The 115,343-nt window shown below is 68.2% G+C and carries 91 protein-coding genes and 5 pseudogenes; 41 read left to right on the forward strand and 55 right to left on the reverse strand.

Annotated features, from left to right (window positions below; genetic code table 11):
• Positions 1-409 precede the first annotated feature (409 nt).
• Positions 410-679: a hypothetical protein gene (locus ACTWNK_RS00680; protein ID WP_474301508.1), complete on the forward strand. Its 270-nt coding sequence runs from the start codon at positions 410-412 to the stop codon at positions 677-679.
• Entirely contained in the window at positions 672-1,100 is a 429-nt protein-coding gene (locus tag ACTWNK_RS00685; RefSeq protein ID WP_474301509.1) for a hypothetical protein, read from the forward strand. Before ACTWNK_RS00680 ends, ACTWNK_RS00685 begins: the two co-directional genes overlap by 8 nt.
• Before the next feature lie 421 nt (positions 1,101-1,521).
• Here ACTWNK_RS00685 and ACTWNK_RS00690 read toward each other — a convergent pair whose 3' ends face one another.
• Together ACTWNK_RS00690 and ACTWNK_RS00695 are read right to left on the reverse strand one after the other, a co-directional pair.
• Positions 1,522-1,860 carry a VOC family protein gene (locus ACTWNK_RS00690; protein ID WP_474301510.1) on the reverse strand — a complete coding sequence of 113 codons (339 nt, stop codon included), beginning with the start codon at positions 1,858-1,860 and terminating at the stop codon, positions 1,522-1,524.
• A gap of 346 nt (positions 1,861-2,206) precedes the next feature.
• The gene (locus ACTWNK_RS00695; RefSeq protein WP_474301511.1) at positions 2,207-2,653 is read right to left on the reverse strand and encodes a hypothetical protein; all 447 of its coding nucleotides are present in this window, start codon (positions 2,651-2,653) and stop codon (positions 2,207-2,209) included.
• A gap of 233 nt (positions 2,654-2,886) precedes the next feature.
• Between ACTWNK_RS00695 and ACTWNK_RS00700 the strand changes: the two genes are divergently transcribed.
• Positions 2,887-3,351 carry a hypothetical protein gene (locus tag ACTWNK_RS00700; protein ID WP_474301512.1) on the forward strand — a complete coding sequence of 155 codons (465 nt, stop codon included), beginning with the start codon at positions 2,887-2,889 and terminating at the stop codon, positions 3,349-3,351.
• Between the two features lie 149 nt (positions 3,352-3,500).
• On the opposite strand, the gene ACTWNK_RS00705 is transcribed toward ACTWNK_RS00700, so the two are convergent.
• The 9 genes from ACTWNK_RS00705 to ACTWNK_RS00745 form a co-directional block, all read right to left on the reverse strand.
• On the reverse strand, positions 3,501-4,007 hold the full coding sequence (locus ACTWNK_RS00705) for a hypothetical protein (RefSeq protein ID WP_474301513.1): 507 nt from the start codon (positions 4,005-4,007) through the stop codon (positions 3,501-3,503).
• A 163-nt stretch (positions 4,008-4,170) separates the two neighbouring features.
• On the reverse strand, positions 4,171-4,776 hold the full coding sequence (locus tag ACTWNK_RS00710; RefSeq protein WP_474301514.1) for a hypothetical protein: 606 nt from the start codon (positions 4,774-4,776) through the stop codon (positions 4,171-4,173).
• Positions 4,777-5,299: 523 nt separating this feature from the next.
• A complete protein-coding gene (locus ACTWNK_RS00715) occupies positions 5,300-5,764 on the reverse strand; it encodes a hypothetical protein (RefSeq protein ID WP_474301515.1) in 465 nt (154 codons plus the stop codon).
• A 537-nt stretch (positions 5,765-6,301) separates the two neighbouring features.
• On the reverse strand, positions 6,302-7,852 hold the full coding sequence (locus tag ACTWNK_RS00720; protein WP_474301516.1) for an SIR2 family protein: 1,551 nt from the start codon (positions 7,850-7,852) through the stop codon (positions 6,302-6,304).
• A gap of 235 nt (positions 7,853-8,087) precedes the next feature.
• On the reverse strand, positions 8,088-9,125 hold the full coding sequence (locus ACTWNK_RS00725; protein ID WP_474301517.1) for a DUF6042 family protein: 1,038 nt from the start codon (positions 9,123-9,125) through the stop codon (positions 8,088-8,090).
• Between the two features lie 186 nt (positions 9,126-9,311).
• Complete coding sequence (locus tag ACTWNK_RS00730; protein ID WP_474301518.1) at positions 9,312-13,379, reverse strand: nSTAND1 domain-containing NTPase; 4,068 nt, start codon at positions 13,377-13,379, stop codon at positions 9,312-9,314.
• Between the two features lie 402 nt (positions 13,380-13,781).
• A complete protein-coding gene (locus tag ACTWNK_RS00735) occupies positions 13,782-16,121 on the reverse strand; it encodes an ATP-binding protein (protein ID WP_474301519.1) in 2,340 nt (779 codons plus the stop codon).
• 354 nt (positions 16,122-16,475) lie between these two features.
• Positions 16,476-19,127 (reverse strand): ATP-binding protein, encoded by a 2,652-nt coding sequence (locus tag ACTWNK_RS00740; protein ID WP_474301520.1) that lies wholly within the window; start codon positions 19,125-19,127, stop codon positions 16,476-16,478.
• A gap of 465 nt (positions 19,128-19,592) precedes the next feature.
• Positions 19,593-20,126 carry a hypothetical protein gene (locus tag ACTWNK_RS00745; protein WP_474301521.1) on the reverse strand — a complete coding sequence of 178 codons (534 nt, stop codon included), beginning with the start codon at positions 20,124-20,126 and terminating at the stop codon, positions 19,593-19,595.
• 205 nt (positions 20,127-20,331) lie between these two features.
• Here ACTWNK_RS00745 and ACTWNK_RS00750 point away from each other — a divergent pair, with 205 nt between their 5' ends.
• Positions 20,332-21,201, forward strand: coding sequence for a helix-turn-helix domain-containing protein (locus ACTWNK_RS00750; RefSeq protein WP_474301522.1), 870 nt, complete (start codon positions 20,332-20,334; stop codon positions 21,199-21,201).
• A 95-nt stretch (positions 21,202-21,296) separates the two neighbouring features.
• Here ACTWNK_RS00750 and ACTWNK_RS00755 read toward each other — a convergent pair whose 3' ends face one another.
• Positions 21,297-21,533 carry a DUF397 domain-containing protein gene (locus ACTWNK_RS00755; RefSeq protein WP_474301523.1) on the reverse strand — a complete coding sequence of 79 codons (237 nt, stop codon included), beginning with the start codon at positions 21,531-21,533 and terminating at the stop codon, positions 21,297-21,299.
• A 311-nt stretch (positions 21,534-21,844) separates the two neighbouring features.
• On the opposite strand from ACTWNK_RS00755, the gene ACTWNK_RS00760 reads away from it, so the two are divergent.
• Both ACTWNK_RS00760 and ACTWNK_RS00765 read left to right on the forward strand, forming a co-directional pair.
• Positions 21,845-23,044 (forward strand): AfsR/SARP family transcriptional regulator, encoded by a 1,200-nt coding sequence (locus ACTWNK_RS00760; RefSeq protein ID WP_474301524.1) that lies wholly within the window; start codon positions 21,845-21,847, stop codon positions 23,042-23,044.
• Positions 23,045-23,505: 461 nt separating this feature from the next.
• The gene (locus ACTWNK_RS00765) at positions 23,506-26,361 is read left to right on the forward strand and encodes a tetratricopeptide repeat protein (RefSeq protein WP_474301525.1); all 2,856 of its coding nucleotides are present in this window, start codon (positions 23,506-23,508) and stop codon (positions 26,359-26,361) included.
• A gap of 199 nt (positions 26,362-26,560) precedes the next feature.
• On the opposite strand, the gene ACTWNK_RS00770 is transcribed toward ACTWNK_RS00765, so the two are convergent.
• The gene (locus ACTWNK_RS00770) at positions 26,561-27,277 is read right to left on the reverse strand and encodes a recombinase family protein (RefSeq protein WP_474301526.1); all 717 of its coding nucleotides are present in this window, start codon (positions 27,275-27,277) and stop codon (positions 26,561-26,563) included.
• Positions 27,278-27,618: 341 nt separating this feature from the next.
• Between ACTWNK_RS00770 and ACTWNK_RS00775 the strand changes: the two are divergent.
• Positions 27,619-28,053, forward strand: a pseudogene (locus tag ACTWNK_RS00775) (ATP-binding protein); the annotation flags it as partial.
• Here ACTWNK_RS00775 and ACTWNK_RS00780 read toward each other — a convergent pair.
• The 7 genes and pseudogenes from ACTWNK_RS00780 to ACTWNK_RS00810 all read right to left on the reverse strand — a co-directional run.
• Positions 28,050-28,979, reverse strand: coding sequence for a hypothetical protein (locus ACTWNK_RS00780; protein WP_474301527.1), 930 nt, complete (start codon positions 28,977-28,979; stop codon positions 28,050-28,052). The pseudogene ACTWNK_RS00775 and the gene ACTWNK_RS00780 sit on opposite strands and share 4 nt — an antisense overlap.
• 126 nt (positions 28,980-29,105) lie before the next feature.
• On the reverse strand, positions 29,106-30,398 hold the full coding sequence (locus tag ACTWNK_RS00785; protein ID WP_474301528.1) for a hypothetical protein: 1,293 nt from the start codon (positions 30,396-30,398) through the stop codon (positions 29,106-29,108).
• A gap of 55 nt (positions 30,399-30,453) precedes the next feature.
• Positions 30,454-30,666: pseudogene (locus ACTWNK_RS00790) on the reverse strand (ATP-binding protein); the annotation flags it as partial.
• A 124-nt stretch (positions 30,667-30,790) separates the two neighbouring features.
• Entirely contained in the window at positions 30,791-31,150 is a 360-nt protein-coding gene (locus ACTWNK_RS00795; protein WP_474301529.1) for a group II intron maturase-specific domain-containing protein, read from the reverse strand.
• A 134-nt stretch (positions 31,151-31,284) separates the two neighbouring features.
• On the reverse strand, positions 31,285-32,460 hold the full coding sequence (locus ACTWNK_RS00800) for an integrase core domain-containing protein (RefSeq protein WP_474301530.1): 1,176 nt from the start codon (positions 32,458-32,460) through the stop codon (positions 31,285-31,287).
• Positions 32,417-34,216 (reverse strand): reverse transcriptase/maturase family protein, encoded by a 1,800-nt coding sequence (locus tag ACTWNK_RS00805; RefSeq protein ID WP_474301531.1) that lies wholly within the window; start codon positions 34,214-34,216, stop codon positions 32,417-32,419. Before ACTWNK_RS00805 ends, ACTWNK_RS00800 begins: the two co-directional genes overlap by 44 nt.
• 531 nt (positions 34,217-34,747) lie before the next feature.
• Positions 34,748-35,572: pseudogene (locus ACTWNK_RS00810) on the reverse strand (IS481 family transposase); the annotation flags it as partial.
• A gap of 127 nt (positions 35,573-35,699) precedes the next feature.
• Here ACTWNK_RS00810 and ACTWNK_RS00815 point away from each other — a divergent pair.
• The 6 genes from ACTWNK_RS00815 (at position 35,700) to ACTWNK_RS00840 (ending at position 43,714) form a co-directional block, all read left to right on the forward strand.
• On the forward strand, positions 35,700-35,843 hold the full coding sequence (locus ACTWNK_RS00815; protein ID WP_474301532.1) for a hypothetical protein: 144 nt from the start codon (positions 35,700-35,702) through the stop codon (positions 35,841-35,843).
• A gap of 448 nt (positions 35,844-36,291) precedes the next feature.
• A complete protein-coding gene (locus tag ACTWNK_RS00820) occupies positions 36,292-37,041 on the forward strand; it encodes an effector-associated constant component EACC1 (protein WP_474301533.1) in 750 nt (249 codons plus the stop codon).
• 5 nt (positions 37,042-37,046) lie between these two features.
• Complete coding sequence (locus ACTWNK_RS00825) at positions 37,047-39,755, forward strand: caspase, EACC1-associated type (protein ID WP_474301534.1); 2,709 nt, start codon at positions 37,047-37,049, stop codon at positions 39,753-39,755.
• Positions 39,756-41,060: 1,305 nt separating this feature from the next.
• Positions 41,061-41,234, forward strand: a complete 174-nt coding sequence (locus ACTWNK_RS00830) for a hypothetical protein (RefSeq protein WP_474301535.1) — start codon at positions 41,061-41,063, stop codon at positions 41,232-41,234.
• Between the two features lie 90 nt (positions 41,235-41,324).
• Positions 41,325-41,720 (forward strand): hypothetical protein, encoded by a 396-nt coding sequence (locus tag ACTWNK_RS00835; RefSeq protein ID WP_474301536.1) that lies wholly within the window; start codon positions 41,325-41,327, stop codon positions 41,718-41,720.
• Positions 41,721-41,878: 158 nt separating this feature from the next.
• Entirely contained in the window at positions 41,879-43,714 is a 1,836-nt protein-coding gene (locus tag ACTWNK_RS00840; RefSeq protein ID WP_474301537.1) for an ATP-dependent nuclease, read from the forward strand.
• Positions 43,715-44,013: 299 nt separating this feature from the next.
• On the opposite strand, the gene ACTWNK_RS00845 is transcribed toward ACTWNK_RS00840, so the two are convergent.
• Entirely contained in the window at positions 44,014-45,060 is a 1,047-nt protein-coding gene (locus ACTWNK_RS00845; RefSeq protein ID WP_474301538.1) for a tyrosine-type recombinase/integrase, read from the reverse strand.
• A 326-nt stretch (positions 45,061-45,386) separates the two neighbouring features.
• Between ACTWNK_RS00845 and ACTWNK_RS00850 the strand changes: the two genes are divergently transcribed.
• Both ACTWNK_RS00850 and ACTWNK_RS00855 read left to right on the forward strand, forming a co-directional pair.
• Entirely contained in the window at positions 45,387-46,592 is a 1,206-nt protein-coding gene (locus ACTWNK_RS00850) for a hypothetical protein (protein WP_474301539.1), read from the forward strand.
• 215 nt (positions 46,593-46,807) lie between these two features.
• Positions 46,808-47,152: a hypothetical protein gene (locus ACTWNK_RS00855; RefSeq protein ID WP_474301540.1), complete on the forward strand. Its 345-nt coding sequence runs from the start codon at positions 46,808-46,810 to the stop codon at positions 47,150-47,152.
• A 289-nt stretch (positions 47,153-47,441) separates the two neighbouring features.
• Here the strand turns inward: ACTWNK_RS00855 and ACTWNK_RS00860 are convergent, their stop codons facing one another.
• The 3 genes from ACTWNK_RS00860 to ACTWNK_RS00870 form a co-directional block, all read right to left on the reverse strand.
• A complete protein-coding gene (locus tag ACTWNK_RS00860) occupies positions 47,442-47,663 on the reverse strand; it encodes a hypothetical protein (protein WP_474301541.1) in 222 nt (73 codons plus the stop codon).
• Between the two features lie 204 nt (positions 47,664-47,867).
• On the reverse strand, positions 47,868-48,209 hold the full coding sequence (locus tag ACTWNK_RS00865; protein WP_474301542.1) for a cyclic-phosphate processing receiver domain-containing protein: 342 nt from the start codon (positions 48,207-48,209) through the stop codon (positions 47,868-47,870).
• 528 nt (positions 48,210-48,737) lie between these two features.
• The gene (locus ACTWNK_RS00870; RefSeq protein ID WP_474301543.1) at positions 48,738-49,100 is read right to left on the reverse strand and encodes a hypothetical protein; all 363 of its coding nucleotides are present in this window, start codon (positions 49,098-49,100) and stop codon (positions 48,738-48,740) included.
• A 114-nt stretch (positions 49,101-49,214) separates the two neighbouring features.
• Between ACTWNK_RS00870 and mihF the strand changes: the two genes are divergently transcribed.
• Positions 49,215-49,574, forward strand: a complete 360-nt coding sequence (mihF, locus tag ACTWNK_RS00875) for an integration host factor, actinobacterial type (RefSeq protein WP_474301544.1) — start codon at positions 49,215-49,217, stop codon at positions 49,572-49,574.
• Between the two features lie 106 nt (positions 49,575-49,680).
• Here mihF and ACTWNK_RS00880 read toward each other — a convergent pair whose 3' ends face one another.
• The 9 genes from ACTWNK_RS00880 to ACTWNK_RS00920 all read right to left on the reverse strand — a co-directional run bounded on the left by ACTWNK_RS00880 (position 49,681) and on the right by ACTWNK_RS00920 (position 57,689).
• Positions 49,681-50,724: a serine hydrolase domain-containing protein gene (locus tag ACTWNK_RS00880; protein WP_474301545.1), complete on the reverse strand. Its 1,044-nt coding sequence runs from the start codon at positions 50,722-50,724 to the stop codon at positions 49,681-49,683.
• A 102-nt stretch (positions 50,725-50,826) separates the two neighbouring features.
• Positions 50,827-51,936 carry a glycosyltransferase family 4 protein gene (locus ACTWNK_RS00885; protein ID WP_474301546.1) on the reverse strand — a complete coding sequence of 370 codons (1,110 nt, stop codon included), beginning with the start codon at positions 51,934-51,936 and terminating at the stop codon, positions 50,827-50,829.
• Positions 51,933-52,505: a dCTP deaminase gene (locus ACTWNK_RS00890; protein ID WP_474301547.1), complete on the reverse strand. Its 573-nt coding sequence runs from the start codon at positions 52,503-52,505 to the stop codon at positions 51,933-51,935. Before ACTWNK_RS00890 ends, ACTWNK_RS00885 begins: the two co-directional genes overlap by 4 nt.
• Positions 52,463-53,005 carry a dCTP deaminase gene (gene dcd, locus ACTWNK_RS00895; protein WP_474301548.1) on the reverse strand — a complete coding sequence of 181 codons (543 nt, stop codon included), beginning with the start codon at positions 53,003-53,005 and terminating at the stop codon, positions 52,463-52,465. The genes ACTWNK_RS00890 and dcd overlap by 43 nt, the downstream gene beginning before the upstream one ends.
• Positions 53,005-54,255 (reverse strand): metallophosphoesterase, encoded by a 1,251-nt coding sequence (locus ACTWNK_RS00900; RefSeq protein WP_474301549.1) that lies wholly within the window; start codon positions 54,253-54,255, stop codon positions 53,005-53,007. The genes dcd and ACTWNK_RS00900 overlap by 1 nt, the downstream gene beginning before the upstream one ends.
• Complete coding sequence (locus ACTWNK_RS00905) at positions 54,252-55,619, reverse strand: hypothetical protein (protein ID WP_474301550.1); 1,368 nt, start codon at positions 55,617-55,619, stop codon at positions 54,252-54,254. Before ACTWNK_RS00905 ends, ACTWNK_RS00900 begins: the two co-directional genes overlap by 4 nt.
• A 76-nt stretch (positions 55,620-55,695) precedes the next feature.
• Positions 55,696-56,361, reverse strand: a complete 666-nt coding sequence (locus ACTWNK_RS00910) for an ATP-binding protein (RefSeq protein ID WP_474301551.1) — start codon at positions 56,359-56,361, stop codon at positions 55,696-55,698.
• 230 nt (positions 56,362-56,591) lie between these two features.
• On the reverse strand, positions 56,592-56,810 hold the full coding sequence (locus ACTWNK_RS00915) for a DUF397 domain-containing protein (protein ID WP_474301552.1): 219 nt from the start codon (positions 56,808-56,810) through the stop codon (positions 56,592-56,594).
• Between the two features lie 12 nt (positions 56,811-56,822).
• Positions 56,823-57,689 carry a helix-turn-helix domain-containing protein gene (locus ACTWNK_RS00920; protein WP_474301553.1) on the reverse strand — a complete coding sequence of 289 codons (867 nt, stop codon included), beginning with the start codon at positions 57,687-57,689 and terminating at the stop codon, positions 56,823-56,825.
• 269 nt (positions 57,690-57,958) lie between these two features.
• Between ACTWNK_RS00920 and ACTWNK_RS00925 the strand changes: the two genes are divergently transcribed.
• Positions 57,959-59,008, forward strand: a complete 1,050-nt coding sequence (locus ACTWNK_RS00925) for a tyrosine-type recombinase/integrase (RefSeq protein WP_474301554.1) — start codon at positions 57,959-57,961, stop codon at positions 59,006-59,008.
• A 38-nt stretch (positions 59,009-59,046) separates the two neighbouring features.
• Here ACTWNK_RS00925 and ACTWNK_RS00930 read toward each other — a convergent pair whose 3' ends face one another.
• The gene (locus ACTWNK_RS00930; protein WP_474301555.1) at positions 59,047-59,865 is read right to left on the reverse strand and encodes a hypothetical protein; all 819 of its coding nucleotides are present in this window, start codon (positions 59,863-59,865) and stop codon (positions 59,047-59,049) included.
• Positions 59,866-60,114: 249 nt separating this feature from the next.
• On the opposite strand from ACTWNK_RS00930, the pseudogene ACTWNK_RS00935 reads away from it, so the two are divergent.
• Positions 60,115-62,736, forward strand: a pseudogene (locus ACTWNK_RS00935) (Tn3 family transposase); the annotation flags it as partial.
• Between the two features lie 25 nt (positions 62,737-62,761).
• Entirely contained in the window at positions 62,762-63,181 is a 420-nt protein-coding gene (locus ACTWNK_RS00940; protein WP_474301556.1) for a Tn3 family transposase, read from the forward strand.
• 24 nt (positions 63,182-63,205) lie between these two features.
• On the opposite strand, the gene ACTWNK_RS00945 is transcribed toward ACTWNK_RS00940, so the two are convergent.
• Positions 63,206-63,481, reverse strand: a complete 276-nt coding sequence (locus tag ACTWNK_RS00945; RefSeq protein ID WP_474301557.1) for a hypothetical protein — start codon at positions 63,479-63,481, stop codon at positions 63,206-63,208.
• 517 nt (positions 63,482-63,998) lie between these two features.
• Here ACTWNK_RS00945 and ACTWNK_RS00950 point away from each other — a divergent pair.
• Positions 63,999-64,214, forward strand: coding sequence for a hypothetical protein (locus ACTWNK_RS00950; protein ID WP_474301558.1), 216 nt, complete (start codon positions 63,999-64,001; stop codon positions 64,212-64,214).
• Positions 64,215-64,414: 200 nt separating this feature from the next.
• Here the strand turns inward: ACTWNK_RS00950 and ACTWNK_RS00955 are convergent, their stop codons facing one another.
• A complete protein-coding gene (locus ACTWNK_RS00955) occupies positions 64,415-65,374 on the reverse strand; it encodes a tyrosine-type recombinase/integrase (protein ID WP_474301559.1) in 960 nt (319 codons plus the stop codon).
• 153 nt (positions 65,375-65,527) lie between these two features.
• Positions 65,528-66,112, reverse strand: coding sequence for a helix-turn-helix domain-containing protein (locus ACTWNK_RS00960; protein WP_474301560.1), 585 nt, complete (start codon positions 66,110-66,112; stop codon positions 65,528-65,530).
• A 117-nt stretch (positions 66,113-66,229) separates the two neighbouring features.
• Between ACTWNK_RS00960 and ACTWNK_RS00965 the strand changes: the two genes are divergently transcribed.
• The 4 genes from ACTWNK_RS00965 (at position 66,230) to ACTWNK_RS00980 (ending at position 70,368) form a co-directional block, all read left to right on the forward strand.
• Positions 66,230-67,066, forward strand: a complete 837-nt coding sequence (locus tag ACTWNK_RS00965) for an EamA family transporter (RefSeq protein WP_474301561.1) — start codon at positions 66,230-66,232, stop codon at positions 67,064-67,066.
• A 58-nt stretch (positions 67,067-67,124) separates the two neighbouring features.
• Positions 67,125-67,772 carry an FMN-binding negative transcriptional regulator gene (locus tag ACTWNK_RS00970; protein ID WP_474301562.1) on the forward strand — a complete coding sequence of 216 codons (648 nt, stop codon included), beginning with the start codon at positions 67,125-67,127 and terminating at the stop codon, positions 67,770-67,772.
• A 50-nt stretch (positions 67,773-67,822) separates the two neighbouring features.
• Positions 67,823-68,536, forward strand: coding sequence for a B3/B4 domain-containing protein (locus ACTWNK_RS00975; protein ID WP_474301563.1), 714 nt, complete (start codon positions 67,823-67,825; stop codon positions 68,534-68,536).
• Between the two features lie 167 nt (positions 68,537-68,703).
• A complete protein-coding gene (locus ACTWNK_RS00980) occupies positions 68,704-70,368 on the forward strand; it encodes an aminotransferase class V-fold PLP-dependent enzyme (protein ID WP_474301754.1) in 1,665 nt (554 codons plus the stop codon).
• A 56-nt stretch (positions 70,369-70,424) separates the two neighbouring features.
• On the opposite strand, the pseudogene ACTWNK_RS00985 reads toward ACTWNK_RS00980, so the two are convergent.
• Positions 70,425-70,946: pseudogene (locus ACTWNK_RS00985) on the reverse strand (DUF4158 domain-containing protein); the annotation flags it as partial.
• 235 nt (positions 70,947-71,181) lie between these two features.
• Between ACTWNK_RS00985 and ACTWNK_RS00990 the strand changes: the two are divergent.
• Together ACTWNK_RS00990 and ACTWNK_RS00995 are read left to right on the forward strand one after the other, a co-directional pair.
• On the forward strand, positions 71,182-72,717 hold the full coding sequence (locus ACTWNK_RS00990) for a sensor histidine kinase (protein ID WP_474301564.1): 1,536 nt from the start codon (positions 71,182-71,184) through the stop codon (positions 72,715-72,717).
• On the forward strand, positions 72,714-73,157 hold the full coding sequence (locus ACTWNK_RS00995; protein ID WP_474301565.1) for a response regulator: 444 nt from the start codon (positions 72,714-72,716) through the stop codon (positions 73,155-73,157). The genes ACTWNK_RS00990 and ACTWNK_RS00995 overlap by 4 nt, the downstream gene beginning before the upstream one ends.
• A gap of 549 nt (positions 73,158-73,706) precedes the next feature.
• Here the strand turns inward: ACTWNK_RS00995 and ACTWNK_RS01000 are convergent.
• Positions 73,707-74,618, reverse strand: coding sequence for a helix-turn-helix domain-containing protein (locus tag ACTWNK_RS01000; protein ID WP_474301566.1), 912 nt, complete (start codon positions 74,616-74,618; stop codon positions 73,707-73,709).
• 264 nt (positions 74,619-74,882) lie between these two features.
• Here ACTWNK_RS01000 and ACTWNK_RS01005 point away from each other — a divergent pair, with 264 nt between their 5' ends.
• Complete coding sequence (locus tag ACTWNK_RS01005; protein WP_474301567.1) at positions 74,883-75,374, forward strand: hypothetical protein; 492 nt, start codon at positions 74,883-74,885, stop codon at positions 75,372-75,374.
• A 754-nt stretch (positions 75,375-76,128) separates the two neighbouring features.
• Here the strand turns inward: ACTWNK_RS01005 and ACTWNK_RS01010 are convergent.
• Positions 76,129-77,118: a CU044_5270 family protein gene (locus ACTWNK_RS01010; RefSeq protein ID WP_474301568.1), complete on the reverse strand. Its 990-nt coding sequence runs from the start codon at positions 77,116-77,118 to the stop codon at positions 76,129-76,131.
• Complete coding sequence (locus tag ACTWNK_RS01015) at positions 77,115-77,681, reverse strand: RNA polymerase sigma factor (protein WP_474301569.1); 567 nt, start codon at positions 77,679-77,681, stop codon at positions 77,115-77,117. Before ACTWNK_RS01015 ends, ACTWNK_RS01010 begins: the two co-directional genes overlap by 4 nt.
• A gap of 785 nt (positions 77,682-78,466) precedes the next feature.
• Between ACTWNK_RS01015 and ACTWNK_RS01020 the strand changes: the two genes are divergently transcribed.
• Positions 78,467-78,799, forward strand: a complete 333-nt coding sequence (locus ACTWNK_RS01020; protein WP_474301570.1) for a hypothetical protein — start codon at positions 78,467-78,469, stop codon at positions 78,797-78,799.
• Positions 78,800-78,943: 144 nt separating this feature from the next.
• On the opposite strand, the gene ACTWNK_RS01025 is transcribed toward ACTWNK_RS01020, so the two are convergent.
• Positions 78,944-79,141 (reverse strand): hypothetical protein, encoded by a 198-nt coding sequence (locus ACTWNK_RS01025; RefSeq protein WP_474301571.1) that lies wholly within the window; start codon positions 79,139-79,141, stop codon positions 78,944-78,946.
• 41 nt (positions 79,142-79,182) lie between these two features.
• On the reverse strand, positions 79,183-79,521 hold the full coding sequence (locus ACTWNK_RS01030) for a VOC family protein (RefSeq protein WP_474301572.1): 339 nt from the start codon (positions 79,519-79,521) through the stop codon (positions 79,183-79,185).
• Between the two features lie 309 nt (positions 79,522-79,830).
• On the opposite strand from ACTWNK_RS01030, the gene ACTWNK_RS01035 reads away from it, so the two are divergent.
• Entirely contained in the window at positions 79,831-80,550 is a 720-nt protein-coding gene (locus ACTWNK_RS01035; protein ID WP_474301573.1) for a SpoIIE family protein phosphatase, read from the forward strand.
• 295 nt (positions 80,551-80,845) lie between these two features.
• Entirely contained in the window at positions 80,846-81,727 is an 882-nt protein-coding gene (locus ACTWNK_RS01040) for an HNH endonuclease signature motif containing protein (protein WP_474301574.1), read from the forward strand.
• A gap of 125 nt (positions 81,728-81,852) precedes the next feature.
• Here the strand turns inward: ACTWNK_RS01040 and ACTWNK_RS01045 are convergent, their stop codons facing one another.
• Entirely contained in the window at positions 81,853-82,302 is a 450-nt protein-coding gene (locus ACTWNK_RS01045) for an STAS domain-containing protein (RefSeq protein ID WP_474301575.1), read from the reverse strand.
• A gap of 802 nt (positions 82,303-83,104) precedes the next feature.
• On the opposite strand from ACTWNK_RS01045, the gene ACTWNK_RS01050 reads away from it, so the two are divergent.
• The gene (locus ACTWNK_RS01050; protein WP_474301576.1) at positions 83,105-83,833 is read left to right on the forward strand and encodes a hypothetical protein; all 729 of its coding nucleotides are present in this window, start codon (positions 83,105-83,107) and stop codon (positions 83,831-83,833) included.
• A 359-nt stretch (positions 83,834-84,192) separates the two neighbouring features.
• Here ACTWNK_RS01050 and ACTWNK_RS01055 read toward each other — a convergent pair whose 3' ends face one another.
• The gene (locus ACTWNK_RS01055; protein WP_474301577.1) at positions 84,193-84,729 is read right to left on the reverse strand and encodes a hypothetical protein; all 537 of its coding nucleotides are present in this window, start codon (positions 84,727-84,729) and stop codon (positions 84,193-84,195) included.
• Positions 84,730-85,696: 967 nt separating this feature from the next.
• On the opposite strand from ACTWNK_RS01055, the gene ACTWNK_RS01060 reads away from it, so the two are divergent.
• Positions 85,697-88,204 carry a GDSL-type esterase/lipase family protein gene (locus ACTWNK_RS01060; RefSeq protein ID WP_474301578.1) on the forward strand — a complete coding sequence of 836 codons (2,508 nt, stop codon included), beginning with the start codon at positions 85,697-85,699 and terminating at the stop codon, positions 88,202-88,204.
• 152 nt (positions 88,205-88,356) lie between these two features.
• Here ACTWNK_RS01060 and ACTWNK_RS01065 read toward each other — a convergent pair whose 3' ends face one another.
• Positions 88,357-88,566, reverse strand: a complete 210-nt coding sequence (locus tag ACTWNK_RS01065) for a recombinase family protein (protein WP_474301579.1) — start codon at positions 88,564-88,566, stop codon at positions 88,357-88,359.
• Between the two features lie 35 nt (positions 88,567-88,601).
• Here ACTWNK_RS01065 and ACTWNK_RS01070 point away from each other — a divergent pair, with 35 nt between their 5' ends.
• Together ACTWNK_RS01070 and ACTWNK_RS01075 are read left to right on the forward strand one after the other, a co-directional pair.
• Positions 88,602-89,150, forward strand: coding sequence for a Tn3 family transposase (locus ACTWNK_RS01070; protein ID WP_474301580.1), 549 nt, complete (start codon positions 88,602-88,604; stop codon positions 89,148-89,150).
• Positions 89,151-89,288: 138 nt separating this feature from the next.
• Positions 89,289-89,942: a recombinase family protein gene (locus ACTWNK_RS01075; RefSeq protein WP_474301581.1), complete on the forward strand. Its 654-nt coding sequence runs from the start codon at positions 89,289-89,291 to the stop codon at positions 89,940-89,942.
• A 177-nt stretch (positions 89,943-90,119) separates the two neighbouring features.
• Here ACTWNK_RS01075 and ACTWNK_RS01080 read toward each other — a convergent pair whose 3' ends face one another.
• A complete protein-coding gene (locus ACTWNK_RS01080; protein ID WP_474301582.1) occupies positions 90,120-90,725 on the reverse strand; it encodes a Rossmann-fold NAD(P)-binding domain-containing protein in 606 nt (201 codons plus the stop codon).
• A 124-nt stretch (positions 90,726-90,849) separates the two neighbouring features.
• Here ACTWNK_RS01080 and ACTWNK_RS01085 point away from each other — a divergent pair, with 124 nt between their 5' ends.
• Positions 90,850-94,242 carry a protein kinase domain-containing protein gene (locus tag ACTWNK_RS01085; protein ID WP_474301583.1) on the forward strand — a complete coding sequence of 1,131 codons (3,393 nt, stop codon included), beginning with the start codon at positions 90,850-90,852 and terminating at the stop codon, positions 94,240-94,242.
• A gap of 72 nt (positions 94,243-94,314) precedes the next feature.
• Here ACTWNK_RS01085 and ACTWNK_RS01090 read toward each other — a convergent pair whose 3' ends face one another.
• Together ACTWNK_RS01090 and ACTWNK_RS01095 are read right to left on the reverse strand one after the other, a co-directional pair.
• Positions 94,315-95,382 (reverse strand): hypothetical protein, encoded by a 1,068-nt coding sequence (locus ACTWNK_RS01090; RefSeq protein WP_474301584.1) that lies wholly within the window; start codon positions 95,380-95,382, stop codon positions 94,315-94,317.
• Between the two features lie 194 nt (positions 95,383-95,576).
• Complete coding sequence (locus tag ACTWNK_RS01095; RefSeq protein ID WP_474301585.1) at positions 95,577-96,605, reverse strand: recombinase family protein; 1,029 nt, start codon at positions 96,603-96,605, stop codon at positions 95,577-95,579.
• Between the two features lie 137 nt (positions 96,606-96,742).
• On the opposite strand from ACTWNK_RS01095, the gene ACTWNK_RS01100 reads away from it, so the two are divergent.
• The 3 genes from ACTWNK_RS01100 to ACTWNK_RS01110 all read left to right on the forward strand — a co-directional run bounded on the left by ACTWNK_RS01100 (position 96,743) and on the right by ACTWNK_RS01110 (position 99,579).
• Positions 96,743-97,345 (forward strand): recombinase family protein, encoded by a 603-nt coding sequence (locus ACTWNK_RS01100; RefSeq protein ID WP_474301586.1) that lies wholly within the window; start codon positions 96,743-96,745, stop codon positions 97,343-97,345.
• Between the two features lie 144 nt (positions 97,346-97,489).
• Positions 97,490-98,164 carry a plasmid pRiA4b ORF-3 family protein gene (locus ACTWNK_RS01105; protein WP_474301587.1) on the forward strand — a complete coding sequence of 225 codons (675 nt, stop codon included), beginning with the start codon at positions 97,490-97,492 and terminating at the stop codon, positions 98,162-98,164.
• The gene (locus ACTWNK_RS01110) at positions 98,161-99,579 is read left to right on the forward strand and encodes an ISKra4 family transposase (RefSeq protein ID WP_474301588.1); all 1,419 of its coding nucleotides are present in this window, start codon (positions 98,161-98,163) and stop codon (positions 99,577-99,579) included. The genes ACTWNK_RS01105 and ACTWNK_RS01110 overlap by 4 nt, the downstream gene beginning before the upstream one ends.
• 668 nt (positions 99,580-100,247) lie before the next feature.
• Here ACTWNK_RS01110 and ACTWNK_RS01115 read toward each other — a convergent pair.
• Positions 100,248-108,488 (reverse strand): LamG-like jellyroll fold domain-containing protein, encoded by an 8,241-nt coding sequence (locus tag ACTWNK_RS01115; RefSeq protein WP_474301589.1) that lies wholly within the window; start codon positions 108,486-108,488, stop codon positions 100,248-100,250.
• Positions 108,489-110,209: 1,721 nt separating this feature from the next.
• On the opposite strand from ACTWNK_RS01115, the gene ACTWNK_RS01120 reads away from it, so the two are divergent.
• Together ACTWNK_RS01120 and ACTWNK_RS01125 are read left to right on the forward strand one after the other, a co-directional pair.
• Positions 110,210-110,464 carry a hypothetical protein gene (locus tag ACTWNK_RS01120; RefSeq protein WP_474301590.1) on the forward strand — a complete coding sequence of 85 codons (255 nt, stop codon included), beginning with the start codon at positions 110,210-110,212 and terminating at the stop codon, positions 110,462-110,464.
• Entirely contained in the window at positions 110,461-110,892 is a 432-nt protein-coding gene (locus tag ACTWNK_RS01125) for a hypothetical protein (protein ID WP_474301591.1), read from the forward strand. The genes ACTWNK_RS01120 and ACTWNK_RS01125 overlap by 4 nt, the downstream gene beginning before the upstream one ends.
• 454 nt (positions 110,893-111,346) lie before the next feature.
• Here ACTWNK_RS01125 and ACTWNK_RS01130 read toward each other — a convergent pair whose 3' ends face one another.
• The 3 genes from ACTWNK_RS01130 to ACTWNK_RS01140 all read right to left on the reverse strand — a co-directional run bounded on the left by ACTWNK_RS01130 (position 111,347) and on the right by ACTWNK_RS01140 (position 112,987).
• Entirely contained in the window at positions 111,347-112,207 is an 861-nt protein-coding gene (locus ACTWNK_RS01130) for a hypothetical protein (RefSeq protein WP_474301592.1), read from the reverse strand.
• Between the two features lie 261 nt (positions 112,208-112,468).
• Positions 112,469-112,627: a hypothetical protein gene (locus ACTWNK_RS01135; protein ID WP_474301593.1), complete on the reverse strand. Its 159-nt coding sequence runs from the start codon at positions 112,625-112,627 to the stop codon at positions 112,469-112,471.
• Between the two features lie 6 nt (positions 112,628-112,633).
• The gene (locus ACTWNK_RS01140) at positions 112,634-112,987 is read right to left on the reverse strand and encodes a trypco2 family protein (protein WP_474301755.1); all 354 of its coding nucleotides are present in this window, start codon (positions 112,985-112,987) and stop codon (positions 112,634-112,636) included.
• Between the two features lie 30 nt (positions 112,988-113,017).
• On the opposite strand from ACTWNK_RS01140, the gene ACTWNK_RS01145 reads away from it, so the two are divergent.
• On the forward strand, positions 113,018-113,479 hold the full coding sequence (locus ACTWNK_RS01145) for an RICIN domain-containing protein (protein ID WP_474301756.1): 462 nt from the start codon (positions 113,018-113,020) through the stop codon (positions 113,477-113,479).
• A 467-nt stretch (positions 113,480-113,946) separates the two neighbouring features.
• Here the strand turns inward: ACTWNK_RS01145 and ACTWNK_RS01150 are convergent, their stop codons facing one another.
• Positions 113,947-114,402, reverse strand: coding sequence for a hypothetical protein (locus tag ACTWNK_RS01150; RefSeq protein ID WP_474301594.1), 456 nt, complete (start codon positions 114,400-114,402; stop codon positions 113,947-113,949).
• Between the two features lie 179 nt (positions 114,403-114,581).
• On the reverse strand, positions 114,582-114,947 hold the full coding sequence (locus tag ACTWNK_RS01155) for a hypothetical protein (protein WP_474301595.1): 366 nt from the start codon (positions 114,945-114,947) through the stop codon (positions 114,582-114,584).
• Positions 114,948-115,343: the final 396 nt, after the last annotated feature.

A 115,343-nucleotide genomic window follows, 5' to 3' on the forward strand; every position in this document is an offset into this window, starting at 1 on the left:
CGCCCAGGTCCAAGCCCGCCTCGGGCACGCCTCCCTCGGCACCTCGGTCCGGTACTTCCGAGCGGGGTACCGCCAAGCAAGCCGTCGTCGTCGTCGACCGCATCTTCGGCTAGCCCAGCCACCCGCATCGGGCCACTGGATGGCGGCAGGTCCGCCGACATCAGCTCGCTACGCCACTGACCGATTGGTTGCTGCTCAGGGGCCGGCTCGCGGACTCAGCGAAGAGAGCCCCGTGAACCGGGTTGGTGGCTGCGTGACATCCAACCTCCCCTGCCGCACCTTTCAGCCAAGGATCATCAGGAGAACCCGCCCGGGGCACAGAAGACATCTCGCACCCGCGTCCGGGCCGGGTGAATGATCCCCGCCAGACAGTGGGGCGGCGGCCAGCTTGGTGGGTATGATCCCGGGTATGAGCGGAGATCGTAAGGCCAGAATCACCATCACGGTTGACCCTGACGTCGTCGAGTACGCCGAGCACCTGGTCGAAACGGGCAAGGCGTCGAGCGTCGCCGCGGTCTTCAACGACGCCATCGCGGCCAAGCGCATCGCCGACCAGCGAGCTTTGGCCCTGCTGCGTGCGCGGGCCGCCGAGGCCAACCCCAGCCGGGTCGCCCGCATGATGGCGCACGTCCAGCAGCAGCTCACCGACAAGGGCTTTCCGGCAGCCTCCGGTGAGTGATTTCTCCCCCACCCCCCACATCCTCGACGCCACGATCCTGGCCGACGTCGCCCGAGGAGACGCCGACCTGATCGGCTTCCTGCAGGATTTCGACCGGGCGGGACAAGCACTCGTCATTCCCTGCCTGGCCGCAGCCGGAGCACTCCTGGACAGCCGCGGCCTCCCCGACGCTCAGGCACTCCTGACCGGCCTGGCGGCGTTCGAGCGAACCACGGTCGCCCCCCTGGACGGCGTCCACCAGGCAGCCAGACTCGCAGACATGATCGCCATCGGGCTCAGCCCGTACGACGCTCACGTCGCGGCCATCGCCGACGTGGCGATCTGCCCGATCCTCACCCTGAACGCGGCTGTGTGGGAGGTGCCCTCTCGGGCGCTTGCCCAGCCTCTCACTATCATCGAGATCGCCGAACCACCCCGCTAGAGTGCCTCCGGCCCCCGTAGCAACCGAGCCGTGGGGACCTGCCCTGCAGGTGCCACGGCTGTCGGCCGCACCGATCCAGGCGTAACCGCCGAGAACGTGGTCATGGCGGCATTGTCGTCCTGCCTCCCGGCGCAGCGTAGGCCACCGGCGCGGGCCAACAGCGCCTGCGGCCCTTGAGCAGTCGACGGCACCCGGGCGGCCATGTGGCCGCGAACCTCCGCGTCGGCCAGGCAACCAGGCAACAGCGTCGTCGTGTGCCGTGGCTGCGGCGCGAGCATCCTTGGCTGCGGCCGCCTGCCAGCGCGCGTGGCGTTCTCGGCGGCCAGGGCGATGATGACTTCTCCGGCGAGGTCATCGGCATGTTGCTCGATGGCCTGAGCACTACGGCGTCCGAGGGGCACACCTGTCAACGCCGGTGACGTCAGGAAGAGGTCAGGCAGAAGGGGTGGCCGGCCGGATCCAGGAGTACCCGCCAGCGTCCGTCGCCGGGCTGGTGATCCGGTTTGGCCGCGCCGAGTTTCAGGGCCAGCTCTTCCATCGCATCGAGGTCGTCAGCGCGGAAATCCAGGTGGAACTGTTGTGGCATGTCCTGGCCCGGCCATTGCGGAGCCCGGTATCCCTCAACCCTCTGAAATCCCAGGTCACAGCCGGAGCCGTCCGTCAGAGAGACGAACTCATCCGTACTGAAGAGTTCGCGCATCCCGGTCAGCGCACCGTAGAAGCCCGCCAGCGTCTGCGGGTCGGCACAGTCCAGAGTCACCCCTCGCAGTACAGCGCCTGGCATCATCCGCTCCTTCGCGTCCGCGCGTCTGTCTCCGTGAGCCGCCGCTGCACGCGATCGCCGACCACAGCCACACCATACGTGCCACATCCACCGCTGAAGTAGCCGTTTACCCCTGCCTCAGAGCAACGGGTGGCTGTGACCGGCGCTTTCGCCCCATCCCGCCCCCGGCTGTCTGCGGGCCAGCATGATCCGCCTGTTCAGCGTTCCAAGGCGGCGGCCCGGTTGAGGCTCAGGCCATCGCGGCGAGCTCGGCCGCCATCCGCTGGGCCAGCCGCTCCTGTTCCGCTTCAGCGAGTTCGCCGCCCCGGACGCGGCGGCGGCTCTACTGGCCCCACCGGTGGCGCACCTTAGCCGGGGGCATGTCGGCCGCCTCGGCGAATTCGGCCAGAGTGCTGCAGGTGAGGGCGGCGGCGTGCAGGCGGGCGCCGAGCTCACGCCCACCGGTACGGATCAGCGCCGCCAGCAGCACCACGTCCGCGAGCGGGTCCTCGCCCATGCGGGCGACGGCCAAGCGGATGAGGTCGGCGGCGCTCAGGTGCTCGACCTGGTCGGCGGAGGTCAGCTCCGCCTCATCGGCGTCGGCGACAGCACCGATGCCGGCGGGTGTGGCAGGGGTGAGGGTGGGTGTCACGTTCGTGCACGCCACGCCGCGCGGCGGGCAGAGGGCACGCGCCCGCGCCGAACGGCGTGCCGCCGACGCGGTGAGGTGCTGCCGGTTTCGGCCGTAGTCGTCGTTGTCGACCATGGGTTCGGGCGGCGCGCATTCCACGCCGGCACATCCACCAGGTGGCGCAACCTGAAGACCGGACTCCCGCCAGGCGTGGCAGGCGCTACGGCCGGACGTGCTCACCGCGCCGGGCCCGCTGGAGAACCCAGCTCTCCCTCCTGCCCGCACTCGGCGGAAGGGGAGAATCATGCCCTGAGAATGGCTAGGGTCTCAGCGGGTGACGGCGCCGCCGCAGGAGCAGACGCCGGGGCGCAACCCAGCCGACGGCAAGGACGGTGACGAGCGTGGAAATCCCGCAGGGCCGGACCGGGCGAGCGGAGATCGATCAGTGGCTTGAGCGAGCCGACACCGAGCATCGCGTGGTGGCCGAACTCGTGACGATCAACCGCGCCGAGGGGCTCCTGGGCCGCGCCCGGCAAGCCCACCTCGCCGCCGAGCACCAGGCGCTGTACGTGCACTGCGAGCAGGCCGAGACCGAACTGGCCGCCGCGACGGCCGGCGGCGATCCGGCCCGGATCGCCGAAGCGCGCCGCGCCCGCGACGAGGCGGGCGCCGCCTGCAACCGTGTCGGCCGCATGCTGCGCGAGGAGCTGGCGGGGCTGGCGGAGGCGGGCTTGGCGCGCACCGGCGAGCTGCTGGCGCGGATACGCACCGCCTGGCAGGCCGAGGACACCGCACGCGAGGCGCTGCGGCGCAGCACCCGCGAAACCGGCCCGCTCGGCGGCGGCGCCCGGGGGTGAGGGTGACCTCGTCCTGCCCGGGAAGGAGCCGGGGTCACGCGAGACGAGATAGGCCTATGGGAGCCCCGGGAGCGGTCGCCCTGCAGGCCCGCGATCGGAAGGCGAGTTTCCTCGTGTTTCTCGTGCCGGGTTCGCGGTGGGCTCCGGCGTCAGCGTTTCCTGGGGGCGGGCTGGGTCTTGATCGGCTGCTGGGCGGCGACGGTGCACAGCGCCAGGTAGTCGGTGTCGTCGTCGTACCCGGACGGCTCCTCGCGCTTGAGCAGCACCGTGTACACGCGCGCGCACGGCGCGCAGACGACCAGCTGGTCCTCCTGCACCGGGTCGTCGTGGTCGTCGAGGTGGAGAGTGAGGCGGGCTCTGCGCTCGCAGCACGGCATCTCGGCCCACAGCCCGCCGCCGCGGGCCGCGGCGGTGAAGCGTTCGACGATCACGCCCGGTTGCAGCCGCTGCCCGAGGTAGTACTCCATCGCGCTGATCACGACCGGTCGCGGCTCGGGCGCCCGCAGGGGGCGGATCGGCTTGGGGGTGATGGTGTAGCCCGCGCCGTCGACGACGTCCTCGATCTGGCCGAGCAACTGCTCGGCGTGTGTCACGCCGAGGCCGGGCAGCCCGCTCCCGGTCAGCAGGTCGACGACCGCGGGCCGGTAGCCGGTCACCGCTGCCGCCGCGCGTCGGGCAGCGGGCGCCGGGAAAGGCGCCGCCGGGTGGGAGGGGTGGCCGGGCGGGGGCGGGTGTGGTGGAGGCAAGTCATGGCGTCCCCTTTTTTCCTGGCGGGCGGGCGGCCGCACGGTGGGTGCGGCCGCCCGGGGTGAGTGGGGGTTAGTGGTGGGTGGCGTCGCGATCGTCGTCGCTGAAGACGGCGCCGGTGGAGGTGGCCCGCCCGGCGCGGGTGAGGGTCTCCTGGGTGCGGGCGGCGCCGTAGTGCAGGGTGCTGCCACGGTCGAAGCCGAGCCGGTTCGCGGTGGTGAAGGTGTCCAGATCGGCGCCGAGGAAGACGAAGCGCCAGCCGAGCAGGCTCCGCTGCTCGACAAGCGCGCGAACGGCGTCGACGGCGGGCAGTTCGCGGGAGCGGTTTTCCCGCCCGTCGGTGAGGACGACGATCACCACCTCGCCGGGCTGCTCGTCGCCGGGCAGGCTCTCGATGTGCTCGGCGGTGCGGCCGATACCGAACCCGATCGCGTCGTGCAGCGCCGTCATGCCGTGCGGCCGCAGCGTGTAGGCGGGGACGTCGGCGAGCGGCAGGGCCTCGTACACCGTTTCCGGGGTGTCGCTGAAGTGGTAGAGCGACACCAGCGTCTGGGCGGGGCTGGTGTGCTGTTCGGCGAGGAAGGCGGCCAGCCCGCCCTCGGTGTCGTCCTTGACGGCCAGCATGCTGCCGGAGCGGTCGAGGATGATCGCGATCAGGCGGAGGTTGGTGTCAGGCATGCTCTGCTCCTGGTGGGTGTGTGCGGGGATGACGGGCGGGTTGGCAAGACGCCCGGGGCCGGGCGGCTGGGCAGCCTGGCGCCGGCCGGCTGGCGGGGGAAGGGTGCCTGCCGGGTGGCGGCTGCTGCCCGCGATGGGTCAGGGGAGCGCAGGAGCGGGCAAGGCTCGCCCCGCAGGGGCGACCGCGCGCCAGCGCGGCATGGCCTTGCCCGCGAGCGCGACCATGACATGCTCATCGGGCAGCCGCCGCCCGGCAGGAAGACGAAGAAGGCCGGCAGGCGCGGAGCAGGGGAGAACGGTCCTCGCCGGAGAGCGCCTGCTGTTGCCTTGCCCGGAGGCGCAGGTGGTTCACACCACAGCCGCTGCTCCCTGGCCGGACACCGGCCGCTTCATCCAGGACGTTTCCCTCACGCCCCGGCGCACCGAGCACAAGCCCCCGGACCGGGGCCACCTCCGACGGCCGGGCCTCAACGGTGCCCGGGGCAGGCCCGGCCTCGCCGGGCGAGCCCCCCGCCCAAGGTTGTCAGATGGCGAAGTGGTGATCCTCGGCCAGCATGGCGGCCATCTCAGGACGGGGCGAGACAGCCAGCACGCACAGGCCCTGCGCACCGGACACAGCAGCCATCGCGTTGCGGGCCCGTACGAGCGCGCGGTCGGTGGTCAGCGCCGCAGGGCGTCCGGCTCGCATCAGCAGCCCCATGTAGAAGGCCAGCAGGCGAGGCGGCAGCTCCTGGCCCATGCGCGCGCTCCGCACGACGACCTCGGCCTCGATGCCGGGCTGCATCGGCTGACGCAGCAGCGCCGCGCGCATGGGCCACGGCGGGCAAGGGCCGTCTTTGGTCAGCAGGCCATCGTCAGGGGCGACGGAGGCGATGTCGCGGACGGCGGCCGAAAGCGCTTCGCCGAGCTGGACCACGTCCTGACCGGCCGCGGTGCCCAAAGACACCATCGCGTCGACGCGTTCCCACTCGGCCGGGATGAACTCCATGACAGCAAAGACTAGAGCCGCGCCCGGCTGGCGGGCGCGGAAACCTCGCCGCAGCCTGCCTCACCTGCATCGTAGATGCGTGGCCCGGACCGGGGGCGGGCTACGCCCTGCAGGGCAGCCAGAACGAAAGAGGGAACCTCATACTTCGTGCACGGCTCTGTGGCCTGTCGTGTCCCGGTAACCTGGGCATTCTGTGTGGAGATCGTGCCAGCCCCGTGGCTGAGAAGACTTCGGGATTGGCGGAGCCCTCTTCGTTTGCCGAGGGTGCGCAGCAACCCGGAAGCCGCAGAGACGCGCGGCCGTGGTTGAGGCAGCTCGCTCCGGCGTCGGTACACCTTGAAGGAAACGCCTATTCGCACGGAATCGGCCCCTGCGTCCGGCTCATGCACCCCATTGCTCACCGGGCCCGCGCTCATCTGCCGCCATGGAGAGAAAACCGCGCACGGCCCTCACGGAAAGACGTGTCGTCACAGTCCTGCATGGTGATCGTTTCATGGTGCATGTCGTTGCCGCAGCTGGCCGACGTGTTCGCCTGGGCTAGAGCTGAAGGCCGTACTTGAGCCAGTCATACAGGCATACCATCTTGATCCATTGCGACGGATTCGGGGTGCCCTCATACTGGACAAGGAAATCCTTGAGCTCTTGCGGGTCAATTTCCGCCTCGACCAGCGCCGGGATGTACTCGATTACCCTTTCGGCCTTTTGGTTGGCGATCAATTCCGCGAGTGTAGGCGCCTGCCTCACTGCAGTCTTGGCGCTATCCTCCTGGCTCGGGATCGGACCAAGGCGCTTTGCGCGAGAGTTAACATGGGCAGCTATCTTAGCGTGTACAGATCCAGGATCGATGAGCTCGCCTTCGTCACTGAGAAACCTGGCCTTGCGCAAATATTTGTAGATCGGCACGTTGGCCCGCCCGGATATTATCGAGGGCAATACTTTTTCGACCACGCTATCGGCATCGTAATCTGCGTCAATCTTGATGACATCTTGGACAAGATGGTTGCGGTTCAGTCCAGTGTAGCTATGAGGCTGCACAAATCCTCCCACCCCGAGGACGGCGTCGATCGTGGATGAATCGGCGCTCTCAACCATCGACAGGACCTGCATCCGCTCCTTCGAACTATCGGCGAGAATCAGCTCATAGACACACTCCTTGAGCTGACGGAGCTTTTTCGCCGAAAAAGTGCGCTTCCTGCTCCCCAGAACCTCGAAAACGACCAAGAAGTCGGGGACCGTAACCATCAGCACGGGAATCGGCCTGGCGCCGACGGAGATGACCTGCTTCGTCATTACGGCCTCGCCGGCGTCCTTGTCCCAGTGAATGAAGACGAGCCGGTCGGCAAGCATGCCGATATGCTTACGGGAGTCCAGGCAGTCAAAAATCGAGTGCAGGATATCCGCGACATTTGGGTCCGAAATTGAGTATCCGATGAATATGATGGGATGCTCGACGAAGATCGTCATGAGTTTTGCGGCCAAGTAGGCCTTGTGTTCGCGGAATCGCTTGTAGTCATCCGTTGTCAGTACGAGCGAGTCCGGCTCTTCGCAGCTTCCGTGGATCTTGTAGATCTCGGCGACGCCGAAGAAGTTGCCGTGCAGTAGCTGGTCCTGGCCGACGAAGACGTGGTAGTCGGGGAACAGGTGCTCGAGCAGGGTGTCGAAGTTCGTGGTGATGATGCCGTCGACGACGACGTCCTTCATCGCTGCGACCTCTTCGGCGAGTGCCCCCGTGGTGGGAAGCGCCTGCCCTGAGTCGGCGAAGTAGCAGCTCGTTTCCGCCTTCAACGCCGAGTCGCGGTGCATCAACTTGTCTACGAAGCGCTGGCGATTGACGGCAAACCGGGACTCCATCCACCACGGTTCGTGGAGTTTCTCCCCGATCAGGCTGGCCACGGTGGGGAGGTCGCCGTTGGCGGATGCGCGGAAATACTCGTAAGGATAGCCGGTCAGCCCGGCCATACGGCGAAGCAGTCCTTCCCAGCCGTCGAGTTGGAGATAGCGTCGCGAGAGCCCCGCGCCGACGAATAGAAAAGGGGCAGCTTGAATGGCACTTAGGTGTTGTTGCAGTCGTTCGCGGAAGTCGGCCACCGCCGGATCGTATGACGATTCCACCCCAGGTCCGCGGTAGGCATGCCGAGCCGCGTGCCCCTCTTTTCGAGCCTGCGCGGCCCATCACAGCTGAAAGGACGTTGCGCCAGCGAGGCGAGCGCCGACCATATGCGCCTGGGCGAGGCGGGCACAAGGCCTGGGCGCGTGCTGCTGGTGTTCTCCTGCCGGCGGCGATCGCTCTCGGATATCCGGCGAGCTGGGCTGACCACAGAGGTTAGGTACGCGGGTGCTTGCAAAGGACACCGCGAGGCGGCCGGCACCGTCTCAGCGCAGAGTGAAACGGGTCTTGGCGAACATCTCCCAGTCGACGCGAAGCTGAAACACCTTGTAGGGGCCGATGTGCGACAGGTCGGCACCGGTTGCTGAACTCGCCCTGGGCGATGAGCCACAACACCGCCTGACGCACCGTCTCAGGATCCAGGCCGGTCTTCTTGGACAGCTTCTCCAGGCTGCTCGTCAGCACCTCGTGCTGGGCGCCCTGCGGGTCGAACAGGGCGATGATCTTGTAGGACGGCTGCTCGTAGAGAGCGGCCCAGCGGATCTCGTCCTCCTTGGCCTTCTCCTCGGCCGTGAGCTCGAGCACCTCCTCAGGCAGGGGCGGGGCGGGGTTGAGGCTGTAGCGGATCTGCGGGGGATCGTCGTGGCACACGATCACCTGGCACCCGACGAGGTAGTCGAAGACGTCCTCGACCGTGGACAGGGCGCTGAGACCCAGGCGTGCGGCGAGCTCGTCGAGACGAGCCCGGAAGCGTTCCTGGTGCGCGGCCTCCTCGGCGTTGACCGTGGCGGCGTCCTTGCCCTCGTCCTCGAACAGGTAGTACTCCTGCCCCAGCTCGGCGAGGCTTTCGTCGGTGTAGCGCAGCGGAGGATCCCACGCGAGGGTATCCCAGCCGAGATCTTCGACATCCGCGTCGCCGAAGACCAGATGCTCGCTCAGCTCGTCGAAGGTGAAACCGGAACCGATGCCGGCGATGTCGATCTGCTCGAGCAGCACGATCCCGCTCGGGGGCATCCACCGGATCCATCCCTGCCCGAGCAGGGAACTATCAAGATCGAAAGGGGCTCGCACAGGCCGTTGCTCGCTTCCTGAAGGCGTAGGCGACCGGTTGACGTCGCCCAAGACCCAGTGTTCTCCCTTTCCGCCCCGCCACGCACCGCAAACAAGACAGGAAGGGGTCCTGCACCGCATTCTGGTCGTGCTCACCTGCGGGACTGCCAGCGGGCGGCAGGCCGGTGGTCGTGACGGGTGCATCAGCGGACGCTCCAGAAGGCAGCACACCGCCCGCGGGCGGCGGTGATGGGCTGGGCGGCGGTGACGAAGAGGTGCCCGGCCGCGTCAGGCGGGCCGGACGAGGTATCGGCTGCGTTCGACGCAAAAGCGGGGGAGCCGTCTGCGCCAGAGGGGGCGGGGGCTGCTGGTGGTCACCCCGAGGTGCCGTCAGCGGCACACTGTCTGAAACTTCAACTGTGGTACGTGCTGTGCCCACTCGGCCGGGGTGAGCGACCGGCCTGCGATCGCGCAAACGGCTTGGAAGAGGTCATCAGGTACGCTAACGTCCCACAATCGCGCCGTCCTGTCCTCACTGCCGGTAGCCAGAACACGACCATCTGGGCTGAACGCCACCGTAACCACTCGGCCTTGGTGTCCGGTGAGGGGTGCGCCGATGGGGCGGCGGGTAGCCACATCCCACAACCGCACTGCCATGTCGCTGCTAGTAGCCAGGGTGCGACCGTCCGGGCTGAACACTACTGATGTCACGGGGCCCTGGTGTCCGGTGAGGGGTGTTCCGATGGGGCGGCGGGTAGCCACGTCCCACAACCGCACCGTCGTGTCGCTGCTGCTGGTGGCCAGAATACGACCATCCGGGCTGAACACCACCGAGAGCCCAAAGGGATCATGTCCAGTGAGGGGTGTCCCGACGAGGCGGCGGGTAGCCACGTCCCACAACCGCACCGACTCGTCCTCGTCATCAGCAGTGGCCAGAGTGCGACCATCCGGACTGAACACCACCAAATCTACAGAGGACTGGTGTCCGGTGAGGGGTGTTCCGATGGGACGGCGGGTAGCCACGTCCCACAACCGCACCGTCGTGTCGCTGCTGCCGGTGGCCAGGGTGCGACCGTCCGGGCTGAACACCACCGAAGACACTCGGCCTTGGTGTCCGGTGAGGGGTGTTCCGATGGGGCGGCGGGTAGCCACGTCCCACAACCGCACCGTCAGATCGAAGCTGCTGGTGGCCAGGGTGCGACCGTCCGGGCTGAACACCACCGAAGACACCAGGTCCTGGTGTCCGGTGAGGGCTGTGCCGATGGGACGGCGGGTAGCCACGTCCCACAACCGCACCGTCGTGTCGCTGCTGCCGGTGGCCAGAATACGACCATCCGGACTGAACACCACCGAAAACACTCCGCCCTGGTGTCCGGTGAGGGCTGTGCCGATGGGACGGCGGGTAGCCACATCCCACAACCGCACCGACTCGCCTTCGTCATACGCAGTAGTGGTGGCCAGAGTGCGACTGTCCGGGCTGAACACCACCGAATACACTCCGTCCTGGTGTCCGGTGAGGGGTGTTCCGATGGGACGGCGGGTAGCCACGTCCCACAACCGCACCGTCAGATCGAAGCTGCCGCTGGCCAAGGTGCGGCCGTCTGGGCTGAACACCACAGAAGACACCAAGCCCTGATGCCCGGCCAGAGGAGTTCCGATGAGGCGGCGGGTAGCCACGTCCCACAACCGCACCGTCATGTCGTCGCTGCCGCTGGCCAGAGTGCGGCCGTCTGGGCTGAACACCACAGAAGACACGGGGCCCTGGTGTCCGGCCAGAGGAGTTCCGATGAGGCGGCGGGTAGCCACGTCCCACAACCGCACCGTCATGTCGTCGCTGCCGCTGGCCAGAGTGCGGCCGTCTGGGCTGAACACCACAGAAGACACGCGGGCCTGGTGTCCCGTGAGGGGTGTTCCGATGGGACGGCGGGTAGCCACATCCCACAACCGCACCGTCATGTCCTCACTGCCACTCGTGGCCAGGATACGGCCGTCCGGACTGAACACCACAGAAGACACCAAGCCCTGATGCCCGGCCAGAGGAGTTCCGATGAGGCGGCGGGTAGCCACGTCCCACAACCGCACCGGCTCGTCCTCATTGTGAGTGTTGGCAGCCACGATGCGACCGTCTGGGCTGAACACCACTGATGTCACGGGGCCCTGGTGTCCGGTGAGGGGTGTTCCGATGGGACGGCGGGTAGCCACGTCCCACAACCGCACTGTTTTGTCGTGGCTGCCGCTGGCCAAGGTGCGGCCGTCTGGGCTGAACACCACTGAAGACACCAGGTCCTGGTGTCCGGTGAGGGGTGTTCCGATGGGACGGCGGGTAGCCACATCCCACAACCGCACCGTCATGTCCTCACTGCCACTCGTGGCCAGGATACGGCCGTCTGGGCTGAACACCACTGAAGACACGCGGGCCTGGTGTCCGGTGAGGGGCGTGCCGATGGGACGGCGGGTAGCCACATCCCACAACCGCACCGTCCTGTCGTCGCTACCGCTGGCCAGAGTGCGGCCGTCCGGACTAAACACCACCGAAAACACGAAACTCTGGTGCCCGGTGAGAAGCCCGCGGCTGGGGGTGCTAAGGAGGGTCAGCATTCGAGCTCGGGCTTCGGCGGTAGGGCTGATCTGCCAGGCCACTGCGGCCAGAAGCGCAGACAGGGCGGGATCGTTTTGGGAGAGTTCGCTCTGAGTTGCCAGGGAACGGGACGTGGCTGCGGTGTGTTGGTTGATGGATTCCTGCTGGGCTTGGAGGGTATCTTGCTGGGCGCGGATGGTGGTGGAAGCTAGTATCGCGGCCGTGATTAGCAGCATAGTTAGCACTATGCCTACCCCACGGCGCAGGCGGCTGGTTCGGGTTTCTGCTCTGGCGGAGGTATGCAGGAAGGCTTGCGCAAGGTGGGGCAGAGCTGAATAGCGATCTGGGTCGCTATTCCAGCGGGGTAGCGCTTCGTGCAGGATGGCCAGTCTGTCTCCGCGGTAGAGATCGGATGGTTTGCGGCCGTTGTGTGCCCAGGCGGCGGCATCGTCGATGAGGCGGGAGCGGCGGGCGTGTTCGGTCAGGTCGGTCTCCAACCAGCTGTGTAGCCGGGGCCAGGCTCTCAGCAGTACCTCGTGGGCGATCTGTACCCGGTGTTCGTCGACCACGATCAGCCGACGGCTCGCGAACGCCTCCAGTACCCGCCTGACCGCTGGTTCCCGCTGGGACGGCGGGAGGTGTGCGCCGGTGGTGGCGGTCAGGGTGGTGCGGTCGGCCGGACGGCGGGCGGACTGTCCTTCGGAGGTGACGGTGGTCAGCTGGTGCATGAGGTGGCGGGCGATGCGCCGGCCGGTCTCGTCCAGGCTGGTGTAGGCGTCCTCGGCGGTGGTGGCGACGGCGTGGGTGACGCCGCCGGTGTGGTCGTAGCCGCGGAAGGTGAGCAGGTCGTTCTCGCGGTGTTGCCAGATGGTGAGCATGGCCTGTGACAGCAGGGGCAGTGCTCCGGCTTCGTAGCCGCCGCCGGTGGTGCGCAGCTGGGCGAGGATGGTGTCGGCCAGGCCTTCCTGCAGGCGCAGTCCGGCGGCGGCGGCAGGGCCGGTGATCGCCAGTCGCAGTTCCTGCTCGTGCATGGGGCCGACGATGAACAGGCGTTCCTCCAGTTCGTGGCCGAGCTGGGGGAGTGCGGCGCATTGGTCGATGTGGTCGCCGCGCACGGCGGCGATCACGAGGGCTGCCGGTGTCTGCTGGGGGCCGCATCCGGCGGTGGCGGCCACGTGCAGCACGGTGAGGAACGCGTCGCGCTCCCGCTGTTCCCGTTCGTGCTCGTCTGCCTGTCCGGCGTCAAGGGGGGTGAGGGGCGCCGCGGTGGGCCCGCCGGGCAGGGTGAAGATCTCTTCCAGCTGGTCGACCACCAGCACCAGGCGGCAGCGTGCGGCTTGCTCGGCGTCGACGCCGCGGCGGAGCGCGTCGGCGCGTGCGGCCTGACGCATCAGCAGGTGCGCCTGGTGCGGGGCGCGGGTCAGGCTGTCCAGGACGGAGACGGCTTCCAGACCGGCGAGGGTGGCCAGCAGGTGCGCCAGCTCGGCCAGCGGGGAGCGCGTCGGCCGCTCCAGTACCGCGCACGCCCATTGTCGGGCCTCCTGCCCGAGGCCGCCGTCGGCGATCGCCGGGACCAGCCCGGCCCGCAGCAGCGAGGACTTGCCCGCGCCGGAGGCGCCGCTCACCACCAGCACACCGGGGTGGTCCAGGCGGGCGGTCAGGGCGTGCATGAGGCGGGTGGTGAGGGTGGTGCGGCCGTAGAAGACCTGGCTGTCACCGACGCCGAACGCCATCAACCCCCGGTATGGGCTGTCGTCTCGCGCCCACGCGGCAACGGTCGTGCCCGCCGCTGCGCCGGGAGCGGTGGCGTGGGTGATGTACAGGTCGCGGCCTGCGGCGTAGACGCGGGCGTGGTCGCTGAGGTTGTACTGGGTGTCCACTTGTAAGGGGGCGGAAACGGCTGCCTGCGCGACAGGGGCCTCGGGTAGGTCGGGCGAGGTAGGTGTGCGGGGAGGGACGGGGGCAGCGGACGAGGAGGTGCCTGCGGGCGTCGGCAGCGCCGGTGGACGGTGCGGTTCGGCCATCACACCCTCACTTTCCGGGAATGGATCCAATCACTGCGTCGAGACAGACAACGGGTCCAGCTGAACCGTGCCAGCGAACGGCTTGCCGACCGGCGGGGGTGAGAGTGCATGCCGGACCAGACAGCAATAACGCACGGCTGGTTCATGGTCACGGTAGGGCGCGATATCAGGCGTGTCAGCCTCGAATCCGCGCGTCGGAAGATGTGAGCGGCGTGGTGGTGCCGGGTTCGGCCCTGGAGGGCGGACTGGGGCACGATCTCACCTTCCTGGCGGTGTGTGGCGGCGGAGAGCTCCTTCGACTCGCTGAACATCAGCCGAGCCCAGACTCCTGTACAGGGCCAGCGCCTGTCGTAGAGCGGTCAGAGCATCGCCGGAAGGTTGCTCGCGCAGGTGGCAGTGGGCGATGCCTTCCAGCGCCCGCGCCTGCTCCAGCGGAGCGTCGGCGTCACGGGCGGCGGTCAAAGCCTGCTGGAAACCGGTGTGCGCCTGGTCGCCGGTCGAGGAAACAACCAGCAACTCGGCGAGCTCAAGGAGCGCCTCAGCCTGACCATGCCGGTCACCTATCAGAGTGAACAGGTCCAGGGCCTGGGTGAGGTGTTCGACCGCCCGCTCGTACTCACCCCGGAGGCGGTGCACGAGGCCGAGGTTGTTGAGGGCGTTGGCCTGGCCGAGCCGGTTGCCGAGGTCGGTGTACAGGTCCAGGGCCTGGGTGAGGTGTTCGACCGCCCGCTCGTACTCACCCCGGAGGCGGTGCACGAGGCCGAGGTTGTTGAGGGCGTTGGCCCGGCCATGCCGGTTGCCGAGGTCGGTGTACAGGTCCAGGGCCTGGGTGAGGTGTTCGGTCGCCCGCTCGTACTCACCCCGGAGGCGGTGCACGAGGCCGAGGTTGTTGAGGGCGTTGGCCCGGCCATGCCGGTTGCCGAGGTCGGTGTACAGGTCCAGGGCCTGGGTGAGGTGTTCGACCGCCCGCTCGTACTCACCCCGGAGGTAGTGCACACGGCCGAGGCCGTAGAGGGCGCTCGCCTGGCCAGGCTGGTCACCCAGACCGGTGAACAGGTCCACGGCGTGGGTGAGGTGTTCGGCCGCCCGCTCATACTCGCCTAGATACCGATGCGCACGGCCAAGGTTGTGGACACTCCGGGTCAGAGCCAGTTGGTCGCGAGTACTTTGCGCGGCGGTCATGGCGAGTTGGTTCAAGGTGAGGCACTGTTGCCAGTGGCCGGCGGTTTCGAGGTAGTCAGTGATGGCGGCGGTCAGCACGACGGCTTGGGCAGGGTAGGTGGAAGCTGTGTCCTGTATGAAGGCTTGCAGGTTGTCGCGTTCAGCCTCCAGCCACCCAGTGGCCTGTTCGCGGGTGTCGACCTGCGGTATTTGCGGAGGCGGGGAAACGGGTGAAGGCAGCATGCCGTGGCGGAAGTGGCGGCCTGCGGTGTGTGCGGTGTGCAGGTAGTGATTCAGCAGGCGTTCGACTGCCGCTTGAGCGGCCGGGCCGCTGCTGTCAGCGGCGTTTCGGGCGACAGTTCGCGTGTAGTGGGCGAGGAGATCGTGCAGGCGGTAGCGGCCCCGGCTGGTCTCCTGAAGGAGTGATGCCGTATACAGGGCGTCCAGGTGCCGTCGCGCGCGCCCAAGCGGGATGCCGGCGAGGGCGGCGGCGGTGTAGGCATCCAGGTCTGTGCCCGGATACAAGCCGAGCAGGCGCATGAGGTGTTGTTGTTCGGGAGGCAGGTCGCGGTAGGACAGGTCGAAGGCGACGGCGACGCTGTGGTCGCCTTCGGCCAGCTCATCCAGCAGGTCGTGTCCGCGCATCTGCTGGACGAGGTCGGTGACGGTCCAGGCGGGGCGATTGGCATGCCGAGCGGCCATGATCGTGATCGCCAAGGGTAATCCCCCGCACAGGTGGACAAGTTCGTCCACCGCCGCCATGTCGTCGCCGGTGAGGGGGCGGTGGGTCCGGCGCTCGAACAGATTGGTGCCTTCGTCGGGGGGCATGCTGTCCAGGGTGAGCGGTATACCCCCGGTGATCGCGAGCCGGACCCGGCTGGTGATGAGCACCAGACACCCGGGGGTGCCCGGCAGCAGCGGCTCTACCTGCTGCTCACCGGTGGCGTTGTCGAGGACGAGGAGCACTTTCTTTCCGGCCAGCCGGTCACGCCATAGTGCCGCCCGCTGCGTCGCCTCCTGGGGTATGGCGGACGGGTCGACGCCGTCGGCGCGTAGCAGCGCCTCCAAGGTGTCGGCGGCGGTGGCAGGTGTGCCGTCGAAGCTGTGGGCGTGCAGGTCGACGAACAACTGCCCGTCGGGGAAGCGTTCGGCCAGCAGATGCGCAGCATGCACAGCCAGGGTGCTCTTGCCGACCCCGGGCAGCCCGTTGATGGTGTGGATCACCACCACCCGCCCAGCAGGGTGCTGGCCATCGTGGCATGCCAGCGACTGGGTCAAGAGCAGGAGTTCGGGGCGGCGTCCGGTGAAGGCGGGCATATCACGAGGCAGGGTGCGGGTGGCTCGCCCTACCACCGCAGCGACAGCTTGAGTCACATGCACGTCACGGCCGGCGACATACGCCTCACCGTGGTCGTTGACCTTGTACCGGGCGCTCACGTACGCCAGGTCGGTCAGGGCCGGAGCGCCCTGCGGGGAGGGAGCGGGGGTTGTCGGTAGAGCTGGTCGGGGGTGTGGTTCGGCCATCACGCCCTCACCTCTCCGGGAAGGGATCCCAGCATGACATCGAGACGAACGGCCAGGTCCGGCTGCGCCCCGGCCCCGGGGTGGCGTGCGGCCGGTGGGGGTGAGGGTATGTGCCGGGTCCGGTGGTGGCGACGCGCTGTTGGTTCATGGTCACCATAGGGCGCGGCATCGGGGTTGTCAGCCCCGTATCGGCGTCTGCGGGCGGAGGTCTGAGTTCCGGCACAGCGGTGAGGGGTTGGCGCCGGGGCTGCGGGCGGGGGCACGCTCTCACCCTCCCGGCGGTGGTTCGTGGTGGCGGAGGGCGTCTTCGACCCGATGGGCGTCGGCTGAGCCGAGGCGCCGGTAGATGGTCAGCGCTTGCTGTAGTGCGGTGATGGCGTCGCCGGGGGGTTGGTGGCGCAGGTGGCAGTGGGCGATGCCTTCCAGTGCCCGCGCCTGTTCCAGGGGGGTGCGGATGTCGCGGGCGAGGAGCAAGGCCCGCCGGAAGCAACCGCAGGCCTGTTCCCTGTTCGCAGATGAGGAACGGGCCAGTAGTTCGCCGAGGTCGTTGAGCACCTCGGCCTGGCCGTAGCGGTCGCCGATCTCGGTGAACAGGCCCAGCGCCTGGGTGTGCCGGTCGATCGCCTGTTTGGGCTCTTGGCGCAGGTTGTGCACGCGGCCGAGGCCGTGCAGGGCGTGTGCCATGCCGTGTCGGCTGCCCAGGCCGGTGAACAGCTCCAGTGCCTGGGCGTGCTGGCCGGCCGCCTGCTCGTACTCGTTCAGGACCTGATACAGCAGGCCGAGGCCGTGGAAGGCGGCCGCCTGGCCGTGGCGATTGCCGACCTCGGTGAACAGGCTCAGGGCTTGGACGTGCTGGATGACGGCCCGCTCGTACGCGCCCAGGACGTGGCGCACCAGGCCGAGGCCGTAAAGGGTGCCTGCGTGGTTGTGCCGGTTGCCCTGGTCGGTGAGCAGGGCCGGGCTCTGCTGCTGGGGCGTTCTGTGCCCGGCTTGTTCTTGGAGCCGGTATTCCAGGCCGAGGCCGTAGAGGGCGCCTGCCTGGCGGTGGCGGCTGCCCAGGCCGGTGAACAGCTCCAGTGCCTGGGTGTGCCGCTCGCTCGCCTGCTCGTATTGTCCGCGGAAGCGGTGCACGAGGCCGAGCCCGTAGAGGGCGTAGGCCTGGCCGAGCCGGTCGCCGAGGCCGGTGAACAGGCTCAATGCCTGGGTGAGCTGGCCGGTTGCCTGCTCGTACTCGCCCAGTACCCGATTGACGCGGCCGAGGCCGTAGAGGGCGGCGGCCTGGCCGTGCCGGTCGCCCAGGTCGGTGAACAGGCTCAGCGCGTGAACGTGGCAATCTGCCGCCTGCTCGTACTCGTCGCGGACCCGATGCACCCGCCCGAGGTCGTTGAGGGCGTAGGCCTGGCCGAGCCGGTTGCCCAGGTCGGTGAACAGGCTCAATGCCTGGCCGTGTCGTTGGAGTGCCTGCTCGTACTCGTCGCGGACATAGTGCACCCGCCCGAGGTCGTTGAGGGCGTAGGCCTGGCCGAGCCGGTCGCGGGTGTGGCAGGCGGTGGCCAGGGCGGTGTGGTGCAGGGTGATGCTTTGCTGCCAGTGGCCGTCGGTGTAGAGGTAGTCGGCGATGGTGGCGGTCAGGGCGATGGCCTGGGCGGGATGGGCGGTGGCTGCGGCTTGGATGGTGGCGTGCAGGTTGCCGCGTTCGGCCTCCAGCCATGCGGTGGCCTGCTCGCGGGTGGCGACCTGCGGAAGCTGCGCCGGTGGGGCGGTGACGGGCGGCGGCAGGGCGGGGGTGTGGTGGTGGATGTGGCTGCTCGCGGCGTGTGCGGTGTGCAGGTAGTGGTTGAGCAGGCGTTCGAGTGCGGTGTGGGCGGCCGGGCCGCTGGTGTCGGCCGCGTTGCGGGCGAGGGCGCGGGTGTAGCGGGCGAGCAGGTCGTGCAGCCGGTAGCGGCCCCGGCTGATCTCCTGGACGAGGGAGGCGTTGTAGAGGCCGTCCAGATGCTGTCGCGCCCGGCCCAGCGGCAGACCGGCCAGGGCTGCGGCGGTGTAGGCGTCGAAGTCGGCGCCGGGGTAGAGGCCCAGCAGGCGCATGAGGTGCTGGCGTTGCGGGGGCAGGTCGCGGTAGGACAGGTCGAAGGCGACGGCGACGCTGTGGTCGCCTTCGGCGAGCTCGCCGAGCAGGTCGTGCCCGCTCATCTGCTGGACGAGGTCGGTGACGGTCCAGGCGGGGCGGTTGGCGTGCCGGGCGGCCATGATCGTGATCGCCAGCGGCAGGCCCCCGCACAATCCCACGAGCTCGGCCACCGCGGCCTCCTCGTCGGCGGTGAGCGGGCGGTGGGTCCGGCGGGCGAAGAGTTCGGCGCCCTCCTGCGAGGTCATGCTGTCCAGGGTGAGCGGTACGCCTCCGGTGACGGCCAGCCGGGCCCTGCTGGTGATGAGCACCAGGCAGCCGGGGGCAGCGGGCAGCAGCGGTTCCACCTGGTGTTCACCTGCGGCGTTGTCCAGGACGAGCAGCACCTTCTTTCCTGCCAGCCGGTCACGCCACAGCGCCGCCCGCTGCGCCAGGCCGGATGGGATAGCTCCGATGTCGACGCCGTCGGCGCGCAGCAGCGCGTCCAGGGTGTCTGCGGCGGTCACGGGTGCGGCATCAAGGCTGTGGGCGTGCAGGTCCACGAACAACTGCCCGTCGGGGAAGCGTTCGGCCAGCAGGTGGGCGGCGTGCACGGCCAGGGCGCTTTTCCCGACCCCGGGCAGCCCGTTGATCGTGTGGATCACCACCACCCGCCCCGTCGGCTTTTGACTGTCGAGGACGGCCAGGGCGCGCGTGAGCAGGTGAAGCTCCGGCCCGCGGCCGGTGAAGGCGGGCACATCGCGCGGCAGGGTGCAGGTGGCCCGTGCCACCACCGCAGCGTGCGTGATGTGCATGTCCCGATCGGCGGTATAGACGTGGGCGTGATCGCTGACGTGGTACCGGGTATCTGCCTGCGCGCCACCGGTCACCGCAGTCGTAGCGGGAACGGCGCAGGCGCCCGGCGAGGTGGGAGCGGGGGGCGTCGGGGGGGTTGGAGGGGGGTGCGGATCGGCCATCATGCTCTCGCCTTTCCGGGGAAGGTGGCGAACACGGCAGTGCCGGAAAGCAGGCCGGTGAGTCCGCTACGTCCTCATGCTCACCGGTTGTGCGGCGGGCTGAACGGCTAAGGTGCCCGCCAACCCCGTTCATGCTGACGCATTGTCATTCTATAGTCACGCAATGTAGGAGAGTTGTTACGTCAGCCGGAGTCCACGCCTTCGGGAAGGAACTCCGCCCGGCCGGGCGGGCACGAAAGGGAGCCCGAAGCGGCCACCTCAGGCCGACCAGGGCAACACGCGGATGCGGGCGGCGGTTACCGGTCACGGTTGTCCCTGGTGCCGCTCGCCTGCGGTGGGCGCCGGGGTGGCCTTGGAGGGGGTGGGCTCCTCGGCGAGTGAGGCCGGGCGGCGGGGCTCGGGCGGTGCGGCGGTGCGGCGGGCGGCGGAGGGGCCGCTGCGCAGCGCGATGAGCAGCGAGCTCAGCACCGACAGCACCAGCAGGATCAGGCCGCAGGTGACCGGGTGGATCTGGGCCAGGGTCGACAGTGTCAGCGCCCATAACGTCACCGCGGGCCCGGCGGCGGGCCTGCGCCGGGGGCAGCGGCACTCACCCGCACCCCCCGTGTAGGAGGCCGGGCCGGCCAGGGCTGCGGCCAGCTCGGTGTAGACGGCTGCCGCCCACCGCGCACCCGCTCGCCACGCGGGCCCCGGGTCGGTGGTGGCGGTTCTGGTCTGGCGGTGGCGGGCGGGGGGCAGAGCCCCAGGTGGCCGGGTCGGCGGGGCCGGTGTCGATCCGGCGGCGCCGGTGGCCGGCTCGCTCGAGGAGGCCGCCTCTTCAGAATGAAATTGAATCATAATGTCTGATCCTGAATGGAGGATCAGGGCCCGTCAAGGGCGAAGCCTTCCGAAGCCTCCTATCTGTCAGGGAACATGCATGTCACGGGGGCCGTTGACGGCCTTCACTGCTCGTGGCAGCATTCTGAACGTAACTGAATAGTCTTGGATGATTGAAGGGTGAATGCTATGCAAGCGTGTCCTCCTTCGGAGAGGCAAGGCAGACATGATCGACGCATCCCGGCAGGAGCCGCACAGCGGGCGACAGCGCCTGGCATCGGAGTTGCGCCGTTTGCGCAAGCTGGCTGGTTTGTCCGGCGACGTGCTGGCTCGGCAGCTGGGTATCTCCCAGTCGAAGGTGTCGCGGATCGAGTCCGGGGCGTTGCTGCCGCCGTTGCCGGATGTGGAGGCGTGGGCGAGAGCGGTCTCGGCGCCCGATGAGGTTGTGCAGGCGTTGCGGGAGATGACCCAGGTGGCTTTCACCGAGATCCACACCTGGTATGAGCAGCGACAAGACATGTCCATCGGGCGGGAAGAACTTCGTGATCGCGATGTCCGCGCCCGCACGATGCTCAATCTGGAGATCACGATCCTTCCCGGCCTGCTGCAAACGGCCGAGTACGCCCGCCAGATCTTCTCCACCTTTCATATCCCCCACTCACCGGAGGAGGTGGCAGCGTGGCTCGCCAGTCGGCTCGAGCGTCAGCTCATCCTCTACGGAGACAAGCGTTTCGAGTTCCTGATCAGCGAGACGGCCTTGCGGATGTCCTACGGCTCGCCGCAGATGATGGCTCCTCAGCTGGACCGGATCGCCTCCCTCAGCACGCTGAGCAACGTCTCCATCGGCCTCATCCCGCATAGCCGTCACATCACAGCCCCCTCGTTGCACGGGTTCGTCATCTATGAAGGCCACCGCGATGAGGACACATTCGTGAGTGTCGAGACGTTCCACGGTCAGCTGGACGTTATCGACACCCGCAACGTCAAGCTGTATCGCGATCACTGGGACCGGCTGCGCGAGGCAGCGCTGTTCGACGAGCGGGCTCGTGAGTTTCTCACCGAGATCAACGCCACCTACCACGCGCAGCAAACATGACCGCCGCCCGCCTGGCGATATCCGCCCCCGTTCCTGCCCGCGCAGGAGACGGGGGCGACGCAGCCTGCTCTTTGCGTCACCCCCGCCGCGTGTTTCTAGGCGCCGCAGCCGAAGTGGTCGAACTGGCCGTCCTTGACTCCGGCCAGGAACGCCTCCCATTCGGCGCCGGTGAACCACAGCAGCGGCCCGTCGGGCACCTTGGAGTCGCGGACCGCGACCCCGCCGCCGGCCTCGATCACCTCCACACAGTTGCCTTGGCCGTTGCTGAAGGCGCTCTTGAACCACGCCACCGGCCCGCGTGCCCCGCTCCTGCCGCTCGTCCGCATCGTCATCTCATCCGTCCTTTCCGCCGGCTGCAGGTAGTTCCTGCCGCACACCTTGAGCATGCGAGACCCTCCTGGGCCGCCTCCTGTGCCCGCACCTGGGCCACAACCTCGGCCACCTGGGCCACATCCTGGGACGATTCCTGCCGCCCCCGCCCTCCCCCCCGGGGGGTGCGGGCTTTCGGGGTGAACGCCCCGCCGCAGCGGCCCGCCGTCGTCTGTCACGCGTAGGCACACCAAGCACGCCGTGCCACGCCCGCGCATCCTCCTGCCCCCCAGCAGGCCCCGGCAGCACCCGGGGCCGCCCCCAAGGAGCCGCGATGGACTTTCACCTGCTCGGCCCGGTCACCGTCCACGCCGGCAGCCGGCCCGTCGACCTCAGGCGGCCGCGCCACCGGCTGCTGCTGGCCGTCCTGCTGGCCGCCGAAGGCCGCCCCCTGACCACCACCACCCTCATCGACCGCATCTGGGACGGTTCTCCTCCGGATACCGCCCGCGACCTGGTGCACAGCTGCGCCAGCAAACTCCGCGCCACCCTCACCACCGCCACCGCCGCTCTCAGCGCCTCCGACGGCAGCGCCCAAGGCGGGGGAGAGGTCATGCCCAGGCACCACGGCGGCTACCTGATCCGCACCCCCCGCTCCAGCGTGGACGTCTACCGCTTCCACGACGACCTGGCCTCAGCCCGCACCATCCTCACCCCCCTCACCCCCGCACCCGGCCCCCTGACGGCGGCCGAGACGACACCCGCCACCGAGGCCGCCCGGCTGCTGCGCCGGGCACTGCAACACTGGACACCCGGCGGCGGGCACGGGGCGGCCGTGCAGCCGCTGGCCGACCTGAGCGGGCTGTGGGCCGACGGCTACCGCCGCCACCTGCGCAGCGTGCACCGCGCCGCGCTGATCGCCTGCCTGCAGACCGAGGTGCGGCTGGGCCGCCACGCCGCCGTCCTGCCCGAACTCGAAGACCTCCACATCGCCGCCCCCGGCGACGAAACCGTCGCGGGCCTGCTCATGACCGCCTACTACCTGTCCGGCCGCCAGCAGGAAGCAGGCGACGTCTTCCTCCGCGTCAAAGCCCTCCTCGACCACACCCGAGCCGCCACCCCGCTGCACCCGCTCGACCGGCTGTATCAGCGCATGCTGCGCCAAGACCCCGACCTGACCGCGCCCCACCCGCCCCGCACCGGAGCCGTCATGACCACAGCCCACCCGCACCCCGACCGCGCACAGCCCCCCGCCGGCGACACCCCCGACCAGGACGCAAAAGTGCTGCCGCTGCGCCCCGCCCAACCGCACACCACCCCCCACCCCGAAACCACCACCACCGCCACCGGCGGCCTCGACGACGAGCAGGGGGAGGGCGACCCCGAAACCGGCGACCAAGCGGTGAGCCCACCCGGGACGGGCGCCGCGCCTACGGCCACGGTCCAGCACATCGGCCACCAAGTGATCGTCAGCGGTCATGCCCGCCAGTACAACGCCGGCCGGGACATGCACGTCCACGGCCCCGACAGCTGACCCGCGCCCCGCTTCCCCTCCAGAGCCCGCTCCGGGCGGGTGGCACCGCTCACATTCCCGTCGGCGGGGCTGACGCGCCCGGCAAGGCGTCCTATCGTGACCGCAGGCCTACAACGCGTCAGCACACGCACCACCGCAGGGCACCGCTTTCACCCCGGCACCACCAGCGCACCCTGCGCCCGGGCTCCCTGCAAGGCGTCCGGGCGCAGGGCCAGACACCCGGCCGTCGGCGACACGGCGCACCCCATCACGCCCCCGGCCGGGCCCGTTCGACGCCGTGCTCGGACCTTCCCCGGAAAGGTAGAAGCGAGATGACCGACCCCCACCCACAGCCCCGCCCAACCGTGCACGCCACGGGGCTGGCACAGATCTTCTGGGCCTCTCGAGACATGGTTGTCTACCACGGCGCAGAGCCGTACCGGCTTGCGCCGTGGCCACCATCCACTGCACAGGTAGCAGAAGTGACCTGGGCACAGCCGAGCGAGCTGCTGCGGGCGGCCAACACGGTGGTCGCTTTCACCGGTCGCGACACCCTGCTGCAGGAGCTGAGTGCCTGGCGGGACGTGAGCGTGCCAGGGACGACTGCGAGCGATGGGGTCGCGGTAAGGCTGGTTCACGGGCCGGGCGGGCAGGGCAAGACCCGGCTGGCCGGCCAGCTGGCCGGGCTGTGGCAGGAGGAGGGGTGGGTGGTGCTGTCGGCCCATCACCGGCGTGATCGCTCGGTGCCCAAGATGTTCGCGGTCCCGGACCTGGAGCGGGCGGCCGGGGTGCTGGTCGTGGTGGATTATGCCGAGCGGTGGGACACCGCCGATCTGCTGACGTTGCTGGGTGACACCCTGATCCGGGGGCGGTTGCCGGTGCGGGTGCTGCTTTTGGCCCGCCCTGCGGGTACGTGGTGGCAGAGCCTGCACGGCCGTATCCAGCGGGACCTGCGTGTGGAGGCGACCTCGTGCGAGCTGGAGCCGCTGGAGAGCGAGGCGGGCATCACCCGCCAAGGCCTGTTCGCCGCAGCCCGCGACCGATTCGCCGTCCTGCTGAACCAGCCCGCCGCCCGCCAGGTCGGCCCGCCGGCCGCGCTGGAGCGGCATGAGGCCTACCGGCTGGTGCTGACCGTGCAGATGGCCGCTTTGGCCGCGGTCCTGACCGCCGACAGCGGCCAGGAGGCGCCCGCCGACCCCGTGGTGGTCTCGCAGGTGCTTTTGGCTCGCGAGCGCGATCACTGGGAGGCGCTGCACGATCGGCGGGAGAAGCCGCTGGCGGCCTCGCCGGAGGCGATGGGCCAGCTCGTCTACACCGCCACGCTGACCGGCCGTCTCAGGTACGCCGACGGCCGGGCGGCCCTCGACAACGCTGGGATCGAGTCGCGTGAGCATCCCGGGCAGCTGTTGAAGGATCACGCGGTGTGCTACCCGCCCTCCGTCGTACAAGGCACCTCTGCCCTCGTGCTGGATGCGATGGGTGGCGGGGAGGTCACAGTGCTGGAGCCGCTGTTTCCCGACCGGCTGGGGGAAGACTTCCTCGCCCTGTCCACTCCCGGTCACTCCCACGGTTTCCCGGCCGACCCCTGGGCCGCCAGCGCCCCCGCCCGGCTCCTGACCGCACCCGGCGACACGAGCGAACCGGACACCGCCGGTGGTCGGGGGGTTCCGGTGTGGATCCGGCACGGCCTGAGCGCGTTGATCGAAGCCTGCCAGCGCTGGCCCCATCTAGCCCAGCGCCAGCTGTATCCGCTGCTGGCCGCCCGCCCCGATCTGGCGCTGCATGCCGGAAGCGCCGCACTCGCCGCAATGGCAGCCCTGCCCGGGATCGACCCGGGGCTGCTGGAGAGAATCGAATCGGTCCTGCCTGATCACCGGCATATCGATCTGGACGTCGGGATCGCGGCGGTGGCCGTCCGGCTGGCCGAGCACCGGCTACCCGGCGCCGACCCCACCGGCCGCGCCCGCATCCACGACACCCTCGCGATCCGCCTGTCCGATGCGGGGCTGCACGCGCGCGCCCTGACCGAAAGCTGGCAGGCCACCCAGATATGGCGCCAACTGGCCGAACTCAACCCCGACGCCTACCTCCCCAACCTGGCCAACTCGTTGAACAACCACGCGATCTGGTTGGCTGAGGTCGGGCAGCGTCAGGCGGCGGTACCGATCAGCGAAGAAGCCGTCCGCTTGTACGGCGAGCTGGCCGAACTCAACCCCGACGCCTACCTCCCCAACCTGGCCGACTCGTTGAACAACCACGCCGCCCTGCTGGCTGAGGTCGGGCAGCGTCAGGCGGCGGTACCGATCAGCGAGGAAGCCGTCCGCCTGCGCCGGGAGCTGGCCGAACTCAACCCCGACGCCTACCTCCCCAACCTGGCCGACTCGTTGAACAACCACGCGATCTGGTTGGCTGAGGTCGGGCAGCGTCAGGCGGCGGTACCGATCAGCGAGGAAGCCGTCCGCCTGCGCCGGGAGCTGGCCGAACTCAACCCCGACGCCTACCTCCCCGACCTGGCCGACTCGTTGAACAACCACGCCGCCCTGCTGGCTGAGGTCGGGCAGCGTCAGGCGGCGGTACCGATCAGCGAGGAAGCCGTCCGCCTGCGCCGGGAGCTGGCCGAACTCAACCCCGACGCCTACCTCCCCAACCTGGCCATGTCGTTGAACAACCACGCGATCTGGTTGGCTGAGGTCGGGCAGCGTCAGGCGGCGGTACCGATCAGCGAGGAAGCCGTCCGCCTGCGCCGGGAGCTGGCCGAACTCAACCCCGACGCCTACCTCCCCAACCTGGCCAACTCGTTGAACAACCACGCCGCCCTGCTGGCTGAGGTCGGGCAGCGTCAGGCGGCGGTACCGATCAGCGAGGAAGCCGTCCGCCTGCGCCGGGAGCTGGCCGAACTCAACCCCGACGCCTACCTCCCCAACCTGGCCAACTCGTTGAACAACCACGCGATCTGGTTGGCTGAGATCGAGCAGCGTCAGGCGGCGGTACCGATCAGCGAAGAAGCCGTCCGCCTGCGCCGGGAGCTGGCCGAACTCAACCCCGACGCCTACCTCCCCAACCTGGCCGACTCGTTGAACAACCACGCCGCCCTGCTGGCTGAGGTCGGGCAGCGTCAGGCGGCGGTACCGATCAGCGAGGAAGCCGTCCGCTTGTACGGCGAGCTGGCCGAACTCAACCCCGACGCCTACCTCCCCAACCTGGCCGACTCGTTGAACAACCACGCCGCCCTGCTGGCTGAGGTCGGGCAGCGTCAGGCGGCGGTACCGATCAGCGAAGAAGCCGTGGGTCATACGGTCGAGTCGTCCACCAGCACCACTCACCGGAGGATCGGATGAACTCGATCATGGAACAGGCGTGGGGCAGCTATCCGTGGAGCCTGCCCTCGGCGGCGGCTAAGTAGGGTACGTCCTGATCCAACCCAACCTCCGGCCTTGGCTTCGGTTGGCTGCTGCTCGACCCCCGACCGCCAACTCGTCGTGGCGGCCGACGAACATGCGGCCGGCCTGGGAGACCGGGAGAAACCATGGGAACAGGTCAGGCCGGGGTGCCTGGTGTTCGGTTGAGTAGTTCGTCGTAGGCGGCGGTTGAGGGCGTTGGGCGGCTGTCTGGGGGCAGTGCCGCCAGGACGGCTTCCAGCTTGGCCCGTGCGGCTTGCTCGTCTTCCTGCATGCCGGCCAGTGCCTCGTAGGCGGTGGAACGGCCGATTTTGAGGGTGCGGGCGGCTTCGGTGACCGAGGTGCCGTCGTCGACCAGACGGCGGAGGGTGGCGAGTTCGGCGGGGCCGATGACGCGGGGCCGGCCGGTCTTCTTCTTGCCGGGGAGTCGGCGGCCTGCGGCTTCGCGGCGGGCGGCCGCGGCGATCCCGTCGGCCTGGCGTTCGGCCCGTAGTTCGAGTTCGTACTCGGCGGCGGCGGCCAGGACCGCGAACATGAACCGGCCCTCTTTGGTCTTCAGGTCGAAGTTCTCGGTCAGGGACACGATCTTCACGCCCCGGGCCCGCAGCGCGTTGACGATGGTCAGGACGTGGGCTGCGGAGCGGCCCCACCGGTCGGACTTCCAGAACTTCAGGGTGTCGCCGGCCTGTGGGCGCGTCAGCAGGACTTCCCATTCCGGGCGGGCGACTCCGGCCTTGCCCGATTCCTTCTCGATGACGAGTTCGTCGTAGCCGCTGGCGGTCAGAGCGTCGAGCTGGAGCTGCGGGTTCTGATCGCGGGTGGAGACTCGCGCGTAGGCGTAGATCCGGCCCGTCACAGTCGTCCCAGGTCGTCGCGGCCGGTGACGGCGCGCAGGATGTCGTCGTCTCCGGAACTCATCGCGGCGCGGACCGGCATGCCGCGCAGCGAGTTGGCGACGCGGGCCAGGTCCTGGCGGTCGTACGCGTCGGTCCGGAAGCCGAGGATCTTCATGTGCTCGATGGGCAGGTGGAGGCTCCCGGCGGTCTTGAAGGCGTGCAGCGCCAGTTCCCCGGTCTTCCGCTCGCGCTCGCGGTCGTCCGCCACGGCCTCTCCCATCGTCCAGAAACGTCTACCCCAACCGGGCAGTCCGGCCAGATAGCTCTGGAGATTCCGGCCATCAAACCGCAGAGCTGACACTCCGGGACCGGGAAGAGCCACTTCAGCGAAGCCCTCGGCCAGAACGCGGTCGAGGCCGGGCTGACGGTCTCCTGGTTCACCATCGAAGACCTCGGCGCGCTGGTCCGCCGTCACCGCGCCGACGACTCCATCGCCCGAGCCCTGGCCCGCATCATCCGCTGCGACCTGATCATCGTCGACGACATCGGCCTGCTCCCGGTTTCGCCTGACGCGGCCGAAGGGTTCTACCGCCTGGTCGATGCCGCCTACGAACGACGGGCGCTGGCGGTCAGCTCCAACCTTCACCCTTCCGGATTCGACGAGATCATGCCCAAGACGCTGGCCACCGCCACCGTCGACCGGCTCATGCATCACGCCCACATCGTCGTCACGCAGGGTGACAGCTTCCGCCTCACCCAGGCCACCTCAGGTCAGGGAGTGAAGCCCTTCAGCTAACTGACCAGCACCAACGGCGGGGAGACTATCTGGCCGCCGTTGGGGACTCCCGGATGGCCAGGAGCGTGTTCACTATCTGGCCGCCAACGGGGCGAACTAAATGGCCATTGACACGGCGCCATGCCGACCACCAGCGGGTCGAGGTAGGCGTGCAGAGCAGCTTTCCCCGCAGGGGTGGCGGGGTTGGCGCGGGCTGCCGCCTTCAGTCGCTGCCACTCCTTCCAGGCGGTGAGGATGTCGTCGGCGAAGTCGTCGACCATCCGCATAGCCCAGACCAGCAGCGGGCCCATGGTCTGGGCCGCCACTGGCTCGGTCGAGTTCTCCCCGCCGGTGGACGAGGTCGCCGAGGGCAGATAGTCATCGATCCCGAGCTCATCCCAGGGCGGTCGGACCATTCCAGTCGGGCGGGCGCTGAGTCCATCGAAAGCCCACAAACGTGTCAGACCTGCCAGGATGCGGCCAGCGTTGCCCCGGCTGCGACCCCTTCCTCTCAGCTGGAGGCCGTAGTCGTGCAGGTCGCTCGCGCTGCAGAAGGCGAGGCTGTCGATGCCTCTGGAGACCAGCCAGGTGGCCAGGCGAAACCAGTGTCGGATCGTCTCTGCGACTTCGCCTAGGCTCAGACGGCTTCGCATGCGGACGCCGCGTTCGGCAAGAAAGCTGGGCCGCAGCTCACCATTGATCATGGTCCAGGCGATCAGCCGCAGCTCAGCGCGGAACACATCGGGGCAAGCCTTCCAGCGCAGGCAGACCTTGGTCGCGCTCGGGTTCTCCGTCAGCGCGCCCAACGGCCAGACCTCATCGCCATAGCGGCCGTCGAGGTGAGCGTGCCCGGCGCTCACTCGATGCGGCAAGACCACCGGGGTGTCAGGGGTGGGCAAGGGCAGCCGATAGGGGTCATCGAGGTCGAGGTGGTGGGCGAGGGTCATGGGTTGAGCTCTCCGCTCAGCAGGTCGGCGATGAGCGCGCGGTCAGTGTCGCTGACGGTGGCCAGCGACCGACGCCAGATGCCTTCACCGAGTTTGGATCGGAGATCTTCCAGGCGGGCGTGGGGGTCATGCCAAATCTCGCGACCAGGCGGTGGGCGGCAAGGTTGAGCGCAGATTGGACAGCGCCTGGTGCAGGTGGACGAGCTGGCCGTGGTGTCCAGGATGAACGCGGGCGTTCTCGCAAGCCAGACACATCAGGAACGAAGCGCCGCAGCCACCGCCGGGCGCCGGGTAAGGACTGTTGTCGTAGTCATGGCAGTCGGCGGTCGCCGTCTCGAGGTCCCCGTCCTGCGGCTGGTCGCGGAGTTCGGCGACCAAGACGATCGCGCGTGCCCGGTCGGCGGCGTCCTCGGCGCCGGCGGCGATCACCCCGACCATCTCGGCTTGGACTCGCTTGTCGACCAGAACGTAATGCCGGTCGTGGACGTCTTGGCTGTTCTGTCCTGGCTGTCGGCGGTCGAGCGCGTTGACGGTCCGGCGTCCCCGGCGAAACGGCGAACCTGCGAAACCTTGCGATCGCGCCCACTTCTGCGCGTTCATGGAAGTGACGCCGAAATGGAACTGGCCGACCGCCGGCAGCCGATCCAGATTCCGCAGCGGGCGGCCGCCGCTCGCATGCCAGATGATCAGCCGATCAGTCCCCGGAGCGAGCTTGTCCACGAGGGCGCGGGCGAACCGGGTGGCCGCCAGAGCTTCGGTGATCAAGCGGCCGGCCGAGGCGGCGCCGTCATCGGTGACGTTGCGGGTCTCGAAGTAGCGGCCGCCGCCTCGGCGATACTTCTCCAGCGGGATCCGGTAGGTGGGGTGACCGTCCTCTCCAGGGTCCGGTGTCGCTCGCGGCACTGCAGCCCGGTCCAGGACCGACAGATTCCAGCCGTATTCGGCCATGAGCAGCACCCCCAACGCCGCCGCCTCATGACAGGTCAGGAACAGGCGCTGCCAGTATTGAGCGATCGAAGGGCCCAGCGCCTTGCGATGTTTGCTCGTCATGGTGGGCTGCCCGCTCGGGCCGATCGTGTGCGGGAAGCGGCCAGTGCGAGCCAGAGCGTCCAGGCCTTGTCCGAGCACCCAATCCCGGCTGTCTTCGACGCATTCGCCGTCCCGCCAGCGGTCCAGATGCCGGGCGTTGTCCTCGATGCGCAGCAAGGCCGCTCGGAACGTCCGGCGAGCTGCAACCCTGATCATGTCGAATTCGGCCGTGCTATAGGACTGAGTGGTGCTCTTTACCCGCCGCGCCCGCCTGGCCAGCTCGTCAGCGACCGGCCCGGCCGCCAGCCGCGGATCACCCTGCAGCAGGCTGGCAATCCTGGAGATCCGGTTGCAACCGGTGGTGTCTGCGTACTCTCTTGGGTGCTCCACCAAGTACGGGGATACGTGCACCAGTTCAGGCGACGTTGGTGTCTCGTTCGATGTTCTTGAGGCGGTTCTTGAGCCGGTAGCTGGGACCATTGATGGAGATCACGTCGCAGTGGTGCAGGAGCCGATCGAGGATGGCCGTGGCGAGCACCTCGTCGGAGAAGACCTGGCCCCATTCGCTGAAGCTCTTGTTCGAGGTCAGAATGATGGAGCCCTTCTCGTAGCGCCTGGAGATGACCTGGAAGACCAGGTTCGCCTCGCCGCGTTCCAAGACCTCGTGTTGGGTCGGGGACGCGACGCCGTGCAGCCTTTCGGCTGTCGGTTTCCGCGTCCCCGCCCGCCGAACCGGACGTGCCCGTTGGCCGGGCATCCGGCTCTCCACGTGATCCGTTGGGTCAGGCCATGAGTTCGCTGACCTGGCCGACGAAGCCCTGGTCGTCGTGGCTGGTCCGGCGGAAGCGTGCTCCGTCGGGATCAACCTCGTCGTGATTCCAGGGGGTGCTGATCTGTGCTCCGCGGAAGCGGTAGCGTTCAACCTTCATCTTCGCCGGGTTGTAGAGGACGATGCCCTCGGCAACGATGCGGTCGGCCCCGTAGTAGCGCCGCCGTATCTGTTTCCAGGTCAGGTGGGGGTGCTTACGTCGAATCCAGAGGATCATCCGCCACCAGACATACCAACCCAGATAGGCGAACGTCTTCTTGGACGCGCCGTAGCGGAAGTAGGCCGCCCAGCCCCGTAGGACCGGGTTGACCATCCGCAGCACTTCCTGTCAATGGCCATTTAGTTCGCCCCGCTGTGTGGTCCGGGGAGATGCTTGACACGGTGATCCTGGGACTTGCTTGACGGTGTCTCAGGTGATGCTTGTCGGTCCCAGGTGTCGGTTGACGGTTAGCGGGAGTCGGCGACGTATCGGCTGACGTGGCCGCCTTTGCGGGGGTGGGTGGAGATCTCGACGTCTCCGTCGAGGACCCGGAAGCAGGTCTCCTCGATGACCACGGTGACGGTCTTGCCGGCGTGGGCCAGACCGGGCCGGAGCTTCTGTCGCGCGATCTGGAAGGTGCCGTCCGCGCCGATCCGGCGGATGGCCTGCCGCGGCTGCGAAGGCGGCGGGGGCAGCGGTGTGGCGGAGGCACGGGCCCCGGGGAGCTTGGCGCGTCGTTCGTGCGGGATCGGGGCGGGCAGGGTCTTGACCAGGATTCCGGCGTGGATGACGTACATGATGCTGCCGTCCATGCGCAGGGTGACGTGCTTGCCGATCAGGTCGCTGCCAAGCGCGACCGGGGTGCGTCCGAGCGAGACGACGCCGTCCTTGGAGGCCTTGCGGTCGATCTCCACGATCGTCGCGGGCGGCAGGGGCTTGTCGGGGCTGATGCCGCCTCGGGGTTCGGCGGCGCCGGGGCGTCCGCCGCGCATGATCAGAGCGTGCTGGTCGGCGTCGGTGAAGGACATCGTCCGGGTGCGGATCAGCTGTCCGTCGAGCAGGACGTGGACGGTGCGGTGGCTCCCCCAGAGCGTGACGGTGCGTCCTACCAGGGACGGGCTAAACTTCAGGCTCTGGTTCCGCGGGAGCATCACATGCCGGCCGGGGCTGATCACGGCCTCGAACTCGACCGCGTGAAGCGGAAGGTTCTCCTCGGTGGAACTCGGCGGAGGCAGGACGGGCAACCGCATCGGCTCGGCTGGCGCCGTCATCGGGACGGCCGGAGCCGGCAGCGCTGGAGCAGCCGACAGGGCCTGGTCGCCGGTCATCGCGTGCGGGCGGAAGACCTGGGCCGGAGTGGCCATCTCCAGTGACTGATGCGGCCGGGTGTGGTTGTAAGCATAGATCCAGCCGTCGATCGCGGCCTGCGCGGCCTTGGGGTCGGCGAACGGGCCGGAATGGTCGAGCATCTCCCGTCGGAACGTCTTGGTAGGGTCGGCCGAACAGCGAGGTGCCAGCCCCGTTTGGACTGGTCCTTTTCCGTTCGGCCTCCCTCCGAACCGGGCGGACCCGTTTCCGAGTACCCGGCTCTCCAGCGATCTACTGCGTGAATGGTGATGCGGGCTGTCCGTGGATCTGGCCATGGCAGCCGCCGCAGACGATGAGCGCTTTGCGACGGATCTTCGCCATGACCGTGGCCCAGGCGGGCTGCGGCCCGCCGGGTTCGCCAAGGTCTGCGAGTCGGCGGATGTGGTGGACTTGGATGTCGTCCGTTTGTCCGCAGAGCTCGCACTTCCCGTGCAACAGCCGGGTGACCAACTGCCGGTTGGGGTAGGCGGGCCCGGTGTGCTGGCGGTCGGTGAGGACCGCGTTCTTCTGCCGTTTCAGCGGAATCCCGCCGAACCAGGCGACCAGCGCCTTCTTGCCGTCGCGCTCTATGCTCGCCTCGAACCGCGTGCGCAGCCCGTGCGGTGTCAAGGTCTTGGCCTTGTGATGGGCCGCCATCTTGGTCACCGACGACCGGTGCTTGCTGGCCAGAGTCTTGAGCATCGAGGTCTCCATGACCCACCGCAATCGGTGGAGCCGGAAGACGTCGCTGGCGAGAAGGTAGTACTGGACGATGCCCCGGTACTCGGCTCCATATCTGGCGACGATGTTGTAGTCGCTCTCGTTAACCATGGAGTTCCGGCACGCGGGTTTGCCGCGTGACGAATACGGGGCGGACTTGGCCTTGACCACGGAGGCAGGGACCCGCAGCACGATCATCCCGTTGAGGGACCGACGGTTGCGCTTGTCGGTTCCTCCCGGTCGTCTCGTCCTGCGGTCGGTTCCCGCAACCTCGATCTCATAGCCGAGGAACCTCGCCCGCTGGGTGCGGGCGTGGGTGATCAGCGTCTTGTCCGGCGAGAGCTCCAGTTTGAGTTCGTCACGCAGGAACTCGGCCAGACGTCGTTTGATCTCCTCTGCTTCAGCCTTGGGTCCGGCGAACCCGAGCAGGGTGTCGTCGGCGTAGCGGCAGTAGCGCAGCCTCCGGTAGTCCGGGTCCCGGGGGTCCTGGCTGGGAAGGCTGTGCAGCCGGCGGTAGTGAGACCGTACCTCGGCGCGGTCGCCCTTGCGGCGGCCTCTGACGATCGCTTGTTCCACCTGACGGTAGCCCGGGTTGCGTGCCCGGCGTCCGCCTCGGGTGTATTCCGGGATGAGGATGTTCTCCACGAACTCATCCAGCTTGCTCAGGTAGATGTTCGAGAGGACGGGCGATGCGATCCCGCCCTGGGGAACCCCGCTCAGCGTGGCTCCCCACCTCCAGTCCTCCAGATATCCGGCTGTCAGCATGTTGCGCAGCAGCCGCAGGAACCGGTTGTCGTGGATCTTCTCCGACAAAATCCCGATCATCACATCGTGATCAAAAGATCCGAAGCAGTCGGCGATGTCTCCCTCGACGAACCAGGCTGTCCCCACCCAGGTGTGGGCCACCTCCCGCAACGCGGTGTGGCAGCCCTTACCGGGCCGGAACCCGTGGGACCGGTCGGAGAACGTCGGCTCGTAGTAAGCCTCCAGCAGGAGGCGGACCACTTCGCCGACGAGTTTGTCCGACCAGGTCGGCATGCCCAAAGGGCGCGTCTTCCCGTTCTTCTTCGGAATGTGCACCCTTCGGACCGGGCGGAACCGATAGCGCTCGTGACGCATCTCGGTGACGATCCGCTCGATCTTCTTCAACGACATGCCGTCCGCGGTCTCCCGCGTGGCCCCCGGCGTCATCGACCCCTTGTTAGGGTAGATGCGGCCGTAGGCCAGCAGATAGAACTGCGGGTTGAACATCTGCCGATACAACTCTTCCAACGGCAGGCCGCGCCTGCCGCGCTCACGCAGGACACCCAGCACCGTTGCGGCGCTCTGCATTACGCATACCTCGCGATCTCTCGGTGTCCGATCACCTGGCCCCCTTCGCCCTGCGGACGGCTTTCCCGCCCTCCTTGGCCGGTCGTGACTCCGGCGACTAATACGAGGCCTCCGTCGCCTTAGGACTCGCGTCCCGTAGGCGATCCCACGTTCGTCACGGTCGTACGTGTCAACGTGATTTAGGCGTCCCGTTCATCTCCTTGAATGCCCTCGCTGGGCATCGCTCCATGGCCCCGAAGGTTGCCCGACTGTTTCAACCCCGTCGGGCAGGGCTGGCACCGGTTTCAGACGTCGTTCCGGTGGATGCGAACTTCCATCTTCTGGAGACTGGGATTCAGGCAATCAAGCTTTCGCCATGTCACGCGGGTCCCCCAGAGCACCGCCCCTGACGCTGGGCCCGGCCTCTGGTTTCCTGGCATGCTCTTGTCCCATAAGCCTTTCGGCATCCGGTAAGCCATCAGACCCAGGAACCTCCCTTCGAGTTCCTCCCGGATGATCCGGGGATACGACCGTGCGCCTCGTGGCGCACTTGTAGCGTTCGACTTTGCCGTTGGTCTGGGGCCGGTAGGGGCGGGTGCGTTTGTGGGTGATGCCGACTGTGCGCAGGGTGTCGCGCCACAGGTGGGAGCGGTAGCAGGAGCCGTTGTCTGTCAGTACGCGGCGTACGGTGATGCCGGCGGTGGTGAAGTAGGCGTGGGCGCGCTGCCAGAAGGCCACGGCGCTTTCGCGGGTCTCGGCGGGCAGGATTTCGGTGTAGGCCAGCCGGGAGTGGTCGTCGACGGCGTTGTGCATGTAGCCGTAGCCCAGGTTGGGTCGGCCGTGGCGGGTGCGGGGCCGGGCGGTGTCGCGGTGGGCGGAGCTGTTGCGGCTGCCGGTGGCCCGGCCGTGTGCTTTGTGGCCGCCGCCGTCGGGGATGTTGCCGAGTTTCTTGATGTCGATGTGGATCAGATCGCCCGGTGTGGGGTGTTCGTAGCGGCGGATCGGCTGGCCGGTGGCGCGGTCGAGATGGCGTAGGCGGGCCAGCCGGTAGCGGGATAGGACGCGGTGCACAGTGGAGGGGTGCAGGCCAAGCAGGTAGCCGATGCGGGCCGGCCCCCACCGGCGTAGCACCCGGATCTTGATGATGCGTCGTTCGGTGCGGGTGGGGGTTCGGCGGGGGCTGTGGTGCGGACGGCTGGAGCGGTCGCGCATGCCGTCCGATCCATGCGTGCGATAGCGGTCGGCCCAGCGTTTGGCGGTGGTGGGTGAGACCTGGAAGCGTTCAGCGGCACGGCGCAAGGGCCAGCCGTCTTCCACGATGCAGCGGGCCAGGCGCAGGCGTCCGGTCTCGGTCAGTGGGGCGTTACGGTGGAGCATGAAGGGCTTTCTGGTTCACGGGTGTAGATGTCGCAATCCACACCGAACCCGGAAGCCCTTCCTCATGCCAAAACGATCAGTCTCTGTTCTCAACCTCTGTGGTCAGTACAACCAGGTGAGCCCCGACGTGCTGGAGGCACTGGTGCGCCAGCACGCCGACACCCCGCAGGTTCTCGCCGAAGCTCTGGTCACCGCCGCCCGCACTTTCGACGGCGATCGGGACGACGCCACCGCTGTGGTGCTCCTCCGCCGGCCAACCTCCACAGGCTGATACGGCGGGTTGCCTGCATACTGCCTTGAGTGCTCCACCAAGTACGGGGCTATCTGCACCAGGTCAGGCGCCGCCGTGTCCGGGCACCTCGTCGGTGCTGATCCGGTACGAGGCCGCACCTCTTGGCGCGTCCCATGACTGTGTGGTCCGGGGAGATGCTTGACGCTGTGTTCCCGAGACATGCTTCGTGCCAGGTGGGGAGAAGCTGCGCTCGATCGCGCCGCCGGCACCAATGGCGAGCAGGATGAGCTCGGGGCAGGCAGGTGGCCACCGTTGCTCGACTTCGGGCTGGGTTGTTGCTACGTGTGCCCGGATGGCCGAAGAGGATTTCGGGCGCGATCCCCCCGCCCTACATCCCCGGCCAGCACAGGGCCCAGGTTCACCTCACGCAGGAGGAGGTCGCGAAGCTGCGCAGGACCGAGGATCTGGATCAGCTTTGCGGAACGCAGTGAAAGCCGCACTGAGTGCCGAAACTCTGGCGAAAGCCCTGCACGTGATCAAGAACTACCTGGCGTGTGGCGGCGGCTTGCGGTGGGTGGCGGGCCGAGAGCATCACTTCATCACCAGGCTCCAGGCCCAGACCGACGCTGCCGGCCGGATCATCTGGGAGATCGGCGTGGACTCCACCATGGTGCTGGCTCACCAGCACGCAGCCGGGCATGTCCCTCGCTGTAGAAAGAGCCGGGGAGATTGCGCCAGCACAGGAACCCAGATACCTCATTCCTCTTGTTGGGAGGTCGCCAGCTTGCGATATTGGCAGATGGTCGCCCAACGCGACAAGACGATGATGAGCACTCGAGCCATATGGAGAGACGCTGTGACATCGGCTGAGGTCCTGGTAGGACTGGTGCTCAGCATCAGGGACGAAGATCCTGAATATGTCGAGGAACAACTCCAGTATCTGATCGAGAACTTGCGTGAACTGGATCTGTCGAGTATCGAACGAAGATCCGGGGGAGCCCCTCCCGCGGGTACCCGAGGCTCGGAGGTGCTGGAGACGGGTGCTCTGCTGGTTGGACTCGGGGGAAGCGGAGCTCTGCTTCCGGTGCTCGTCGGTCTCATCCAGAACTGGCTCGGCCGCCGTCGCTCGGGCACCATACGCATGAAGATCGGCGATGACGAGATCGAGCTCACAGCTGTGTCGAGCGACGTCCAGCAGCGCTTCCTCGAGGAGTTCCTCCGCCGTCATGGGCAGTGATGGCCATGACGAAGCGCGCTCTGATCATCGCCAACAGCACTTACGACGACGACAGCCACTTCGCCCCTCTTCCGGCCGCTGCCGCCGATGCCGAGCATCTGAAAGACGTGCTGGGCAACCCCGATATCGGGGGCTTCGAGGTGGAGACTCTCATCGACGTCGGCCAGCGTGCGGTCATGCGCGCGATGGAGTCGTTCTTCGCCGGGGCCGCGCACGGCGATCTCCTTCTCTTGCATCTGTCCCTGCACGGGTGCCTGGACGCTGGCAATCGTCTGCACTTCATCATGCGCGACACCGAGCACGACTTCCTGGGCTCCACCGCGATCTCGGCGGACGCCGTGAGCGGATTCATGCGAGGCAGCAGATCGCGGCGCATCGTCGCCATGCTCGACTGCTGCTACAGCGGCGCGTTCACAATGGGCGCGTTCCGGCGTGACGCCGGAACCCCGAAGGTCGACATCACCGAACCCTTCGCGGGGAACGGGCGGATCGTCATGACCGCTTCCACTTCCTTGCAGTACGCGTACGAGAGAGAGCGACACCTACGCTTCAGCCGGGCGCCCGCGCAGCCGTCCATTTTCACCTCAGCCGTGGTCAGCGGACTGCGGGACGGTTCAGCCGACCTCGATGGTGACGGGCTCATCTCCGTCGACGAGCTCTACGATTACGTCCATGAACAGGTACGCCAGAAGATCGCGGGCCAAACGCCGACGCTGAGCGTGGACAGTGCCCAGGGCGCGATCTATCTGGCGCGCAGCCCCAGGCACGACGACGTCGATCGGCTCGCCGAGATGCGGGCCGCCGTACTGGACGCTCAGCCGTGGAAACGCATCGGCTCACTGCATCTCGTGGAGCAACTCCTCGGAAGCGTTCGTGAACCGAGCCGGGATGCAGCCAGGGCCGCCCTACTGGGACTGATCGCCGACGCCGATCGTGAAGTTGCCCGCCGCGCGCGGCAGCTCTGGCATGAGCGCGGTCTCGGCGAGATCCCGACGGCACGTGCGGCTCGGCCCGCCGATTTCTCGCCGTATCACCCGAAGCTCAGAACCTCGCGCCCAGTGGTGGGTATCGACTTCGGGACGACGAACTCGTCGATCGCCCTGTACGCCGGCGAAGAGGTCCACATGATCCCCAACGTCGAAGGCTCGTTGACGACGCCGAGCTTGGTGGCCATCACCGCGGAGGGTGACATCCTCGTGGGCGCGGCTGCCAAGCGGCAGGCGATCATGAATCCGCATTTCACCGTCCGGTCGGCCAAGCTGAAACTGGGAAGTGACTGGAGCATCACCCGAGGATCCGTCCGGCTGACGGCGGAGAATGTCGTGGAACTCATCCTCCGTCGGCTGCGAGATGACGCTGAAGCGTTCATCGGCACATTGCCGGAAATCGCGATCATGACTGTTCCTGCCAACTTCTCCCTGACCCAGCGCGTGGAGTTGATCCAAGCCGCCAGGCGGTCCGGATTCAACGTGCCACGCGTGGTGAACGAACCCACGGCTGCCGCGTTCTCCTACGGCTTCAAGCAAGAGGAGGAGCTTACGGTCCTGGTCTTCGACCTCGGCGGTGGAACACTGGACGTCAGCCTGCTCGACATCGGTGACGGCTTTGTCGAGACCAGAGCCACCTGTGGCGACAACCACCTCGGCGGGGAGAACTGGGACGAAAGAATCGTCCAGCACCTGCTTCGGAGAATCAGCGACGATTACGGGCTTGACCTCTCCCAGGATGCAACCGCATGTCAGCGACTGCTGGAAGCGGCGGAATCGGCGAAGATCGAACTGTCGGCCGTGAGCACGGCGGCGATCCGGCTGCCCTACCTGGCTGGCGCTGCCGCAGCTCCTGTTCATCTCGACGAGGTTCTTACCCGCGGCCAATTCGAGAGCATGACACGGGATCTGCTGGAGCGCTGCCGTCGGCCGGTCGAGCAAGCTATCCGAGACGCGGGCGTGAGAGCTTCCGAACTGGACAGGGTGATTCTCACCGGCGGAGCGACACGCATGCCCGCCATCGGAGACATGCTGCGCGACGTCATCGGAGGTGGGCAGCCCTATCGCGGGCTCATCCCTGAGGGCATCGTCATGGGGGCGGCTCTGCAGGCGGGGGTTCTCGCAGGCTCTGCAAAGGACAGCTTGCTTTTGGACGTCATCTCCGCTTCTCTCGGATTCGAGGTTTCTGATGGATCGAACGTCAAGATCATTGAATGGAATCTGACCTTTCCCGCGGAGCGGGCAATCTTCCTTGCTCCGAGCTTCGATGGCCAGCAGCGGATGATCGTTGCAATCCTTGAAGGTGAGAGTGCCGTTGCCGGTGACTGCACCATGGTCGGTGTTCTCGACATCGGGAATCTCCCGAGGCGTGCACGAAACACGCCTCTCCTAGAATTGATCTTCAGTATCGACGCCAACAGCATCTTGCATGTCACTGCCAGGGAACTCCGAGGTTCAAGTCGCGAGCTTGTCGCTCGCGCAAAGGAGCTGACGGAGGCGCGCCGTGCTTCCGGGCTCCAGTACACAGTAGATCGATACAGCCCAGAGGCGGAAAGGCTGCAGGCCCGAGTCCGTGCTCTGGAAGGGGCGTACTTCAGCGATAGGACGTGGAGCACGGCCGTTGACCATACTTCCCTCGCGCAAGCCGAAGCCGCCGGTTGGACCACGCATCGTCGGCACGCGCTCCGCGATCAGGCGCCAATGGTCTGGGAGGCGGGAGCGCCTTGAAACGCAGCCAGGCCGAGGTCGGCCATCACGTGTTCAAGGTGTCTTCGTTGATGAGTGAGTCGCCTACTCGGAAGAGCGCGTGGGACTCATCGAAGAAGACGACGGGCTTCTCCGTACAGCTTCTGTATGGAGAAGCCTCCGGAGTCGGCCAACGTTGACATCGGCATGGACCTGAACGCTCAGCCCCACCTTCTGCCTATCCACTTCCCGCTGCCTGTCGTGATCGCCGTCCTTAGCGCAATTCTCCCGCGCGAGGACGCTGTTCACCGCGACACGACTACCCGCAGGATGCCGCTGAGCGCAGCGCCGGGACGGCAGCACGTCCGCTCCTTATCGCACTTGCTGACCTGCGGTTTCTCCTCTCGACGTGCATGAGTGGGCGTCGGCCGCCGGGGAGGCCGACTGTGACTGCGCATACTTCTGTCAGCTCAAATTCGTCGCCTGGTGTCAGTACGAGTTCGTCAGTCCTGTCAGTAGCCTGCCCCGTCGGGTGATGCACCGCAGTGGATTGAACGCAACTCGGCTGACGTCGTCGCAAGGTAGACCGCCTGGCCTGGGTGTAGCCGGTCGAGCAGGGCACTACACCGACGCACGTGTGGCGTGTTGGTGAGAGTGCCTTGGTCGATTGACGTGATGGAGTCGGATGACTTCAAGAGTTATGTTCCCTGTGTGGGCGGATGTGTAGAGCGTCACTTCTGAGATGAACGCAGACTGCCGAACGGCTTGAGAGGTTGGGGCGGGCTGCAATGGCTGGGCCTACGCCCGGCTTTGGGGACGAGTCACTGCGTGAGTTGCCCGGACCGGTTGTACGACGCTCCCGCCCAGTTGTTCCTTCGCCTTGGTTCGCTTGGTGGAGTCGGAGCGCGCATAGTGCTACAAGCTGACGCCGCGTAGGGGATTGTCGTTCCATTTGTCGGGCTTGGCGGATGTAGTCGGCGACGACGGGGGAGCCGTCGGCCCAGCGGCCGTGGGCGGTGTAGGCGTCGGGATGATCGAGTCCGGCCAGGGTGGCGGCGTTCTTGACGATGAGGTTGATCGTTTGGGCGCTGAGGCGTTGGCCGGTGCCTCGTCCGGCGCTGGGGCCGGTGCCGCCGATGCCGCCGTGGCGGTCGATCGGGCACAGGAGCGCGCCGGTGGTGACCCCCGCGTTCGGCCAGGACTGTGAGCCAGGCGCGCAGTACGCGTACCGGGCAGGTCTCGGGGTGGGCTCCGTGCGGGATGGGCACGGTTTCGCCGTGGGCGTCCTGGTCGGTCTTGCTGAGAGGGATGTAGACCTCGAGGCCGTCCGGGGTGAAGGTCAGGTCGGTGACGTCGCAGGCGGTCAGCTCCGAGCGGCGGCCCATCAGGGCGAAGCCGAGGACGAGGACGGCGCGGTCGCGCAGGCCGGTCGAGGTGTCGCGGGGCAGGGCGGAGAGCATCGGGCCCAGCCGGTCGACGGTGATCGGCGTCATCTTCTGGCAAGATCGCCGAAGGGCGTGAGCATAACCCCGGCCGGGCCCTACACCCCCTGCCGGGGACCATGGCCGTGCGACACCCCCTACGACTTGCGGTGATCCCCGCGCGGCGCCCATGCCGGGCGCACTGACCGCCGACGTCACCCTGCCCGAGGAACTGACATGTCCCGGCGACGGGCTGATCATCGGCGCCGACAACGTGAGCATCGACCTCGCTGGACACACGATGCGTGGGCCCGGCAGCGGATACGGCGTCCGGATCCTCCACCGAGGCTCCGCCGACGGGGGCAGCGGTACGCGACGGCTGGATCGGGGGTTCACCACCGGAATCGGACTCGACGCCACCTCCCATCAGCAGATCACCGTCCAGATCAGGGACATGGCGGTTATCGGGCAGGTCGACCTGCGGATCGTGGGAGCCATGGCCCTGATCACCATCAATGGCTCGCGCGACAGGCGCCGCATCGACGGCCTGTACTTCCTGCGTATGCAGGTGACCATCGATCACTGAGTATCTCGACATGTCGCAGAAAGCGTGAGCGCCCGTACACACAGGCGTTCTACGATGGTACGCCTGGGGTTTGAGCGGCTGTCTGGGCGTCGACGACGATCGCGAAACCCGCTATGCGAGGCAGGCTCGCCCTCCCAGCGATCGGAGTCCACAGCGACGTGTTTCTCTGCGAGTTCTCGGTGAAGGGTTTCCGGTCACTGCTGTTGCTAGAGGGGATTCCCGTCAGCAAGCCGACCATTTTGGCGGGTCCCAACGACGGTGGGAAGAGCGCGATCCTCGCCGCCTTGAGCTACCTGGTGGGCCGACAGACCTTGGAGGACGACGACCGTACGTACCTGCCGGCCTCCAATCCGCCGTCACGCTGCGACCTCACCGAGGTCGTGGGCGTGTTCATCCTCGACGAATGGGAACAGCAGGCGTTCAGCCTTCCGCCCACGGTACGCATACGCCGTTCGGCGGACGAGGAACTCGTCTCACGCTTGGAATGCTGGCTGCCCGTTCCGCAGGACGAACGCCTACGTGACCTGCCCTCGAAGAAAGCGCCGGAACTCAAGGCGCTGGCCAAGGAGATAGGGCTGCCCTATACCGGCATGCTGAAGGCAGATCTTGAGCAGGCTCTGCGTGAGTACGCCATGCTCAACTCCGGCCCCGAAGAGTGGGTGAAAGCCCCTTCAGGCTTGCAAAGTCGGATGCCAGCCGTGCTGTCCTTCGGTGGACGATCCTCCGAACCAAATGAAGCTGTGCGATCAGTACTCCAGGGCTGCCTGCATTCACACCTATCCAACGAAGACCTTCAGGGACAGCTGTGTGACATAGAAGCCCAGGTCAGAGAAAGCCTGCAGGCTGACACCAAGTCCTTGTGCGATCACATCCTCACCCGATGCCCCGATATCAAAGAAGTCTTCGTCGAGCCAGATGTCTCCTTTACACAAGGGTTGCGGGCGGCTCCACTACGCATAGCCCGGCATTCCGGCGAGCACGTCGGTCTGGAACGCTCCGGGCAGGGCAGCACTCGGAGGATCTCGCTGGCGATCTGGGAGTGGACGAGCGAATTTCTACATGCCGACCAGGAAGTTGCGGCCGAAGTCTCAGACGAAGACGAGGGGCCGGCGCCCACCCGGCTTCAGACGATCATCGTCTACGACGAGCCCGACACACATCTCGACTATGGACATCAGCGTAAGATCATGCAGCTGATCAGAGAGCAGAGTGCGCTTGCCCACGTGAACGTCATGGTGGCCACGCATTCGATGAACCTGATCGACGGTGTCGACATCGCCGACGTGGTCAATCTCAGGTTGGACGACGGGGGTCGTACCACCATGGAACGGCTCGGCACTGAAGAGCACGGTTCCATCGATCGGCATCTGCAACACCTCGCGGCTTCGCTGGGATTGCGCAACTCGGTTCTGCTGCACGAGCGCTGCTTCCTAGCCGTCGAAGGGCCCTCCGAGCAGCAGGCCGTCCCCATCTTATTCCGCCTGTCCGAAGGAATCCCTCTCCAGTCGGCCGGCATCGCCCTGTGGGCGTGCAACAACAACGAAGGCGCCTTGCACCTGGCCGGGTACTTGGTCGAGCACCAGCGCTCCGTCATGCTCATGATCGATGCCGACAGCAGGAACCTGTCCATCTTCAAACCAGAACGCCTACGTCAGCGTTTTGGACAGAAGTACAACGACATCGTCAGGTTCCTCGGCGAACCGCAGCAGTTCAATGAATTCGAAGAGCTCTTCGCCGATGAGTTGTGGGCAAAGGTCGCCAACGCCATCTGGCCCAGAACCTCGGGACTATGGCAGCCGGAAGACTTCACCGTGCTGCGCGGCCAAGGCAAGTACAGCACCCAGGTGCTTGGGTTGCTTCAACGGGAAAGTGAGAGCGCTCCGGGAGGTAAGCCGGAGATGATGTATCTGCTGGCATCGACGTTGACCCGCCCCGACCAGGTACCCACCCAGCTCAGAGAGATATTCATCGAGCTCAAGCAACGAGCGGGGTAGCGCGGGCACCAGGTGGTTGTGGTCGGGAGATCCGGCGCCTGCGGGCTCTCATGCGCTCCTTGCGCTGATCGGACGTGGGCTCCACCCAGCTATGCCACCCCACGGGAGGCTTCCACCGCTGCGCATGGTCGCGTTCTTCCACGCCACACCAACGGCAACCATTAGGTGGAGGAATGAATTGATCATCAGAGTCTTGAAGGTCGCGGGACATTACACCTCCCCTTCTCAACCAGATTATTTCCCACCCCACCGACATTTCTGGGGGCCAAGCCTCAAGCGTACGAAGGCTGAAAGCGAGGTCATAGCCCGACGCCGCGCAGGGGATTGTCCGCCCACTTGTCGGCCTGGCGGATGTAACCGGCCACGACGGGGGAGCCGTCTGCCCAGCGGCCATGCCGGGTGATCGCCGACATGGGCGCACCCGCTTTGGCCGCGGAGGTGGCCCCACCTGCACGAAGTCCATGGGCGGTGTAGGAAGCCGCGTGTTCGAGGTTGGCTTCGGCGGCGGCTCGTTTGACGATGAGGTTGATCGCCTGCGGGCTGAGACCGCCGGTACGGCCGCGCCCCGCGCAGGCGCGAGAGCGATCGGCAATTCCACCATGACGGTCGATGGAGCGCAGCAGCGGACCGCTGGTGATGCCATGCTCGGCCAAGACCGCCAGCCAGGCGCGCACCACCCGCACGGGGCAGGTCTCGGGATGGGAGCCGTAGGGGACGGCGACCGTTTCGCCGTGCGCGTCCTGATCGGTCTTGCTGAGAGGGATGTACACCTCGAGGCCTTCGTCGGTGAAAGTGAGGTCGCTGATGCCGACCTCGACGATCTCCGATCTGCGGCCCATCAGGGCGAAGCCTAGGACGAGCACCGCTCGGTCGCGTAGGCCTGTTGCCGTGTTGTGGGGGAGGGCGGTCACCATGGCACGCAGCTGGTCGACGGTGATCGGGGGTGATTTGCGCGGGCGGTGGCCTTGCTGGGCGCGATCGCGGCGGTAGGCGCGCAGCGCCAGCCGGGCCGGTGTCGTGGAGGGTTTGCCCAGCTGGGCGTGGTCGTGGGCGGCCAGGACACAGGCCAGGGCTCGATCGATGGTGGCCGGTGCGTATCGCTGCATGGCCAGGTGTGTCACGTAGTTGGCCAGGGTGGCTGCGGTGGCCGACAGGGGTGTACGGCCGGTGTCCTCACACCAGGCGGAGTAGAGGGCGAAGTCGCGCGCGTAGGCGATGCGGGTGTTGGCGGCCAGCCCGGACTCGACCAGGCGTGCGGCGTCCTGGTCGAGCACATGCTCATCCCGCACCGGGCGGGCGGCGGCGGCAGGGATGGCGGCTAGCTCGCCTCGCGGAAGCCCACTCATATGGTTCTCCAAGATCAACATTCTGGCTGTCGATAAGTCAGCTTATCGCTACTCAGCTTTTGGGTGAGGTCGACGTGCGCGGCCGCTCAGCAGTGTTGGGAGCTAGGGGAGGATCTTGGTCGCTGACATCGGGTGACCAGCCGACTGACACCAGTGACGAAGCCCCAGGTCAACGAAATGACCAGTCACAGGTCCGATGCAGGTCGGTCGCCGATATCTCACACAAGCTGAATTGTGTGAGATTCCCGAAGATCAAAACTAAACAGATCCGAATCGTATCCGTATCCGTTCCAACATATCGAGTACGCCTGCGGTATGGTTGTGTGGTGATCGATTCGGACAGCCCCACCGGCGGCCTCGGCGAACAGGCGCACGACGACAGCGGACAGACTCCCGGCGATGTGGAGGCAGGGACGGCTCCGGTGGCCGGGCACGTCGACGAGCGCGACGCCGCCGAGCGCGCGCGGCGCACCCGCGCGGCCGGTGGCCGCCCCTGCCGCTACTGCGGCGGCGCCCTGCCCGCCGGTAAGCGCGCCGACGCCCAGGACTGCACCGATGATCACCGGCGCCGCTACAACAAGGAACGGGTCCCGGCCGCGACCGCCGCCGCCCGCGAGTCCGGGCAAGCCCGCCTGGAACAGGCCGAGACGGTGCTGGCCCCGCAGATCGACCGGCTGGAGGCCATCGCCGCCGCACTACGCGCCGACCTCTGCGACAGCGCCGCCGCCGCGCTGAGCGAAGCCCGCACCGCCCGGGCCGAAGCCGCCCAGGCCCGCCGCGACAGGGGAGAGGCCGAGTCACGCGCCGAGCTCGCCGAGCGCCGCGCCGCAGCCGCGCACGAGGAGAAGGCCACCGCCGTCGCGGCCGCGAAGCAGGCGCAGCGCCACGCCGAGGACAAAGCCGCAGCCCAGGTCACCACCGCCCAGCACAGCGCCCGGGACGCCTGGGAACAACTCGCCGAACACGAACGCGCCCGCGGGGCCGCCGAAGCCGACCGCGACACCGCCATCGCCGCCCGGGCCGAAGCCGTCGAAGCCCGGAGCGCGATGGAGACGGACTACCGGGCCATCAGCGCGCACCTCCAGCAGATGCAGCAGGAGGCCGCCGCGCTGCGCGCCGAGCTGACCGAACACCAAACCCTGCTGACCAGCGTGCACGCCACGCTGGAGACCGAACGCCGCGACGCCGCCCTGGCCGCCGCGCACGCCGACCGGCAGCTGTCCGCTCTACGCGCCGAAACCGAACAAGCCCACCACCAGCGCGACCAGGCCGCCGCCCGCGCCGACGCCACCGCGACCCGCGCCGAGCAAGCCCACCAGCGCGCCACCCAGGCACAACTGGAACTGGTGGCCGCCCACGGTGATGCCAAGGCCAGCGCGCACCTGCTCGCCCGCACCGAAACCGAACTCATCGCAGCCCGCGCCCAGGCCGAAGCGCAACGCGAACGGGCGGCGGTGGCCGAACAACGCGCCCTGGCGGCCGAAGCAGCACTCGCCGCCCGGACCCGCCCTCGCCACGACGGCGATGAGTAGGCGGCGCCGGCCGGCACGGTCTCCGTGTGCTCGGCGAAGCCGTCACTGCGTGCGGGGGCCTGGCCGGTCGCGCCTCAAGGCGTTCGGCTGGGACCCGGCCACCACCCGGGCCGACACCGACGGCAAGGCGAGGCGGGAGCACATGCGCCGGGGCATGACCGCTCCCGACCACCTCAACACTCTCTGTCACGAATAGCCTGGGAGCGTTTTCGATCATGAACAACAGGGGAGAGGAGCGCTGGATGAGCGACTCGTCGGGGCCGTCAGGCGAGGATGAGCGGTTGCCGGACGCGCTGATCGCGCGTGGCTACCGGCACCAGCGCACCCTCGCACGCAACGAGCTCAACCGCGCCACAGCACTGGCCGCCGCCGCACTCGCCCGCCTCCAGCAGACACTGGCCCACGACGACGTTTCGGTCGGCGCGCTCGGCGATGCCCAGCTGCTGCACCGGCACGCCGCCGAAGCGCTGGCCCAGGCCACCACCCTGGCCGCACTCGGCCAGCTCTCCTTCCTCGACTACCTCGCCACCCCCCACGACACCAAAGACGACAGCGCGTGAGCGCCGTCCAGTCGACACCAGGATTGCGGGCGGCAGCTTCTCGCAGCCCTGCACCACTCGCGTCAGCAGATCAGGACCGCTGCGTCTCTGGTAATCGCTGCCTGAACCAGTGTCCTGATCGTGCAGCAGCTGTGACTATCAGAGCTAGTTGGCCAAGGTCACACACAGTGCCGCCAGCGGCAGACGGGGCTGCCAGATCCGCGTGAGCCGAAGCGCGGTAGTTGTCACATAGACAGGCTTTCTGTCACCCATAGGGGCCTGGGCTTGGATCCGTCCGGCCAGGCGTCGATCAAGGCGTTGAAGAGTCCGTGTCTGTCGCCTGCTGAGTTCGGAACGCTGTGGCCGCGGGCGTGGCCTGGTCCTCGATCCACGTGGTGAAGTCTTCTCGGCGGTAGTGCGGGGCGGCGGGCATCAGCCCGATCTGGGGGCGTTCGTCGATCCGCCAGATCACGAAGTCGATGACGGCCCCGAGAGCTGGCCAGCGGTCGGGGTTGTCGGGCAGGTGGAGCACGTCGACGAAGCCCCCAACGGGGAGACCGAGTTCGACGCCGATACCGCTGCAGCCGGGTCTGGGAACCCAGGCGATCGTGCCGGTGAGTGCCTGGCCAAGACGCAGTTGCGGTCGCAGGTACGGCCACGCGTGTTCGTCGGGTGTGTAGCGGCCGTGCTGCCAAGCTGGGAGTGGGGTGTGGTCAGCGATTGCGGGCTCCGGGGTTCAGGCGACGGCTCGCCGGACTCGGTAGTCCCAGCGGGTGAGGGCGCGGACGACGGTCTCCGCTCCGATCGGGTTGGCACTGTGAACGAAGATCATCCCTATCTGGAATGGGCGACACTTGAAGGCGGCCTCCTCCAGAAGTGTGACAACGGGCAAGACGCTGTCGTCCCCGCCCAGATCATGATCGAGCCAGAGCTCAGCGATGAAGCGATCTCGGTGTTCCTCGAGGAGCTGGATGCCTTCCGCGCTGGTGCGAGCGATCCTCGTGGTCCTGGGGAGGGGGCGCAGGTCGTCGATGCCGAGAATGATCGGCGATGACGCGACTGGCGACTGTTCCTCCACCGGGACATCATCGCAGAACGGCAACGGGCCTTCTGGCCGTCCTGTTGGCGCGGCAATCCTTCGCTCCGCGTCCCAAGCACAGGCCCCAGATGGTCGCGATCCATCATCGGCGATCACAGAGATCGATCTTGGCTTTCAGGAGGTCGGCGTGGTGGGTGAGGAGGTTCTTGAGGGCGAGGTAGTGGGCGAGGGGCGTTTCGCGGTTGAGGTGGCGCCAGGTGGTCCCGCGGCGTAGGAGCCATTCGCGTTGGGTGTCTTGTGGCTGCTGGGCCGCTTACCTGCGGTGGGTGGAGTGGAGCCGCCCGGAACGTGAACGGTTCGGGCTCACCGTCACCACCGGCCGCGAGCAGAGCCAGAGAGTATGGCTGGACTCGCCTGGCAATCCGATCGGCCCGGCCCAAGCTCTTTCCATCTGAGCCCATCTCAAGATGGTTCCGGTCACCTCTGTCCCGCCTGTGCTTGATCGTCTCCCGCGCGGGAGACCGTCTCAAGAGCGGCGTTCACCTGCTGTCGACGGCAGGACGGTGGTCAGCGAACTCCGGCGAGCCGGAAATGGCGTCCAAGCCCCTTGCTGATGTCATCGATGGCCCTGTCAGCGTCGGGCTGGGCCGTGCTTCCGGCAGAGGAGTCGGCGGTGACGTACAACAGCAGCGAATCGGTGTAGGAGAACGCCCGGGGAACGCCGAGGACTTCGGGTTCCTCGAACTTCCCGTCCTCGGAAAGAGTCTTGACAAAGCTGCCGGAATCGCCGAGCAGGCGGCCGACCCTGTCCAGTCGGCCGCCGCTCGCTGCCCGGATCACGACGACCGCGATCTCACGGTCTCCAGGCGAGGATCTGTATCTGGCGTGCTCGACGGACTCGCACGGGAGGGCGTCCAGGACGGGCTTCACGCTTCCGCCCCCCAGGTTGGCGTCCCAGTACTAGTGGAACGACGAACCGGGGTTACCGTCACATGATTTGACACTCTGCGGGATGATGGCTGTTGACCTGCGTCGGGGTGTGCGATGCAGGAGTTCGAGCAGCCGATCTACAGAGTGGGAGGGCAGATCTTTATGGCAGTGCCGACGATGACGCCGCAGCAGCGGGCGAAGGCCTTGGAGAAGGCGGCCGAGGCGCGCACGGCGCGTAGTGCGCTGTTGGCGGGGGTGAAGTCCGGGACGACCAGTGTGGCGGAGGTGTTCGGCCGTGGCGATGAGGAGCTGGTGAAGAAGACCCGGGTGGCGCAGGTCCTTCGCGCGGTTCCCGGTTACGGGCCGGCGCGGGTCGCGGCGCTGATGGCGGTGTCGGGGGTGGCTGAGAGGCGCCGGGTCGGCGGGCTGACCAAGCAGCAGCGGGAGCGTCTGCTGCAGGCGCTGGCCAGCTGATCGCCGAAGATCGTGGCCGAGCGCGGTTTCGTCCGTACGGGTGGGGCCGCGTTCGGGCGCTGGTGGCATTCCATGTCACATTCCACAGCTGTGCTGTGGGGGTCGGTCAGTCGAAGGCGAGTGCGCGGAAGGCGTTGCGTACGGCCATGAGCGGGTCGCGGTCGCGGCTGTAGTAGAGCTTGTTGGTGAGCAGGACGGCCCAGCGTCCTTGTTTGGGGGAGGTCCACATGCCGGTGCCGGTGAAGCCGTAGTGCACGTAGATGCCCTCTTCGGGGCTGGTGCCGGGGGCGGGATACCAGAACAGGCCGCGGGCGGGGGTCAGGTCGCCGGTGTGGACCTGCAGGGATTCGGCCACCCACGCGGGCCCGAATCCGACGTGGTCGCAGCTGGGGCCTGGGGCTAGCAGGTGGCGCTGGAACAGGGCCAGGTCGGCCAGGGTGGAGAAGACGCCGGCGATGCCGCAGACGCCGCCGAGCAGGCGGGCGGAGAAGTCGTGGGCCACGCCCTTGAGGTGCGCGCCGGTGTCGGCGTCGAGTTCGGTGGGCGCGCACCGGGCCGTGAGCTCGTCGGGCAGGGGCCCGAACCGGGTGCCCGTCATGCCGAGGGGCTGCCAGATGCGCTGCTCGGCGAGCTGATCGAGCGGGGTTTCGGTGAGGTGTTCGGCGAGGAAGCCGAGGATGAGGGCGGCGCGGTCGGTGTATTCGACGGCCTGGCCCGGCGGGCGGTGCAGGGGCTCGGCCAGGACGCCGTCGCGGATGGCGCGCGGGTCGCTGCCGTAGAGGTTCTTGAGGTTGGCCCGCAGCGGCACGCCGGCGGTGTGGGTGAGCAGGTGGCGGGCGGTGACCTGGCCGAGCTGGTGGCCGGCGACCTCGGGCCAGAAGGCGGCCAGCGGCTCATCGAGGGGCAGGGCCTGGTTCTGCCACAGGGTGCCGATGCTCGCCCACACGGCGAGGATCTTGGTGAGGCTGGCCACGTCGAACACGGTGTCCAGGCGCATCCCGGCCTCCGGCTGGGCCGGGTCGAGCAGACCGCTACGGTCGGAGACCAGGATGGTGTCGGCGTCGCCGATGGCCCACACCGCGCCGGGGAAGACCCGCTCGCGCACTCCGTCGGACAACAGCTGAGTGATCGCCTCGCCGAGATCGGCCATGAGCTTTCGGGTTCCTTCGTGGTGAGTGGCGTGCCGGGTCCCAGCGTAGTGATGCGGGCCGGTGGCCGGCTGGTGCGCGCGATGCGCGGCGGGGCGAACGTGTCAGGTGATCTGCCGGCTGAGGGCGTTCAGTGCGGCGGCGGTGGCGCTGAGCGGGAAGCGGGCGGCGTTGGCCAGCCCTGCGGCGCGCAGGTCGGCCAGAAAAGCCCGATCGCTCTTGAGGCGGATGAGGGTCTGCAGGAGGGCGGCGGGGTTGGCCAGGTCGGCGGCCAGTGCGGAGTCGCCGAGGACTTCGGTCAAGCCGGGCACCGGCCGGTACAGGACGGGCAAGCCGCGGGCTTGGGCTTCGAGGGCGACCAGGCCGAAGGCTTCCAGGGTGGTGGAGGGCACGATGAGCGCGTCGTGGTCGGCGAAGGCCTGCCACAACCGGCGCCGGGGTAGCCAGCCGAGGTAGGTGATGGGGCAGCGCTCGCGGGCGCTGTCGGCGGCGTAGGTGGCGTATTGGGCGGGTGGGGCGGCGATGCTCAGGTGCAGGCCGGGCATGGCGGCCAGGGCTGCGGTGATGGTGTCGAGCCCCTTTTCGGGGGTGAGTCGTCCGGCGTACAGCAGCCGCAGCGGCCCCTGCCCGCGTTGGCGCGCGGGTGGCGGGGTGTGCAGGAGTTCGTCGGGGATGCCCCAGGGGATGTGCACGAGGCGGGCCTGGCGGGTGTGCGGGGCGAGGCGGCTGAGGTGGTCGGCCATGGCGGTGGTGGGCACGACGATGGCGCGGCAGGCGGCGGCGCTCTCGTGCAGGACGCGGCGCTGGGTGGGGTGGGCGGCGGCGAAGATCAGGTCGGTGCCGTGGACCAGGGCCAGGCGCGGGTGGCGGGGCAGGAGGGCGATCAGGGCGGGGCTGGCGCCGAAGGCCAGGTGCTGCAGGTGGACCACCGCGACCTGGCGCGGGTCGACGGCTGCGGCCAGGCGTTCGCGCAGGTGGGTGACGTAGGTTGCGAATGCGGGCCCGTCCAGGCATTTGCCGGTGGCGGGCAGCACCTGGATCGGGGTGGGGTAGCGGGTGTCTGGGTTGTCGGGGGCCAGCATGAACACCTGGGCGTCGATCAGCGGCGCGGGCCCGGTGTAGAGGTCGTGCAGCAGTTCGACGCTGCCGCCGGGGCTGGCGGCGGGCAGGTCCAGCGCAGTCAGGATCGGCCCGGGCTGGGTGGCGGCTTTCATGGCTGCCCGCCGATCTCCTCGTGCAGGCGGGAGGTCTCGATGCCGGCCGATTGGGTGTATTTGCGGCCGAGGTGTTGGTAGCTGCAGGGGGCGCCGAAGGTCTGCAGGAAGGCGAGCTTGCCGAAGGTCATGCGCGGGTAGACGCGCACCGCTTTGGCGGCGCGGATTTCCAGGGTCCAGCAGATGGCGTGCCCGGCGTGGCCCAGCGGCGCCGAGACGTGTACCCACAAGCCGAGGCAGCCTGAGGCGTGGTCGCCGTTGAGGAGCTGGGCGTAGCGCTCGGAGCCGGTCCGCTCGTGGGTCAGGCCCAGATACAGCACGCCCGGACGCAGGATCGTCCCGTTCTCGCCGATGGCTATCTCGGTGAAGGAGCTGGGTTCGGCGGCGTCCAGGTCGCCTTCGCAGATCCGCAGGCGTTCTCCCAGCCGCCAGTCGTAGGCGTTGGGTGACAGGCGGGCCGGGTCGTAGGGGTCGATGGTGATCTCTCCTGCGGTGATCGCGGCGGCGATGGCGGGGCCGGTGAGGATCATGAGGCGGCCGCCCCGAGCGGGCGGGCGCCGTCGTGCCATAGGCGTGAGGATTGCGGTCCGGCCGAGGCCTGGTACTTGCCGCGGTAGAGGTCGATGGGGCCGACGCAGACGAAGAACATGATCTGGCCGATCTTCATGCCCGCGTACACGCGTAGCGGCCGGATGGCCGAGAGCATCAGCGTCCACTGGCCATGGAAGCCCAGGTCGCCGATCGGGGCGGTGATCTCGACGAACAGGCCGAGGCGGCCGACGGAGGAGCGGCCGAACAGCAGCGGGACGAAAGTGTCGGAGCCGACGCGTTCTTGGGTGTGGCCCAGATACAGCTCGCCGGGCTGCAGGACGTAGCCGCCGGCGGGGATGTGCTGGGCGCGGGTGGGGTTGGGGCGGCGGGCGTCGATGACGGGGTCGGTGTAGGTGAGCAGGGTTTCGCCCAGGGACACGTTGTAGCTGTTGGGGTTGACCTGGTCGGCCTCGAAGGGGTCGATGCGCAGCCTGCCGTCGCCCGCCGCGGTGGTGATCTCTGGTCCGGTGAGGATCATCACCGGCCTCCTTGTCGGTTGGGGTCGCTTGTGGTCATCAGGCGTTGGAGAGCCTGGGCGAGCGGTTCGTGGGTGGGGGGTTGGTCACTGCTCAGGAAGGTGGCGGCCAGGTAGTCGGTGGTGAGCACGCGGTGCAGCGGTAGGGGTAGCGGGTCGGGGTCGGTGATGATCGGCCCCATCGCCTCGCGCAGCAGGGACAGCAGAGCATCCGGGGCGGCGGCGAAGGGCTGCGGCACGTCGGCGACGGTGAGCCGGTTGCCGAACGGCTCGATGCGGAGAAGATCGCCGACGTTCAGGTGGGTCCGCAGGTCGGCGGCCCGCAGGCAGGTCTGGTTCAGGACGACGGCCGGGGCGCCGGTGCGGGCGCGGAGATCGGCGGCGGTGGCGGCCAGCAGGTCGGGCAGGTTCAGCGGCCGGTCGCGGAAGTCCTCGCGCAACTGGCCGAGCGGGACGGCGAGCCGGCGGCGAAGGTGGGCGATGCGGGTCAGCAGCGGCCACCAGCAGGCGGGGATGGCGGGCGCTTCGGCGGCGGGTGCGAAGTGGTGCACACTGGCCCGCCAGCCGCCGGGCCCGGGTACGGCGCGGGCGTAGCCGGCGGCCAGCTCGTAGCCTTTGACCACCGTGGTGGTGCCGACGATGGTGGGCTGATGGCGTTCGCTGTGGCAGTGCCCGGAAAAGATCACGTCCAGGTGCGGGCAGGCCCTGGCCAGGGCAAGGTCGTGTTCGTAACCGGCATGGCTCAGCACGATCCAGTCCTGCGCCTGGTGGGCGCGCCGCAGCGCGTGCAGGGCGGCCTCCGGTGGGATGAAACGGGCCCCGGCCCGGTCGGCGGCGGGTACGCAGGCGAAGGCCTGCTCACCGATGACCGCGGTGATGGCGACGCGCCGTCCGGCGATGGTGGCCCAGCGCAGGGGTCGAAACAGGTCGGTGCCGCGCTGATCGCTGACGTTGGCGCACACCGTCAGCGGGCGCAGGCCGGGTTGCAGGTGGTGGTGCCAGCCGTGGTTGCCGGGGGCCAGCACGTCATACAGGCCCGTCAGCAGCTGCTGCTCCAGGGCGCCGCGATCCAGAGTGTAGTAGCCGCTGCCCTCGAAGAAGTCGCCGCAGTCGACCACGAGCGCGTCGCGTCGGGCATGGTGCAGGTGGGCGAGCAGGCGGGACGCGTCTTCCAGGGTGGAATGGACGTCGGTGGTGGCCACGATCGCCTGGAGGTCGCGGGCCTCCTCCGCCTGCGCTCCTGTCGCCGTCACGGTTGCGGCCAGTTTCCGGTCAGGGTGGTGATGTCGGCGCCCAGGGCGCACAGTTTGCCGGGCAGGTCGGCGTGGCCGCGCTGCAGCTGGCCCAGGCCGCTGATCATGCTGGTGCCGTGGGCAGTCAGCGCGGCCAGCAGCAGCGCCGAGCCGGTGCGGATGTCGGTGGCCTCCACCTGCGCTCCGGCCAGGTGCTGGGGGCCGTCCAGGCGGCAGGCGGTGGGCGAGGTTTCGGTGATGACGGCGCCCAGACGGCGCAGCTGGGGCAGCAGGTTGGCGTGCCGGCCGGGGTTGATCTCATCGGCGAAGGCATGCCGGCCGGGCAGGGTGAGGGCCAGGGCCATCAGCGGCGGCTCGAAGTCGGCATCCAGGCAGTCGCGGGCGGCCAGCGAGGCCAGGGAGGCGATGGCCCGCACCGGCATGCCCGTCACCACGGCGGGCGTCGACAACTCCACCCCGCTCTCGGTGAGGGCGATGGCGAACCCCAGCCCGGCCAGCAGGTCCAGCAGCGGCTTCAGGTGGGCGGGGTCGGCGCCGGTGATGTGGCCGGCTCCGCCAGTGGCCGCCAGCGCGCACAACAGCGTCCCGGCTTCGATCTTGTCTCCCGGCACCCGCCAGTAGGCCACCTCGCCGCTCTCGGCAACAGGGCGGAAGGACAGCGACCCATCGCCCCGGTAGGCGATCTCGTGCCCGGCCTGGCCGAGTGCCGTCACCAGGCCGGTCACCTCCGGGGAGGTGTTGGGCGAGTGCAGCAGCAGCGGGCGGCGGGCCACCAGGGCGCGCAGCAGCGCCACCACGGTGGTGCCGCGGCTGGGAAAGGGCAGGGTGATCTCCACCGGGGCCTGTGAAGGCGAAACGGCGGCGGTGATCCGGTAGCCCTCCGCGTTGGTGTACACGCTGTCGCCGAAGGCCTCATAGGCGGCCAAGTGCAGTTCCATGCCGCGATCACCGACGCTGCACCCGCCGGGCCAGGGCAGCTCGGCCCGGCCGCAGGCCAGCAGGGCGGGCGCCAGATAGTAAGAGGCGCGGATGGCCGCCGCTAGCTCATGCTCCGCCCCTGCTGCCTGGTCGGGGGCGGGGGTGACGCGCAGCGCGCCGCTTCGACCGGGCACAGGTTCGGTAAGGACTCCGGCGGCGCGGATCAGCGCGGTCATGGCGGCCACGTCGGAACTGGCGGGCAGGTTGGTCACGGTGACCACCTGGCCCAGGGCGGCGGCCGCGGCCAGCAGAGGCAGCGCGGCGTTCTTCGAGCCGTCCACCCCCGTTGTGCCCGACAACGCCCGCCCGCCACCGACGGCCAGGCCGCGCCGCGGATCAGGGACGGAGACGGCAGCGGGGGCGGGTGCGGGGTGAGCCTGGGTCATGTGCGGATCCCTTTCCTCGGGCGGTGGAACCGGACGAAGATGCTCTGAGGTTTGTGCCGCCTGCGACCTGAGAACCTCACCAGGGCGGGCGCCGGTGGCCGGCGAGCCGCTCGGCCAGCGCTTCGGCCGACGGCGCGCTCATCAGGGAGCCGCCCGCCCCGTCGGCCAGCGCCCACCATTGCAGCGTCGCGCGGCCGAACCAGGTACAGCTGCCGGGGAAGCGGCGCAGCAGATCCTGCTCATCGGCGGCGATCGCGCTCTCCCAGGGTCCGCGCCAGGCCGGGAAGGCCTGCCCGCTGGGCGGCGACCAGTCCACCTCTGCCCACAGCGCGCGCCCGCGCGCGTCACCGGCCACGCCCATCCGCTGCGACAGTTCCCGCACCAGGTGCAGGCCGCGGCCGTGTTCGGCCAGGGGATCGTCGACCAGGTGTGGCTCAGCCTGCGACCCGCCGTCGGCGACGGTGACCCGGATGGCGCTGCCGTGCCAGGTGATCTCGGTGACGAACCAGCCGCCGTTGCCGCTGGCTGTGTGGGCGATGGCGTTGGCGGCGTACTCCACCGTGATCAGCGCCAGGTCGTCGCGGGCCGGGCAGCCGGGCAGCAGCGACTCCAGCCAGCGGCGTAGCGGCCCCAACTGCTGTTCGTGTCCGGCGAACACCTGCCGCCAGCGGGCGGCAGGCAGCGGGCCGGTCGCGCTGCACAGCATGGCCGCCGAAGTCGGCGTGCCTGGTGCGGTCGGCATATCGCGTCACCTCTGCAGTGCTCAGCACAGAGCAAAGTTGCGAACTGCTCAAGACTCTGTACGGTACAGAAACTCAAAACTTCCTCAGTATGGTTCTGCACCGACCGGCTGACAACCCGTTCCCGGCTTTCTGTCACCTGCCAGTCACCCCGACCATGCGAGCGGGGCCGGAGCCCGCCCGAAGGCTGGACTCCGGCCCCGCCGGAGTTGAGCGCGCCCGACCCGGCGCCCTACATCTGGTCGAACTGGCCGGCCTTGGCCCGGCCGAGGAAGTCGCGCCACTGCTCGGAGGTGAACTCCAGGTGCGGTCCGCCCCGGCCCTTGGAGTCGCGGACCCCGATCGTGCCGTCGGCGGCGGCGGCGACCTCGACACAGTTGCCGTCGCCGCCGCTGCGACGCGACTTGCGCCAGGTGGTGAACTTGTCGGCGTTGTCGTGGGAGTTGCTCATGATGGGTCCTATTTATCTGTCGGCCAGCCGCTCGGCGGCCTGGCTCAGCCAATGGAGACTGTCAGAGGCCGGCAGCGCGGCGGCGCGCAGCCGGTCATACATCTGCAGGTAGGGCGTGACGTGGCCGTCCTCGGTCAAGACCACATCGGAGGTGACCGCCTCCACGCCGACGACGATCGGGTCGCCGGGATCGGCGTAGCGGTAGATGGAGAAGGTGGAGGGTACAAAGGCGTAGCCGTCGATGTCGGCCTCCACTGGCAGCACCCGGACGGTGATCTTTTCCTGGGCCGCCTTGGCGATCACGTGCAGCAATTGCTCACGCAGCACCGCGGGCGGGGCCAGGCGCCGCCGGATGACGACCTCGTCCACGATGACCTCATACGTCGGCCCGTCGGGGCGCGCCAGCATCCGCTGGCGTCCCGCCCGCCCCTTAACGACGCCCTCGGCCTGCGGCGCCGCGCCCGCGGAATCGGCGAACCAGTCGGCGGCCACCCGCACCCGGGTGAACTCCGGGGTCTGCAGCAGGCCGGGGTAGAAGGTCTGCTGGTACTCGCAGATCTCCACCGCGCCGGCCTCCAGGTTGGCGAACAGCGGCTGCCGGGTGCCCATCGCCTTGTTGGACTCCCACCAGCCCCGCTCGGCGGCCTCGCGGGCGATGGTCAGCAGATGCGTCCACTGCTCGCCCTCGACGCCCAGCGCGTCCAGAAGCGTGATGATGTCGTCCTGGTCGGGCGGGACGTGGCTGTTTTCCAGCCGGGAGATCTGCGCGCGGGAGGTGCCGATCTTCTTGGCCAGCTGCTCGTGGGTCAGCCCGGCCCGGGTGCGCAGAGCACGCAACTCCGTGGCCAGCCGCAGCCGACGTACGTAAGGGCTAATCATCCGTGATCTCCAACAGCCAGCCATGCCGGGCAGTTCAGAAATTCGTACCGTCAGCGGAAGCCTAGCGGCGCGAGCTCGGAAGCATAAGCCGTACGCGGTCCCGCCGATTCTCTTCAGGAAATGGCTCTTCCGTGAAGTAAACTGGCGGCATGCCCCACCAGACGCCCAGCTCGGCCGAAAGGGCCGAGGGGCAGGATCGCCGCAAAATCACTTCACGAAAGGTCGTTGGCCTCTCCGGGAGCCTCGACCCGGCCGATGACGATCTTGGAGTGTGGATCGAGCGCTACCTCGACCTCGCGGTCCGCGGGGTGCGTTCGGCCGAGGTGAGCGCGAAGATCAGCCGTCATCTGCAGCGGCTGCGCGCTTGGATCACCGCCGGGCTCGGACACGAGCGCGTCTCGGCGATCACCGCCCGCGAACTCGCCGCCTGGCGCGATCACCTGGCCGCCGCCGGGTGGCGGCGAAAGGACGGCAGCGCGGCCGCCATGGCGCCGGCGACGGTCAACAACCACCTCGCCCACGCCTCGGCCCTGTTCTCCTGGATCAGTGCGCACGCCCCGGCCGCGCTGCTGCCGGGCGGCGACCCGACCAAGCGGGTCGACCCGCTACGGCTGCCCGCCCCCGAGGTGCGCGCGCTGGGCGCCGCCCAGGTGCGCACCGTCAAGAACGTGCTGGACCGGCTGGAGTCCTTCCACCAGCTGACCGGCCGCCGCCACCGCGGCGGCGGCCAGGTGGCCACGCACCGTCACGCCCGGCCGCTGCGCGATCGCGCCATCGTGCACACCATGCTCGGCACCGGGCTGCGCCGCGCCGAGATCGCCGGCCTGGACCTGGACCAGCTGGAGCCTCGCGAGCCCGAGCAGCTGCGCCGGGTCAAGAAGGCCAAGCTTTCCGGGGTGCGCGGCAAGGGCCGCACCAGTCGTAGCGTCTTCCTCGGCCTGGACGCCCGCGCCGCGCTGGCCGACTACCTCGCCTGCGAACGCGACCGCGACGTCGCCCCCGACTCCACCGCGCTGTTCCTGGCGGCCCCCTCCATCGCCGCCCGCCAGCCCGACGGGCGGCTGTCACCGCGCTCGATCAACACGATCGTCGGCGAGATCGGCGCCATCCACGACCTGCAAGTCCAAGGCGCCGACCGGCAGCTCGGCACGCTGCGCCCGCATGATCTGCGCCACACCTTCGCCTACCTGCTCTCCCAAGCCTCCGGCCACAACCGGGCCGAGCTGGAACGACGCCTGGGCCACGCCAACGAGCGCTACCTGAAGCTGTACACCAACCCGCCCGAGGAGATCGCCGCCGACTACGTCGAAGACCTGTGACAACATCCGGGCAGTACGGGCGGTGCGGCGGGTGGGGGTCAACGGATGTCGGCCAGGCGAACATCGGCGGCCGCGCCCGCCGGGCGGAAGCGGTAACCGTTGCTGTCGGCGATCGACTTGGCCTCGCCCAGCACCTCGATCAGGCGGTGCAGGCGCGGGTAGGGCGAGGCGAGGCTCGCCTCGCGGAAGAACTCGCTGCGCAGCATGTCGAAGACGTTGGCGGCCAGGTTCGCGCCGGCCCGCCGGAAGGCGTCATCACCGACGTGCTGGGCCGGGTTGCGCCACGCCTCGCGCTGGTGCTCGGGCACCGGCCGGTAGACCACGCGGTGGTCGCCCCGGTCGATCGCGAGCCAGGCGCTGCCCAGCCCGGTGCCGTCCGGTAACGGGGCGAGCAGCGGCGCGGTGGCCTTTTCGGTGTCGGGCACCTCGGCGTACTGCTGCAGTGTCGCGTCCATGAACCTGCGGGCCGGGGGCACCACCAGCACCGCATGCCCGTTGAAGCTGCCGTCGGGGTTGTAGTGCGGGCCGTTGCCGCCGTACAGGGTGTGCGAGCCGTTGCCCTCCACCTCCAGCACCACCGCCTCCACCCGGGAGGCGATGCCGTACTCGGCCAGCGCGTGGTGCATGGTCCGGCAGCCGTCCACGCAGTAGGCGGCGCTGTGGCCGTCTTCGGCCATGTTCCACAGCCAAAAACCGGCCACCCCGACCAGCGGCAGCACCTCCGCAGGCGCGTTGAGCATCATGGTGGTGACCGTCTCGATGCTCATCCGCACCCGCCGATGGCCGTCCGCGGGCCGGCGGTCGGGTCGGCGGCGCCGGGCGGCCTTGTCCTTCTTCGGATTGCGGCGGGCTGCCATGATCTCGACGATAAAGGCCGCCCCCGCAAAAGCAACCGCCAGATCCGGGCGTCGCGTGGCGGGACGCCCGCGCGGCCCTCCGCCACGGCCCGGCGCCCTGACAGCGGTGATCATGTAGCCGTGAAACTGGCACAATTCAGCACGTAATCGGCCAAGTCGAGTCCCTCAACTTGGCCGCCGGTGATATCCGGGGCGCCCTCACCACGCCGGGCGAGGCGGGGGGCGCTTCGGCGTGTCGAGGGAGATCTCATGCCGGTCAACTTCCTGTCCGAGGAACAACGCAGCCGATGGGGAGTCTTCAACGGCGTCCCCGACCCCGCCCAGCTGGGCGCCTTCTTCCACCTGGACGCCGTCGACCGGCGCGAGGCGATGGCCGCCAACGGCGCTCGCAACCAAATCGGCTACGCCCTCCAACTGGGAACCGTACGTTTTCTCGGCACCTTCCTCCTCGACCCGAGCGACGCGCCGGCCGTGGTCGTCGACTACGTCGCCGAGCAGCTTGGCCTGGATCCCGCCGACCTGAAGGGGTATGGGGAGAAGGAGGCGCGCTGGGATCACCAGAAGCTGATCCGCGAAGCGCACGGCTACACCCCGTTTGAGTTCGAGCAGTGGTTCGCCCTGGCCCGCTGGGTGTATCGGCGGACCTGGAACGGCGGCGAACGCCCGATCGTGCTGTTCGACCTGGCCACCCACCGCCTGGTGGAGGCCAAGATCCTGCTGCCCGGGGTCACCACCTTGGAGCGGATGATCGCCGGGCTGCGCGAACGCGCGGCGTTGCGCCAGTACCGGCTGCTGGCCGCCGCCCCCAGCCCCGGCCAGCGGCGCGCCCTGGAAGAGCTGGTCGTGGTGGAGGAGGGCCGGCGGGTCTCTAAACTGGACCGGCTGCGGCGCAGCCCCACCGACGTCAGCGGCGGCGGCGTGGCCAAGGCCGTCGACCGGCATCTGGACTTGCGCGCCCTGGGCGCCGCCACCTGGGATCTGTCGGCGATCCCGCCGGGCAAGATCGCCGCGCTGGCCCGCTTCGCGAACGCTGCCCGCGCCCAGGCCGTCGACGCCCTGGGCGGGGACCGCAAGCTGGCCACCCTGGTGGCCTTCGCCCAGGTGATGGACCCGGCCTCGGCCGATGAGGCGATCGAGGTGTTCGACCTGGTCGTCGGCGACCTGCTGCGCACCGCGGGGTTCAAGGCCAACAAGGAACGCATCCGCACGATCAAAGACCTCGACGGCGCCGCGATCATGCTGCGCGAGGTGTGGCTCAAGGTGTGTTCCGTCGCCCAGCATCCCGACGGCGACATCCGCGCCGCCCTGGAGGAGATGGACCTGGCCGCCGTCCACGCCGCCGCCGACGTCGTCGCCGAACTCGCCCGCGAACCGGACGAGCACCTGCACGAGGAGCTGACCGAGCGCTACGCCACCGTACGGCGCTTCCTGCCCAAACTGCTCAAGCACCTCGACTTCGACGCCGGCGCCGCCGCCGAGGCGCCCGGCCAAGGCGTACGGGCCGGTCACGAGGTGCTGGAGGCGATCGACTTCCTGCGCGCGATCGAACGCCGCCGCACCGACATCTCCCCCGAAGAAGTCCCGGCCGCCTTCCTCACCTCCGCCTGGCACCGGCGGGTCTTCCCCAAACGCGGTGAACTGGCCGGCACCTTCGACAAGCAGGCCTACACCCTGGCCACGGTGGAACGCCTGCGCGAATCACTGCGCCGCCACGAGGTGTTCGTGCCGGGCCTGCGCAAGTGGGGCGACCCCACCGCCGGGCTGCTGAGGGGCGACGCCTGGGATAAGGCCCGGCCGATCATCTGTGAGGAGCTGGGCCTGTCACCCGACCCCGAGCACGACGTGCAGCGCTGGGCCACCACCCTGGATCACGCCTACAAGCAGCTCGCCGCGGGCCTGTCGGGTGATGAGGACGGCCAAAACGACTGGGTGCGCCTGGAGAAGGACGAGGGCGGCAAGGACCGCCTGGTCCTGACCGGCCTGGAACGCCTGGACGAGCCCGCCACGCTGACCGCGCTGCGCGCCGACGTCGACGCCCGCATCCCCATCGTCGACCTGCCCGAGGCGCTGCTGGAAGTGCACGCCTGGACCGGCTGCCTGGACCACTTCACCCACGTCTCCGGCGACTCGCCGTCGCGCAAACAGGACATGATCACCTCGATCGCCGCCGTCCTGGTCGCGCAAAGCATGAACGTCGGGATGCGACCCATGGTCTCCGACGGTGATCCGGCGCTCGCCCTGGACCGGCTGTTCTGGGTGGAGCAGAACTATCTGAGGGCGGCCACCATCACCGCCGCCAACGCCGCCCTCGTCGACCACCACACCAAGCTGGAGCTGGTGCAAGCCTGGGGCGGCGGAGAATTGGCATCCGCCGACGGGCTGCGTTTCGTCGTCCCGGTGAAAACCATCAACGCCGGACCCAACACCAAATACTGGGGGAAGGGGAAGGGCGCCAAGGGCGTCACCTATTATAATTTCACCTCCGATCAATTCACCGGCTTCCACGGCATCGTCATTCCGGGTACGCCGAAGGACTGGTATTACATCCTGGAAGGATTGCTGGAGCAGGAGACGTCACTGAAGCCGACCGAAATCGCCTCCGACACCTCGGGCGCCTCCGAAATCGCTTTTGGTATCTTCCGACTGCTGGGCTGGCAGTTCTCCCCGCGCCTGGCCGACGTCGGCAGCGCCACCCTGTACCGCGCCGACCCAGCCGCCCACTACGGGCGCCTGGAGGGCCTGATCCGCAGCCGCGTCAACCTCGGCCTCATCCGCGACAACTGGGATGACCTGCTGCGCGTCGCCGCGTCCCTGTCCACTGGCGCGGTCAAGGCCAGTGAGCTGTTTCGCTACTTCGCCGGCGGCGGCACGCCCACCCCGATCGGCCGGGGCGCTGATGGAGCTGGGCAAGCTGGATCGCTCGACCTATCTGGCCTGCTATTTCGACGACGAACTCCTGCGCCGCCGCGTCAACACCCAGCTCAACCGCCAGGAATCGCGCCACACCCTGGCCCGCAAAATCTTCCACGGCCAAAAGGGTGAACTCCGGCAGAAATACAAAGAAGGCCAGGAAGATCAACTAGGCGCGTTGGGTTTCATGACCAATGTTTGCATTCTATGGAACACGGTCTATACGGCTCGCGCGCTGGATCAAATCCGTGCCGAGGGAAAGAAGATAGCAGCCGCCGACATCGCCCGGCTCTCCCCGCTGGGTTTTGAGCATTTCAATTTCCTAGGGCGCTATAACTTCGCCCTGCCGGAGATCATCAGGGGCGGCGCCCTGCGCCCGCTGCGCACGCCCCCGCCCGGCCAATAACCCCAGCTGAGCCCCGCCACCACTTCACTGCGGCGTGGAGGGCTGCGCCTCAGGCGGCACGAGCATCCGGCGGACCTGTTCATGGGAGACCCCGGCGTGCTTGCCGATCCGGCGCAGCCCCCACCCCTCGCTCTGTGCGTCCGCCATCGCAGCCGACATCGCCTGCGAGGTGACCTCATCCAGCATCGCCCGCAGCTCCGCCAGCCGCGCCAGCCGTACCGCGGGCGCCAGATCGACGATCTCCCCGCAGAACCGGGCAACATCCGACCGCAGGAACGCCACACCCTCAGAATCCGCCACGACGCAAGAGTGGCCTGGTCAGAGACCTAGTGTCAAATCATGTGACAGTAACCCCGGTTCGTCGTTCCACTAGTACTGGGACGCCCTCCTCCGACAGCCCGCGCCACCCCAGCCCGCTACAGCGTAGAGCGCTCACCCGTTCACCGGGCGTAAACCGGCCGAATGCGGTTCACACCCTCTGCGCACCCCCCTCAACGGACCACGGTAGCGCCGCCGGTCAGCCGGGCTCGGCGAAGGGCTGCTCGCAGGCTCCGCAGATGATCGGGCCCCGATCCCAGGCGGCAGGGGGTGACCTGCAGACACCGCGCGGGCGTGCACTCGCAGTCGACGGGGAAGCGGGTGCCGTTGCGTCCGCGCCCGGCGGGAGGCACGGCCGCCTCCCCTTCCTGCTCCCCCTCGCGGTCATCGTGGGTGCCGCCGAGCAGACCGGCATCGTCGCCGTCCCGGTCGTCCTGGCCCTCGGCTCCGGGGATGAGGGTGGCGGCACCGGTTCGGGGGGTGTCGGCGGTGGCGGGGGATGGGCGGGATCGGCAAGACCGCCCTAGCCCTGGTCGCCGCCCACCACGCCATGGGCGCGGGCTGGTTTGCGGGCGGGGTGTTCTTCGTCGACCTGCGCGGCTACACCCCCGACACGGGCGGGCGGGTGAGCTCGGCCGCTGCGGCGGGGCAGCTGTTGTCCTGCATGGGCAGGGCGCGCTCGGCCAGGCGATCGCCTAACTCGAACGCGCCCTGACCACCGAAGAACGCCTCCACGGAAACGACCACCCCAACACCCCGACCTCCCGCAACAACCTCGCCACCGCCTACCAAGAGGCGGTGTCGATTCCCGTAGTCGTCTGCGCTGATTCCCGAAGTCCTCTTCATTGATCTGACGCGCCTTGTTCTCCGTGCTTCGCGGTGAAGGGGCGCTTTTGGTTTCGGGGCGGCCGGGCCTCAGTGGGTACGACCCGGAGGGCCGAGGATGGCGGTGATCTCGGCGACGGCTTCGCCGCCGGGCCGGGTGTAGCGCATCGCGGTGCGTGGGTTCTTGTGCCGGGTCTTGGCCATGATGAGCTGAAGCGGCACCTTCTGTTCGCCGAGGTGGGTGGCGGCCGAGTGGCGGAGCTGGTGCGGGTCCAGGCCGAGGTGCTTGTCCATGAGCACGCGGACGCGGTCATAGCCCAGACGGGGCCTGCCTGTGTGCGGGCAGATGTGCCCGGACCTGGGACGGCGGGCCGGGACGGGCTTGCGGTCGGCGAGGAAGAGCGGTCCTCGCGTGCGGACGGCCCCATCGGGGTGGCCGTCGGGCAGGCGCAGGAGGCGGGGCAGCAGCCGGGCGGTGCCGGTGTCCCAGTACACCCATTCGACGTCGCCGCCCTTGGAGGTGAGCGGGGCGCGCCGGTTGTCGAGGTCGAGGTCTTCGACGTTGAGGGAGAGGATCTCGGCGGCGCGGGCGGCGGTCTCGTACAGCATCCGGTAGAGCGTCTTGTCGCGCAGCGGTATGTCGCGGCGTGACAGCAGTCGTTCCAGCTTGGTCCTGGCGACGGCCTTGGTGTGGTCGACGTTCTCTCGCCGCCTTTCGGCTTCGCCGGGGATGGACGGCGCGACCAGCTGTTTCTTCGTGGTGCACCAGGACAGCCAGGAGGAGACGGCGGCCCGGTTGCGGTTCCATGTCGCCGGCGCGCACTCGCCCCACAGTGTGGTGAGAGCGTGGCCGATCTCGTGGTCGGCGACGTCGGCCAAGGCGCGGTCGCGGACGCCGAGGGCGGCGATGGTCCGGTCGATGGCGGAGGCGTAGGCGCGGTGGGTGTTGGGGTTGGCGAGGCGGTGCGTGCCGAGGAATGCGTCGGCCGCCTCGGCGAGCGTGATCGCGGCTCCGCGGATCGCGGTGACCTTCGCGCCCGCCGCACTCATCGGCCACCGCCCGGCACGATGTACCGGATAACGTGCCGGAGTCGCGCATCGTCCGCTGGGACGTATCCCCAGCTCGGCCGTGATCGTTGGACGCTCATGTACGTGATAATAGTCCCTTATCACGTACATGAGCGAACACATGTGCTCCATAGATCAGGTGGTGACGGCGGGACCAGGCGGGAGTTGAACCGTCATGATCAGATTGCAGGTCTCGGTGCCCGCGCCGCTGTAGGTGTGCGGGGCGTCGCCGTTGAAGGTGGCGGTCTGTCCGGCTTCGATGACGTGTTCGCTGTCGCCGAGGGTCAGGGTCATCCGGCCGGAGGTGACACTGATGGTTTCCACGACTCCGGCCTGGTGGGCCTGGCTGGAGTATTCCTCGTCTGGTTCTAGTTGCCAGCGCCAGACCTCGACGGGGTTCGGGCCCGAGGTTGTCAGCATGAGCCGGGCCTGGCCGCCACGCTCTCCGGTCCACAGGGGTGCGACGGCATCGGCGGCGACGATGCGGACCTGGCCCTCGGATGCGCCCTGCATCAGTGCGGACACCGAGATGCCGAGGGTGTCGGCCAGCCGTACCAGGGTGGCCAGGTTGGGGTTGCCCTGGGCCTTTTCCAGGGCCACGAGCGCGCCCTTGCTGACCTGGGCGCGCCGGCCGAGCTCTTCCAGGGACAGGCCCGCACGGGTTCGGGCGGCCCTGACGTTCTGCGCGACCGTTCGCAGGGCCCCGGCCGTCTCGGCCATGAGATCACCGTCCTCACAATGTAGACATTTCAATGTACCGCGCGGTCGTTCGATTGGCATCATCCGGTCGTTCTGTTGTACTATTAGGTCATTGTAATGAATCGTCGAGGGGGTACCGTGATCGCACTGCTGCTGGCTCTGGGCAGCTCGCTCGCCTACGGGTGCGCCGACTTCCTTGGCGGACTGGGCGCCAGAAAGGCGCACGTACTGCGGACAGTGATGATCGCCGCGCCGGCCAGCCTCGCGGTCGAACTCCTGCTCTGGCCGGTGCTCGGCGCCTCTTTCAGCCCCGCCGTCCTGAGCTGGGGCGCCGCCTCGGGCGTCGCCTCCGCGCTTGCGTTCACGCTGCTCTACCGCACGCTGGCGATCGGTCCGATGAACGTCCTGTCGCCCATGACCGCGCTGGTGTCGGCCGTGCTGCCGGTCGGTGTGGGTTTGGCGCAGGGCGAGCACCTGTCCGCCGCAGGGCTGGTGGGCCTGCCGCTCGCCCTGGTGGCGGTGGTTCTGGTCAGTGCCGGACATGGCGCGGGCTCGGCCCGCCCGTCGCGCGGGGCGCTGCTCCTGGCCGTCGGGGCGGGCGCGGCCATCGCCCTGCAGCTGATCTTCCTGCACCAGGCGCCGTCCGACAGCGGGGTGGGGCCACTGATCATCGGCCGGGTGGTCTCCTCGGCCATCACTTTGGCCGCGGCGGGACTGATGCACCGCAAGCTTGGCCCCGAGCGGCCCGCCTACGCGCTGTCGGCCGCGGCGGGCGTGCTGGACTCGGTGGCGAACCTGCTGTTCCTGCTGGCCGCACGCGGCGGAGACCTCGCCGTCGTCGCCGTGATCACCGCCCTGTACCCGGCGGGCACGGTCCTGCTCGCCCGCGGAGTCCTCGCCGAACGCATCCACCGAGGCCAGCTCATCGGCCTGGGCACCGCCGCCGTGGCCGTCAGCTTGCTCGCCCTGACCTGATTGAACAGACCCGCCGCCGAGAACACCGCCGAGTACATCGAGCACAAGGAGAACCCGCATGTTCATCCAGCCCTGGGACGCCGGCCTGGACGAAGCCGAATGGCAGGACTGGCTCGCCGAAGGCCACGACTTCGGGCAGCTCAGCGTCAACGGCCTGCCCGGTCACCCGCCGGTCGTGGTGCCCACGCACTTCGTCAGCCACGCAGGCGACCTGCTGATCCACCTGGCCCGGCCCAACCCGGTCTGGGCGGCGATCGAGCACGACCCCGACGTCACCTTCACCGTGATCGGCGACTACGCCTTCGTCCCCGGCCCCTGGCGGGCCGCGCCCGACATCCCTGCCCGCGACGGGGTGCCCACCAGCTACTACACGGCCGTCCAATTCACCTGCCGCGCCCGCATCGTCGACGACCCCGAGGCCAAGGCCGAACTGCTGCGCCGCCAACTGGCCTACTTCCAGCCCGACGGTGACCACGCTGCCGTCGCCGTCGGCCAGCCGCCGTACGGCCGGATGCTGTCCGGGATCCGCGCTCTGCGCCTGGAGGTCGCCGGCGTGGTGGCCAAGTTCAAATACGACGATCACAAATCCGTCGAGCACCGCACCGCCGTCGCTGACCGGCTCACCGAGCGCGGCCACGGCCTGGATGCACCCGCCGCGCGGCAGCAGCGCCGCCGACTGGACCGCATCGGACCCTGGACGCGCTGACGCCCGACGCAGGCACGCCCACCCGCTGACACGAAAGGGACCTTGAGCCCATGACTGCCTTCCACCTCAGCCCCGCTGTCGCCGACGCCTTCCCCGACACCCTCATAGCCCTGGTCACCGCCACCGGCGTGCGCGGCCACCACCCCTGGCCCCAGACCGACGCCGCGCTGGAAGACCTGGAGAAGCGGCTGGCAGCCGGCACCTGGCAGCCCGCCGACGAGAGCGACCCCCGCATCCAGGCCTGGCACGCCGCCTACCGCTCCTTCGGCACCAACCCGCGCCGGATCCGCCCCAGCGTCGACGCGCTCGGCCGCCGCCTGGCCAAGAAGGGGGCGCTGCCCCGCATCAATGCGGCCGTCGACTCCTACAACCTCATCTCCGTACGGCACGGCCTGCCCGCCGGCGCCTTCGACCTGGACCATGTCACCGGCGACGTCGTCATCCGGCACGCGGACGGCACCGAATCCTTCAGCCCACTCGGCGAACCCGACACTGTAGAGCAACCCAAACCAGGCGAGATCATCTACGCCGACACCAGCGGTGTCCTGACCCGCCACTGGAACCACCGCGACGCCCACCGCACGCGCGTCACCGAGGACTCCACCCACGTCGCCTTCGTCCTGGAAACCCTCCGCGCCACCCACGACGGCCACCTGCTCAAGAGCGCGGCCGAGGAGCTGCAGGACCTGCTCGCCCCGCACACCGAACAGATCATCGTGCGCTATCTCAGCCCGGCCCAGCCCCAGGCCATCGCCATCGCCTGAGAGCGCCAGCGCCCGGCCATCGAAGGCGCCCTTCCCGAAGGAGCGACATGTCACACCCGAGCCCCCCACGCCCCCGGCCGGACAAGCACGATCCGTCGACACTCGCCTTCTCCAGCCAGGCCGTGCACAGCGGCAACCAGATGGACCTCGGCGCGGGAGCCATCCGGATGCCGATCGTCGCGGCCAACTCCTACGCCCTTCCCGAGGACCCCTACACCCTCGACCCCGACAACCCTGACCTGCTGGTGTACACCCGCGAGTCGGGGGCCAATCAGCTCGCGCTGCAGACCAAACTGGCCAGCCTCGAAGGCGGCCAGGACGCGGCCGTCTTAGCGTCCGGCATGGCCGCCGCCCATGCGGCCTTCTTCACCCACCTGCGCCCCGGCGACCACGTGATCGTCTCCGACGTCACCTACAGCGCCGTCTGGCGGCTGTGGGCCGAACTGCTCCCCGCGAAAATGGGGATCGAAGCGACATTCGTCGACATCGCAGATCTCAGCGCCGTCCAGGCCGCCTTCCGCCCCGCCACCCGGATGCTGCACACCGAGGTCATCGCCAACCCCACCGGCAAGGTCGCCGACATCGAGGCACTCGCCGACCTCGCCCACGCGGCCGGCGCCCTGCTCAGCGTGGACTCCACCTGCACCCCACCGCCCCTGTTCCACCCGCTCAGACACGGAGCCGACCTCGTGCTGCACTCGCTGAGCAAATACATCAACGGCCACGGCGACGCCATGGGCGGCGCGGTGATCGGATCCCGGGAACTCATCCGCCCGATCAAAACCGAGGCGATGATCAACGCGGGAGGCGTCATTGGGCCGTTCAACGCCTGGCTGATCTCCCGCGGGTCGGCCCAGCGCAGCGACGGCGTGGCGAACACATCCCGCACCTGCAGCGCCCGAAACAGCCCTTCCAGGACGCACACCACATACGCGTCACGATCGACCATCCCCACCGGCAGGTCGGGGTTGGCGAAGACCGGCCGTTTCCACGCCACGCTCACCAGCGAGGCGTCGATCTCCTTCGGCAGCAGGGGCTTGCGAGACACATGCCGGCGCGCCAGCTCCGGCAGCTTGCGCACCGCGGCCAGCACCTGGCGGCCACCCGCCGCGGCCCCCAGCGCCTTCGACTCGCCCAGCAACTTCAAGAACGGGCGGACGGTGTTGTACTTGTCCACCAGCGCGGCGCGCAGCGCCGCCTCCGCGGCCCCGTCGTCTTCCGGAACGAGCTCTTCGACCTGCTCCAGCGCTGCCAGCACCTGCTCCTTGCTCGCGCCCGCTTCCGCGGCGACCGCCGTCCACAACGCCGCCACATCCAGATCGGCGTCCACCTCGGCGACCAGATCCAGCTGCTCCACCAGCACCCGGCCCGCCCGAGACAACAGCTTGGAGGCCTTCTCCAGCTTCGGCAACATCGCCAGCCGCTCGCCCGTCGATTTGCGCCGCGCCGGCGAGATCAGCCTGGTGGCCATCAGCAGCGCGAACAAATCCAGGGCGTCGTCGATCGCCTCGGCCTCCAATGACCGGGCCACCGCGACCATGGTGGCCGTCTTACGCGGCTCGTGGAGTCTGGCCAGCAGCGGCGCCTTGGTGCCCGCCCCGTACTTGGCCAGCGTCTTCATCCGACGCACCGGCACCTCGTCCACCCGCACCCGCCCCAACCGGAACGCCGCGATGTCGTCCACCCGCTTGAGCGCCTTGGCCATCTCCGTGCCCGACTGCCGCTTGGGGGCCTGCCGCAGCCGCTCCAGCTCCGAGATCCGCGCCCCCTCGGGAACTACCAGCAGGCCCGACAATGCCTGCGGCAACCCCACATCGGCGCGCTCCGCCTGACGAGCCACCGTCGCATACAGGCGCTCATCCGCCCGCTCGCGCACCGTGCCGACCAGCCGCTCCAGCACCGTCACCCCCGGCAGCAGCACCCGATGCCGGCGCAGCCACGCCACCGACTGATCGAACAACGCCGACGGCCCTTCCGCATGCGTCCACGCCCGGCCGTGCAGAAACGTCCGGAACCGCTTCGCCAGCACCCGCGCCTGCCACGACTCCCGATCGTCGAAGTCGTGGTAGCCGTAGGTATCCCGGATCATCCACGCGTGCTCATAGGCCGTCTTGGGCCGCTCGCCGTACCGTTTCACCTGCGACGGGTCCCCGATGCCCAACTGTGCGGCCAGGTAGTCCACCACCGGCCATGGCACCTCAAGGGGATCGGCCAGGAACAGGCCCTTGTGCCGGACCGTCCCGATCTGGACGGCTACGCCGAGGCGATGCGAATCCTGGCGCGACCGGGCGATCACTTCCCGGTCGAAGGCGTCCAGGAAGAAGAACTTCTCCAGGTCCGGCAGCGACGGCATCTCACCGAAAGTCGCATACGCCGACCGCTGCTCATCAGACAGAAATTCCGCAGGCATGACCGACGACCGTAGACCTAGCGCCCAGTAACAACCGGAAACACCCCACAAGTCCAGAGCTTGAACGGAAATGATCAACCGCAGGACGACCTGCCGAAGCGTCCAGCTAAGTTACTCGCGGGTACCGCCAACGGCTGTCCGCAGGTTCCTCAACCCCGACCCTGCCCCCGTATCGGGCACGTCCGCGGTCCCCGCGGGGCGCCGCTGGCATCGGCTGACCGTGCAGAGATGGTTCGTGCTGGTGCTGGGGGTGCTGGCGGTGGTGGTGCTCGGGTGCGCCGGGCTCGGTGCCTCCCAGTTGTCGCGTACCGCGCGGGTGTCGGATCACCTGATGGATCGCATGTCGCCGACGCGGATCGAGCTCGCCCAGTTGCAGGTGTCGTTGATCGATCAGGAGACCGGGGTACGTGGCTATCTGCTGAGCGGAGAGCGGCGCTTCCTCGACCCATATGCCTCCGGTCAAGCCGCCGAGAAATCCTCGGCTGAGCGCCTTGTCGCCCTGGTCGGCGACCAGCGGCAGCAGATGGCCGGCCTGAAGGCGATACGCGAGGCCGCCGCCGCCTGGCGGCTCTCCTATGCCGAGCCGCTGATCGCCGCCCAACAGAGCGGCCGTGCCGTGCCGGAGGCGCAACTGGCGGCCAGCAAACAGTCCTTCGACCGCATCCGGGCGCTGTTCGTCGTGGAGAGCGACTACTTCGCCCAGGCCCGTAAGCAGGCCCGTGACCAACTGGGCGCCGCCCAGGCGCTGACCAACCGGGTGTTCGCCGCGATGCTGGCGGTATTCCTGCTGGCCGGGGCAAGCTTGGCTATTCTGCTGCACCGCACCGTCGGCCGCCCGCTGGCCGCGCTGCGCCAGGCCTCGCGCCAGGTCGCCGACGGCCACTACACGCACCGCATCAACGCCCGCGGCCCGGCTGATGTGCAGGAGGTCGTGCGCCATGTGGAGGTCATGCGCGAGCGTATCGTCACCGAGCTGGAGACGGCCCGGGACCAGCAGGAGGAGCTGCGCCGCTCCAACGCCGAGCTGGAGCAGTTCGCCTATGTCGTCTCCCACGACCTGCAAGAGCCGTTGCGCAAGGTCGCCACCTTCTGCCAGCTCATCGACAAACGCTACGGCGACCAGCTGGACGAGCGCGGTGGGCAGTACATCGCCTTCGCCGTCGACGGCGCCACACGCATGCAGGTTCTCATCAACGACCTGCTTACTTTCTCCCGCGTCGGTCGCCTGCACGATAAGCGCGAGCGGGTGTCCCTGCCCGTGGTGGTCGGTAAGGCGAGCACCAACCTGGCCGCCTCCATCGAAGACAACGGTGCCCGCATCGAATGTCCCCAGGACCTGCCCGAGGTGCAGGGCGACGCCACGCTCCTGGTCACGTTGTGGCAAAATCTGATCGGCAACGCCGTCAAGTTCCACCAGCCTGGGCGCAACCCGCTGATCCGCATCAGCTGCAAACCGGGGAACGAGGCCGGTTTTTGGCGGTTGTGCGTCACCGACAACGGCATCGGCATCCCCGCGGAGTTCGCCGACAAGGTTTTCGTCATCTTCCAGCGCCTGCACACCCGCGACGCTTGCACCGGCACCGGCATCGGCCTGGCCCTGTGCAAGAAGATCGTGGAATACCATGGCGGCCGCATCTGGCTGGACAGCGCCTATACCGACGGTGCCCGCGTCTGCTTCACCCTGCCCGCCCCCGCTGCCGACGGCACCCCGGCCAAGCCCGACTCCCGCAGAGACGATCGCGTCCCCCACACGGAAGGAACCCCCGCATGAGCGCACCCGTCCAGCCCGCCGAAGTACTTCTCGTCGAAGACGACCCGGGTGACGAACTCATCACCCGGGAGGCGTTCACTGAAAACAAGATCGGAAACACCCTGCACGTCGTGCGTGATGGGCTGGAAGCCCTGGACTTTCTCCTACGACGCGGCGCGCACATTCAGGCGCCGCGCCCGGATCTGATTCTGCTGGATTTGAACCTGCCCAAGTACGACGGCCGCCAAGTCCTGGAACACATTAAGTCCGATCCCGGCCTGGCCACCATCCCCGTCGTGGTTCTAACCACCTCCTCGGCCGAGGAAGACATTCTGCGCAGCTACAAGCTGCACGCCAACGCCTATGTCACCAAACCCGTCGACCTGGGCCAGTTCATGGCCGCCATCCGCCAGATCGACGACTTCTTCATTACGTTCGTCAAACGCCCCACCTGCCGGTGACAGGTCCCCACCTCATCCAGCGGCGTCAACGCGCGGGCAGTCGGCGGGCCACTCGGCACGGGGCGGGTGTAGAGCTCGCGTGCACAACCAGGGGCAGCTAGGGGACGACGCTGGATCGCGATGTCCAGCGCCGGTGGCCGGTTCGGCGTTGCGGACCAGGACGTCCTGCGGATGGCCGACCGGGTGCGAGGCGCCCCCGGACATCGCCGGCGCCTTGGCCGTCGCGGCCTGCCGAGCTGGTTACGCCGCCCAATTCACCACCCTCGCTGGCATGGTCACCAACCGCCGCCGACACCGCAGGAAATCTGAACCGCCCCCGGCGCCTACCTATGGCCAGGCGTCTTGGTGATCGACGAAGGGCTACTACATCCTGCAACGCGGCGGCACCGCAGGCCACCCACGCCCGTCCGCATCAGAGCGGCCAGGGACGCCGAGCCGGGCCCGCCGGGTTCCTGGCCGTACGTGTTGCCGCTCAGGCCCCGCTGCGGGTGGGGCGGGCTTCAGGGGCCAGACATCGGGCTGTTCTTCAACGGTCCTGTGGTTGGCGAGCTAATCGCGGGATCCTTCCAGCAAACGTGTTGCCTGTGCGGTCCGCTGGTACAACACGCAGCGCCCGTCTCTGACCTTGGTGACAAGGTGTGCGCGGTGCAGTGCGCTGAGGTGGTAAGAGACGGTGCCCGGGGTGTATCCGATCCGGGTGGCGAGTTCTGCGGTTGACCGGGCGGTTTCGAGGTCGGCCAGCAGGGCCGCTCGGGCGTTGCCGATCACGTGCGCGATCCCCCCGGACTTACGGTCCAGGCCAGCTCCGACACGCTGGGCGGGGTAGTAGAGGACGAACTGATCGGGGGTATCGACCTGGATGATGACGTCTGGCCAGTTGAGCACACCGGGGGCGAGAACCAGGTCCCGGCCGGTGACATCGATTTCGCCATCCCATGACGTGGCGAGGGTAACCGCGTCGCCACCCCAATCGATGTCAGGGTGGAGTGCTCCGAGCGCTTGGCCGACGCCATGGGCGGCGATGGTCGTCGCGCGATGGGCGATGTCCTGATCCATGATCGAGCACAGTTCGGGCCAGCCGTCCGAGAGAGTATCCCGCCAGAATCGGGCGAAACCGTTGGCGAGACGTCGCTGCATCCGCCCCGACTCTGCTATCCGACGGGTCGTGGCCCGCAGTGGTCTGCTCCAGTGGGTCCGAGTGTAGGTGAAGAGCTGGGTTTCGAGGTCGTCCTGCGCTGTGGCCTCGATCTGCGCGATCTGCTCGTCGAGCAGGCCACGACGCTGCGCGTCCGCTCCTGGCTGCGGGGTGAGCAGGTCGGGCGTGTAGGTGTCGCCGTTCTGCGGCAACAGGTCCGCGAGCAGTGCGACATCCGGATGGGTAAGAGACGCGCGGGCGAGTGGTCCGGGATCTCCGAACACCGGGTGCCGTCTCGACGCGGCGGTGAGTTTCAGCCACGCCATGGACTCCGACGCCGGGGAGGGCGACAACCGTGTCCTGGACACCGTGTCGGCGTCTACACGTAGCGTGAGCACACCCGACGGTAACAGTTGTCGCGGTGGATTTGAACTGGCTCGAATGCTTTGCGGCGCAGGGTCCGCGCGGGGTTGAGTGGTGTAGCCGAACAACGGCGGCAACGTTCACTGCTGATCTGAGGGGGGCCTCTCCGCACGACGGTGATACGCGGCCTGTGCACCCGTTACTCAAAGAACCAGGGAGTGATTGTCATGGTGAGGCTGAAGGGCACAACGAAGACGAAGGGCTGCGCGAGGAAGGTCGGCGCGGTTGTGGCCGCGGTGGCGTCGGTTGCCGGGATGGTCTTCGCGGCGGCGCCCGCCACCGCCGCCGCCTACCCCACCAGCACCTTCTCGATCGAGGTTGGGGCGAGCTACTACACAGGCACCGTCACCTGGTTCAACCGATCGGTCGGCGTCACCGGAACGTTCAAGGCAGTCGGCTGCCGGCGGGTGTACGCAGATGCCCGGATAGCCAGCAACGGGCGGCGGCTGGACTGGCAGAGTTCCAGTACCTGGTGCAACAAATCTGGGACCGCAGCCCTTTCCCTCACGACGGACGTCGCCGGCGGGGCCACCAAGGTCAATGTCTGGATGACCACCGGAGACCCCGCCGTCGGCCTCGAGCACGTCGTCTGCTATCGCGACTTCAGCACCTGCTTCGGTCCCTATGTGGGACTGCCGGAGGAATACCGCGCCGGTTAGGCGGATACAGCTGACCTGGGGTGATGGACGGTCGCGACACCGTTCGACCTGAGCCCGTGACCGCGTAGTGGCACCGAATCCGCCGCGTAGGTCCGGACAAACTCGGCGACCGGCCACCCGAGATTAGTTGGCGGCCCCAGGTCAGCAGCACGGCCCGCCGTGACTTCCATAACTGACGGTGGTCGTTGGGTCTGGCGCACTTTCCGGGGAGTGATCACCGAGTGCGACCCTTTCCGCATGAGCACGGAGTCGGTCGCGATCTCATAACCCGGCGCGGATGAGCACGCCGCCCTGTCACGATCTGGATCGCCAAGATCTGGATCATGAAGAGTGGCTGTGGGAGTCGATTGTGCTGCATGAGCGCACCGGCGGGGAAGTACGTCTGTTGTGCCTGCTGTTTCCGCATCTTTCGGGGCTGGATCTCGCCCGGGTGCATGAGCGCTACCGGCGTCATCTGCGGGACCTGGCGTGCGGAGGGCGGCCGGTCCAGGTCGAGCTGGAGGTTCGCCGTCTCCTCTGTGACAACCCAGCTTGTCAGGTCCGGACGTTCGCGGAGCAGGTGGACGGGCTGACCGCCAGGCACCAGCGGCGCACGGCAGGGCTTCGAGGTGTGCTGGAGCGGATGGCGCTCGCGCTGGCCGGGCGGGCGGGTGCGCCTCTGGCGAGCGTGCTCGGGCTCTCAGCACCGCGGCGTCGGCAGCCAGCCTCCCGCCATCCTCTCAGCGGCTCTCGCCTGAGTGCGGCACGCAAGGGGTCATGGCCGCTTCCCGGCCTGGTCCACGACGCCGATCGCGACGCGGGTGAAGATCGACCAGGTTGTTCCCTTCTTGATGCTCCATTCCAGATGAGAGGGAACGGGAACCTGCTTGCCGTCCTTCATGGTGAACATCTGGCTGCCGTTCGGCTTGGGGTAGCGCTCCTCGTGGTCGGTGATCGCCGTCTCCCGGCGCGCCCGGTAGGCATAGGTCACGGGGTCCAGGAGAATTTCGACGTTGCGCCAGCCTTCGGCGACTTGGGAGACCGACAGCGCCGGACGTCCCTCAGTGTCGGTCGCCGCCTCGTCCACCGTCACCCCTGGCAGCTTGGCCATCGCCCGGAAGATCGAGGCCTCATGCTCCGGAGGGACGAGGTTCTGGCTCAGGGTCACGGCGAAGCGCGGGAAGATCCACTCGTCGTCGGCAGGGGCCCCATTCTGGAAGAGCTCGCGGTATTTGGCCAGGAGTGCGTCGGGGTCGGTCGGCAGTGAGGCCAGCAACGCGTAGGTGTTCTCCGGCGTTCTCTCGCCGGGGTTGGAGGTCTGCAGCTCACCGTCCACCAGATACCCGACCCGCTTGCCGTCGGCCCGGGTCCAGAACGGTTCGGCCGTCTGCGGCAGCGGCGTCTGCGGGGTGATCCGTTCGCCCTGGCCGATACCCTTGCCCCGGGCCGCGCCACGGCTCTCGGTGTAGATCCATTGGTCGTCGCGGGGGGGCGTGAACTCTTTCTTCTGTGCGGCTGCCGCGATCCTGGCCAGCACTACCTGGGCGTTGGCGGCGGGCAGCGTGCGCTCTCCCTGAAACACGCTTACCCCCGTGGTGATGATCACGGCTGTGGCGGCCACTGCCAGCGCCCGGGTCGCCCATCCGCGTCTGGGGCGTGGACGGCCGGCGAGGGCCAGGACAGCCGCCCGGGCTGCGGCTTGGGTGTTGGGGGTCGGCGGCGCAGGGCGCGCCCAGTCCTCGCGCAGCCTCTCGAGGTCGTTCATGATCCGTCCCTTTCCAATGCGGCTTGGATTTGTCTGCGGGCCCGGTGCAGCCGTGAGCGGGCCGTTCCGGCTGGGATGCCGAGTGCGGTGCCCGTTTCCTCGGAGGTCAGCTCCGCCCAGGCGACTAGGAGCAGCACGTCCCGATCGCGGTCGGCGATCTCGGCGAGTGCCTCGGCGAGCCGGGGCGTGCGGGCTCCCGCGTCGACGGCCCGGGCGACCTGGTCGGCGTGGTCCTCCACGGGGTTGTCCGCGCCTGCCTTGGCCAGGGCCCGGTACTGGCGCACTTCGGCGCGATGATGGCGGGCGATGAGGTTGGAGGCGATGCCGTACAGCCAGGGCCGCGCGTCAGCGCGGGAGACGTCATAGCCTGCCCGTTTGTCGAAGGCGATGAGGAACGTCTCCGCGGCGACGTCGTCGGCCAGACCCGGGCCTAACCTTCGCGCGGCATAGCCGTGGATCTCGGGGTAGTAGCGGTCAAACACGGCGGCGAAGCGCTCGGGCTCCCGCCGGGACTGTTCGATGATCACGGCGTCCGCTGCTTGGGCCGGCAGCGCGCGTGACATCGAGGTCACCTCTTGATCCCTGGGTTCACACCGGTTCTTCGCCGATCAGGAGACAAGTGTTCACGACGTCCACCCACCGCACCCTGGCGGAGCCGGAAACTCATCGGTCGGGGCCGAGCCACCCTGTGGGACGGCGTCCGCATCTCGGTCTGGGGCCACGCCCGTGGGGCGCGGCCCCAGACCGAGATCGGCCGGATGCCAGTCGGCGCAGATGGCGAAGACGCTACCCAGCAGGCGGCGAGAGGCGGAGATGAAGACATCCGGGGCAACCTCGGTCTGGCGTCAGAAGGTCTGCCGCACGGCCCGGAAGATGGGGCCCACGGCCAACCCCTGACGTGTGCAGTCCCAAGTGATGCTTGACATAGGAGTAGCGAGACAGCGCGATCTGCTCGGCCGACAGTTTGGCGGGCCTGCCGCCGAGACGGCCTCGGGTACGCGCGGCCGCCCGGCCCGCCGCCGCCCGTCCGGCGATCAGCTCCGCTCGAACTCCGCGAGCGCCGCGAAGTGTCGGCGGCCACCAGAGCGGTCTGCTCGAAGGCGGCCAGCGCGCGGTCCGGCAGTCCCGCACCGCAGTCCGTCCCGCCTCTCCGTCAGCGGCCTGCAAGTAGTCGGATCTCATCTTGTCCGTGGGGCGCCGGGAGTCATCCGTGCACCACGATACGGCCACAGCCTAATGGTGGCGCCCGCGGACGGCGGAACCGGAAGATCCAGATGTCGGGGATCGGGAATCTCCGGCGTGCAACAGCTGCCGCTGGCAGCTGTCATCGACAACGAGGGGATATTCCATGCTCGTGAGGAAAACACTGGCAGCCGGGGCGGCCACCGCTTTGACGGGGCTCGCGCTCTTCATGTCGCCTGCGCCTGCGGGCGCCGCGGCCACGTCGGCGGCGGCCGCTTCAGCCACCGCGAGCAACTGCTGGTCGGTCCGGATCGTCGACCCCCCGCTTTCACGTGAGCAGGCGCATGTCACGAACCTGTGCTCCTACGCCATCAATGTCAAGGTCATCTGGCATCTGGGCAAGGACAGCCCGTGCAAGTGGATCTACGGAGGCGGTGACACGAAGACCTTCGAGTCCAACCAGAACATCGCGTGGTTCGACCGGGTCGCGTACTGCTGAGCTGCCTTGGTGACACCCTGGGCGTGGTCGCGTACCGCGGCCGCGCCCAGGGGCGTTCCAGCCTCACCCTGTCGCCCACGTTCTGATCCTCGCCTACGCCGTGCCGGGTCCAATGGGAGGATGTCCCGGGCCTGCGGCCTCGGCTCAGGCCAGGGCGGCGGCGTGCAGGCGGGCACCCAGCTCACGCCCTCCGGTGCGGATCAGCGCCGCCGGCAGGCACCACATCCGCCAGAGGGTCCTCGTCCACGCGGCGGCCGCGTGCTCGACCTGGTCGGCGAACGCCGGCTCCGCCTCATCGACGTCGACGCCAGGGCTGGTTGGGGTGGCGGGGGTGGGTGTCACGTTCGTGCACGCTACGCCGATACCTGTCAACGCCGGTGACGTCAGGAAGAGGTCAGGCAGAAGGGGTGGCCGGCCGGATCCAGGAGTACCCGCCAGCGTCCGTCGCCGGGCTGATGGTCCGGTTTGGTCGCGCCGAGGTCGAGCGCCAGCTCTTCCATCGCATCGAGGTCGTCAGCGCGGAAATCCAGGTGGAACTGTTGTGGCACGTCCTGGCCAGGCCACTGCGGGGCCCGGTATCCGTCAACCCTCTGAAATCCCAGATCACAGCCGGAATCGTCCGTCAGGGCGACGAACTCGGCCGTGTTGAAGAGTTCGCGCATCCCGGTCAGCGCAGCGTAGAAGCCCGCCAGCGTCTGCGGGTGGGCACAGTCCAGAGTCACCCCTCGCAGTACAGCGCCTGGCACCATTCGCTCCTTCGCGTCCGCGCGGCTGTCTCCGTGAGCCGCCGCTGCACGCGATCACCCGCCACAGCCACACCGTACTCGCCACATCCACCGCTGACGCACTGGTTTTCTCCTGCCGCAGAGCAACGGGTGGCCGCAAGAGATGGGCCGTATCGGCGTCACCAGCCGCAAAGCAGGTCTGCGTGATGGCCGTTGAACCATCGTCGCCCTGCACACCATCTTGTTCGAGGCCGGTGTTGGCCGAACGCCGCAGGCCGTTGCCGCTGTAACCGTAGGCTGTGATGCATGACATCGGCGCAGGGGTTGGGCGTCACGATCGGCCTGGCGAGCAGGACAGGGACAGCGGGCCTCAGCGCAGACGCCGCCCGGGCGGCGTATCTGGCTGACGGCACGATGGCGGCTGCGGTGGTCGACGGGATCGGGCACGGCCGCCGGGTGGCGCACACGGCCGCTCTGCTGGCCGAGGTGATCGCCCGTATCGCCGCCCGGCGCGGCCCGCTGGCCGCCTTGCTGACCGGCGCCGAGCTGATCGCCGACCCCGGTGCCGGGGAGGATCCGGAGCTGGACGCGGCTGCGGTGTGCGCGGTGCTGGAGGCGGGCGATGACCGGGTCCGGATCGGGTGGGTCGGAGACTGCCGCGCCTACACCCTGCCCGAAGGCGGGGAGCTGACGCAGATCACAGCCGATCACAATCTCGCCGAGCAGCTGCAGCTGTGCGGGTATGAGGGCGAGGTGGTGAGCCGGGCGGCCCAGTGGGTGCGCGCCACGGTGGCCACCGCGGCCGTGGCCACGGTGGGCGAGGCATGGGCCCAGGGGCCGGGCCTGGTGATTCTCACCTCCGACGGTGTGCACGACCAGGTCCGGCCCGAGGTCATGACCGCGCTGGCGGTGCGGCACCGGGGCGATCCGCATGCGCTGGCCCAGGCACTGGCCGATGCCGCAGGGCCCGGCGCAGGCGGTGAGCGCGACGACGCGACGGCCGTCGTGATCCGCTGCCACCGTTGAAACGACGCGGAGAACACGCTCACCCCTTCCGCTGCGGTGTCCGGTCCTTCGTCATCGCAAACGGAGACGAGGGGCGGGCGCGCACCCGCGGCCGGCGGGGAAGCGGGTGCCGTTGCGGCCGCGCCCGGCGGACCGCGCCGTCGCCCCTCCTGCTTCCCCTCGTGGCCGTCGCCGGCGCCCTCGGGCAGCTCTGGGGCCTCGCCGCGTCGAGCCCGTCCTCGCCGCCGGGCATTTCGGTGGCATCCCGGCGCGGGCGCGTGCCCTCTGCCCGCCGAGCGGCGTAGCGTGCACGAACGTGACACCCGGCCCCGCCACCCCAGCCGAAACCGCCGTCGACGCCGAGGAGGCGGAGCCGACCTCAGCCGGCGACGTCGAGCACCTGGCCGAAGGGGGGTCTGCTGCGCGGGCGGCGCCCGCCCGCGCCACCAGCCTCACGGGCGCCGCAACGGAGGGTGAGATGCCGATGCGCGGTGATCGGTCACTGGCAGACAAGATCGGCCGCCGGTTGACGCCCCGCGGCGAGCACGTGATCTGGGACGGCGGCCGCGACGGGTGGGGCCGGGCCCATCTGCACTGGCAGGGCCGCTCGCTCGGAGTGCAGCGCGCCTTGTTCGAACTGCAAGGTCATCTCATCCCCGCCGGCTGGATCGTGCGCAGGACCTGCGAGGAGGCCGGATGTGTCAGCCCTGAGCACGCCGAGGCCTCACCCAGCGCTCACGGCGGCCGTTTCCAGGATCCGGACGCGCGGATCCTGGCCCGCTCGATCGTGGTCGGCCAGTGCCTGATCTGGCAAGGCGCAGCCACCCAGAACAGCTGCCCGCAGATGTACGTCCACGGCCGCCAGGTCAGCCTGCCCCGCTACCGCTGGGAACAGGCCCACGGGCCCGTGCCGCCGGGCAAGGTCGTCGGTCACGCCTGCGGCATCCCCTTGTGCGTGCGCGTGGAGCACCTGCAGCTGATGACGGCGAGAGAGTGCGTGGCACTCACCGCTGAGCGCAACCGCTTCCCCTTCGGGGAGGAGCACTCACACGCCAAACTCACCTGGGCGCAGGTCGCCGCCATCCGGGCGAGCACCGCCGGCCGCCGCGCCCTGGCCGAACAGTACGGTGTCGACGAATCGACGATCTTCCAGGTCCGCGCGCACCGCACCTGGACGAAAGCCGAGCCGACGCCCTAGCCGGCTAACTGTGCCACGCCGAGAGCAGCAAGCACACCGGCAAGGCTGCCGCCCTGGCCGCCACCCCAGCCCGCAACAGCGTCAACGCTCACCCGTTCACCGGGCGTCAACCGGCCGAGGCCGGTTCACGCCCCCTGCCTCTCCTCTGGCCCCGCGCTGCTTTCGCCCGGGGCGGTGAGCACCCTCATCCCGGCCAGGGCCTGGCCGAGATCGTCGTAGTGCGGGAAGAGGGACAACAGGCCGGTCATGCGAAGAAGCCGCCACGGGCGGCCGGTGGGCGACACGACCAGGGCCAGCACACCCGAGCGCGCCTCAAGCAGCCGGTGCAGCGCCACCAGCTGGGCCACCCCGCTGGAGTCGAGAAAGTTCAGAGCGCTCAGGTCGGCCACCACACGCCACGGCCCCTCCCGGGCGAACACCTCTTCCAGGCTCTCGCTCAGCCTGCCGCTGTTGGTGGCGTCCATCTCCCCGGCCAGGCTCACCACCCACACCGCCCCCTGCAGGCGGTTGTGGATCTGCAACGGCGTGCCCGCCCTGCTGTCGTCGCCCATGCTGTCCTTCCTTCCCTCCCGCAAGAGGCGCACCCTCCTCGACGGGCCCCGGTAGCGGCCGCCGGTCGGGCAGGCTCTCGGCGTCCAGGGCCGCGGGCCCCCCTTCTTCTGCAAACGGTACGTACCGTTTCGCTCACGCCCGCGATCACGGCCCACGACAGAAGCCCTGCCAGGCCACATACCGGCACATCAGCGCACACTAGTTGCCAGCCTGGTGTGATCGATCGCGCACACCGCCGATCCATCGCCGGGGTGATCGCGCGCACGCGCGTAGGGCCGCCGAAAACGCGAAAACTCCAAAATCCCAGGGCCCGCGCACCCGTGTTGCCCGTAGCGGGTGCAGTGGCCCTGCGCGTTGGCGCTGGGGGCGGCGGCCAGCAGGGCGGCCGTAGTGGCCACGACGGCCGGCGCGATGGTGATGCTCCCGCGAAGGGGACGGGAAGCGGTGGGGGTCTTGGCGGACGTCTCTGCTCCATGTGTGGTCCTGGGCTCACGGTCCAGGCGCCTGGGCGGTGATGTCTTCACGATCGCGCACGGCCGCCGGCAGGGCGAGCCCTGCGGGGAGGGGGAAACGTCCAGTATGTGATGTTGGTCCGCCACATAGCCTGACATTCCATTTGGGGGCGCTGATACTGATGGGGTGATTGTCAAGCGACTGCTGATCATGCTGATGCTCGCGCTCGCCGCTTGTTCCTGGTCTCCAGGCTCCCCGTCGGCGCGGGAGGCCGCATCGGCTTCCGAGGAGCCTTCCGTCTCAGCGGCGCCCTCTCCCCCTGTCTCCGCTTCCGCCCCCGCACCGGTGCCGGCCTGGGAGGAGCACTCGTGCTTGAACCGCACCCTGCCCATCCTCGATGACGCCTACGAGCCGACGCTGGTGGCCTGCACCGAACTCATGGCGGGCTCGTTCATCCTCAAGCTCGTCGAGCCTGGGCAGGGCCTGCGCCGGTGCCCCGCCACCACCGACGGCATCCTCGACACGCCTTCCGGTGTCGACCCGCCGCGCACCCTGTGTCTGCGCAACCGCGAGGCACCGCATCCGGCCACACAGGGCAAGGGTGGCGGGATCCTGCTGGCCGGTGACTGCACGCTGGTCCAGGACGACGTCGTCGAGGAACGCCCCTGCTACGACGCCAAGGGCCCCGGCAAGGTCCTCGGCTTCTACGACAAGAAGAAGCAGTGCGAAGGCGATGACCCCTGGCGCACCGCGGTCAAGGCGGCGACGCCGTCCGGCCGGCAGTACGTGTGCGCGGGCGTCGGCCACGACACCGACGACATCGGGCCGGGCCACGCCAAGGGCAGCTGCCTGACCAAGCCGAAGACCCGCAAGAAGACCACCCTGCTGGGCTCCACCGAGACCGTCATCACCGGCGGCCTGTCCAAGGTGGCGTGCACCTCCAAACGCGCGTGGGGCAAGGTCGTCTTCCACGTCAACGAGAACGAAACCTGCCGTCGGCCGGCGACCTACTCCGTCGACAGCTACACCGTCTCCCTCTACGGGCTGGGCCCCAAGAACTACCGCTACCCGGCCACCTCCTGCATCAGGAGACTCCGCTAGTACTCCAGCGACACTTCGCGATCATGTTTCGGATTCGCGCTGGTAGTGGTGGTGCCGGGCTGTTGCTTGGCGGCGGCGCCAGTCTGACCAGCGCAGGACATTCGTGGTGGAGGGGGCCGGGTCAAGACGAATGCGGCCAGGAGTCGGCGGATCTCGGGCAGGGGCAGCGGGACGCGCTCGTCGGTGATGCTGGGCGGCTGGGCTGCGATGGTGGCCGGCAGGGCCAAGGCGAGCACGGCGAGAGTGACGTGTCGGCGCCACGGGTTCGTAGCCATATCCGTTTTCCCAGGGGTTCGCGGGCCCGAGTTTCGGGGGTGTCGACCAACCTTCTAATCCCGACACCCCCGGCGTTCGTCACGTCAGCGGAGCTCGGGGTAGTACGTATCAGCGACCCATTCGCCGAACTCCATCCCGCCCTTGGCTCCGGCGGCGAGGCCGGCGAACTGGCCGATGAACGGCCCGGTTCCTCCGGTGACGGGGATGGTGAGCACACCGACGGCGGACCCGCCGACCCATCCGGTCAGGCCACCCACGACGCCCCAGTTCCTGATGATCTTCTCCCTGGGAGTGAGCTCACGCCACGTTTTCGTCGCGGGGTCGTAGCTGTGGTTGGCGCGGAAGAAGGCATCCTCCATGAGGTCGTACGTGTTCACGGGGCGACCGAAGTCGCCACCGAAGGGCTCCCTGCGGCGCTCCCACGGAGGGATCGCCGTGCCTTGCTGAGGGGCCTGGGAAACCGGATCGGCGACGGGCGGGGGCTTGGCGACGCGTTGCGCGCAGGTGTTGCCGATTCCTCGGGAGACGCCGAGGGAGAAGGCGAGGTAGTCCAGGTGGATGGCGGCGACGAGGGCTGCGACGTTCGTCGTGGCCGGGTTCGGGCCCGACGTGACGAGCATGGACTTGGTGGGGGCGGTGTCGGCCGGGGCAGGGTGAGGGCGTCGAGTGCGGAGCGGGAAGACACAGGCGCATCCACCCGCCCTCCGGCGGCCCGAACCGGTGGGCGCGCTCCACGAAAACACGGCCGACGACGGCGGCTTCCTCGGAGAATCCGGGCCGAGGTGCCGGGGGAGGCGTGGCCCGGGGAGGAATCGAACCTGGGCGCGGGCCGCTTCGGTGCCGACGGCGTGGATGTGCAAGCCGCCGGTGCCCAGGACGCGCGGTGCGGCCGGGTGGTCGTCATGCTGGCCCGCCCGGTCAGGCCATCGCGGCTTCCTCGCGAACTGTCGCCGCTTCACCGACTGTGCGCCAGATCCCGCCCGTCGTTCACGACCGGCTCCGGCGCCGCAGGTGGGCAGACCCAGCCTGAGCGGCCCGACTTAACCGGCCGGATTAAGTCGATCGACTGAAGCCTTACCCGTACTCCCGCTCCTACCGTGGTGTATCGGCAACAGGCAAGGCTCACCGATTCATCGACCTGAAGTGTGGCGAAAACGAGGCAGCACAGAATCCGCAGGCTCCGCGCCGTTGCGTGCGGCGAGGGCACGCCGGGCGGCCGAGATCCCGATCATTGCCGGCGCAGGCGAGGTCACCAAAGCAGTCCCCTCCTGAGCAGCGGCCCATCGGTCAGCGGCGGCAGCGGGCTGAGGCGAGCGGGCCTTCCGCCGTCCAACGTCCGGCACGAGGCAGCCGCGCGGATATCCAATCTGCCCGCCGTGTGCGTGCTCACTCATCGGGTGACCGGCAACGCCCGGCCCGGTTGTCCTGCCCGGACGCGGACCCGGCGGGCCGGCGCAAGCACCCGCTGATGCGGCCGGCGTGCCGCCGCATCACCTTTCGCCACATCGCCGCCGATCAAGACCACCGAGCGCTCTGCCGACCGCGTTCCATCACGCAGTGCACGACTTCACGAACGGACAGATCACGATGAGACGATTAGGGCGCAGGGGCCCGTGGCCGCTGCTGGCCGTGCTCCTTACCGCTGTCATGGCCTTTGGCGGCCTGCAGGTGGCCTCCCCGCATCCGGCTGGCGCCATCGAAAGCGGCAGGCATGTCACCGAACCGGTGGCGGCGGGCGTGGTGGCACAGCTGTGGACTCGCGGCGCGGACTCGGGATCGGACCGATATCTCTGCTCGTCGACCATCGTCGCCGAGCAGCGGATCCTGACAGCCAAGCACTGTTTCAACTTCGACCCCTTCTACGCGACCTACGTGCTGGTGAACTCCAACACTCGCGGAGAAGGCAAGAGGCACCGGGTCATCGCCGCGGAGTTCAGGCATGATCTGGCGGTCCTCACCACGCATCCGGATGACGGGAAGCTGGAGACCGGGGGGATGCCGTACCCGAAGCTGACACCGAACAACCCGGTGCCGATGCGGGCGGCCCTCACCGTTCACGGCTGGGGAAGGACCTGCCAGACCTGCCCCCCCTCCGACACGCTCAAGTTAACCGAGGTCAAGGTGAACGACAACGAACCGGGGCTGAGGGACTCCGCGGGCGGCCCTGCCTTCAGGGCTCGGGCGGTCTATTCATCCCGGATGCATCAAGGAGACTCCGGCGCGGCGGGCATGTTCCTGGCCCCACGCGAACGTGCACGGGTCATCGCCGGTGTGACCTCCCTGAGCGTCACCGACCCGAGCAAAAAGGCAGACGCGTACCTGTCCGCGGCCTACGACCAGGCGGGGTGCAACCGGGACACCTGTGTACACCAGTGGCTGCGGGACACGGCGCAGATGCAGGTGTACCAGCCCCACCAGGACCTGCGACGTTCCTTCCGCGCCATGCCGCTGGGGTCCTCGACCACGTGGGGAGAGGGCAGCTCGGATGGCAACGGCTACCGCGACGTCCTGGACCAGGGACTGCAGCGGATCGCCGAGCGCAACGGCCCGGCCACTGGGGTGGCGCTCATGGGCGGCGACGACGACACACCCCAGGTGGACCTGGTGGGCTCGGCCCGGGTGGGCAGGATGAGCGACCGGGACCACGAGGGCTGGCGGGGATACAAGATTCACGAGATCGCCGGGGAGGCCGCCTGTTCGGTCAAGCTCTACCAGCCCAACATCGTCACGCTCATCGCCGGCGGGAACGACGTCAACCAAAACTACGAGATGGGCGGGGCGATCGGACGGCTGGAGTCGCTGATCGAGCAAATCGACAAGAACGCCGAGGACGTGATCGTGCTCGTGGCCGGGGTGCAGCCCTTCCACGATCCGGCCAAGAACACCCGTGGTGAGGCGTTCTCCGCCCAGATCCCCGGCCTGGTGGAGCGGCTGGTGGATCGCGGCGTGAACGCGGTGTACGCCGACATCACCGGCCTGGAGGCCTCCGACATCACCACCGCCGACGGCATCCACCCCACCGACCAGGGCTACGACAAGATCGGCGCGGCGTTCGTCAAGGCGGCCGAACACGCCAGCGGGCAGGGCTGGATTCCGGCACCGTCCGAGCAGAGTCCCGGTGAGGTGTCCGACGCGTGCGGTATGAGGGACGACGGAGAGGGCCTGCCCCCGAAGGGCGTCAACAAGCTGGGCAAACACTGGGAGGACCACGGCGTCGTCCAGACCCAGCAGTTCCCCTCCTCTAGCCGCTTCTGGCTGACCGACGTCAACAAGGACCGCAAGGCCGAGTTCGTCGTGGTCGACAAGGACCAGAACTTCCGCTTCTGGTGGAACGGCGGCCCCTCAGGCGCCGCGGGCTGGGGCCCCTTCGTCGAGGGGCAGAACTCCTACAAGCCCAAGGCGGGAGCGGTCGGCAACCAGCTGCGCTTCGGCGACCTAGACGGCGACGACTTCCCCGACTGCATGGTCGTCGACTCCCGCGGCGGCGTGAGCGTCTCCACCTGGAAGGGCGACAACCCCGCCGGTGCGCGGATGTGCATGGACAAGGAGAAATTCGCCGACGGCGCCGACGTCTACTCCAACGGATCCGAAGGCGCCAGGCCGCTGATCGATCCGAGCCACCAGATCCGCTTCGCCGACGTCACCGGCGGCGGCCGAGACGACTACCTGATCATCGAACCGGACGGCGCGACCACCGCCTGGTTCAACCAGGGCCTCATGGTCAAGGACGGCCGCCGCTTCCTGAAATGGGACAGGCCCGACAAGCTCGCCGAGCCTCTGCTCGGCACCCCGCAGATCCGCTACGCCGACCTCAACGGCGACAAACGCGCCGACCGCATCGTGATCAGCGACAACCTGGGCGTGTACGCCTGGATCAACAAGGGCCCCCAGGGCCTGTTCGACGGGTTCGCCGAGCTCGGCTACATCGCCAATGACCCGGAGGTGCCGGCGAAGGACGTGCATTTCGCCGACATGGACGGCGACGGCAAGGACGACTTCGTACGCATCGGCTGGACCGGCGTCGCGCACGTCTGGCTGAACAGGCTGCCGAAGGAGTACTTCGACACCTACCACAACCAGCCCCCGGGCCGGTAAGACTTCCGGTCGCCCCGGGAGCCCGGCCACCAAACGTTGTGCGCCGCTCCGGCATCCCGCCGGAGCGGCGCACAACGATCTTCCCGTTACGGCTGCTGATCGAGGGCCTGGCCCTGCAGCCGCAACAGAAGGAAGAACGGACACGGCGGGAACTACAGGAGCTGGCGGTCGCCCACCTGATCACCACCCTGGCTGACGACTTCCAGGAGCCGGCGCCATTCGGGCCGGTCGACGCCGTGCTTGCCCGACCGCTTCTCGGCGAACATCTGGTCGTAGCCGGAGGCCTCGATCGCGTCGATCTGGAGCTGGGGGTTCTGGTCTCGGGAAGACACCCGGACGTAGGCGAGGATACGGCCAGTCACGGGTCGGCGACACCGTCCCGTCCTGCCTGACCGGCATGGTGAGCGACAAGCCGATCAACTGGGAGATCATCGCCCAGCAGTACGACCAGATCGTCAAGTACGCCACCGCCCTCAAGCTGGGCACGGCCGAAGCTGAGCAGGTGCTGCGGCACTTCACCCGCAGCGGACCCAAGGACCCCACCTACAGGGCCATCGAGGAACTCGGCCGCGCGGTCAAGAGCATCTTCGTCGCCGAGTACATCGCCTCCGAAGGGCTGCGCCGCGAGATCCACGAGGGTCTGCAGGTCGTGGAGAACTGGAACTCGGCCAACACCGACCTGTTCTACGGCAGCGCCGGCACCATCCCCGGCAGTGACAAGGAGCACCAGGAGGTGTCCATGCTCAGCCTGCACCTGCTGCAGTCCGCGCTGGTGTTCATCAACACCCTGCTCGTCCAGTCCGTCCTGAAGGACCCCGGCTGGCAGGCGAAGCTGACCGACGCCGACAAGCGCGGGCTCTCGCCGCTGTTCTGGTCGAACGCGAACCTCTACGGGACGATCGACATCGACATGGGGCGCCGCCTCGATCTCGGTCTGGCCGCCTGACCGCCGCGCCGCGAAGTGTCGGCAAACGACCGTCTGTCGACACTTCGCGAGCCGATCACGGAGCCCCAGGTCGGATGTGTCGGCTACCCGTGCCGGTTTTCAATGTCGGTGAACGGTCGCCAGAGTAGATTCCGACACATGCTCTTCGGCTACGCGCGGATCTCGACCACCGATCAGAATCCCGATCATCAGATCGACGCGCTGCTGCGCGCCGGGGTGGCCCGGGACAACATCCATCTGGACAAGGCGTCCGGGGCGAAGGCGTCGCGCCCGAAGTTCGATCTGGTGCTGCAGTTGCTGCGCGAGGGCGACACGTTGAAGGTCACCCGGCTGGACCGGCTGTCGCGCTCGGTGCTGCACCTGGTGACGCTCGGGGCGGAGCTGCGGGAGCTGAAGGTCGGCCTGCACGTGATCGAGCAGGGCATCGACACCGCGACCTCCGAGGGCCGCGCCATGTTCGGGATGCTCAGCGTCCTGGCCGAGCTGCAACGCGACCTCATCGTCGCCAACACCCACGACGGCCTCGCTTCGGCGCGGGCCCGCGGCCGGACCGGCGGACGGCGGCCGCGACTGACTCCCGATCAGGCCGCCTTGGCCCAAGAGCTGTACGACGCGCGAGTCAAGACCGTCCAGCAGATCGCCGACCTGTTCGGCGTCCCGCGCTCGACGGTGTACGGGCACCTGGACAAGGACACCACCGTGCCCCGCCAGCCCAAGGCCGCCAAGACCAGCGGCGGCCGGACGGCGGGCGGCCGGGCCGCGGCGGGCGTGCCGGAGCGGGCGCGGTCCTGACGACGTCCGGCTCGGCGCGTTCATCCGGTCCTGCTTCGACGATGAACGCCTCGGCGTGGAGTTCTCGCCCGCCCTCCTGCTCTGGCTGTTCCACTCGCCGGTGAGCTGCCAGGCAGCGCGATCACACCGCGCTGCCTGGCGGCTGTCTGGGGACGCGTTCGGCGGGCGGAGGGGTCGTTACGAGGTGAGGGCGGCGGCGAGGGTGTCGCGCAGCGGGGTGGTGGGGCGGCCGATCAGGTCGGGCAGGACGCCGGTGGGCTGGCCTTGCGCGCCGGAGGCGATGTCGGTGTCGATGCCGACGAGGACGGGGATGCCCCATTCGGGCAGTCCGGCGGCGGCCAGCGCCTGGCCGTAGGCGTCGGCGGGCAGGTCCTGGTAGGTGACGGGGGTTCCGGTGATGTCGGTGATGAGGGCGGCCAGGTCGGTCTTGGTCCAGGCGACCTCGCCGTTGAGGTCGTAGGTGCGGCCCTCGTGGCCGTCGCCGGTCAGGACGGCGGCCGCGGCCGCGGCGTAGTCGGCACGGGCTGCGGAGGCGTTGCCTGCCTGGCCGGAGGCGCCGACGATGACCCCGTGGGCCAGGGCTTGCTGGGCGACCATCACATAGTTCTCGTGGTAGGCGGCGTTGCGCAGGATCGTGAACGGCACGCCGGAAGCGGTCAGGTAGTCCTCGGTGGCGGTATGCGCCTGCGACCCCGCCGGCGCGGTCGCCGACCGGACGCCGAACGCGCTGGTGTAGGCGAGCAGCTCGACGCCCGCGGCCACCGTGGCGGCGATCGGCGACATCACCCTGGCCTGATGCGGAGTGGCCTGGCAGCGCCAGCACCTGGCAGAACGCGGGTCGCGCCGTGAAGGGCCGGTCATTGCGTGCGTTCAGTGCTTTGCAAGGGCGCGGCGTTAGCGTGTGATCATGGACGATCCTGGACGTCCCTACCAGATCGGCGGCTACTGGCTCGGGGCCAGGCTGGGCGCCGGCGGGCAGGCCGTGGTCTACGAGGGCTATGACGAGGACGGCAACAGGGTCGCGGTCAAGGTGCTGCGGCCCGACAGCGGGTTCGGCCCGGAGCGGGAGGTCGCGGCGCTGGGCCGGGTGGCTTCGTTCTGCACCGCTCGCGTGCTGGCTCACGATCTCGACGCGGCCACGCCGTACCTGATCAGCGAGTTCGTGGACGGGCCGAGCCTGCGTCAGGCCGTGGGCGAGGGTGGGCCGTACGGCGGGGACGACCTGCACCGGCTGGCGGCCGGGATCGCGACGGCGATGGCGGCCATCCACGCGGCGGGGGTGGTGCACCGCGATCTCAAGCCGGACAACGTGTTGCTGGGGCCGGACGGGCCGCGGGTGATCGACTTCGGGATCGCGCGGGTGCTGGACAAGTCGGCGACCAGCACGATGGGGGTGGCCGGGACGCCGCCGTACATGGCGCCGGAGGTGTTTCGGGGCGATAAGGCCGGGCCGCAGGTGGACGTGTACGCCTGGGGTGCGGTGATGGTGTTCGCCGCGACAGGCAGGCCGCCGTTCGAGGGACCGACCGAGGCGGTCATCTACGCGCACCTGCGTACCGAGCCCGACCTGTCAGGCCTGCCAGAGTCGCTGCGGGGCCTGGTGGCGCGGGCGTTGGACAAGGATCCGGGGCGCCGGCCCAGCGCGGCTGGGCTGCTGCTGGAGCTGATCGGCGACGGCGGGCTGGAGCAGGGCGGCCGGGTGGCGGCGCGGGTCAGGCCACCTGACAGGCTGGCGGGTGGCCGGCCGCCGCTCGGGGAGTTGGCCGAGCGGGTGTATGCCGGGCTCGACGTGGAACGGCAGGCGCTGCTGGCGCAGGTCCTGTTGCGGGCGCTGCGGCCGGGAGACGCGGTGCGGGAGGTGGAGGCGGCCGAGCTGCAGGCTCTCGGGGAGCGGGCGCGGGGGGTGGTGGCGCTGCTCGGCGAGGCCGGGATCGTGACGCTGGATGATGGCCGGCTGGCGATGAGCCCGGCGTTGTTGCGGGTCTGGCCGCGGCTGCGTTCCTGGGCGGCTGCGGAGGATCTTCCGGGCTATCGGGTGGTCGGTGATGGTGCTGGACGGTGGCAGGCGGACGGCAGGCGGCCCGGCGACCTGCTCCACGGAAGCGACCTGGACCGGGCGTTACGCTGGGCCGCCACCCGCACCGGCAGGTTGGCTCCCACCGCCGTCGAGCGGGAGTTCCTGGCGGCCGCGCAGGGGGCCGAAGTCAGGCGCCGACGCCTGCGGCGTGCGCTCACCGCCGCGCTGGCCGTCCTGCTCGTCGTGGCGGTGTCGGCCATCGGCGTGGCTGACTACCAGCGGCGGGAGGCCGACACCCAGCGGGCGACGGCCGCTCGCCAGCTCACCGAGGTGACCGCCCGGCACCTGGTCGCCGAGGCAGCCGAGCTGCGGACGGTGGATCCGGCGCTCGGGATGGCGCTGTCGGCTGCGGCCTGGCAGCTGGCTCCGCTGCCAGAAACCCGGGCAGGACTCTACTCGGCGCATGCCCAGCTCGAACTCGCCCGGTTCGTGCCGCCGCCGGGTCAGACCGCCATCAGCCCCGACGGCGGCACGCTCGCCGTGCTCAACGGCCTGCGCGCCGAGTTGTGGGATCTGGCCTCCGGCAAGCAGAGGGCTGACATCGGCGGCATGCCCGTCTCGGTCACCGCTATCGCGGTCGCCTCCGGAGGCCGGCTGCTGGCCGTGGCCGGCCCCGACGGCATCCGGTTGTGGCGCGACGGCCGGCCTCACGGCGGTGTGTTCGGCCCGCTCGGGATCTCCGACTTCCTCGGGCGGATGAAGTCGTGGCCGGGGATGATCGCTCCGCTGGAGTTCAGCCCGTCGGGCGGGGTGCTGATGGCCAAGGGTCTGGACTGGCTGCAGCTGTGGTCGGTGTCCTCGCGCACGCGGATCGTCGTGCCCGGCGTCGCATCGAACGCGGCCGTCGCACCGGGAGACCGCTACGCGGCACTGGCCGACGTCGGAATCTTCGACCTCAAGAACGGCGCGAAGCTAGCGGACCTGCCCCGCACCGGGTTCGACGGGCTGGCCTTCAGCCCCGACGGCGCCACCCTGGCGATCTCGGGCGGCCACGGCGTACACCTGCTGAACCGGACGACGGGCCGGATAGAGCGGGAGGAGTACCAAGCCGCCACGATCCCGGGCAGCGCCACCCGAGCGGCCTTCAGGCCGGATGGGCGCTATTTCGCCGTGGCCCACACCGGCGGCCGGATCGCCTTGTGGAAACGGGGCCAGGTGACGCCGGTGATGACCTACGACTCCGCCGACCCGGTGGAAGATCTCTGGTTCACCCGGGAGGCGGTGCTACGCGTGGCCGGAGCTAGCGGCGCCGTGACCGACCTCGACCTGTCCCGCCACCTGCCGCAGCAGCGCAGCGAGGCGACGCCGAGCCCGGACGGTGCCCTTATGGCCGTGCGCCGGGCTGGCTCCGTCGAACTGCTCAGCACCGCCTCCGACCCGCCCGTCTCCGTGGGGCACCTGCCGGTACGGCTCGGGGCCCAGGACGGGTTCGCGTTCGGGGCGAGCGCCGACCGGCTGCTCACCGTCACCCGCACGGGCCAGATCACGGTGTGGGACGTGCCCGGCCGCCGCGAGCTCACCTCGTTCACCGCGGCCGAAAGGTTCGACATCGTCGTCGTCCAGGTCGCGCTCAGCCGCGACGGACAGCGCATCGCCGTAACCGTCCAGTCCGGCGGCTCCGCGGGGCTGAGTTCCACGATGGTCTACGACCTGACCGGCGAACTCCTCATGCCCATTCCCACACAGCATGGTCTCGGAGCCCTGTTCAGCCCCGACGGCGACACCGTGATCACCCTCGGTGCCCAGCCCAAACGCGTCACCCTGGCAACCTCCCAGTCCGCACCGCTGGGCGGGCAGAGGCTCGCCGCGGCCGCTTTCAGCCCCGACGGCCGCACCTTGGTCGCGGCCACCGAGTCGGGGCAGCTCGTGCACTTCAGCACCCGCACCTGGCAACCTGTCGGCCTGCCCTACCCGTCCGGCGACCGGGTCAGCAGCCTCGTCTTCAGCGGCGACGGGCGCACGCTGGCCGTCGCCGGGCAGCGGGTGACCTTGTGGGAGGTCGGCACCCGCACCCGCTTGGGCACCGGCCTGGCCGGGCGGGAGAGCTCGCAGATGGCCTTCGGCGCCGGCGAGTTAGTCACCGGTTGGGGGTTGCGGGTGCCGGTGCGGCCAGATGAGCTGCTGCGGCAGGTGTGCCGCAGAGCCGGCAGGGTGATCACCACGGACGAGTGGCACCGATACGCACCCGGGATGCCGCTGCGGCCGTGCAGCACAGGGCGCTGAGCACGACCGGGCCGGCGTGGACGCTCGTGACGACATGGATGCTTCACGAGCACAGGAAGGACGGCGGAGCGCTCACAGCAGCCCGGTGAGCTGCTGCCGGGTTTCAGCGAGAAGTTCCGGAGCCGTGCGGCGGGCGGCCGACAACGCTAGGCGGGCGGTTCGGCGGCCCTGGCGCCTCTGTCCTGCCGCGCCCAGCACCAGTGCGCGCGCGGTGAGCGCGACGACCCTTGCCGGGGCATACGCCAGCGCGTCCTGGCGTGCCGCTGATCGAGTCAGCTCAACCATAGCCGCACTGGCCGACAACGCCTCAGCCGGGTCCGTCGAGGCCAGGATTCTCGCCCGGGCGCCGGTGACCCGCGCATACAGGCTCAGGTACGCGCCCCCGTACACCCTGAACAGCGTCTCGCAGCACTCGATCGCCTCCTGTACCGCGGCGAGCGCCTCCTCCTGCCGACCGGCCGCCCACTCACAGGCAGCGATCGTGTCCAGGACCTCGGCGAGAAAAGGCAGGTAACTGTAGTCGTCGCGCGCGCCGATCCCCTCCAACACCGCCATTGCCTCCTGACCGATCTGTGCGGCCTCCTCGTGCTGGCCGGCGGCACTGAGCAGCCTCACCTGGGCCGCCAGAGCAACGGCCACGTCCCGATGGAAGTCGGGACCGCCCCGCCACTCGCCGAGGCCTTCCTGGCGGATCCGCACCGCCTCGGCCGCCAGATCGAGCGCCTCCAGCGGCCGCCCCACCAGGGCAAGCAGACGGCAGTGCTCGTCGAGGGCCCGGCCGTACCCCTTGAGGTGGGTGCGCCTGTCGGTGTCCAGCAAGGCGCGGTGCTGCTCGACGCGCTCCCGGCTCACCGCCGCGGCCTGCTCCAGCCGGCCTGTCAGAAACAGCGCCGTCGCGTACCGGGCCAGCGCGAGGACGAACTGCTCCCGGCCGGCCGGGAGCCGGGTGCGCAGGAGGTTGACCGTGGCAGCGAGTTGCCTCACACGCCTGCGCTGCACGACCGCCGGTAGCAACCAGCCCGCCAAGACGACCGAGGCGAGCAGGAGCGCGGTCGGCCAGCCCGGCCACAGCAGAAAGGAGACCAGCGCGGCCAAGGCCGCCAGGCCCTGCACGGCCAGGACCGCGCAAGATCGCATCATGGGCTTCAGTGTGGCGGCCTACGGAGCGAGCGCAACCCCGACGGCTGAGTCGCCTTCCGGCTGATGCAGGTCGGCCCGCGAGGCTGGTAAGAGCCTCTTGTGAACGAACACCAAAAACATCATCATTCTGAGCGGCGCTGAACACGGCTGAGCGTCAGCCGGTGACGGAGACCGAGAGAAACCGTGGGAACGGGTCAGGTCGGGGTGCCTGGTGTCCGGTTGAGCAGTTCGTCGTAGGCGGTGGTTGAGGGTGTTGGGCGGTTGTCTGCGGGCAGGCCCGTCAGGACGATTCCCAGTTTGGCCTGTGCGTCCTGGTCGTCTCTCTGGGCAGCGGCCAGCGCCTCGTAGGCGGTGGATCGGCCGATCTTGAGGGTGCGGGCGGCTTCGGTGACCGTCGTGCCGTCGTTGACGAGGCGGCGAAGGGTGGCGAGTTCGGCGGGGCCGATGGCGCGGGGCCGGCCGGTCTTCTTCTTGCCGGGTAGCCTGCGGCCTTCGGCTTCACGGCGGGCGGTCGCGGCGATCCCGTCGGCCTGACGTTCAGCGCGCAGTTCCAGCTCGTACTCGGCGGCTGCGGCCAGGACGGCGAACATGAACCGGCCCTCTTTGGTGTCGAGGTCGAAGTTCTCGGTGAGGGAGACGACCTTCACACCCCGGTGGCGCAGGTCGTTGACGGTGGTCAGGACGTGGGCGGCGGAGCGGCCCCACCGGTCGGACTTCCAGAATTTCACGGTGTCGCCCGCGTCGGCGACGGCCAGGAGTTCGCGCCACTGTGGCCGATCGACGCCGTGCTTGCCCGACAGCTTCTCGGCGAAGATGCGGTCGTAGCCGGAGGCCTCGATCGCGTCGATCTGGAGCTGGGGGTTCTGATCGCGGGAGGAGACCCGCACGTAGGCGAAGACCCGCCCGGCCATGCCCTCGGCGGGGCGCCCGGGCAGGGGCACATTGGGGTAGAGCTCGGCGTAGCGAGCGGCGTTGGTTTCGACGTGCGCACGGCCGGCGTCGTTGATGAAGGCGTAGGAGCCGCGCAGTTCCCTGTCGTCGGGGACGCGCTGGTCGACCAGCGGCCCTTCAGCGGTCGTGCGCCGGTTGATGTTGAGGCGGGTGAAGTCGCGGGCCGCGTCGCTGCGGACGGCGAAGCATCCCTCCTGGCCGGCGAGGTAGGCCTCGACGAGCCGCCGCCACAGGTCCTCGGTCAGCAGCCCTTTCGGCGGCCTCTTCGCCATTCCCGTACCTCCATGCCGTCCGGAAAGGTCTACTCGCCACTACGCCTCAGCGACCGTACTCGAGCACCGGGCAATGTCGGAGCCGGTCGCTACCGTAACTTCGGTAGCCCTCCGAGTTCGGGCGGAACGGAGACGTCATGACCGGGCGTACGATCGCATACTGTCGAGTCTCAGCACGAGATCAGAATCCCGAACTCCAACTCCTGGCTCTTGAGCGTCACGGGTACGACCGGTTGTTCTCTGAGGTCGCCTCGGGCGCGAGGAATGATCGCCCCGAGTGGCAGGCGTGCATGGACGAACTCCAGGGCGGTGACACGCTGGTGTTCTGGAAGTCCGATCGGTTCGGGCGATCCGCCGTCCATGTCCTGGGCGTCGTCGACGAACTCCGGCAGCGTGGAGTCAAGGTGATCTCGCTGACAGAGTCCTTCGACCTGGACACGCCGCAGGGACGGTTTATGTTCACTGTGCTGGCCGCGGCCGCGGAGTACGAGCTCGCACTCCGCGCGGAACGACAGGCGGCAGGAATCGCAGCCGCCAGGCAGCGTGAGGCCGAAGGCCGCATGCTGCCTGGCAAACAGAAGACCGGACGTCCCCGCGCCATCGGCCTCGCCGAACTCGACACCCTGCGCGGCCTGGTCGCCGACGGCAAAACCGTGACCGAAGCCGCACGCACCCTCAAGATCGGTCGTTCCAGCGCATATCAAGCGCTTAAGGAACATCGGTCTGCGGGCCCCGACTGATCACAAGACGTCTACCTTTCTGGACACCGTAGCGACCAGGCACGATGCCGTCCATAAACCTCCGTCCGGAAAGTCGGTGCGGAACGGCCCGAAGCGTTACCGGAATTCAGGGCGTACATCGTCAGGGATCGGAAGAATCGGCGTGTGGATCACTCGGGCGGGCTGGAGACCGACGTCGTGTTCCAGCTCCGGGTGGTCCTCGCCGGGGTCAGCCCGATGATCTGGCGTCGCCTGCTCGTGACCGCGACCACCTCGATCGCCGACCTGCATGAAATAGTTCAGCGCTCGTTCGGGTGGAGCGACGAGGGCCTGCACCGCTTCACCGTCCACGGCGTGGAGTACGGGTGCTGGCGTCCGGGGGCGGCTGGGTTCTCCACCGATGGCCACCAGGTGCGCCTATCGCGGTTCGACCTCCGGAACGGTGAGCGGTTCACCTACGACTACGACTTCTTCGCCGGCTGGCGGCTGGAGATCCGGGTGGAGAAGACCCTCACCCGCGTGCCAGGCCGCCGCTATCCCGCCTGCACCGGCGGTGCCCGCCAGGCCCCGCCGGAGTCCTGCCGCGGCGTGCGGGAATTCCTTGAGCTACGGCAGCGCTGGCCCCTGGTCATCATGGCGGGCCGCCTCGCCGAGCTCATGACCGACTTCCTCGACCGCGTCGAAGACCGAGCGCGAGCGGCGGAGTTCCTCGCCGAACACCGCGATGAGCTCACCTTCCTCACGGGGATCGCCCGCCTGGACGACTTCGACAAGACCGAGCTCAACACCGCCCTGCACGCCCTCGACCCGCCCCGCGTCCTGGAGGACGAACCCGCGTGAAGATCACCGTTCAGCTCGTCATCGACGCCCAGGACGGCACCCCGCCCATCGTGGAGCACGTCACCGCGCTCGCCCGCGACGACCTCAGCCTCGCGACCGCCGGGCTGGCACTCACCGAAGCGCATGAGGTGCTGTCCGGCGTCCAGCGCCACCTCCTCACCGCCCAGGTCCAGGCCGCCGTCGACGCCGAACAGCGCTGCGCTCACTGCGGCCAGGCCCGCGCCCGCAAGGACACCCGGCAGATCGTGCTGCGCACCCTGTTCGGCACCCTCCGCCTGGACAGCCCGCGCCTGAAGACATGCCCGTGCGCGCCATCGGAGGCCGCGACGTTCAGCCCGATCGCTGCGGCGCTGCCCGAGCGCACCGTTCCGGAGCTGCTGTTGTGGGAGGCCAAGTACGCCGCGCTCACCTCCTACGGCACCGCCGCCACCCTGCTCGCCGAGACCTTCCCACTCGGCCGACCCCTGCACGCCACCACCATCCGCCAGCAAGTCGAGCGCACCGCGACCCGCCTGGAGAACGAACTCGGCGAGGAACGCTTCAGCTTCATCGACACCTGCCCCCGCGACCTGGAGACCATGCCCCGCCCGGACCTACCGCTGGTCGTCGCCCTGGACGGCGGCTACATCCACTCCAGCAACCAGACCTCCCGCCGCGACGGCTGGTTCGAAGCCGTCACCGGCCGCTCCACCCCCACCGGCGGCGGCCCCGCCAAGACCTTCGCGTTCGTCCAGACCTACGACCACAAACCCAAACGCCGCCTGTACGAACTTCTGCGCTCCCAGGGCATGACCGACAACCAGCAGATCGTGTTCCTCACCGACGGCGGCGAGGACATCCGCGACCTGCCCCGCTACCTCAACCCCCAAACCGAGCACTACCTCGACTGGTTCCACATCACCATGCGCCTCACCGTCCTGCGCCAAAGCACCCGATCTCTTCGGCCACCGGCCGCAGACGTCGAGGACTTCACCGTCGACCCCACCGAGACCGACCGGACCCTGGAACGGATCAAGCACTACCTGTGGCACGGCAACACCTTCCGCGCCCTCGACCTACTCACCGACCTCGCCGAGGACTACGAACTGCTGTGCGCGAACCAGCCCGACGACAAGCAGCGCACCTTCCACACCCGGCTGTCCGAGTTCCGCACCTACATCAACCGCAACCAGCACGAGATCCCCAACTACGGCGAACGCCACCGCAACGGCGAGGCCATCTCCAGCGCCACCGCCGAAGCCACCGTCAACCACGTCATCAGCCGCCGCATGGTCAAGAAACAGCAGATGAGATGGACACCCCGCGGCGCCCACCTCCTCCTGCAGATCCGCACCCGCGTCCTCAACCACGACCTCGAAGCCGACTTCACCCGCTGGTACCCCGGCTCAGATCAAGCACTCAGCCTCGCGGCCTGACCCGTCCCACAGTTTCTCCCGGTCTCTGTACGCCGAACAGCGGAAGCCGCGCGTGTGTGCACCGTCGCGCACACAAGTACAGGCAGAACCGACATCTGATGCATAGGAGTGGCGGGCATCGAGAATGCCCCGGACTCCTCTGCAACCGACTTCTCAGCCACGTGTCCACAGTCGAGGGTTCGAGGTCAAGCGAGTGACCGCAACATCAGTGACGATCACTCGCTTGACCTCGCCAGTGTATGAAACCTAGATCTAGGAGTTGCGTATTGACTGGATGAGGTCCGCGAGAAGTGGCCCTATGTACGGAAGGGCATCGCGATGATCCATGAGCAAGTGCTTCGCGATGACCATGTATACGACATCATCAAGATAGTCGTCATGGAGCATGATGACGTCTTCATATGCATGTAGTACTCGGGTCAGATTAGCTGTGTCCATCGACTCTAGAGCCGGATGCAGTGCCGCGACCGAACTGGAGAGAATGTACTCGTGTGCTCCGACGTCGACTCCAGCGTCTTCCGCTACCTGCTCGGCGTTCAGTATCTCCGCGCGTGCTTCAGGTAGGTTGCGCCACAGTATCTCGCGCAGGTGTGGCCAATTGCTATCGATCATCAACCCTCACAGACGCAATCGAATCCGACTTGAATCTGAATCGTACCGCACCAAGTCTAGATGGTGAGATTGTGCACTTCTTCGGGAGTGAGTTGCCCCTGCCCGCAGTGGTTCTTGACGAGGCAGATGTAGAGCTCAACGAAGTAGCCTCCTACGTCAAGGGCTGCGAGGGCGCCGCCCATCGCCTTGGCGAATCCACTCGCCTTCAGTCCCGGCCCGCCTGAGGGTATGTGCTTTGGCCTAGTGTATGGCCTTACTTCAAACTTCTCTTTCGTTATATCTCGAATGCTATAGTTTGTTACTAGGGTTTTATATGAGTTGATGTAGGTTCTGAGTCTGACGGGGTCTCCCTTCACGTATGCAGTTACCGCTCCGGCCTTATCTCTAACATTGATGGCCGCCCACAGTTCTGCAAGCTCTTTGCGGGCGATGAATTCATCAGACTTGGAGAGTCCTCCGCTAGCAATCAGTTTAGATAGGCCGGTAGCCGAGTCCATCAACTTCTGAAGATGGTAGCCAGGCCTCGTTTCTGAGAGCATGATGCCGAACTGAAACTCAAACCTCAGGGCTGCTGAAACCTTGCCGTCTCCGACGACACCGTTGGAGACTGGGTCCGTTTCGTAGATGCCGTTCAGAAGGTTACGCAGCTTGGCATTTTCTACTGTCGGCGGCGGAACGGGCCTGTTGGGAACCCATTTTGTGCCGTCATAATGGTTCTTAGCGAGAAACTTCTTGCATGCATCTGATGATGGTTCTTCGCATATTGTTGGCGCAGCCGCAGAGAGAGAGCCGCTGTGACGTCCGCTTCTGAGGTCCGCGAGCGACACTTGTGCCGAGTTGAGGGCAGAGCTGCCACCTACGGTCAGCCAGAGGTCAAGCTCGCCTTGATCGTCAAGATCTGGCTGCCATTCTGACATGTACAGATCTTGAACTACCTTGGCGGCTCCCCAGAAGTTGGCTTTCTTGGGAATTTGGCGCCCGTTGGACATGTAGCCGTAGCCGATTCGGGCAATCTCTTCGTCTGACAGGCCGGGGCCATAAAAGTAGTCATATCCAGGAGCGGTAATGAAGTTATTCCACCACAACTGCTGCACGTAGGACTCGTGGCAAATGCTTCCGTACCCCTCGCACCCGGCACTAGCCCAGCCAGCTTCTCGGAGTGCGCCCCCTGGCACTGCGGCTGTGGAGTGACCACTAGGGTCAGTGCCGGTCAGTGGTGACCCGTTGGCGTAGGTGTAGCGGTTGCCCTGCACCGAAGGATTCGGGCTGAGTGTCATGCTGTCGCGTGAGGCAAACCCTCCCGTGGCCGGCTGGTACCAGCGGGCGTGCATGTTGACTTTTCCGGTATCAGGGTCGGTGTACTCGCCCTGGTAGCCCATAGCTTGACGAGCGCCTGATTGAGCGGTGATGGCGCCAAAGGGGTCGTAGGCGATAGAGGTGGCAAGTGCAGTGCTGGTAAAGGTGGCAATCACGTCACCGTGCAGGTCGCTCATTGCCCCGACGGCCGCGCCGGCTCCTTCTTTCAGACTGATCAAATCACCAGAGATACCACGCGAATAGGTGGACTGGATAACACCGGCGGTGTTCGCAGCAGCGACGATGTCATTGCTGAGGCCGCGATAGCGGAAGCGCTGCTCGGTTCCTCCGCCGGTCCGCGCCTTCATCCGGCCAAGGGCGTCGTAGGCGTAGGCGGTTCCGCTGTCGTCCATGAGTTGGTCGAAGGCGTTGAAGGCCATGGTGCGGGTGACACCGGATTTGGTTTCGGTGGCGGTGGTGCCGCGGGGGGTATAGGTGTAGTCGGTGCCGTCGCCGCTGGTGAGGCGATTACGGGCGTCGTAGGTGAAGGTTTTGGCGCCGGCTTTGGTGCGATTGCCGGAGGCGTCCCATTCGTAGGTGGTTGCGGTTTCGCCGGGGGCGGTCCAGGAGGTGAGGCGGCCTGCGTGGTCGTAGGCGTAGGTGTTGTTGCCTGCTCCTGATGTGCCGGCGGTGAGTTTGCTGGTGAGGTTGTCGTTGTTGTCCCAACCGTAGGTGATCTTGGCAAGTTGGGTGCCGGAGCTGTTCTTCAGGGTGTGGGTGGTCAGCCGGTCGACTGCATCGTGGGTGTAGATCTGCGATCCGGGCTGGGATCCGGTGGCGGTCGTAGAAGTGAGCCGGTCGGCGTTGTCATAGGCGTAGGTGAGGGTGCGGCTGGTGAGGGGGTCGGTGGTGGTGGCCAGGCGGGAGGCGTTGTCCCAGGTGAAGTTGAACGTGCCTGCGGCGTCCACCCGCTGGGTGGGGTTGCCGAGGGCGTCGTAGGTGTAGGCGGTTTCCTGGATGGCGCCGGTGCTAATTTTGGTGATCAGGCTGCGGTCGTTGTACTCGACTGACTTGTCGCCGATCGCGGTGGGTCGTCCGCTCAGGTCGAAGCTAAAGGCACGAGCGGTCGTGGTGGCCTCTGCGCCGGTGCCGGTTTCGGCGGTGAGGTTGCCGAGTGCGTCGAAGGTGCGGTCGATGCGTACGCCGCCGGGCTGGAGGGTGGCGGTCTGGTTGCCGACTGCGTCGTAGATGTTGGTCCAGGTGCGGTCGGCTAGGTTCGGGTGCGTGCTTGTTGGTGGCTCGATGAGCGATTCGACCAGGCCGAGGGTGTTGTGGGTAGTCCAGGTGGCGTTGCCGCGACCGTCGGTCAGGCGGGTCCGGGCGCCGGCGGCGTCGTATCCGAACATGGTGGTGATGGAGGAGGTCGCGGTGACGGGCTCGATCAACGATGTCTGCCTGTTGAGCCCATCGAATGTCTGTTGGGTGACCTGACCTTCAGGAGAGGTGGTGCTGGTCTTGTTTCCGGCGGCGTCGTGTCCGAAGCCGTAGGTGCGTACCAGGGTGCCGAGGGAATCCAGGTTTTTGGCGGCCGTCTGGCGTCCGGCCAGGTCGTACTCGGCCGCAGTTGTGTTGCCCAGCGCGTCGGTGGTCTTAGTCAGGCGGCCCAGGAGGTCGTAGGCCATGGTGGTGGTGTGGTTCAGGGGGTCTGTTTGCGCAGTCGTCTCTCCGGCGGCATTCACAACAAGAGTCGTGGTCTTGTTTCCGGGAGCGATCTTCTTGGTTGGTACGCTCGCGTCGTTGTACTCGAGCTTGGTGGTGAACGATGTGGTGGTTGGATGGCGTTCGACGTGGGTGGCGGTGATCTGGCGGCCGAGGTCGTCGTAGGTGGTCTCGGTGCGGACACCGACTTGGTCGATGGTGGCGAGGGTCTCGCCTAGCAGGTCGTACTCGATGCTGGCGCGTCCTCCAGGTGGCGTAGCTGGCGGAGTTCCGGGAGCGGTTACCGGGGTGGTCATGTCGCTCTGGATCTGCGCCGGAGTGAGGGCTTGGTCGTAGACGCGGACTTCGTCGATGAGGCCGGAGAACCACTCATTCCAGTTGCGGTTGCCGCCGATGCGCAGGGCGCCGGGGGTGGCGTTGTTGATGTCGCCGGTTTCGGCCTGGGTGGCGGCTTCGGTGCCGTTGACGTACAGGCGCATGGTGGTGCCGTCGTAGGTCAGGGCGAGGTGGGACCAGGTGGTGGTGGACAGGGGGGTGTTGGTGCGGACGGGTTTGTCCAGGGTGCCGAGGTTGATGTTGCCTTCGGGGCCCGGGTAGGTGTTGCTGCTGTGCAAGGAGTAGGACAGGCCTGCGGTGCGTTCCTTCATCAGCACGGTGCGCCAGCCGGTGGTGGTGGTCGGCTTGACCCAGGCTTCCAGGGTCATCCCGCCGGTCAGGCGCAGGGAGGGGTCGTCGGCGATGGTGAGCAGGCTGGAGGTGCCGTTGAAGGTGACGGCCTGGCCGTACTTTCCGGTGCTCCAGGTGATGTTCTCGCCGGTGGCGTGGTTGCCTTCGCCGGAGGAGTCGGCGACGGCGGTGCCGGTGCCTTCGTTCATGCCGTAGGCGGCTACCGGGGTCGGGCCGGTGGGGGCGGTGCCCGTACTGGGGTCGGTGAGGCGGACCGGGCGGCCGAGTTTGTCGTATTCGATGGTGCTCTGGCCGCCGCGCGGGTCGGTGGTGGAGGTGAGCTGGCCTGCAGCGTCGTAGGTGTGGGTGGTGGTGGGGGTGACGGCGCTGCTGGCGCCGGGCGGGGTGTAGGCGGGCAGGGCGGTGCTGGTCAGGCGGCCCGCTTTGTCGTAGGTGGAGATCGTGGTGCGGTTCTCGGCGTCGGTGACGTGGGTCTTGGCGCCGAAGGTGTCGTAGCCGATCGTGCTGGTGGGGCGGCCGGTGGTGGAAGATCCGTTCTTGTCGATGGCAACCGGGGGCGCCTTGGTCTCGATGAGGCGGCCGAGTAGGTCGTAGCGCAGGTTGGTGCTGTAGTCGGCGGGAGTGGCCCCGGGGGCGTTGCCGCGCGGGTCGGTGATCTTGGTGGGCAGGCCGCGGTCGTCGTAGGTGATGGTGGAGACCAGGTCGTCGGCGCCGTTCTCAATCTTCTCGCTGGTCGGCTGGCCGTTCGAGCTGTAGGTCATCTCTTTGACCTCGGTACGAGCGGTGCCCGCACCGGTCTTGGTAATGCGGGTGACGTAGCCGGCGGCGTCGTAGACGTAGGCGCTCTTGCGAGCCACTCCAGCTGGGTCGAATGTTCGGGAGGTCAGACGACCGGCAGCGTCGTAGACGTAGTCGGTGGTGGCGATGCCGCCGCCGGTGACCTTCTTGGTGAGGTTGCCCGCCTTGTCGTAGGTGTTGGCCTCCAGCACCACGTCGCGTACGGTGATCGAGCCGTTCAGCTTGGCGTCGTCGGCGACAGCCTGCGACAGGCGGTTGTCGTTGAAGTAGGTGAACGCCTTCTTACGGCCCATCGCGTCCACCGTGCTAGCCAAGCGACCTGCCGGATCGTAGGTACGCGACTCCAGCACCACATCGGAAGGGGGTTGCGGGTTCAGCGGGCTGCTGGTCCAGTTCTTGAGCGTGGTCGAGGTCAGCTCGCCACGCTTGCTGTATCCAAGCGCCAGGACGGTACCTCGAGCATCAGTCGTGGTGACTGTGCGACCCATGGCGTCCCAGGTCTGGCCAACCACACCCCCTTCGGGGTTGGTGACCGTGGCGGGGCGGCCGAGGGTGTCGTAGGTGTAGGAGGTAGTGCGGGCAGGGTCGCCACCAGTCAGGTCCATGACCGTCTCGCTCAGTCGTGCACCGTCCGCGGTGTAGGTGTAGCTGGTCTTGGCGGTGTGCACCACATTGGTCGTCTCATTGCGCACACCCGGCGCTGTCACCGTCACCGTCTGGTTCAAGCCATTGAAGGTGAACTCGGTGGTGACTCCGGCCGGCTGTGCGGTCGAGACCACCGTCTGTGAGATGGGCCGACCGAGCACGTCGTAGCCAGTCTTGGTCACCAGCCCCTTTGCGTCGGTCTGCTCGGCGAGGTCACCAGCCGCCGTGTAGCGCAGGCTTCGAGTGTTGCCACCCAGATCAATCGCTACCTTGGGCAAGCCTGCGAGGACGGTGCCCGGGCCAACGGCGGCTTCGGTGCCGTCTGTGTAGGTCACTGTGGTCGAACGACCGTTGGGGAAGTCCGGTGTGGCTGGCGTGGTCAGTTTCGTCTGCTGGCCGTAGGTGTTGTATTCCAGTGTGGTGGCGTAGGTGTTGTCGGTGGTGCCTGCCGAGCGGGCGTCGCGGAAGACCGTGGGGCGGTCGTTGCGCGCGTCGAAGGGGTCGGCGGCATTGACGTAGTACCCGATATAAGAGGTTTGGCAGTTGCCGGCCGCCCGGCACGTCGTTCTGGACAGGACGTTGCCGCGGGCGTCGTTGGTGTACTGGACGGTGTTGTTGTTGGGGTCGGTGACCTTGGAGACGAAGCCGCCGGTGTCGTACTCGGTGGTGGTCTTCTTGCCGAGCTGGTCGGTCTGTGACAGCGGGCGGTAGCCGCGCCAGGCGTCGTAGGTGTGGGTGACCTGGTTGTTGTTCGGGTCGGTGATCTTGACGGTGGACACGCCGGTGGAGGCGCTGTAGTCCAGGGCGCCGATCTGCCACAGGCCGCCGTGCGGGCTGGTGTGCGTCTTGAGCCGGTCGGTGGCCGCATCGTAGGTGTTGACGGCCCACACCCGCCCGGACGGCAGGGTGATCTTCGACAGCTTGTACGGCACCGCGGCCTGCAACCCGTGGTGCAGCGCGACGGCGGCGGCGGTCAGCGGCTTGGCGTAGATCGCCACCTCGTCCAGGGCGCCGTCGAAGGGGAAGGCCGTGCTCACGTTCACCGCGCCGGGTGTGGCCGGCCACTGGCCGCCCTTGACCTGGCCGCGCCCGGCGGTGGCGTTGGACGGCCACGCGGCCACCGTCGCACCGTCCAGCACGCCGACCTCGGCGCCGTCCAGGTACATGCGCTGCCTGTCACCCGACAGGGTGATCGCCACATGGTGCCACTGGCCGTCGTTGACCGTGCCCGTCGTGGTGATCGGCGCGATCCCGGCCGTGCCCCCACCGGCCAGCAGGCGCAGCTGACCGCGCAGCTTGCCGTCGGTGCCGACGTAGACGAGGGCTGCGTTGTTGTCCTGGGTGGATCCGGCCGCCAGCAGCGCGCCGGAGGTGGTGGTCTTGAACCACGTCTCGAACGAGGCCGCGCTCTCCAGCCTGGCCAGCACATGCGCCGGCAGGGTCAGCTTCTTGGTCCCGCCGAAGACGGCAGCGGTGTCGGCGGTGCCCCCGAGGGCGCCCGGCTGCGCCAGCGTCACACCCGAGTAGGTCGCAGGACCCGCCGCCCAGCCAAGATCGGCCGCCGAGGTGCCGGTGGCTTCACCGAGGCGCCAGTAGCCCAGCGGGTCCGAATCCAGAACAGCGCTGCGATACAGGGAGCCGTTGGTGTACTCCAGCGCCGTGCAGTTCGGGGCGGCGTTGGGCACGCACACCTGGGTGAGCTGATCCCCGGTGTAGGTGTAGGTCCACGTCAGCGCACTCCCACCCACCGGCGCGGTGGACACGGTGGCCACATGAGCGCCCGACCAGGTGAAGTTCAGCACCCGCCCGCCCTCACCGGTGATGGTGGCGAGCTTGCCGCCCTCGTCGTAGGCGAAGTCCTGATCACGCCCCAGCTGGTCGGTGACCTTCGTCAGCCGCCCTGCCGCGTTGAACAGGTACACGGTGGAAGCGGTGTCCATCAACCGCCACCCGCCACCGGAGACCTCCGCCAGCGTGGCGTGCATACCGGGCGGCGGCTGGAACGTCCCGTCTCCCTTGGCGGAGAAGCGCACCTGACGCCCGTCCGGGTACGTCACCAGCAAAGTCGGGACAGCTGCCACCGACTCCGGCACGATCTTCATGTCATACCGCGTCGACCACCCGGCGCCGAACATGCCATCGCGGCGCGGGTCCATGCTGTTGTAGGAGCGCACGATCGCCAGCGGCGGCCCCGCCGTCGCCACGCTCGCGTCGGTGAACGTGGTGGTGTAGTTGCCCGCCAGCTGGTGGAACTCCTGCCCGGCCACGCCTGCGGTGGCCAGTTGCGAGGTGATCGGCGGCTGCCGCACCCCGGTGGTGAACGACAACACCGGTGTCGTGGTCACCTTGTTGCTGGAGACGTCGGTCGCGGTCACCTGCCACCAGTACTGCTTGCCCCACACCAGCTTGGCCGCGGGCACCCGCCAGGTGTTGACGTCGTTGGCCAGCACCCCGGAGGCCGTACAGCCGGTGCCGGTCATCGCGGCCACGTCACACACCTTGAACGTGTACTTGATCGCGTAGGTGCCCGCGTTGCTGTAGGCGTGCGAGACAAGCAGCGGCGTCAGCGAGTCGACCAGCATCTCATCGGAGGGGAACATGTCGTCGACCGTAGGAGCGGGCGGCTCCGGCTGCGGCGGCGGACCACTGTCACAGGCCCCCTGGTTCGACCAGTAGGAGTGCCACGTCACATCACCGCTGGAGTCGGTCTTGGTGTACTGGCTGCCCGGCTCCGCGTACTGCGGCACGCTGACATTCGCCTGATAGACCGTGCTCCCGCCATATAAAACCGTCGACCCGGCCGAATACGTGCTGGAAGAGCTGTACGTCGAATAGCTCGAACAGTAACCGGCCGCCATCGCCGCCATCATCGAGGAGGCAGCCTGCGGCTGCACCAGCAGGCGCGCTTCCGAGGGCAGTGCCCCCTCGGGCACCTGCGCCGCCTGGGGCGCTTCTTCCACCGCCACCACAGTGGCCGTGGCGCTGGTCTCCACCAGCGGAGCAACCCCGCCGGCCGTACCGGCCGCCTGACGCGGCGAGGCGGCATCACCCACAACGGCAACGGTGTTGATCGAGGCGAAGGCCGTGCTCTCGGCCGCCTGCACCGGTAAGGCGCTCAACTGCAGCAGGGTCGGCAAGGTGGCAGTCGTCACCCCCAGCACCAGCAACGATCTGCGGTGAGTAGAACCCAGCCGTGACACAAAGCGGCGCATACGCCGTCACACTCCGAACCGACCAGCGGCATCCGGGGACGCCGAAACACGCTCTCCCCGTCAGCGCCGCCAGGGGTGCCAACGGAAGAACGTTCCAAAGAACCAGGCGAAACGTAGCGATCAAGGGCATACAACATCAAGAGCAACTTCAGTCACAAAGAGAACACTCTCTGTATAAGTTCCACATAAGTTTGATCAGGCGCACATAGCCCACAGAAGATGGAAAACCAGCAAACAGAACATCCGGGTGCGACTGGTACGAGCCCGGCAGAGGCTTGCAGCAGGTATGGCGTCTTGGGCTGCCTATCAGGGACATAGGCGGAGAGCAGGCGCAGCGCGGTGTAGATCGCCGGGTCGCACTCGTAACCGCCGAAGCATCACGACTGCAGCACCCGGAAGAAGCCGCTCTCGCTCAGCACCTGGGTGGAAGCGCGGGAACCCTCTACCCCCTCACCCTCCTGCGCCCGCTCCCGCAGGATCGACGGAAGGTCTTCGACAGCGGCAAGAACCTGCTCCGGCCCAACATCGAATCAACAGGGTGGGCCTACATCATCAGGCGAGCTCACGCGCTGTGGCCAATACCGATTCACGCCTCGGCTATAGCAGTCCGTCACTGTCAGGCAAGGAAGTGTGTCCCCGGCTCCACCACGGCCCCTGCCCCCTTCACGCCGGCGATGGCTGGTCAACCGCGCCGTGAGTTGTCAGCCACCCCGCAGCACAGAGGCTGTAGAGTCCGCATCGTCGCTGGAGCGATGCACCTCCCATGCGAACGGGTCGCTCACCTCTGCCAGCGGTCGGCCGGACTGCTACCGCTCCTCCTGCCTCTGGTGGTCGCCACCGGCGGCCGCCGAACGCTTGCTTCGGAGTGCACTCCGGGTTCGCTCTGTGAAGGCTGCCGGGGGAGGGGGCCGTGTGCTCATGCTCGCGTAGCATCCGCCATCTACCCACGATGTCCCCGATCGGTTACCAAAGATCACGCCCGGCCCCTCGCAGCAGCCGGGCCCTGCCGTCGCCACCCGCTGGGCCGCCCGACCCGGCGCGTCGGCACGTGAACGACAGTCGGCCGGTCACGTCTTCCCGCACCCCTGCACGTCCCATCACGTTTCCCGGACACGCCCCGAGCGCCGTCGCTGCTTCTTCCACGAGTCGACGATCCCTTGAGACCGCCATCGATTTCCGACACCCTTGGCGATCAAGGTTCCGGCTCTTCCCGCAGAGCGTGAATTCCGGCGAAGTTGCCTCGGACGAGGCTCAGGCTGTGTCGTCGAAGGACTCGAATTGACTTCCGCGTGCCAGCGGGTGGTGATGGCGTCGTCGAAGCGGCGAGCTTCCTGCAGGTGCCGGTCGTTGTCCAGGCTTTGCTGCGGTCGATGCTCTCGCAATCCTGCTACCGCCGGGCGCGACACAACGGGAGACAAGCCGAAGGCGGCCCACTTTCGGCTGCGACTGCGCGCGGACGACTAAGACCAGCCCCGATCTGCCGGGGATCAAGGCCCTCAGTATGCTTCTTCAACACGACCCGGGGCTTTCAGCACCGTGCGATCTTGCGCGTTTCGCCCAGCGGCATTCGCGTACCTCATCGAGGGGTTGCGCGCCAAGTGTGGGCCGGAGAGGGGCCGCATCGGATGGACCCGGTGGTATGGCGGGAGTAGCCTTTCAGTATGGCTGACACGGAGAAGGTGACGGTGACGCTCCCCGCGACCATCGTCGACGCGCTACGGACCCGCCGCGAGAGCGGCGAGATCGAATCGGTGTCCGGGTATGTCACCGCGGTGGTCGCGGCGCAGCTCGGCCGCGACCAATGGCTCGCCGAGCGCCAGGCCCTTCTCGGGAGGCCGCCGGCCGAGGCCGAGTTGTGGGCCGATCAGCTCATCGACTCCTTCTACGACGGCGCCGAGGAGCGCAAGGCCTCGTGACCGTCTTTCCCCCCGACACCATGGGCGGTTTCGTCCTTGACGCCAGCGCCCTCACCGAGCTCGGCGCGGGCCTGAACGTGTATGCGGAGGCGGTCGTGCAGCGCGCCGCCGCACGCGGTCTCACGCTGGCGGTGCCCGCTGCGGCGCTGTCGGAGGCGTGGCAGGACATCCGCCGCGGCGGGCCTGCACGCGTCGACCGGATGCGCCATTTCGTGGGCGGCGTTCTTGTCGTCGTCGAACCGCTGAACACCGCGGGCGCCTACGCCGCCGGGGAGATCGCCGAGGGCCGCGACGTCGCGGCCGACGTCAGCGCGGCGCACGTGGTGACCGTCGGCCGGGAGCGCGGCTGGCCCGTCTTGTCGGCCGATCCCGCCCGGGTGCTCGCCCTGGACCCCGGCACGGTCATCGCCAAACTGCCGGGCACCTGACCATGTCAGTAGCTGGCTTGGCGGAGTGGAGCCAGCGATATCCACGAGGTGGTCCCGCTCGACTTTGATACGGATCGAGTATGCGCCGTCATTGCTGAAGGAGGGCCCCGTACAGCGGCATGCGGGCGCTCGTGGACGACCAGCCGATCACTGACCGTGATCGGGCTGGCCTGCTGCGGTGGCGGCCTCAAGGCGCCTGGCTACAGTCAGCAGGCCGCCACCACGGTAGTTCCCGGTCTCCGTCTCAGACATCTATGCCCAGTGTTCGGGCTCACCCCGCTGTGTCCGCGCGCGCCGGGCATACACAGCTGCGTGCAGAACTCTGCGGGCTGGATGTGAATCGCGCGCAGGAAGGCCTGCCCATAACCCCCGGCCGCGACTTCAGGGATTTCCTCCTGTCGGCCGGGTCGTGCATGGCGAGGTCTTCCACAAGCGTGAGCATCAGGAAGGCGGCTCAGGTGTGGTCGCCCCAGAAGGGGTCTTCCCGGCGAGCCCGCCCGGTGAAGCCGAGCAGGCGTACCCGATGCAGGAGATGCTCGGATGCGCCGTGGGCGCGCAGGCGCTCGGGGGCGTGCTCGACCAGCCAGGCGGTCAGCGTGCCATGCCCTCGTCGGCGGTGTTGATGGGGAGCGGGTCGGCCAGGGAGCGCACGCCTACGCCGCGTCCGGACAACTCGTGGACGAGTTGAGGACCTCGCGCAGGTTGCGGCCGATGCGGTCGAGGGTGTGAACGACGATGGTGTCGCCGGGGCGGCGTAGGCGAGGAGCCGGTTGAGGCCGTCGAGGTCAGCGGTGGCGCCGGTCTTCTTGTCGAGGTAGATCTGCGCCGCGGGGATGCCTGCGGCGGCGAGTGCGTCCAATTGCCGCTCCAGCGACTGTTTCGTGGTGGGCCGGGTCCGCCAGGTGGCCAGTTCCGCGGTCACGATGGCCCGGCCGTGGAACGGGACGGCCGTGACCTCGACCCGCAGCAGGTCGCCCAGCGTGCGGGTCGCCGGTTGCTCGGCAGGGTCCCGGAACAACTCGTGAAACTCCATCCCCTCCAGCACCGGCCCAATCCCGGTATCTGCGGCGACCAGGGCAGCGAACTCTGCACAGGCCAGCAGATGCTCAGCCGGGATCGCCCGCAACCGGCCGCCGCGAAACAGGGCGTCGTCGAAGGCGATCACCCCGGTCACCAGCCCGGCGCACAACAGCGCACCACCCGACATGCCCGACCACCAGCGCACCCCATCACCCGCCTGGTCAGGGGCGGCGTGCGCACCGAGCCGCACCACGTACCGGCCGTCGGCCGCGCAGATCTCCCGGATGCAGTTCACCGCGCAACTGATCCGTGCGCCGGGTCCCGCGCTCGCCGGGACCCGCGGCAAAGCGTGGGAACCCGATCGCGGTACAGGCGATCCCGGGTGCAGACCCGGAAATCACCCCCAGCGCGTCGGCGCCACTTCCCTACGCCCGCCAAGGCGCAGCAGCGCCGCGTCAACCCGGGGATCAGCGGAGATCCACGCGCACGACACCCGCTCAGCCGCGCGCCCCCTGCCCCGGCAGTTGCGCCGGGTCCCCGACCCGGACCCTGATCTTCAGCCACTCCCGCCCGGTGGCGGGTCGACGATCACATGGCGTGCGGTCAGGACCAGCGTCGGGCCGATCAGATACCCGCTGCCCTTGCTCGCGATCTTCTCACCGCCCGCGCGCACGTCGGCCAGCCTGCCGAACTCCACCGCGGGCAATGACGCCATGACGGGCTAGTCCTCCGGCTCCCACTCGTCGCTGTCGGCGTCAGTGATGACCGCCTCGCCGCCAGGCGCCGCAGTGTCCACGATGGCCAGCCTCAGCGTGATGCGGTGCGTGTTCTCCCTGGCCAGCTTCGCCTCACCGCCGAGTTCGGCGCCGCCGATACCGACCACCTCGATCTTCACCTTCGCTCCCGGGGCCGCCTTCCTGGCGATCACCGCCGCGAGTTCCAGTTCGGCCCCGGTGATGGTGAACCGCAGCCGCTGCCCGTCACCCTCCCGCTGCGCCCGGGTGAGGTCGTAGCGCACCTGACGCAACGTCTCCGCCAGCCCGATCTCGCCACTCCCGGCCACTCCTCCTGCCACACCCCGGACCGAAACAGCCACCGCGCACCCCTGGGCCCCTGGGCGAACGTAGCGGTCAGAAGGGCAAGCAACCAGCGCAAGGTCCTCGACATCAGTGGGGTGTCGCAGGCCGACGGCGCGACCGCCCAGCTGTGGCAGCACCACGGCGGAGACAATCAGATGTTCGAGCTTCTCCCCGTAAACCCCGCACCCGGCAACCCGGGATCGATGTGGAAGCTCCGCGCGGTGCACAGTGGGAGATGCCTGGACATCGTCGGCCCGAACACGGGCAACGGTACGCAGGTGCATCAGTGGGCCTGCTATTCGGCCAGCAACCAGGAGTGGAAGCAGGAGCGGAGACTCGTCCGCATCGGCACCACGCAGTTCACGGCCTACCGCTTCAGGAACGTCAAAGCCAACAAGTGCCTGGACAACGCGGGCGGCAGAGGCGTCAACGGCAACGAGATCCAGATCTGGGACTGCAGCAACTCCGAGAACCAGCTCTGGTACTGATCCCTGACGCTTCAGCCTGACATGTATCGCCGCGAGCCGGCCTGGCCGGTGTTCCCGGATCCTGCCGGGCACCGTCCAGGCCGGCTTGAGCACCACAGCATGGCCCCGGTGTTCGAACGGCGTGTTGCGCCGTTCGGTGTATTGCCTGATCTGTGAGGCATCCTCGATCTTGAACTGCCGGCCGAGATACGCCGGCACCTCATCGGGCACATCCAGCGGATCGGTCAGGAAGCGCCGGGCGAGCCGGGCCGTCATCACTGCAGGGCGAAGCCGGGGATGGTTCCTGAGTTCGGCGCCGCTCGGCGATCAACATCCGGTCTGCGTCATCCAGGAAGAAGAACCGCTCCGGCTCCGCCTGCGACGGAGCACCGGGAACAGCCGTACGCGGCCGCCTCCCCTGTCACTCAAGAACTCAACCGGCATAGACGCCGAAAGCAAGGCAGGCCCGGCGACCTAACGCCGACAGGTCACCCGAAGCACGTGATGGACGTGACGTTGACACGATCTCCATTGGAGATCTTGATCCACACGCTGCTCCGGCCGCGGCGGTCGTAGCGGACAGCGGTGGCGCCATACGTAAAGCTTGTTACGCAATTTCGGTAGGCGCGGACCGCGTCGACGTCGTAGTAGCTGGAGTAGTCGACGGAGCGGTGGCGCGGCGGGAGCTCGAAATCTGCCCGGTATTGATAGGGGCGTCCGTGAGTGGTGCACGGCAGCTCGTCTTCGTAGAACCTGATCTCGTTCGCCCAGCACCATTGGTTGGCGATGCGGACGGCGAGGTTGTTCGTCCCGTTGGTGACCACGCCGCCGCAGTAGGGGGTGGTGCACACGTCCAGAGATCGGGTCCGGGGCGAAGCCTCTACGGGGAGCGCGGTGAAGGTCGCGAGCATCAGCGCGGCGAGACAGAGCTGAAATGTTTTCATCAGTGCCACCCTTTCGATATCGAATAATAGGACGAAATCACGAGATCGGGATCTGGCATCGGACTGATTCGGTAGCTGCCAGCCATCTGCTCGGCAGCATCGGGTCAGGAGCCTTCTTTCTGCGGTTGAGATAAGCTCCGGCTACCGATCTGGTCGGGAGCCGGAGCTTATCCACTCGATCACCCATATTTGACGTAGCAGTTCACGCCGTCTGATTCGCGGTAGCAGTGGGCGTTCTCATTGTCGCGAATCTTCGTGTAGACGTTTGCACCAATTCGGTGCCACTTGCCGTGCATGTTCAGCCAGTAGTCCTCGTACTGCATGGTGAAGGCATCGGTGTCGTTCCAGACGGTCCAGCTGTAGGTCCTGCCGTTCATGCTGGCCGTCCAGCAGTTGCGATCGACGGTTACCCAGCTGGTCGAGCTTCCGCCGTTCCAGTTCCAGATGTCGCAGTTCCCGCCGTATCCGGCGTCGTGACTGCGAATGTCTCTGGCGATGACGAGGTTCTGGATGCCGTCGTGCCGAATGACATCGCCACCGATCACGAGCGCGATACCCTGCCCAGGATCGGACTGGGGACTGGGGCTGCCTGCTGGGGCGGCGGCCGGAGTCGCGTAGCTTATTCCAGTGCTCGTGACAAGAAGCCCTAGCGTCAATATGACGCCGGCACCCCATCTCCATATCTTTGCGGTCAAGACATAGCTCCTCTCATGTATTCTCGGGAAATTCCAACCAGCAGAGTCGCTGGCGCGCGGCCAGGCTTGGCGAAGATGGAATACGGCCGGTGCAGGATGCCCCCTTTTTCAAGAGCCTGCGATTTCCTCCACAACGTCGATCTCAACGAGAACGGCGGGATTCACCTGACCTCCTTTCGTCGCGATGCGCTTGGACAGCACCTGTTTAGCGCCAGGGAAAGTTGTCCGGTAGCGGCTGGAGGCCCG

Source organism: Nonomuraea sp. IBHARD001 (genome assembly GCF_056106265.1).

Coding starts and splice junctions, on each gene's coding strand:
- ACTWNK_RS00960 (WP_474301560.1), bottom strand. CDS start 66,112: ATGGCCGAGACGGCCGGGGCCCTGCGAACGGTCGCGCAGAACGTCAGG.
- ACTWNK_RS01000 (WP_474301566.1), bottom strand. CDS start 74,618: ATGGCGTGGCTGAAACTCACCGCCGCGTCGAGACGGCACCCGGTGTTC.
- ACTWNK_RS00845 (WP_474301538.1), bottom strand. CDS start 45,060: ATGAGTGGGCTTCCGCGAGGCGAGCTAGCCGCCATCCCTGCCGCCGCC.
- ACTWNK_RS00940 (WP_474301556.1), top strand. CDS start 62,762: ATGGAGCTGGGCAAGCTGGATCGCTCGACCTATCTGGCCTGCTATTTC.
- ACTWNK_RS00915 (WP_474301552.1), bottom strand. CDS start 56,810: ATGAGCAACTCCCACGACAACGCCGACAAGTTCACCACCTGGCGCAAG.
- ACTWNK_RS00725 (WP_474301517.1), bottom strand. CDS start 9,125: ATGCACCCGTCACGACCACCGGCCTGCCGCCCGCTGGCAGTCCCGCAG.
- ACTWNK_RS00885 (WP_474301546.1), bottom strand. CDS start 51,936: ATGAAAGCCGCCACCCAGCCCGGGCCGATCCTGACTGCGCTGGACCTG.
- ACTWNK_RS00795 (WP_474301529.1), bottom strand. CDS start 31,150: ATGGTCAACCCGGTCCTACGGGGCTGGGCGGCCTACTTCCGCTACGGC.
- mihF (WP_474301544.1), top strand. CDS start 49,215: ATGCAGGAGTTCGAGCAGCCGATCTACAGAGTGGGAGGGCAGATCTTT.
- ACTWNK_RS00755 (WP_474301523.1), bottom strand. CDS start 21,533: ATGACGATGCGGACGAGCGGCAGGAGCGGGGCACGCGGGCCGGTGGCG.
- ACTWNK_RS01085 (WP_474301583.1), top strand. CDS start 90,850: ATGGACGATCCTGGACGTCCCTACCAGATCGGCGGCTACTGGCTCGGG.
- ACTWNK_RS01055 (WP_474301577.1), bottom strand. CDS start 84,729: ATGCTCGTCACGTCGGGCCCGAACCCGGCCACGACGAACGTCGCAGCC.
- ACTWNK_RS01095 (WP_474301585.1), bottom strand. CDS start 96,605: ATGGCGAAGAGGCCGCCGAAAGGGCTGCTGACCGAGGACCTGTGGCGG.
- ACTWNK_RS00905 (WP_474301550.1), bottom strand. CDS start 55,619: ATGACCCAGGCTCACCCCGCACCCGCCCCCGCTGCCGTCTCCGTCCCT.
- ACTWNK_RS00930 (WP_474301555.1), bottom strand. CDS start 59,865: ATGGCAGCCCGCCGCAATCCGAAGAAGGACAAGGCCGCCCGGCGCCGC.
- ACTWNK_RS00750 (WP_474301522.1), top strand. CDS start 20,332: ATGATCGACGCATCCCGGCAGGAGCCGCACAGCGGGCGACAGCGCCTG.
- ACTWNK_RS00995 (WP_474301565.1), top strand. CDS start 72,714: ATGAGCGCACCCGTCCAGCCCGCCGAAGTACTTCTCGTCGAAGACGAC.
- ACTWNK_RS00740 (WP_474301520.1), bottom strand. CDS start 19,127: ATGCACATCACGCACGCTGCGGTGGTGGCACGGGCCACCTGCACCCTG.
- ACTWNK_RS01020 (WP_474301570.1), top strand. CDS start 78,467: ATGCTCGTGAGGAAAACACTGGCAGCCGGGGCGGCCACCGCTTTGACG.
- ACTWNK_RS00975 (WP_474301563.1), top strand. CDS start 67,823: ATGACTGCCTTCCACCTCAGCCCCGCTGTCGCCGACGCCTTCCCCGAC.
- ACTWNK_RS00955 (WP_474301559.1), bottom strand. CDS start 65,374: ATGAGTGCGGCGGGCGCGAAGGTCACCGCGATCCGCGGAGCCGCGATC.
- ACTWNK_RS00970 (WP_474301562.1), top strand. CDS start 67,125: ATGTTCATCCAGCCCTGGGACGCCGGCCTGGACGAAGCCGAATGGCAG.
- ACTWNK_RS00760 (WP_474301524.1), top strand. CDS start 21,845: ATGGACTTTCACCTGCTCGGCCCGGTCACCGTCCACGCCGGCAGCCGG.
- ACTWNK_RS01100 (WP_474301586.1), top strand. CDS start 96,743: ATGACCGGGCGTACGATCGCATACTGTCGAGTCTCAGCACGAGATCAG.
- ACTWNK_RS01090 (WP_474301584.1), bottom strand. CDS start 95,382: ATGATGCGATCTTGCGCGGTCCTGGCCGTGCAGGGCCTGGCGGCCTTG.
- ACTWNK_RS01080 (WP_474301582.1), bottom strand. CDS start 90,725: ATGTCGCCGATCGCCGCCACGGTGGCCGCGGGCGTCGAGCTGCTCGCC.
- ACTWNK_RS01070 (WP_474301580.1), top strand. CDS start 88,602: ATGGTGAGCGACAAGCCGATCAACTGGGAGATCATCGCCCAGCAGTAC.
- ACTWNK_RS01010 (WP_474301568.1), bottom strand. CDS start 77,118: ATGAACGACCTCGAGAGGCTGCGCGAGGACTGGGCGCGCCCTGCGCCG.
- ACTWNK_RS00710 (WP_474301514.1), bottom strand. CDS start 4,776: ATGCCTGACACCAACCTCCGCCTGATCGCGATCATCCTCGACCGCTCC.
- ACTWNK_RS00980 (WP_474301754.1), top strand. CDS start 68,704: ATGCCGATCGTCGCGGCCAACTCCTACGCCCTTCCCGAGGACCCCTAC.
- ACTWNK_RS01060 (WP_474301578.1), top strand. CDS start 85,697: ATGAGACGATTAGGGCGCAGGGGCCCGTGGCCGCTGCTGGCCGTGCTC.
- ACTWNK_RS01135 (WP_474301593.1), bottom strand. CDS start 112,627: ATGGCGTCATTGCCCGCGGTGGAGTTCGGCAGGCTGGCCGACGTGCGC.
- ACTWNK_RS00855 (WP_474301540.1), top strand. CDS start 46,808: ATGAACAACAGGGGAGAGGAGCGCTGGATGAGCGACTCGTCGGGGCCG.
- ACTWNK_RS00890 (WP_474301547.1), bottom strand. CDS start 52,505: ATGGCACGACGGCGCCCGCCCGCTCGGGGCGGCCGCCTCATGATCCTC.
- ACTWNK_RS01120 (WP_474301590.1), top strand. CDS start 110,210: ATGGCTGACACGGAGAAGGTGACGGTGACGCTCCCCGCGACCATCGTC.
- ACTWNK_RS00910 (WP_474301551.1), bottom strand. CDS start 56,361: ATGCCGACCGCACCAGGCACGCCGACTTCGGCGGCCATGCTGTGCAGC.
- ACTWNK_RS01150 (WP_474301594.1), bottom strand. CDS start 114,402: ATGAAAACATTTCAGCTCTGTCTCGCCGCGCTGATGCTCGCGACCTTC.
- ACTWNK_RS00800 (WP_474301530.1), bottom strand. CDS start 32,460: ATGGCCAGATCCACGGACAGCCCGCATCACCATTCACGCAGTAGATCG.
- ACTWNK_RS00835 (WP_474301536.1), top strand. CDS start 41,325: ATGCCGGGCGCACTGACCGCCGACGTCACCCTGCCCGAGGAACTGACA.
- ACTWNK_RS00715 (WP_474301515.1), bottom strand. CDS start 5,764: ATGGAGTTCATCCCGGCCGAGTGGGAACGCGTCGACGCGATGGTGTCT.
- ACTWNK_RS00880 (WP_474301545.1), bottom strand. CDS start 50,724: ATGGCCGATCTCGGCGAGGCGATCACTCAGCTGTTGTCCGACGGAGTG.
- ACTWNK_RS00780 (WP_474301527.1), bottom strand. CDS start 28,979: ATGACCCTCGCCCACCACCTCGACCTCGATGACCCCTATCGGCTGCCC.
- ACTWNK_RS01035 (WP_474301573.1), top strand. CDS start 79,831: ATGACATCGGCGCAGGGGTTGGGCGTCACGATCGGCCTGGCGAGCAGG.
- ACTWNK_RS00950 (WP_474301558.1), top strand. CDS start 63,999: ATGGGCGGGATCGGCAAGACCGCCCTAGCCCTGGTCGCCGCCCACCAC.
- ACTWNK_RS01075 (WP_474301581.1), top strand. CDS start 89,289: ATGCTCTTCGGCTACGCGCGGATCTCGACCACCGATCAGAATCCCGAT.
- dcd (WP_474301548.1), bottom strand. CDS start 53,005: ATGATCCTCACCGGACCAGAGATCACCACCGCGGCGGGCGACGGCAGG.
- ACTWNK_RS00680 (WP_474301508.1), top strand. CDS start 410: ATGAGCGGAGATCGTAAGGCCAGAATCACCATCACGGTTGACCCTGAC.
- ACTWNK_RS00745 (WP_474301521.1), bottom strand. CDS start 20,126: ATGATTCAATTTCATTCTGAAGAGGCGGCCTCCTCGAGCGAGCCGGCC.
- ACTWNK_RS00805 (WP_474301531.1), bottom strand. CDS start 34,216: ATGCAGAGCGCCGCAACGGTGCTGGGTGTCCTGCGTGAGCGCGGCAGG.
- ACTWNK_RS01005 (WP_474301567.1), top strand. CDS start 74,883: ATGGTGAGGCTGAAGGGCACAACGAAGACGAAGGGCTGCGCGAGGAAG.
- ACTWNK_RS01015 (WP_474301569.1), bottom strand. CDS start 77,681: ATGTCACGCGCGCTGCCGGCCCAAGCAGCGGACGCCGTGATCATCGAA.
- ACTWNK_RS00920 (WP_474301553.1), bottom strand. CDS start 57,689: ATGATTAGCCCTTACGTACGTCGGCTGCGGCTGGCCACGGAGTTGCGT.
- ACTWNK_RS00825 (WP_474301534.1), top strand. CDS start 37,047: ATGACGAAGCGCGCTCTGATCATCGCCAACAGCACTTACGACGACGAC.